The sequence below is a fragment of the Pseudomonas sp. S1(2024) genome, assembly GCF_046557535.1.
Genome location: NZ_JBKGFP010000060.1, coordinates 57,672 through 146,291, shown reverse-complemented (window position 1 = coordinate 146,291; position 88,620 = coordinate 57,672). Strand labels below are relative to the sequence as shown.

Sequence of the window (88,620 nt, the reverse complement as noted above, 5' to 3'; positions counted from 1 at the left end):
GCATCGGTCACCGCAACAAGGTGCTGACGCTCGTCGTAGCGGTACCAGGTGCTCTTGCCCGAGCAGTCCTGATAACGCTCGACCTGGGCCAGGGTATTCCACCACAGGTACTTGGACTTGTAAGTCGCATCGATGATGGTATGCGGCAGGCCGTCATCGCTGTTCAGGTACTCGGTCATCTGGCCGAGGGCATCGAATTCGGCGAGCAGGTTGCCCTTGTCGTCGTAGCGCGCTCGCCAGGTGCTGCCGTCCGGATAGCTGACCTGGGTCACCAACGTGGTCAGGTGGTGATATTCGTAGGTGGTCTTGCGGCCCAGCGGGTCGGTTTCTTCTAGCAGGCGGGCGTATTCATCGTACTTGAAGGCGAGCCGGTTGCCGTCCGGCAAGTCCAGGCCGGTCATGTTGCCCTGTTCGTCCAGCTCGATGGCGTAGCGTTCACCACCGTAGTCACGGCTGGCGAGCACGCGATGATCGGCGTTGTACTGCACTTCCAGCTCGCGGCCGAGCACGTCGGTGGCCCAGCTGGTGCGGGCGTCGAGGTCGTAGCGGAAGTGGTAGTGCTCGCCATCGCTGGTCCAGTGCTCGACCACGCGCGGCTTGTCGCCGAGGGTTTCCCAACGGTAGTGACAGCCCAGGCCCAGCGCGTTGCTGTGGGTCACCATCAGGCCTTCGGCGTAGCTGAAGCTGCGCACCGTGTCGCCGTTGCGGTTGATCACCGCGCTCAGTTGGCCGTGTTCGTCGTAGCGGTACTGGGTGAGCGTTTCCACCGCTTCGTTGTTCACCACGCGCTTGATGTCGGTCAGGCGACCCAGCGGGTTGTCGTAGTGCAGGTGCACGCGGGTACCGCCGGTGGCGCTGATGTCGGTCAGCGTACCATCGGGCGTGCGGGTGAAATGCAGGAAGTGGCCGAGGGCGTTTTCGATGCGTTGCAGTGGCACTTCGCTGTTGGTGTCTGGCACTTCGCCGAAATAGAAGAACAGGTTGTCGAGGGTTTGCAGGATGTAGTGGCCGCCCTCGGTGCATACCAGGTACACCTGTTCGTGCGGGTTGTAGATGCGCTGGCCCGGTTGCAGGGTCACGAACGGGATTTCGCGGCCCTGGTTGTCGGTGAGGTAGATGAACGAGCCCTGGCGGCGCAGGCTCTGCTCCCAAGGCAGCACCCAGCCGCGACCGAGCACGCTATCGACAGTCAGGTCGCTGGCGTAGAAGCGTGACCACTCGATCGGCATCAGGCCAGGCAGGCTGAAGTCGATTTCGTCGGGGATCAGTTTGCGGCCGGTGGTGAGGTCGACCGGGTTGCCGACCAGGCCGCCGATGGCCCTGCGGGCGACGGGTTCGACCACGTAGCGGCTGGCCACCTCGCCGGCGACGAAGCCGGCGGTGAACTTCAGGGCGCAAGGCATGACGGCTTTCATGCCGGCCTGGGTACCCGCCTTGATCAACTGCGCGATACCACCCGCGGCACCGGCGATGGCCATCAGCACATCCACGGTGGTGCGCAGCCACTCCGGGATCTCGTCATCCACTGGCAGATAGCGGTAGGTGCCACCGCCGATGATGACGTTGTCCGACCCACCGGAAATGGTCGCGCCGCAGGTCAGCTTGTCGCCCTTGCGTGCAGCCGCGACGCTGTTGATGAAGACATTGGTCGAGCCTTCGGCGATCTGCACCGGGCCAGGGTGCTTGTCGCAGGCACCGATGCTTTTTTCGACGCGGGCGGCCTTGCGGCTGTTGATGAATACGTTGGGTGAGGCAGTGGTTATCGTCCCTGAGGGGGACGAGAACATACTGCCTATCGCCTCTCCGGCGGCGGTCAGCAAGCTGCCTCCGATGCCGGCTGCGAGGCCGGCCAGCAAGGCCACGCCGAACCCGCAGGTGAAGGTGGCGATGGCCACCGTGGCCACCAGCGCGATGCCCAGGGCTGCCCCGATCAGGAAGCCCCCCAGCGCGCTGGTGTGCGATATCTCGTCGCCGAACCTGGCCGCTTCGAACATGAGGGATTACTCCTGTTCGCCGGACTCGGCGCTGGTTACGGACGGGGCTCGCGGCGTGAAGCTGGCCAGCAAGTTGTCCCAGTCCTGGTTCTGCTGGGCACTGAAGTCGGCCTGTGCGGTGGTGGAAAAGATCAGGGCACGCCCGGGGCTGATGATGAAAGCGGCCTGGCGCTGATACAGCGGGCGGCCCTGGTTCATGTAGTAGGCGTCGATCTGGATGCCGGCAATGGGTGCGGTAGCCGAGAGCGAGACGGCCTTGTTGCCCATGCGGGTGTAACCACGCAGCTTGGAGGTGAGCATCTTCACCTGGCGATCGACATAGGCCTGCAACGCTTCGTCCGGCAGCAAGGTGTCACGCGAGATGGTGATGCTCAACGGTGCTGGAACACTAGCACCCAAGACGAACATGTTGACCGTGCGGTCCTCGAAACCTGCCGGCAGCGCGATGCCGCCTTCCTGCAACTCGTAATCCATGCGATGAAAATTCCTGATAGCGAAAAAATCGGAGTTCAGCCCTGCGCGAAGCCATCGAGCATGCGGTCGAACTCGGCCAGCCACTGGCTCAGGCCCGGCTTGCTTGGGTCGATCACGCTGGAAATATCCAGCCATTGCAGCGACTCGCTGCCGGTGATGGGCACCAGCGCGCCGATCAGGCGACCGTGCCGGGGCTCGTGGCCAGCATTGAAGTGGAAATCCAGGACCTTGGCCGGGTTGCCAGCCAGGTGGGAATCACGTTGACGAATCACGCGCAGTTGCGGGTTCAATTCGCGCAAGGCCTGGATCGCGCCCTCGAACAATTGCTCCAGCGGTTGCCTGGCGCGTACATCACGGCGGCGGATGCTGAGGCTGATCGGCTCGCCTTCATGCTCGATGGTGGTCTGGATGTCGCGAAAGCGAAAGCCGATCGGAAACTGCAAAGTGAAACCTGCGAAGGTGAAACCGCTGCCCACATCCTGCAACGCGGCTGGCACCGGTTCCGGCTCGGGCACAGGCTCAGGCACATGAGAGGCTTCCGCCAACCTGGCCAGCCGCGCAGCCTCCTCTTGCGCTTCGCGCCTGGCAGAGATGCGGTCGTAGATCGAGGGCTTGTACATGAACCTTGCCTCAGTCGTTGATCCGCACCGCGGCGCCAGTGATCTGGGTGGTGTCGGTGCTGGTGGTCACGATGACCTTGCCTTTGATCTCGATACCTTCCGGGGTCAGCGTGATGCTGCTGTCGCCCACCTGCAGAATGATGTGCTGCTTGGCGGCCACCTGTATGAACTGGTTGTCGACCTGCAGGGTATAGGAACCTTCGGTCACTTGCACCACGGTGTCTTTCTTGACCGTTTCGGTGTGCGTGCCACCTACTGTAATCGTGCGGTTGTTCCCCACATCATGGGTCTCATCCAGCTCGATCTCGGTATCCATGTTGCGCTCGGCATGCATGATGATCTGCTCGGCGCCGGCCTTGTCCTCGAAGCGGAAGAAGTTGGCGGTTCCGCCGTCGCCCTTCATCGACCGGGTCAGGAAGCCACTCTGGGTCTTGTTCGCCGGCAGCGACCATGGCGGGGTGTTGGTGCTGTTGTACAGGCTGCCCATGATCAGCGGCCGGTCGGGGTTGCCGTCGAGGAACACCACCACCACTTCGTCGCCTACACGTGGGATCTGGATGCTGCCGAAGCCACCGCTGGCACCGGACTGGGCGACGCGTACCCAGCACGAGCTGTGGTCGTTGTACTTGCCATTGCGGTCCCAGTGGAACTGGATCTTCACCCGGCCCAGTTCGTCGGTGAAGATCTCCTCACCCGGTGGGCCGACGATGATCGCGGTCTGCGGGCCGGCGATGGTCGGCTTGGGCGTGCTCAGCTGCGGGCGGAACGGGATCTTCTTGCGCACGCAACTGAAGGTGTTGAAGTAGCTGGCCTGCTGGCCGGTAAGGTAGTTGTTGTGGCCTTCGCTTTCCACGCTCATCAGCAGGAACTGGCGGTCTTCTACCGGGCCCTGGTCGTGGATGTAGTGCTGCAGCAGCTCGAAGGTGTAGCCCGGCTTCATGGCCCGACAGTTACTGGCACCTTCGAACTTCTTGCCGCGCAGCTCCAGCGCCTCGATGCGCAGGCGCAGCAGGGTTTCGCCCTCGTCGTAGGTGCCGTGGGTGTACTGGCCGGGGAAGTCGTAGATCTCGAAGTTCTCGACATCGCCCTGCTTGTTCACGCTGTTCAGTGCCACCGGCAGGCGGTTGTTGGGCTGGCGGTAGTCGAAGGTCTGCGTGGCCATCTTGCCGGACTGCAACTGGCGGTTGCCGCTCCACTGGGTGATGGAGTCGGCAGTCTCGGTGACCGAGGCGCTGTGGAAGCGGATTTGCGGTTGCTCGGGGATGTCCACCAGCGTGCTGGAGTCATCGCAGATGATCATGGTGTGGCCTTCGGCGGTGTGCTCGAAGTAGTAGAACATCCCCTCTTCCTCCAGCAGGCGCTGGACGAAGTTGAAGTCGGTTTCACGGTACTGGGTGATGTAGGTGTAGCGCTTCTGCGGACGGGTCAGGCGGAACTCGTGACGAGAGAACGCCGGGCACAGGGCGAACACTTCGGTAACCACTTCCTCGACCGTGTTGCCCTGGAAGATCCGCGTGTCGAAGCGGTTCTTCAGCATCGAGAACCACGGGTTGAGGGTTGCGGTATAACACGCCATGCCGCCGTCGCTGCCAATGCTGGCAAAGCGTGTGAGGTAGCCGGTTATGTAGCGCGGGCCGCCTTCGGCCAGTTCGATCTCGATGCTGACATGCTGGCCCATCATGGATTTGAGCGGCACGCCGGAGTCTTCGCAGACCAGCAGCAGTTCGTAGTTGAACGCCCGCGACAGGGCTTCGGTGCCCTTGAAGGTTTCCAGCAGCAGTTCCTGCTCGGGGTTGGCCAGGTTGTGAAACTTGAACAGGCGGCGGTTCTGCGGCGACAACAGCGCGGAGGCCAGGTCCATGATCATGCGAAATCTCCTTGAAAACACGGCCAGCACGCGCTTGCGATGCTCAGCTGCAACCCTGATCTTGCGGGCGTATTCTGCATGCGCGCATAACGCGCGTGCTCTGCGGAATCATGCGACTGCCTGCAGAAAGGAAAGTGCCATCATGCATTGAAATTAATGCGACATGGTTCACATTCCCGAATGCCAGGCAGGCAGAAAGGCCCAAAGGAAACACCGGCAAAAGCTGCCCTGTCAACTCACTACAGGCCTTGAAAAACCGGGCAATACCGCCCTGCAAGGCAATGTCATATCGCCATCTTTGATATTCCTCACTGGCGCCCGGAAGCGCCCCGGCTATCGCCGAACGGCCCGTCGCAGAAGGTCCTTGAGATGTCGATCAGAGCCCATGCCTGACAGCTCCAACTCGAACTGTCTCGCTACCTGACGCATCAGCTCCACTGGCGGAGAAAAATGTTTCATAACGTGGATTGGTTCAAATTTTTCGCCACTGGCCAATTCCGGCAAATGGCCATCGCGAACGCGGTCGTAATGGCACTTGCGGGACGCGGCCAGCCACAAAACCGTGCAGCGATACTCAATTGCCATCATTGCCGCGCACGCCTGTCATGAGAACAATGGGCTCTCCGCCGGACTTCGCCCCCATCCTGAGGTCTGACGCGACATGCTGCGCTCGCCGCCGAGCGCCGCCACTTCCATGGACAGTGAAGCGAAAATGGATCTTTTAGCCAACATCCCCAGTTGGGGAGACATCGAACGCAATCTCGAGCAGAAATTCAGCGAGCTCAACCAGAGCGTCGACAGCGGCCTGAACAGCGCCCATGAAGCCTGGGACGGTTTCAGCCGGCGAGTGAGCAATGGCGCCAACCAGGCCTATGGCTACCTCGGTGGCCAGCGTATCGACAACGTGCGCCAGGCCATGGCCCTGTCCTACCCGATCATTCAGGACAACCTCAAGCGCAAGTGGTCCTCGATAGGTATCGAGCAAATCCTGCCGGTGCTGCTGCAACTGGTCAAAGAGGTTTCGATGATCCTTGGTGGCAGCGTGGCGGTCGGTACACTGGCCGGCGGCGTGGCCGGGGCGTTCGCGTTCGGTGTTGGCGCGGCACCTGGGGCCGTGGCCGGCGCCGGCATTGGCCTGCAGGTCGGCAACCTGATCCTCATGGGCCTGGGGCTGTCCGCCATCGCCGAGTATTTTTATCAGGGCCTGCCGGCCTGCCTGTCGACCCTTCAGCAAGGCATGGCCACGGCCTGGTTCGCCGAGGATGGCCTCAAGCCTGCTGGCCTGGACCCGAGCGGCGGTTCCGCAGCGCAGGCCCAGGAGCGTATCGAGCGTGCGGCGCGCCAACTGGCCCGCGGCCAGGAGCAACTGGTGTTGCTGCTGCTGACGGCCATTGTCACCTACCTGACCCGCGGGCAGATAAAGGCGGGCATTCTGAGGAATATGGAAACGCCTGCCATACGCAGTGCCCGGCTGCAGGCGGAAATGTCCAACAAGCAACTGGCCGCCTGGCTGGCAAAAAACGAGCAAAAGCTGCTGGCACATACTGAACTTCAAGCACGTGACGCCACACCATTCAAGCGTGCAGAAACTGAACCACTACCTGCCAACGAACGCTCTCGCGAGCTATCGCAGAAGGCTGTTGAGCCGCCAAAACCCAAATACAAACCTGGATTCACCGAAGAAGATATTCTTGCAATCGCCAAAGGCGAAAGGCCCGACCCCACCACTTATCTAGACCCAGATTATGTCGCGCAACACTTGGCCCAATTCGAAAATGGCGCCTCACGCTTCATGACCCAGACCAACCTTGAGAAATACGGCATCGCACAGAGAGATGGTACGTCGTTCATCATGCCAGGCCACGAAGCAACCGAACTACTTGCCAAGACAGCAGGTGACAAGCGCGCGTTGGAGCAAGCCCTTGGCTTGCCTGAGAATTTTCTTGATACCAATGCACTGGTCCGGGTAGACATCCCTGATCCGAAGCAGTTGAATCTACGGATTCCATCAGGAAATGAAGCCGGTGCTAACGAATTCTGGATCCCTGGTGGCAAGCTACCTGACGGCAACAGTGAAGCCGTCATAGACGCGGCGGGTATTGCCGCCAAGATGTTCAATACCGCTCCCCTTTTTTGAAGGCCCCCTATGAAATTCAAAGATCTTTTCATCAGTCGTCAGCACATGTACTCAATCGGCATCGAAGAAGACGCTGGTCAGTATTACGTTTCGTTCCCCGTCAGCAACGGCATGGTTGACTACGAAGAATATTACGCCATCGCTCCAGCTACATTTGATGCCTTCATGGATGACCCTGATTCGGCGCTGGCTTTCGTGATAAAATGCCGCAAAAGACAACTCGATGAATTACTAATCATCAAGCCGGGAAAAAATCGGGGCACGGCCATCTAGTGCCACATAGATAAATGCTGACGAAATACGACATTGCATGAACGTTTGACCCTACCAACAAATGAGTGGCGCCCTCTTACGCTGCGGTGAAGTGGTGCAGTACCTTACCCCAATCAGGACTGACCATGAACACCGAAACACTCAAGCAGAAATTACTCAAGCTTCGCTTGATCATCGACAGCCTGAAGGCGCAAGACCCTGCCGCGATGAAGCTGAGCGTCGAACTGGAGCCACTGCTGAAAGCCGCAGACCAATAGCCCCATGCCTCCAAGTGAACACGGCCAAGAATCAAACACATATCGATACAACTCATGCACATCACGTGGACCGAAATCCATTCCGTGGAACGACGCAAATAACCTGTACCGGAAATAACCTTTTCAAACTAATATGAGCAGGTGAGAAATGAAACCAGCCACACCACTGGAGTATGTAGATAAAGCAATTGCGCTGGCGATTGACCGAAAAAAGCGCATTCCTGGCTTTACGATTTACGCGAGTATAGTCGACCAGTTAAAGTACATCAGGGCAGTTTTCGACGATACCGAAAAAGATAAATCCAAGCTGCACAGGCTAACGATTGGAGCTATTGCATCGAAGGAATTCGAGGAAAATGACCCGGAGTTGGCCAAGGTATTGAAGGACGCTTACTACGTGGCCATTCAGTCGGCCCGCGGCTTGACGATTCAACTACCTGATTGAACTCGGCCACTAGCGAGTTCATACCTTGGTTGATTACGAAGAGTATTATTGGATCGAACAGGCACCGTTCGATGCCTAGCTGCAGCGGCCGAGCACCACCCCTGCGATGGTCAGCAAGAGCCGGAAACGCCAGATGGACCATGAGTTGATCTACCCGCCAAGCGCCAATCGAGGTCGAGCGCGCAAGACCCTCAATGCGCCACGCTATGGCATCCAAAAACATCGCGGGTAGAATTGCCGACGAGCTTTACGATGAAGCCAAGTGGTGGGTCATCCGCAAGCTGCGCCCCGACGGGATAGACTTGCCTACCTGGCCAAGCGCCCTCAGGCTGCCATCGATGCCCTCATTGCCATCGCCCCCACGTTCAACCTGCCCAAGCTCTGCGAATGAATACACGCTCCTCACAAATGTCACCCGGGCTTACGCCTCTCAAGATGAGGCTGCTGGCCGTCGCCATGTTCATCGCATTGCTCCTGGTAGGGGCCGTCTCGCTTTATGCCTATACCAACTACCTGTTCCCGCTGTTCGGCAGGCTGCTTCGTGGCGCTCCGGTCGTGGAAACACCGTACCTCGCGTTCGGCCTGCTCATGGCTCCACCGGCACTCGCCATCCTGCTCGTTGGCAGTGCGATCTGCGCCTGGACCGGCAAGAAGTTCGACCCGCCCCCTGCATCCTGGCTGCACCGCTTCCAGACGTTGATGTTCGGGATATCGATTAAAACACTGATCTATGTAGTACCTGCAGTGATGGTTCTGACTACGGGGGCTTTGCTGGCCAGGGGTTACACGCCCTGCTCGAAGCTGCTGATATCGGGTTCTGCCTGGCAGTTGTTCTGGGTCAATGATGACCGGGTGTGCTTCAAGCCGGATCACTACATCAACGACAACTGGCCATGCAAGGTTATCGACGGCAAGGACGTTTGCGTCCAGGTCGATGGGCGGTAAGTTGCCTACCTTGGTCAGGCTCAAAGCGAGTACGGCGGAAAACCGAAAAGGTAACAGTTGATAAGCAGCAGCGATTTGGAGACGGGGCGTACAGCGGCGCCCCTCCGGTCTACGCACACTCAGGCATTAAATGGACAAAGACACACTGAAAATTACAGCCAGAGCGCTTCGCGAAAAACTTGAAATTCTCAAGGACCAGAATCCTGACGCCATGACCATGCTCAACCTACTTCGCGACCTTCTGTTGAAATCTGAGAACGGTGAAATCCACGCACCTTTAGAGGCGCGAGACATCTCCTGGTATCGTTCTCTACAGGAAACAAACTTACAAGACGACCATGAACTTAGCGAGGCTTTTGCCAAATTCTATATGGCGTTAATCAATGGACAAGAATGGAGTTCATTTAAAAAATTCCAGGCTAAAAGTAACACACGCGAAAGGCACGGCACCCAGCGCTGCGCCCCACACTAGAGCGGCCGATCGCCAACGCCTGAACAAAAGGTGCTATCACTCACTGCCAGATAGCAGCTCGTCCATTTCATCCCCCTGAGGCGCGAGTTCAAACAACCGGCTTGCCAGTTCACAAATGTGCCGCGACCAGGCAACCTTGGCCACCCACTCCGGCGGCATGCCCGACACCCCATACAAGGCGCCGGCGATCTGCCCTGCCGTCGCCGCCACGCTGTCGGCATCATCGGCAAGGTTGGCAGCCAACAGAATCGCATCCCTGAAATTGTCCGTATTCCACACAGCCCAGAGCGCTGCTTCCAAGGTATCGACCACATACCCTGACGAGCGAATTTGCTCACGGGTTTTGTGCTTGTACTCCCCGGCATTGATGATCAAGGCCCGGGGCTGCAAGGGGCGCACCTTCGGCGACAACGCCTCTTCCTTGTCCGCGCCATTGAGCGCCAGATGCAGCTGTGCCCCGAACAACTTGCAGCACTCCGAGACCTCGATCGCGCGATGGGTCACGCTGCTCTGCGTCACACTCTCCCACCAGGTTGCCGACAGCGAGTGGCGTCTGAAAATGGCCGTAGGCGCGAGCCGTATCAACGAACCATTGCCCGCTGTCGAGGCTTCGAGATTGCCCATCCACGCAAGCCCTTGGGCCTCCCACCCTTCCAGGGCTCGGCGGGTGACATTGCCGATGTCGAAGCAGCGGCCATTGGCGCTATTTTCACCCTGCCGGTACCAGCGCACCATGGCATCGGCAAAGGTCGCGAAATCGAACTTGCCTTGGCTTGCGTAGGTGCCTGCCAGGCACAGGGCCATGCTGGTATCGTCGGTCCACTCACCCGACGCGAGGCGGAACGGCCCACCGCCGACCATGTCGCTGACCTGCCCCTGATCGCGGCGCTGGAACTCCAGAGTGGTGCCTACCGCATCGCCAATCGCCAGTCCCAACAGTGCCCCCTGCGCGCGGTCTAGCGCCTGGCCTGGTGTCAAGGTGCAGGATCGGTCGTTCAGCCAGGCGGGCTTTGTCCGCAGCAGCCTTGGTGCGTCGGGCTCCGGCATGTAGGCCATGCGCTGTTGCAATTGCGGCGATAGTTCGGGGAGCAAATCGGCGTAACGCTTTGCGTAGTCGCTCAGGATTGCATCCGGGCTTCTCAGGTCGATCATGCTGATTCCTTGCAGTAGGTTGCTCTCGTCCATGCGCTCATTTTGCTTGAGCTGCACTACCCCGGCAATGACCCGAGCAAGCCGCCGACCATGAGGATGGCACCGGCTACGCCGGTGTTCGCGGGTGAACCCGCTCCCACAGGGGCCGTGCAGGCTTCACGGTTTTGGCTGAGGCAATTGTTGCTGCAGGCAGGGCACAAACCCTGGGGCCGGCGCTGTTCCTGTGGGAGCGGGCGCGCCCGCGAACACCGGCGCAGCCGGTGCCATCCACCGCGTCGCCTGCTTCGCGGGCGTGCCCGCTCCCACAGTGATCGCGCACGTTTTCAAGGTTTTTAGCGAGACCGTTGCCTCTGCTGGTGCGGCATTGGCCCGGGGGCCGACGCTATTTCCGAGGGGGCGCGCGAGCTTTCAAAAGTCACTATCCAAACGGATGGATCGCGCTTGATAACACCCTTTCCACGCGGCACATTCCGTCGCATTGCCATCATCCTGAGGCGTCTCGCCAATACCTCCGCGAGAAAGCGGTCAGCGCAAAAAATGAGACCGGATTCACTTTTTGCAAAAAACTTTTGCCAAGGATTTTTATCGCATTCCCGCCCCTCGCACACCCACGTTTTCGGGCCTGAACCCTTATTTCCCGCGTCCGAAACCCCCAATCAATATCACGACGCTATCATTGCGTCACATCACAAAACAGGGAAAAAATCGCCCCCCTCGCGGGAACTTCTTCAGCAGCGAGGTGCCCTACTCGGCATTGCTGGCAACACGATATTCATGTGCCAGCACTCAAGTTTGCCGCCGTCGAGAGGCGCAATTTCAGGTCCACGCCATTGGCGTTTCAGGACGATCAAGCAGGCACATGGACGATGCACCGATGACACAGACATTCGATGTCGAAGCACTGATCAAGCTGCGTAGCCAGACGCGGGCGATCTCCGATGCGCTGAAGGCGCAGGCGGCGGATTACCTCGCCACCGTGGCACCGCTGATCCGTCCGCAAACCCTGTTTGGCGAATACCTGCAAGGCGCCCAGCGCAGCAGCGGGCGCGAAACCCAGGGCCACTTCCAGGCCCTGGTCGAACTCTACGAACGTATCGGCTCGGCCGCGCCGTTCCAGTTGGTCACCGAGCTGGAAGTACCGCTGAACCTGATCAGCACCACCCCCGAACTGTTCCCGCTGGAATACGACAAGGCCCTGGAGCACAGCGGCCAGGTCATCCGCATCACCAGCCCGACCCGCTGGGTGGTGGGCTTCCACGCCTTCGACCTGGCGCGGTTTCGCAACGTCATCAAAGACCCCAACCGCAGCAGCGCCGAGCTGTACCGCTTCGTGGTGCACTACCTGGTGCTGTTCTACTGCCTGAGCAAGTCGCCTGGCCTTGGCCGGCTGTTCGAGGGCCTGCGCTACAGCCTGAGCTTCGAGCGCCTGAAGGGCTTTGGCGACCTGCCGTTCTGCGTCATCAGCTCGCCGGTGCGCTCTGAACTGCCCGACGATTCGGTCATCCGCAGCAGCACGCAGATTGCCGGCAACACCAGCTTCGAAGAACTGGTGGGCCGCGACAACATCCTGGAAATGAACGACGAAATCCGTCAGCGCCTGCTGCTGACGATCGAAGGACTGTAACGCGCTGCGCCCGGTCACGGGCCGCGCATTGTTTCGCAGCGAATTGCTCGCACTGGAGAACACGATGGCGAAGAAGGAAAGCACTCAGCACAAACTCGACCGCGTTCGCGCGCCTCGGGTCCATATCACCTACGACGTGGACATCGGCGATGCCATCGAGAAAAAGGAGCTGCCCTTCGTCGTCGGCGTACTGGGCGACTTTTCCGGCAACCCGCTGGAGCCGCTGCCCAAACTCAAGGACCGCAAGTTCGTCTACATCGACCGCGACAACTTCAACGGCGTGCTCAAGGGCATCAAGCCGCGCCTGACCTACCGCGTCGACAACACCCTGGCCAAGAACGGCACCCAGCTGGGCGTGGAGCTGAACTTCAACAGCCTCGAAGACTTCGAGCCACAGAACGTGGTCAAGCAGGTCGAACCGCTGCGCAAACTGCTGGAAGTGCGCAACAAGCTGGCCGACCTGCGCAACAAGATGGGCGGCAACGACAAGCTCGAAGAGCTGCTGATGGATGTGCTGCAGAACACCGAGAAGCTCAAGACCCTGGGCAAGGAATTCGGCCGTGAAGCCGAAGTGAAAGACCCATCCAGCAGCGATCGCGCCTGAGCAGGAGCCCGAACATGACCGACAAGCAAACCGCACCGCAACAGGCCGGCGACCTGGTCGAAGTGGAAAACTTCGCACCACAGCCCTCGCTGCTCGACAGCATCATTTCGCAAAGCCGCGTGGCCCGCTCCGACACCGAGCGCAACCGCACCCGTGACCTGATTGGCGAACTGGTAAACCAGGTGCTCGAGGGCGAGATGACCCCGAGCAAGGACCTGATCGCCGTGCTCGATTCGCGTATCGCCGAGATCGACGCGATGCTTTCCGAGCAGATGAACGAAATCATGCACGCCCGTGAGTTCCAGCAGCTGGAAGCCTCCTGGCGCGGCCTGAAATACCAGGTAGACCAGACCGAGACCAGCACCACGCTGAAGATCCACCTGCTCAATGCCTCGAAGAAAGACCTGGTACGCGACCTGAAGGCCGCCAGCGAATTCGACCAGAGCGCACTGTTCAAGAAGGTCTACGAAGAAGAGTACGGCACCTTCGGTGGCGCGCCTTTCGGCATGCTGATCGGTGACTACGAGTTCAACCGCAACCCCGAAGACATGTACCTGCTGGAGGAGATCTCGCACGTCGCCGCAGCAGCCCATGCCCCGTTCATTTCGGCCGCCTCCCCCGAGCTGTTCGGCTGGGACTCGTTCACCGAAATGTCCGGCCCGCGTGACCTGGCGAAGATCTTCGACACCGTCGAATACGCCAAGTGGAAGTCGTTCCGCGCTTCGGAAGACTCGCGCTACGTCGGCCTTACCCTGCCGCACGTGCTCGGTCGCCTGCCGTATGGCCCGGACACCACCCCGGTGGAGGAATTCAACTTCGTCGAAAGCGTCGATGGCCGCGACCACAACAAGTACCTGTGGATGAACGCTGCCTATGCCCTCGGCACCCGCGTTACCGATGCCTTCGCCCGCTACGGCTGGTGCGTGGCCATCCGCGGCGTGGAAGGTGGCGGCCTGGTCGAAGGTTTGCCAACCCACACCTTCAAGACCGACGACGGCGAAATCGCCCTCAAGTGCCCGACCGAAATCGCCATCACCGACCGCCGCGAAAAAGAGCTGTCGGACCTGGGCTTCATTCCCCTGGTGCACTGCAAGGGCACCGACTATGCCGCGTTCTTCGGCACCCAGTCGGCGCAGAAGCAGAAGCAGTACAACACCGACATCGCCAACGCCAACGCGCGCCTGTCGGCCCAACTGCAGTACATCTTCGCCACTTCGCGCATCGCCCACTACATGAAGGCCATCATGCGCGACAAGATCGGTAGCTTCGCCTCGCGCATGGATGTCGAGCGCTTCCTCAACCAGTGGCTGGCCAGCTACGTGCTGCTCGACGACACCGCCAGCCAGGAAGCCAAGGCCAAGTTCCCGCTGCGCGAAGCCCGCGCCGAGGTGTTCGAAGTGCCGGGCAAGCCAGGTGTGTACAAGGCCGTGACCTACCTGCGCCCGCACTACCAACTGGATGAGCTGACCGCTTCGCTGCGCCTGGTTGCCGAGCTACCACAGGGCGCGCGCGGCTGACAGGCCGGTGTGTACAGGGATGACACATGAGTAACCAGGCCCGCCTGCTGCCCTCGCTGCTCGACCGACTGCTGGACGACCGTCCGTACCAGTCGGCCGAGCCAGCCGTGCAACGCACCTGCTCGTTGAGCGAGTACAAGGCCAGCATCGTCCGTGACCTGGAGGTACTGGTGAACACTCGCCAGAGCCTGGTCGCCGAAGAGCTGGAGGGCTACAGCCAGCTCGGTGGCTCCATCCTCGAATACGGCATGCCCGACTTCATCAGCCGCAGCGTGCTGGACCCGCATGATCGGCGCCTGATCCAGCAGCAACTGGAACGGGCGATCAGCACAGGGGACCGACGTTTTCGCCGTGTCCGCGTGCAGCTGCTGGCCCAGCAGAACGGCCACCGCATGTTGACCTTCCGCGTGGACGCCGTGTTGCGTCTGCAGGACATCAGCCGCCAGGTGTCATTCGACGCCGTGCTGCAGGTCAACACCCAGGAATACAAAGTGCAGAACCTCAACTGATGCTCGACGAACTGCTGCCCTACTACGAAAAGGAACTGTCGCACCTGCGCTTCCTCGGCCAGGAGTTTGCCGCGCAGTACCCGAAAATCGCTTCGCGGCTGTTGATCGAGGGCGACAACTGCGAAGACCCGCACACCGAGCGCTTGATCGAAGCGTTCTCGTTCCTGTCTGCGCGGGTGCACAAGAAGCTCGATGACGAGTTTCCGGAAATCGTCGAATCCTTCCTCGAGGTGCTGTACCCACACTACCTGCGCCCTACCCCATCGATGTCGATTGCCGAGCTGAGCCTGGGCAAGCACGAGAAAGTCACCGAAGCCTACCGGGTGGCGCGCCATACCGAGATACATGCCAATGCCGTGGAAGGTGTGGTGTGCAAGTTCCGCACCTGCTACCCGGTAGAGCTGTGGCCGATTGCCGTGCAGCAGGCCTCGTTCGCCGAACTGGAGCGTTCGGCCTTCAACGGCCACAGCGCCGACCTGGTCGCACGCCTGCGCATCCGCCTGGCAGCCACCGGCGATGCCCTGTTCGGGCAGATGGAACTGGACCGCCTGCGGTTCTTCCTCGACGGCGAGGCGACCCTGATACTGCAGCTGTACGAGCTGCTGTTCAACAACCTGGCCAAGGCCACCCTGAGCTTCCAGGACCAGGGCCGCAGCCGCGAAGTGGCCTTGCCGGCCGATGCCCTGAAAGCCGTGGGCTACGCCCGTGACGAAGGCCTGGTGGACTACTCCGAGCGCTCGTTCCTGGGCTACCGCCTGCTGCACGAGTACTTCACCTTCCCCGACAAGTTCATGTTCTTCGACCTGAACGGCTTTGCCCGCATTCTTCAGGGCAAGGCCATCGAGCAGGTCGAGATCAACTTCTATTTCTCCGACTACGACCTCAGCGAGCGCCTGGCGCGGCTGACCCAGAACATCGGGCGCAACAACTTCAAGCTCAACTGCACACCGATCATCAACCTGTTCCGCCAGCAAGCCGAGCCGATCAAGCTGACCCACACCCAGCACGAATACCCGGTCACTCCCGATACACGGCTGCACAACGCTGCCGAAGTCGTCTCGATCGACCGCGTACGGCGGGTGCGCAAACTCGGCGGCATCGACCAGGTCGCCACCTGCCACCCGTTTTTCGAACCCCGTGGCGAGCAGGACCCGCACAGCAGCTTCTGGGTGGCGCGCCGGCGCATCCAGGGTGACGCCACCGCCATGAGCATCCGCGTGGTCGACCGCGACCTGGAGCTGATCGACGCCAGCAGCGACACCCTCAGCATCGGCCTTACCTGCAGCAACCGCGATGTACCGCTGATGCTGCCGTTCGGGGGCGAACGTGGTGACTTCAACATTCCCGCCAACTCGGTGATCAAGGATATCCGCTGCCTGCGCAAGCCCACCGCCACGGTGCGTGTGCCCCTGGGCAAGGGCCTGATCTGGCGGTTGATCGCCCACCTGTCGCTGAACCATATGTCGCTGGTCAGCCAGGGCCGCGAAGTGCTGCTGGAGCTGTTGTCGCTGTACAACTACCGCAATGTTTCCGCCATTCGCAAACAGATCAACGGCATCAAGGCGATCAGCAGCGAGCCGGTGGTCGCACGCATCGGCCACCCGCGGCCGAACTTCGTACGTGGCGTCGGCATCACGCTGACCCTGGATGAAAGCCAGTTCATCGGCAGTGGCGTGTACCTGTTCGGCATGGTGCTGGACCACTTCTTCGGCCAGTACTGCTCGATGAACAGCTTCACCCAACTGACCCTGCGCACCCAACAACGAGAAAAGAGAGTCGTCCAATGGCCAGCACGCACCGGCGATCAGCCCCTGGTCTGATCGATCAGGCCCGAGCCGAGCCGCACCGATTCGAATTCTTTCAATTGGTGCGCCTGCTCCGCCTGCACTACAGCCGTACCGGGCGCATGGACCTGGCAACCCGGCCGCACGAAGACCCGCTGCGTTTTCGTACCCAGCTTTCGCTGGCGTTCCCGGCCAGCGAGGTCAGCGACCTGCACTTCGAGCGCGAAGGCAAGGTGTCGCCGGCCGGCTTGCCGCTGTCGGAAGTGCAGGTCACCTTCATGGGCCTGGTCGGGCCGTCAGGCGTACTGCCGCGCCCGTATACCGAGCTGCTGCTGGAGCGCCACGTGCAGTATCGCGACGATGCCGCCCACGCGTTTCTCGACATCTTCTCGCACCGCATGACCACGCTGTTCTACGAGGCCTGGCAGAAGTACAAATTTCATATCGAGCACGAGCGCAATGGCACTTCGGGCTTCGATGGCTACCTGCTCAACCTGGTCGGCCTCGGCCCGCGCGCGCAGCAACTCAAGTTCGAGCAGCAACCAACCGCGCTGCGCCGCGAGCTGTTCAGCTACTTTGCCGGCCTGCTCAGCCAGAAGCCGCGCAACGCGCTGAACCTCGAACGCATGCTCGGCTTCTATTTCTCGCTGCCGATCAAGGTCCGCCAGTTCGCCGGGCGCTGGCTGCACCTGCAGCCCGAACAATGCACCCAGCTTGGCCGCCGCAATGCCCAGCTCGGCCACAGCACCGTAGCCGGCAACCGGGTCTGGGACTACCAGTCGTGCATCCGCATCGAGCTGGGGCCGCTGAGCCTGGCCGATTACCAGCGCTTCCAGCCGGGCACCGCGTGCTACCGCAAGCTGGTCGAGCTGGTGCGCTTCTATATAGGCGCCGAACTGGATTTCGAAATTGCCCCGCGCCTCAAGCGCGAGGCGGTGCCACGCGCCCAGCTGGGCCGCAGTGGCAATGTCGCCCTGGGCTGGCTGGGCTGGCTCAAACGCCCTGGTCGTGACGCGGAGCCTTCGCGTTGCGCCGTCTTCCACATTCCTTACGATGGGGTCGCCTTGTGAACCTGAAGTCTCTGTTCGCCAAGCTCAACGAAACCAGCCGCACGGCCACGGAAAGCGCGGCGGCCCTGTGCCTGTCGGAGCACCATTACGACGTGGAGGTGGAGCACCTGCTGCTGCAGTTGCTCGATAACAGCGACAGCGACCTGGCGCCGATCCTGCGCCACTACGAAGTAGTCGCCGAGCGCTTGCAGGCGCAGCTGGTCACGGCCCTGGGCACCTTCAAGAAAGGTAATACCCGCACCCCGGCGCTGTCGCCGCACATCACCCGCATGATCGAACAGGCCTGGTTGCTGGCGTCGATCGAATACGGCGTCGGCCAGGTGCGCAGCGCTCACCTGCTGCAGGCCCTGCTCGACGATGCCGAACTGCGTCGCGTGGTGATCGCCTCGGCGCCGGAGCTGGAGAAAATCAACGCCGATGACCTGCGCCTGAACCTTGCGGCGCTGGTGGAAGGCAGCGCCGAGTCCCGGCAGGCCAGCCCGCTGGCCAGCCCTGCGGCGCCAGTGAACAGTGCGAGCAAGGCCGGCGGCAAGACCCCGGCGCTGGACCAGTACACGGTCAACCTCACCCAGAGCGCCCGCGAAGGCCGCATCGACCCGGTACTGGGCCGCGAGTTCGAAGTAAGGCAGATGGTCGATATCCTTACCCGCCGTCGGCAGAACAACCCGATCCTCACCGGCGAAGCCGGGGTCGGCAAAACCGCCGTGGTCGAAGGCCTGGCCCTGCGCATCGCCCAAGGTGACGTGCCGGCGGTGCTCAAGGATGTGGCCCTGCACACCCTCGACCTGGGCCTGCTGCAGGCCGGCGCCGGGGTCAAGGGCGAGTTCGAGAACCGCCTCAAGGCAGTGATCGAAGAGGTCAAACGCAGCCTGCACCCGATCATCCTGTTCATCGACGAAGCCCACACCCTGATCGGTTCCGGTGGCCAGGCCGGGCAGAACGATGCCGCCAACCTGCTCAAACCGGCCCTTGCCCGTGGCGAGCTGCGCACCATCGCCGCCACTACCTGGGCCGAATACAAGAAGTACTTCGAGAAGGACGCCGCCCTCGCCCGCCGCTTCCAGGTGGTCAAGGTGGAAGAACCCGACGAAGACAAGGCCATCCACATGCTGCGCGGCCTGCTCGGCAAGATGCGCGAACACCATAAGGTAGCGGTGATGGACGAAGCGCTGGTGCAGGCCGTGCGCCTGTCCAACCGCTACATCACCGGCCGCCAGCTGCCCGACAAGGCGGTCAGCGTGCTCGACACCGCCTGCGCGCGCATTGCCCTGGCGCAATCGTCGCAACCTGGCGCCCTGGAAGACTGCCGCCGCCAGATTGACAACCTGCAGGCCGAAATCGCCGTGCTCGGCCACGAAGCCGGCAAAGGCCACGACCACACTCGCCGCCTGGGCGAGCTGCAGGCTGCCCTGCAGGCCGAGCAGCAGCGGGAGCAGCAGCTGAACACGCAGTGGCAACAGGAGCTGGAACTGGTCGAACAGCTCAAGGCGCTGGACGCCGCCAGCGAGGCCGATGCCAAGCAGCTCAACGCCCTGCGTGCCGAACTGGCCCGCGTGCAAGGCGACCAGCCCCTGGTCCATGCCCTGGTCGACAGCGGCGCCATCGCCCAGGTCATCAGCGGCTGGACCGGTATCCCGCTGGGCAAGATGCTGCGTGACGAGATCGACACCGTGCAGCGCCTGCCGGCCCTGCTTGGTGAGCGCGTGCTGGGCCAGGACCACGCCCTGCACGAGATCGGCAAGCGCATCAAGATTTCCCGCGCACGCATGGAAGACCCGAACAAACCGATCGGTGTGTTCCTGCTGCTCGGCCCCAGCGGCGTCGGCAAGACCGAAACCGCGCTGGCCCTGGCCGATACCCTGTACGGCGGTGAACGCAACCTCATCACCATCAACATGTCCGAGTACCAGGAAGCCCACACCGTTTCGAGCCTCAAGGGCTCGCCACCCGGCTATGTCGGCTATGGCGAAGGCGGCGTGCTGACCGAGGCGGTGCGCCGCAAGCCGTACAGCGTGGTGTTGCTCGACGAGGTGGAAAAAGCCCACCCCGACGTGCTCGAACTGTTCTTCCAGGTATTCGACAAGGGCGTGCTGGACGATGGCGAAGGCCGCGAGATCAATTTCCGCAACACGGTGATCATCCTCACTTCCAATACCGGTACCGAGCGCATCATGCAGACCTGCCTGAACGCCACCGAGCTGCCGACGCCCGCAGCGATCGTCGAAGACCTGCGTGACCAGCTCAACCATGTGTTCAAGCCGGCCTTCCTCGGCCGCCTCAGCATCGTGCCGTTCTACCCGGTGCAGGACCAGATCCTCGAGCGCATCGTCGCCCTCAAGCTCGAACGCATCGCCAAGCGCTTCGCCCGCAACCACCAGGCCGAGCTCAGCTACGACCAGGCGTTGGTCAAGGCCATCGCCGCGCGCTGCACCGAGGTCGACAGCGGTGCGCGCAACATCGACAACATCCTGTCCCAGACCCTGATGCCCGAGCTCGCCCAGCGCGTGCTCGAGCGCATGGCCCAGGACACGCCGATCCAGCGTCTTGCGATCGAGCTGGGCAGCGATGGCGATTTCGCCTATCGCGTGGCCTGACCAGTACACGGAGGTTTTGCCGTCATGCAACACAAGCACACCGCCCTCAAACGCCTGACCACAGCGGCCTTGCTGGTGGCGCTGGCCGGCTGCGGGGTCACCGACCGTATCGGCAAGCGCATGGAAGACAGCTGGGCGGCCGACATGCTGGCCGACAGCGAAAAGGTCATCCTGACCTCCGACGGCGGCAACCAGCTCAACCCCGATGCCGAGGGCAAGCCGCTGTCGGTGGTGATGCGCGTGTACCAGCTGACCGACCTCGAACGCTTCGCCGCGACCGATGCCGAGACCCTGTGGGACACCCCGGAAAAGGCCTTGGGCAACACCCTGGTGGAAGCCCGCGAAATCACCCTGCTGCCGGGCATCGGCCAGATCGACCAATGGCCACTGGCCAAGAGCGCTCGCTACGTCGGCGTGGCAGCGTTCTTCCGCAACGAACAGGACGCACGCTGGAAGGTCGCCTTCGACGCCAACTCGCTGCGCAAGGACGGTATCTGGTTCTCTTCCGACGGCCTGCGGGTGCTGGTGGACAACACCGAAATCAGCGCCATGCGTGGCGTCGACGTACTGAACAAACCGCCGACCGCCGACCAGCTGGTAGCCGCGCAGAAGGCCCGGGACAGCGCACCGACGCTCACCGACAAGGTGCAGGACGCCGTGCTCGACAAGGCCAGCGATGCCGCCGGCAAATCGGCACAGAACACCATGGATTCAACCTTCAACTCTTTAGTGGATAGCGTCAAATGAGCAAGCAGAGCCGGGTGATGTGGTCGGAAGGCATGTTCCTGCTGCCCCAGCACTTCCAGTACCAGGATGAGTTCCACCAGCACCAGCTGGCCGAGGCGACCTTGCGCACCACCCCATTCCATTGGGGTGTGCAGGTACTGCAGGTGGATGAGGACGCCCTGGCCAACGGTTCGCTGCAGCTCAAGCGCCTCAAGCTGGTGTTCCCGGACGGCAGCCTTTACGACGCACCGCAGCACGACCCGTTGCCGGCCGCCCGCGACCTCAAGGACCTGCTCAAGGCCAACGACCTCAAGGTCCATGCTGCCTTGAAGCTGCCCGAGCCATTCGGCCTTAACTATGTCGAGGACGGCCAGGAACACAAGGCCGCGCGGCGTTTCCGCAAGCAGTTCGATACCCTGCCCGACCTCAATGAAGGCGAGCTGGAAAACGAAATCACCAGCCTGCGCCTGAACGTGGTGCTGCTGGTGGACGGTGACAGCCTGGACGGCTACAGCCACTGCCCGCTGGCCAGGCTGACCCGCAACAGCATGGGCGGTTTCAATCTCGACCCGCATTTCGTCCACCCCACTCTGCATCTGGGCAGCCACGAGACCCTGGCCGGCATCGGCAAGCGCCTGCTCGGTGCCCTGCAGGCCAAGAGCAAGGCCCTGTCCGGCCGACGCCGCGAACGCGCAGACCAGATCGCCGAGTTCGGCTCCAGCGACGTAACCCTGTTCTGGCTGCTGAACACCGTCAACCGCGCCCACCCGCAGCTGGCCCATCTGCTGGCGCACCCGCGCCTGCACCCCGAGCGCCTGTACCTGTTCCTTGCCGACCTGGCGGGTGGCCTGCTGACGTTCACGCTGGACACCCAGCTCAGCGACATCCCCGAATACGACCATCACGACCCAGCCGCGTCGCTGGTCAAGCTCGACGAGATGATACGGGTGATGCTCGACAACGTGGTGCCCAACCAGTGCATCGTCATCAACCTCAACCAGACCAAGCCGTCGTACTGGCAGGGCCAGTTGCACGATCCACGCCTGACCGAGGCCGACTTCTATATCTCGGTCCATGCCGACATGCCTGGTGCCAGCCTGCTGGAGCTGGTACCGCGGGCATTCAAGGTCGGCTCGCCGGAAGACATCGAGGTGGTGGTCAACAGCGCGATGCCCGGCGTCACGCTCAACCATGCCGCACGGCTGCCCAACGCAATACCGGTGCGCCTGGACAACCAGTACTTCGCCATCGAGCCGCATGGCCATGTCTACGAGCGAATGATGAATGCCCAGACCATCTGCTTCTACGCGCCCAGCGCCTTTACCAACCTCAAGCTTGAACTGATGGCGGTGCTCAAATGACCGAAGCCGTATTGCAACAGGGCGCCGTCGCGGCCGCCAACGACAAACCGACGCTCAAGGACCTGGTCCAGGACTTCATCAGCATGGCCCTGATCGTGCGGCGTGGTCGTCAGGTCACCTCGGTGCCGGCCTTCGAAGCCAGCGTGGAACGCTTCTTCGCCAACCTGGAACGCGAAGCCCGCGCTGCCAACTACAGCGCCGAACAGGTCAAGGACACCCAGTACGCGCTGTGTGCCTTCCTCGACGAGAGCGTGCTGCGCGCGAGCGACAACCAGCTGCGCCAGCACTTCGAGCTGCAGCCGCTGCAGTTCCGCTACTTCGGCGTGCACCTGGCGGGTGAAGGCTTCTTCGAGAAGGTCGATGCGCTGCGTGCCGACGTCAAGCAGAACATCGATGTGCTCGAGGTCTACCACCTGTGCCTGGCCTTGGGCTTCGAGGGCAAGTTCAGCCTCGGCCAGAAAGACCAGCTGCGCTACCTGGCCAATACCCTGGGCCAGGATATTGCCCGCTACCGCAAGGCGCCCAAAGCACTGTCACCGGACTGGGCACTGCCCGACCAGGTGTCGCAGATGCTGCGCCACGAGGTGCCGCTGTGGGTTTACCTGGCGCTGATCGCGCTGGTCTGCGTCGCCGTGTACCTGACGCTGGACTGGTTGCTGGACAAGGACGTCGCCGCCCTTTCCGAACAAATCCGCCAGCTGTTCAGTGCCTGAGCAAACGTCAGGTAGCCGAGTCAGGAAGACATGAAAACATTACTGCGCCTTTTGAAGAATTTCTGGTTTCTCCTGCTGCTGCTGTGGCTGGCGAGCCTGTTGACCTGCTGGTTGGTCGCCCCGTTGCTGCCATGGCTGCAACAGCACCTGCCCGAAGCACTGGCAATCATCAGCGCCTGCTTCCTGCTGGTGATCGTGCTGCGCCAATACCAGCGCATTCGCGCCGAGCACAACCTGGAGAACCTGCTGCAGATCGAGGTTGATCGCTCGTGGAATGCCACTGGCGAGTTCCGTGACCAGCAGGTGCTGCGCGAACGCCTCAAGCATGCCATTGCCATGTTGCGCACCGACCGCTCCGCTGGAGGCGGTGGCAAGGCGGCACTGTCCGACCTGCCCTGGTACCTGGTGGTCGGCATGTCGGCGGCCGGCAAGACCTCGCTGCTGACCCATTCCGGCCTGTCGGCCAGCATTGCCACGGCCAACGACAGCGAAAGCGGCACCCAGCACTGCGACTGGTACTTCAGCCCCGACGCGGTAATGATCGACACCGCCGGCCGCTATCTGCGCGATGACCAGTCGGCCAGCGAGTTCTCGGCCTTCCTGCGCATGCTGCGCAAGCAGCGCGGCAAGGCGGCGATCAATGGCCTGATCATGGTGGTCAGCCTGCCCGAGCTGCTGGCGGCCAACAGCGACGAACGCAATGCCCTGGCGGCCCAGCTGGTGGCGCGGGTGGAAGAATACGCCGAGTGCCTCGACGCCAACCCGCCGGTCTACCTGATGCTGAGCAAGACCGACCAGTTGCCGGGCTTCAGCCAGGCGTTCGACGGCCTTGACCTGCATGAACGCCAGCAACCGCTGGGCATGACCTTCGGCCTGTCGGAAATCCGCAACAACGGCCTGCGCGCCGTGCTGCAGACGCGCCTGGGCAACCTGCAGAACCACATTCGCCAGCATGTCGACGCGCAGGTGATCGCCCTCGGTGCCGAAGCCGACAGCACCCTGCTGAACTTCCCGCAATACTTCGCCGCACTCAGCGGTGTCCTCGAGCAGTTCCTGGAGCACTTCACCCGCGGCCATCGCGGCGGTGCCCCGCTGCTGCTGCGCGGCCTGTACTTCACCAGTGCCCTGCAGACCGGGCAGCAGCTGGGGCAGGTATACGAAGACGTCATCGCCGACGAATTCGCCCTGCAAGCCGCCTACGATGAGCACACCGAGAACGTCGGCAAGGCCGCGGGCAACCGCAGCTACTTCATCACCGACACCTTCCGCCAGGTGATCTTCCCCGATCGCGACCTGACCCTGTACCAGTCGCGCCTGGGCCGCCAGGCTGCGTTCAGCCCGCTGCTGCTGGGCCTGGCCGCCGCCACCGGGTTGCTGTTCATCGGTTGGCAGGCACTGTCGTTCACCAATAACCGCCAATGGCTGGACAGCCTGCGCGGGCAGCTGGCGCAGATCGAGCAGGCAGAAGACCGCGAGCAGCAGCTGGCCGCTGGCAAGGGCCTGGAAGTGCTGCGCGAACAGATGGCCCGCGTCGAAAACCATCGCCTGCAGGGTGTACCACTGCAGTTGGGGGGTGGCCTGTACCATGGCGAAGCCATCCACCAGGTGACTCGCACCGCCTACCTGGCGCAACTGCGCAGCCAGGCGCTGGAGCCGATCGCACGCAGCCTGCAAGTGCAGATGCGGGCCTTCAACACCTTCGCCAACGGTATCAACCAGGAGCTGGAATTCACCCCGGCCCCGACACCGAAAAAACGCAATGGCAAGCCGCTGGCCCCGGCCATTGCAGCCAAGGCCCAGGCTGCGCTGGGCAACAGCCGCGCCGGTGCCTATGCCGCCAAGGTCAACCTGGCCACGGCCAGCGATGCCGCCGAGCTGTCTGCCACCACCGGTGGCCTGTCACTGTCCGAAGAAATGCTCGGGCGCCTCGACGAACAGCAGGTGGCCTCGATCATCGATGCCTACAACACCCTCAAGCTGTACCTGCTGCTGACCGAGCCCCAAGGCCATCCGGACCCGGCCTTCGTCGCTGCCAACCTGCCCCAGGCCTGGGCCAGCGCCGCCACCGAAGGCACTCCGGCCGACGCAGCCGTGATCGCAGAAAATGCCCCGCTGTACGTACAGTTGCTGGAACAAGGCCAGGCGCCGTCGTTGCCGCGTAACGAACAGCTGATCAACGAAACCCGGCAAAACCTCAAGTCGTTCATGATCTCCAGCTCGCTGGTCGATCGCGAGTACCTGCGCCTGCAACTCGAGTCGAGCCGCCAGTTCCCGGCACTGAGCCTGAACGACCTGGTGCCGCAACCGGGCCGCGCGTTGCTGTATGGCTCCGCTGGCGTACCGGCAATCTATACCCGCCAGGGCTGGGACACCTTCGTCAAGCCCGAACTGATCAAGCTGGTGTCGGGCAACCTGCGCAACGAGTCGGACTGGGTGCTGGACGGTGAAGGTGGCGATGCCATCGTGCAAAAGGCCAACTTCGTGCGCGAGTTCATGACCCGCTACAAACGCGACTACACCCAGGCCTGGTACAAGATGGTCAGCAGCGTGGGGGTACGCCACTTCGCCGACCTGGCCTCGGCCACCCAGCAGCTGGGGCTGCTCAGCGATGTGCAGAACTCGCCGGTAAAGAACCTGCTGGCGGCGGTCAATGACAACACCCAGTGGGACCTGCCGGTCAAGCACGCCATCCCGGCCCTCGGTAGTACCCGCGAAGACGGCTTCTGGAGCAAGGTCTCCGGCCTGTTCGACGACAAGGACGCCCTGCCCGCCAACGTCGCCCCGGCCCTGCCGGCGGTGGATGACGGCAGCCTGGCCAAGCGCTTCGAACCGGTGGCGCGGGTATTCGCCGAAAACAACGCCGAAGGCGCCGACAGCACCATCATGGACCGCTACCTGGCCGCCTTGCGCAAGCTCAAGGTGCGCATGAACAACATCCAGCGTTCGCAGGATGTGGGCAAGAGCAGCAAGCAGCTGATCAGCGAGACCCTGGAAGGCCAGCCGAGCGAAGTCACCACCGTGCGCAACTATGTGGAAAGCAGCGTCGACACCAGCCAGGACGGCCTGTCGCGCTCGCTGCAGGGGCTGTTCAGCCTGCCTATCCAGTATGCCTGGGCGACCCTGCGCGACCCGGCCGGCCAGCAGATCGCCAAGGCCTGGGCGCAGCAGATCGCCAAGCCTTGGGAACAGGTCATGGCGCACCGCTACCCGATTGCCGGCAGCAGCCGCAACGAGGCGTCGGTAAAGGACCTGCAGCGCTTCGTCGACCCCGACAGCGGCCTGCTGCCGGCCTTCAAGCGCAACGAAATCGGCAACCTGGCCGGGGGTGAAGGCCTGGGTGTGGGCGACGGCAAGGCACCGGCGCTGGTCAACCCAGGCATGCTCAACAGCATCGACAAGGCCAGCTCCGTGGGCCAGGTGATCGCCAGCCTGTCGGACCGTGACAACGGCTTCGAAATCATGCTGGAGCCTTCTGCCAACTTCACCGACATCGTGTTCACCCTCGATGGCCAGGAACAGCACTACCGCAACGGCCGCAGTAGCTGGAACCGCTTCGCCTGGCCGGGCACCAGCAACGCTCCGGGTGCCCGCCTGGATGTGGTCACCCTCAGTGGCGCGCGGGTCACCGTGTTCGACTTCCCCGGGCGCTGGGGCCTGCTGCGCATGAACGAAAGCGCCCGGGTCGAGGACCTGGACGGCATTCAGCAACGCTTCAGCTGGAACACCGCCAGCGGCCGCGTGAGCCTTGTAGTGCGCAACTTCGGTGGGGTGAAACTGACCGACCTGGGTGATGTCAAGGCGCTGAGCGCCCTCAACGACAGGGGCGCCCAATGATCGGTTGCTTCGGCAAGCTGCCGTCGAGCGCAGACTTCGTCAGCCTGCATGGCGCGGCGGAAGAAGTCTGCGAGTTCGACGCCTGGCTGCAGTCTGCGCTGGCGGCCATGCGCCACCGCGAAGACTGGCAGGCATTGTTCGACGCACTGCCGATGTGCTTCTTCAATTACCGCGCGAGCAACGGCAACTGGCTGCTGGGTGGCCTGCTCAGCTCGCGGGATGCCAGCCAGCGACGCTACCCGTTCTTCATCTTCCAGTTGCTCAAGGGCGAGGGAGCCACGATGCTGGTGAACCCGTTCACCCTCGGCGAGCTGTTCAGCGCGCAGATCAAGCCGATGCTGCACCAGGCGGTGCAGGGCGCTGACTGCGCCAGCCTGTTCGAACGCATCAAGGCCCTGCGGCCGCTGCAGGCCCAGGACCTCGACCTGTTCCGCCAGGTGCACGCCAAATTCCTCAAGGATTTCAGCTTGGCCGATGTCGCCCGCGCCCTGCTGCGCTCCTGGCCGGACTTCAAAAGTGACAAGGCGCTTGCGCTACTGCAGGCAAGCCGAGCCGTGCTGCACAACGATTTCGCCGGTGGCATCGAGCTGCCCTTGCCGGCCGAACGCGGGCTGAAAAACCCTACCGCCGACCTCTGGCTGACCTGGCTGACCCGCATGAGCCGGCAGCCCGGCGTGCCGGCGGTGAGCCTGCTGGCCGACGACTTCATGAAACCACGGCTGTACTGCCTGCCGTCGCGCCACGCCAACTGTGCCTACCGCCTGCTCAGTGGTTGCGCCGAAGCAGGTCAGCATCTGGAGCCGCTCGACCCGCTGACGGTAGCGCCACGGCTGCACGATTACGACCGATCTCTTGAACATGTCATCGGCCAATTCGTCGATGCGCTGGATGCGACGCCTGTATGAACAAGATCAAGTACTACTGCCTGCGCTACCAACCCTACCTGCTGGGAGTGGCGTTCTTCCTGGCGATCTTCCTGGTCTGGGCCATCGGTTGCGCCCTGGGCTTCGCCTCGCTGCATAGCCTGCTGGCCGGGATCGGCGTGTTTCTGCTGCTGTCGGCAGGCTATGTACTGCTGCTTTATCGCGGCGCCGGCCAGCACCACAACCTCGAAGGGTTACTGCGCGACGATGCCGACCAGGCGGTACTCAACGCCACCCCCGCCGACCGCGAAGAAGTAAGCCTGCTGCGCGAACGCCTGCTGCAGAGCATCGAGCGCCTGCGCAGCAACACACCTCGCGGCACCTCGGCCAAGGACGCGCTGTACGCCCTGCCCTGGTACCTGGTGATCGGTCAGCCGGCCGCCGGCAAGAGCACGATGATCCTGCAGTCGGGCCTGAACTTCCCCTATGCCGAACGCGAAGGCGCACGGGTTGCGGGGCTTGGCGGCACGCGCAACTGCGACTGGTTCTTCAGCTCCGAAGCCGTGCTGCTGGATACCGCCGGACGCTACATGAACAGCCCCGAAGAAGCCGGCAAGTGGCGCGGCTTCCTGCAGCTGTTGCGCCAGCATCGCCAACGCCGCCCTCTCAACGGCTTGATCGTCAGCGTCAGCATCGCCGACATCCTGCATGGTTCGGCCGAGGACCAGGAGCGCGTGGCCAAGCGCCTGCGTGAACGGATCCAGGAAAGCTGCGCGCTGCTGGAAGTGCGCCTGCCGATCTACCTGGTGTTTACCAAGTGTGACCTGATCCCCGGCTTCACCCCGTTCTACCGCCAGCTGGATGACGCTGCGCGTGGTGAAGTGATGGGCAAGACCTTCTCGCACAAGGGTTACGCGCAGGCCGACTGGGGCCAGCGCTTCGGCAAGGCGATGGACGAACTGACCGGTTACTGGCAGCAGGTGGCGAACCAGCAACTGGTGCAGCAAGATATTCAGGTAACCCGGCAGAACAATGCGGCCTATCGCTTCCCGCTGGAGCTGGCCGCACTCAAGCCGCGCCTGCAACAATTTGTCGACAGCCTGCTGCGCGCCAACCCGTACCAGAACGCCGAAATGCTGCGCGGTTTCTATTTCACTGCCGCACTGCAGGCCGACGAAGCCCTGTGGGGCAGCCACGGCCAGCATGTGGCCGAACGCTTCGCCCTCGAACATGCCGAAGGCACCGCCACTGCCGTCAGCCAGCCGGCGCCGCTGTTCATCAACAGCCTGTTCCGCAAGGTGATCATCCCCGACCAGCACCTGGTGGCGCTGTACACCAGCAACACGCGGGAGCGCCGGCGCAAGGCGGGCTGGGTTGCCGCCACCGGCCTGGCAGCCCTGGTGCTGTGCAGCCTGTGGGGCTGGTCGTACCTGAACAACCGCGCCACCCTGGCCAGCATCGCCGGCGAACTGGCCCAGGCCAAGGCCGACGACCAGGCTGCCCGCGGCCAGTACGCCGCCTGGCATAGCCTTGACCGCTTGCGCTTCTGGGCCGAGCACTACTATCGGCAGCACCGCGAACAGGGCGTGCCGCTGGGCATGCGCCTGGGCCTGTACCAGGGCCATGAGGTCGAGCCGCTGCTGCGCAGCCGTTACTTCGCCACGCTGCAGAACGTGATGCTCAAGCCCACGGCAGACAACCTGACCCGCACCCTGTACCTGCTGACCACGATCAAGGTGTACCAGCGCAACACCCGCGAACTGCAGCCTGTGAGCGGCGTGGACAGCGTCGAGGCCGAGGCGCTGCCACATGACAACCGCGCGCAGTCGATCGCCGACTTCGGCAAGGCGGCGCTGGATACCTACGTGATGCTCTCGCCGGCCCGACGCGAAAACGCCGACCCGGCGTTTCTCAAGGCGCACCTGCCCGACTACTGGTACCCGGCCATCGCTCGCCATACCGGCAAGAGCATGGCCGCGGCCGCCAGCGAGGCCGGCGGCAACCAGGACTACCTGTACGCCAGCCGCCAGATCACCTTCTACAGCGACCAGATTCGTGAGCCGGATGTGCCGCGTATCCTCGACAACGCCTTCCTGATGTCCAGTTCGCGCAATTACATCGACAGCCTGCGCGCCCAGTCGCTGCGTTCGATCGAGACCATCACGCTGGAGTCCGACACCCTGTTCGCCTTCGGCCGCGCAGACTTCCAGAGCCTGAAGAGCGAAGGCCAGAGCCAGCTGAGCGCGATCGCCAGCAAACTGCTGAACACGCCCAACATCGGCAAGATCATCATTTCCGGCCACGCCGACCAGCTCGGCGACAGCCAAGGCAACCTGCAGGTTTCCAAACAGCGGGCGCAGACCATTCGCACCTACCTGGTCGGCAAGGGCGTACCTGCCGAACTGGTGGTCGCCCAGGGCGAAGGCAGCCGCAAGCCGCTGGTCAACTGCGACCTGCAGCAACCGCGGGCGCAACTGATCAAGTGCCTGGAGCCCAACCGCCGGGTGGAAATCGAAGTACGCGGGCTCAACTGAAGCCCGCTGCAAGAACCGGCTACCCGGGCCTCACAGGAGGAGGCCCGGGTAGCGGAAAGCTACCTCTGCCGACAGGTTCGGCGAGGTCAAAACCAAGGGGCGCATGAGCAACCCTTTAAATGTTGTTAATGGAGAGTTTCACAATGGCATTTGACGCGTATATCCAAATCGACGGCATCCCGGGCGAAGTACTGGATGCAAAGCACAAGGACTGGATCGAAGTGCTGGGCTACGAGTACGGCGCCACCCAGGCCACCTCGGCTACCGCCAGCTCCTCGGGCGGTGCGTCGTCCGAGCGTGTTGCCCTGAGCGACTTCAAGATCCGCAAGGCGGTCGACAAGGCTTCGGCCAAGCTGTTCGAACACTGCTGCACCGGCAAGCACATCGCCAAGCTGAAGCTGAACGTGAACCGCGCCGGTGGTGACAAGGTCACCTACCTGACCATCGACATGGAAGAAGTCGTGGTGTCCTCGGTGCGCTTCATCGCCGGTGGCAACCAGAACGGTGAAGACAAGGCTGTGAGCGACCTGCCGGTCGAAGAAATCAGCTTCAACTTCGCCCGCATCAAGACCACCTACACCCAGCAGAACCGCACCGACGGCCAGGCTGGCGGCAACATCGTCGGCGGCTGGGACCGCACCGCGAACAAAGTGTTTGCCTGATAACCTGCGTACCCGGGGGCCGCTACGGCGGCCCACATCCCACAGCGTGCCAGGTGACCTGGCACGCTGTTCATCTGCCATGACCAGAGTGTTTTATGCCTGAAATCCTCAATGACCTTTCGCTGGCAACGCTGACCGCACCCATCGAGGGTGGCAGTGGCGAAGACTTGAGCTTCTCTGCCTTGTTCGACCAGATCAAGGAGGCGCGCCGGGCAGACCCTGACTACCTGACCCAGGGCGACTGGCAAACCGACCTGAAGACCGCCGACTGGGAGCAGGTGGTCAACCTGTCGGCCCAAGGGCTGGCGCAGCAAAGCAAGGACCTGATGCTGGTAGCCTGGCTCAGCGAAGGGTTGGCCCAGCGTGAACATTTCGAAGGCATCACCTTTGGCCTTCGGCTGACCGAACAGGTACTGGAAGCATTCTGGGACACGCTGTACCCAACACTCGAAGATGGCCTGGACGAACGCGCTGCGCGGCTGTCCTGGCTGAAGACCACGCTCACCGACATTGCCGGTGGCTTGCCCATTACCCAAGGGCAGAATTTTGGCGTGTTGCGCTATGACGAATCACGCTACGTAGAAAACCTTGCCTTGCAGAGCCCCAAGGCAATGCAGACCGCGCTGAACGAAGGCAAGATCAACGCCGAAATCTTCCAGCGCTCGGTGGCGCTTAGCGACACCGAACACCTGCGCACCAAGGCCCTGCAGATCGCCGCCAGCCTGGAGGCCTGCAAAGCCCTGCAAGCCAGTGCCGACCGCCTGTTCGGCCATGAGGCGCCCAGCTTTGCCAGCCTTGCCGACATGCTGTCGCGCGCCAGCCAGCTGGCTGAAAAACTGCTCAAGGACCGCGGTGTCGAACTGCACCCCGCCACTGTCGCAGCGGCAGAACCCGAAGCCACTGTTGCCCCCACCAGCGAAGCAGGTGAACCGATGAACACACCCGTCCAGGCCACCACGCCTGCGCCGATGCGCACGACGCCCCTGACCCGCGACGAAGCCTTCACCATGCTTGCGGGTATCGCCCAGTTCTTCAAGCAGAGCGAACCGCAGAGCCCGGTGCCTTACCTGATCGAACGCGCCATCAAGTGGGGCAACATGCCGCTGGAAGGCTGGCTGAGCGATGTGATCAAGGACAGCAACGTGGTGGACAACATTCGCGACGTGCTGGGCACCCGCGAGCCAAGATCCTGATGCTGTGGGAGCGGGTTTACCCGCGAAGAGGCCGGTACAGGCACCACAAATACTGCTAACGTGAGTGCTCTCAACCGCCAAGGACCGCTCAGATGCCGCCACGTTCACCCGCCCCCACCGGCTTCATTCGCGTTCGTGGCGCCCGCGAGCACAACCTGAAGAACATCGATGTGGATATCCCTCGCGACGCGCTGGTGGTATTCACGGGAGTGTCCGGCTCGGGCAAGTCCTCGCTGGCCTTCTCCACCCTCTACGCCGAAGCCCAGCGCCGCTACTTCGAATCGGTGGCGCCCTATGCCCGGCGCCTGATCGATCAGGTCGGCGTGCCGGACGTCGACGCCATCGAAGGCCTGCCGCCGGCCGTGGCCCTGCAGCAGCAACGCGGCACGCCGAGTGCACGTTCCTCGGTGGGCAGCGTGACTACACTGTCCAGTTCGATCCGCATGCTCTACTCCCGCGCCGGCAGCTACCCGGCCGGGCAACCGATGTTGCATGCCGAGGACTTCTCGCCCAACACCCCGCAAGGTGCCTGCCCGGAGTGCCATGGGCTGGGGCGGGTCTATGAAGTGAGTGAAGCGACCATGGTCCCCGACCCGTCGCTGACCATCCGCGAACGGGCCGTAGCGGCCTGGCCGATGGCCTGGCAGGGGCAGAACCTGCGGGACATTCTGGTGACCCTGGGCTATGACGTCGATACCCCCTGGCGCGACCTGCCCCAGCAGCAACGCGACTGGATTCTCTACACCGAAGAAACACCCACGGTGCCGGTGTATGCCGGCCTGACCCCGGCGCAGACCCGCGCTGCGCTCAAGCGCAAGCTCGAGCCGAGTTACCAGGGCACCTTCAGCGGTGCCCGGCGCTACGTGCTGCACACCTTCATGCACTCGCAGAGCGCGCAGATGCGCAAGCGTGTGTCGCAGTACATGCGCCCCAGCCCATGCCCGCAGTGCCAGGGCAAGCGCCTCAAGCGTGAGGCGCTGGACGTAACCTTCGCCGGCTGCGACATAGGCGAGCTGTCGCGGTTGTCGTTGCAGGCGCTGGCCGAGGTGTTCCGTCAGGTTGCTGCGCCAGGCTATCTGGAGCAGCACGACGGCAACCTGACCCTGGAAAAACGCCTCGCCGCGCAACGCATCGCCAACGAACTGCTCGAACGCATCGGCCCCCTGCTCGACCTGGGCCTGGGCTACCTGGCCCTGGAGCGCAGCACCCCTACCCTGTCCTCTGGGGAGCTGCAACGCCTGCGCCTGGCCACCCAGCTGAACTCGCAATTGTTCGGCGTGATCTACGTGCTGGACGAGCCGTCGGCCGGCTTGCACCCGGCCGACAGCGAAGCCCTGTTCGAAGCGCTGCGGCGCCTGAAGCAGGCTGGCAATTCGGTGTATGTGGTGGAGCACGACCTGGATACCATGCGTCGCGCCGACTGGCTGGTGGATGTAGGGCCTGCCGCTGGCGAGCATGGCGGCACCATTCTCTACAGCGGGCCGCCCGCCGGCCTGGCCCGGGTCGAGCAGTCATGCACCCGGGCCTACCTGTTCAGTACATTGGTCCAGGCCACGCGCACACCACGCCAGGCCCGCGACTGGCTGAAGCTCGAAGGCATCAGCCGCAACAATCTGCACGACCTCAGTGCCGCATTCCCGCTGGGTTGCTTTACCGCCGTCACCGGTATTTCCGGCTCGGGCAAGTCGAGCCTGGTCAGCCAGGCTCTGCTGGAGCTGCTGGGGGCGCACCTGGGCCATGCCGACCTGCGCAGCGAGCCTGAGGAGCAGAGCCTGGAAGATGAACCCGAACAGGCCAGCGGCGGGTTTGTCAGCGCCGGCCTTGGCAGCATCAAGCGCCTGGTGCAGGTCGACCAGAAACCGATCGGCCGCACGCCTCGTTCCAACCTGGCCACCTACACCGGCCTGTTCGACCATGTACGCAAGCTGTTCGCTGCCACCGAACAGGCCAAGGCACAAGGCTTCGATGCCGGGCGTTTCTCCTTCAACGTTGCCAAGGGGCGCTGCGAGAACTGCGAGGGCGAAGGCTTCGTCAGTGTCGAGTTGCTGTTCATGCCCAGCGTCTACGCGCCCTGCCCGACCTGCCATGGCGCTCGCTACAACCCGGAAACCCTGGCGGTGAGCTGGCAAGGCATGAACATCGCGCAGGTGCTGCAATTGACCGTCGACCAGGCCCTGCAAGTGTTCGCCGAGCAGCCAGCGGCGCGCCGCTGCCTGCAGGTGCTGCAGGACATCGGCCTGGGCTATTTGCGCCTGGGGCAGCCGGCCACCGAACTGTCCGGCGGCGAGGCGCAGCGCATCAAGCTGGCCACCGAGCTGCAGCGCATGGCCCGCGGGGCGACGCTGTATGTACTGGACGAACCTACCAACGGCTTGCATCCGCAAGACATCGACCGGCTGCTGGTGCAGCTCAACCGCCTGGTCGATGGCGGGCACAGCGTGGTGGTGGTCGAGCATGACATGCGGGTGGTCGCGCAGAGCGACTGGGTGATCGACATCGGCCCTGGGGCCGGGGATGCCGGGGGCCAGGTGGTGGTCAGCGGCACGCCGCAGGTGGTGGCCGGGTGTGCTGAAAGCCGCACTGCGGCGTTTCTGGCCAAGGCCTTGTAGCGCCTGCACCGGCCTCTTCGCGGGTAAACCCGCTCCTACAGGTACTTACACAGCTTGCAAGATCTGTGGTGACCCTGTGGGAGCGGGTTTACCCGCGAAGAGGCCAGCGAAGCACATGCAGAGATGCCGTCTTGCCATGATTGCGCCGCTCTAGCCCGTAGGTTCTAATCGCGCACGACCCGTTTGCCTTTGTCACTCAAGGAAGTGTCACCATGTACAGGAAGATCGTGCCGCTGGCGCTGTTGGCAACCCTGGCCGGTTGCTCGAACAGCGAGGAAACCAGCGAGGCCAGTTTCCAGAAGGCCGCCCAGGCCTACCTCGATACCCAGTACCCACACTGCTTCGTCATCAGTTCATTCCCGACCAAGACCCAGGACTTCGACCTCCATGGCACCAACAAGGCGTTGCATGCCCTGGCCCAGGTAGGTGTGGTCAGCGAAAAGGAGATCTCGCGCACCGAGGTGCCCGCCCGCCTGTGGCAAGCGGCACGCACGGACATCTACTACGCCTATGACCTCACCGACGAAGGCCGCAAGTATTACAAGGCAGATAACGGGCTGTGCTTCGGCAAGGCTCAGGTCACCGCGATCGAGCAGTTCAGTGAGCCGAGCGAGGTGACCGGGCAGAAGATGTCGAATGTGACCTATGCCTACAAGATCACCGGGTTACCGGCTTGGGCCGGGGATGACGGGGTCAAGGCCAGCATTGCCGAACTGGGCAAGGCGGTGGCCAGCAATGACGCACCGCTCAAGGAAACCCGGGCGATGGTGCTGACCAGCCAGGGGTGGCGGTTGCAGGAGAAATAGCCGTTTGCTTTACCGGCCTCTTCGCGGGCTCGCCCGCTCCCACAGGTGCACCACTGGTTTTGAGAGCTGCGCTGTACCTGTGGGAGCGGGCATGCCCGCGAAGAGGCCGGTACAAGCGGCTTACATCCACCAGGCCAGCACCACCGGCAACCAGGCAAACGACAGCACCGTGGAACACATCACCAGGTTCGCTACCTGCTCCGGCTCGCGGTTGGCGCGCACCGCCATCAGGTAATTGAACACCGCCACCGGCATCGCCGACTGCACCACCAGCACCGCACGCTCCAGGTTGCCCACGCCCAGCGCCGCACCTACCGCCCAGCCCACGGCAGCCCCCAGGCCAATGCGCAAGCCGCCCAGCAGCATGCCGCTGCCCACATGGCGCAGGCGAATGCTGGCCAGCGACACGCCCAGTGTCAGCAACATCAGCGGGATGGTCATGCCGCCCAGCAGGTCTGCGGTATTGGCCAGCCAGCGCGGCAACTCGAAATCGAGAAAGATGATTGGCATGGCACCGGCCAGGCTGATCACGATAGGGTTGCGCAGCAGTGCCTTGAACGAAGCCGCAGTACCGGAAATGGCCATGCCGAGGGTGAACTGCACGATCGACAGTGTCAGGAAGAACGCCACGGCCAAGGCCAGCCCGTGTTCGCCAAAGGCATAAAGGCTGATCGGCAGGCCCATGTTGCCGGTGTTGGGGAACATGAACGCCGGCAACAGCACACGCCAGTGCATGCCCGAAGCGCGGCACACCAGCAAGCCGGCCAGGGCCATGCCCAAGGTGCACAGCAGGCAGGCCATGGCCATGCTAGTGAAAGCGTTCGGGTCCAGCTCGGTGCGGCTGAGCGTGGACAGCACCAGCGACGGGGTGCCGACGGTCATCACCACCCGGGCGATGAATTCGGTGGGGTAGTCCAGGCCCTTGCGGGCCCAGGCATAGCCGATGCCGGCGACGATGAAAACCGGGGCCAGGACGGCGAACAGCGAAGCGAACATGGGGGCCTTCCTTGGGGGTGGGCCCCGCATTATGCCGCAGTCTTCGGGATTGCCGGGGCTGCTTTGCAGCCCAATCGCCGGCAAGCCGGCTCCCACAGGTACAGCGCCAAGCCTTGAGGTATCACCACCATGCGGGAGTAACTGTCTTGTGTTGCCTGTTCTGGCCTCATCGCCGGCAAGCCGGCCCCCATAGGTACTGCACAATGCTTGAGGGCGATGCAGTCGAGGTGGGAGCTGGCTTGCCGGCGATTGGGCCGCAAAGCGGCCCCGGGATGTCCGCCCAAGACGCATTCGTGTCGCCCACAGACTGCGGCGTCTCGTCGCACACCCAAGCCCCTTGGGCAAAACCGCGCAAGCCCGTAGAATCGCGCTTCCTTTTCGCCCGTCGCCTTGAACGGTGGCAACCGGCAACGTCGCATCCAGCCCAGGCACATCCGTGCAGCCACTCGGCCCCGTTCGGGTCGAGCCGGTGTGCGCGTCCGAAAAGGCGCTCATTCCGCTCATCCAACTAGAGGTACCTATGTCTCCGCGTTTGCTGGCCATGGCGCTGGCGCCCCTGCTCGGGCTGTTCATCATTGCCCTGGGCAACGGCTTCATGTCTTCCCTTACCACCCTGCGCCTGGGCGCTGCCGGCGAATCAGCCACCACCATCGGTGTGGTCTCCTCGACCTACTTCATCGGCCTGACCCTGGGTGCCATCTTCAACGACCGGCTGATCCTGCGCATCGGCCATATCCGCGCCTATACCAGCTTCGCCTCGCTGATCGCCGTGACCATCCTGCTGCAAGGCCTGTTCTACGACGTCACCTGGTGGTCGGTGCTGCGCCTGATCAACGGCTGGGCGGCAGTGGGCGTGTTCCTGGTGATCGAAAGCTGGCTGCTGCTGGCCGGTGACGCCAAGATCCGCGGCCGCTTGCTGGCGCTGTACATGATTGCCTTCTACGGCGCCGGGGTCATCGCCCAGGCCGGCCTTGGCGAAATCACCCAGATGGGTGACACCGCACCGTTCATGCTGGCCGGCGTGCTCGCCGCCCTGTCGGTACTGCCCATCGTGATCCTGCCGCGGGTGTCGCCACTGCTGGACCAGGTCGAACCGCTCAAGCCGCGCCAGTTGCTGGGCGTTGCGCCGTCGGGCCTGGTCGGCTGCTTCGGTTCGGGTGTGGCCATTGCCGGCATCTATGCCCTGCTGCCGCTGTACCTGCAGCGCATCGGCCTGGATGTGGGCGAGGTCGGCAACATGATGGCCTGGGTAATTCTGGGTGCCATGCTGCTGCAATACCCGGTCGGGCGCTGGTCTGACCGCAAGGACCGCCAGGATGTGCTGATCGCCCTGGCCGGGCTGTGCGTGCTGCTGTCGCTGGTGACGGTGTTCCTGCCGTCTGACTCGATCCTGCTGCCGGCCATGCTGTTCCTGCTGGGCGGTGGCGTGTTCACCCTTTACCCGGTGGCGGTCAGCCATGCGGCCGACCGCGCGCCATCGGATGCACTGGTGCCGATGATCCAGGGCCTGCTGCTGATCAACTCGCTGGGTTCGGCCATGGCGCCGGTGGCGATTTCGCCGATGATGACCGAGTTTGGCGAGGCCGGGTTGTTCTGGGCCTTTGCCGTGGTCAACCTGGCCATGGTGTGCTTCTTCATGTGGCGCCGAGGCAAGCGTCCGGCGGCAGAGCACCCGGCCCCGTTCACCGCTTCGACCACCTTCTCGCCGACCGGTGCCGAGCTGCGGGTGACCGAAGACCTGATGCACGCGGCGCAGGAGCACCCACCGCTGGAGCCGGTGGAGCCGGTGGAGAGTGCTGCGCCAGCGCAGGCGCAGCGTTCAGAATCGCATTGACTCCGGGGCTGCCTTGCAGCCCTTTCGCAACACAAGGCCGCTCCCACAGAAACCCCACCTGCTGAGTACCATACCTGTGGGAGCGGGCGCGCCCGCGAACACCGGCGCAGCCGGTGCCATCCACCGCGTCGCCTGCTTCGCGGGCATGCCCGCTCCCACAGGGACCCCACCTGCCGAAAGAATGCGCCGGACCTGTGGGAGCGGGTTTACCCGCGAACACCGGCGTAGCCGGTGCCATCCACCGCATTGCCCGCTTTGCGGGTGAACCCGCTCCCACAGGGGCCGCGCAGGTTTGTGGATCTGGCTTTAACCATTCACCAGGTTGGCCGGGCGCTCACCAGCCAGGGCACTGAGCAGGTTGTCCACCGCACAGCGCGCCATGGCCTGGCGGGTTTCCTCGGTCGCCGAGCCGATATGCGGGGTCGCCACCACGTTGTCCAGCTGCAACAACGGCGACTGCGCCGACAGCGGCTCCTGCACGAACACGTCCAGGCCGGCGCCGCGTATGCGCCGGGCACGCAACGCTTCGATAAGCGCTTGCTCATCCACCACGCGCCCGCGGGAAATGTTCACCAGGATTGCCTGGGGCTTCATCAGCGCCAGCTCCCGCGCGCCGATCAGGCCTTCGGTGCTGGCACTCAGCGGCACGGTCAGGCAAACGAAATCCGCCTGCTGCAACAGCTCGTCCAGGCTGCATTGACGCGCAGCATGGCGCGCCTCCACCTCTGGCTTGGCATGCTGACTGTGATACAGCACACGCATGCCGAAGCCGGCCGCGGCGCGCCGGGCCAGGGCCTCGCCGATGCGGCCCATGCCGACGATGCCCAGCGTCTTGCCGTGCACATCACTGCCGAAATGCGCCGGGCCGAGGTTGGCCTGCCAGTTCCCGTCTCGCACCCAGTTCGCCAGCTCCACCACCCGCCTGGCGGTGGCCAGGATCAAGGCGAAGCCCGTGTCGGCGGTGGTTTCGGTCAGCACGTCGGGCGTGTTGGTCAACATCACGCCACGCCGGCTGAGTTCGGCGATGTCGTAGTTGTCGACACCGACCGAAACGCTGGACACCACTTCAAGCTGTGGCGCCAGGTCGAGCAGGCTGGCGTCCAGGCGCAGGCTGGCTCCCAGCAGCCCGTGCGCACCCGGCAAGGCATCGCGCAGACGGGCCAGGCCATCGGGCTGGGAGGTATCCACCCAGGTCACCTCGACGCGCTCTTGCAGGCGTGCCATCAAGTCGTCGGACAGGCGTTTGTACAGGACGATTCGCTTCTTCATTGCACAGGTTCCTAATGGTTCATAGCCAGACGCGAGTTGCCGCGCTTGGCCCGGCCAGATGTCTGGGAAGTATTGAGTGCGGCGGTAAGCGCCACTGCGGCCAGCAGCGCACCGCACATGAACAGGTAGGAGGCACCAGGCCCGCCGGTGACGCCATTGAGGTAACCCACCAGCCACGAGCCACCGAACGAGCCCAGCGCGCCCATGCTGTTGATCAGTGCCATGGCACCACCGGCGACGTTGGCCGGCAGGATCTCGGGCACGATCGCGAAGAACGGGCCATAGGGTGCGTACATGCAGGCGCCGGCGACCACCAGCAACGCGTACGACAGCCAGAAGTGCTCGCTGCCCAGGGCGTAGGAGCCATAGAACGCAACGGCGGCGATCAGCAGTGGTGGCCAGACGAAGCGCTTGCGCTTCTGCAGGCGGTCGGACGCCCACGACACACCGACCATGCCCAGCACCGCCGCCAGGTAAGGTACCGACGACAGCCAGCCGGCCTGCACGATGTCGAGGTTGGCCGCCTGCTTGAGGATCGACGGCAACCACAGCACGAAGCCATACACACCGATGCTCCAGCAGAAGTACTGCAGCGAAAGGATGATCACTTGCGGCGAGCGGAACGCCTCGCGGTAGTTCTTCACCGGCTTGATACCTTGCTGCTCGGCAGCCAGCGCCTGCTCCAGGGCGGCCTTTTCCTGCTCGCTCAGCCAGTTCACCTGGGCCGGGCGGTCATCCACCAGGCGCCACCAGAAGAACGCCCAGATGACGGCGGGCAGGCCTTCGATGATGAACATCCAGCGCCAGTCGTAATGCTTGACGAGGTAGCCCGACACCACCGACATCCACAGGATGGTCACCGGGTTGCCGAGGATCAGGAAGGTATTGGCGCGCGAACGCTCGGCGCGGGTGAACCAGTGGCACAGGTACACCAGCATGGCCGGCATCACCGCCGCCTCCACCACCCCGAGCAGGAAGCGGATGCCGATCAGCATGTAGACGTTGCTGACCACGCCAGTGAGCGTGGCAAGGCCGCCCCAGAGTATCAGGCAGACAAAGATCAGCTTCTTCACACTGCGCTTTTCGGCATAGATGGCGCCAGGCACCTGGAAGAAGAAGTAACCAAGGAAGAACAGTGCCCCCAGCAGCGAAGACAGTGCGGGGGTGATGTGCAGGTCTTCAGCCATGCCGGAAGCGGCGGCGAACCCGTAGTTGGCGCGGTCCAGGTACGCCAGGCTATAGGTGAAGAACACGATCGGGATGATGTACCACCAGCGGCGAGGCGCCAGGCTTTGGCTTTGCATGGTTCGTTTCTCCTGAGCTTGTTGTTTTTGTTGCAACAGGTGTTTCGGGGTCAAGTGTTCACGCGCTTCTGCGCAGGTCGTGGGCTTGCAGCTCATGGCGCAGCGGCAGCCCTTCCATGTCGCCACGCGACTGCACGGCGCGGCTGCCGCACCAGTTGCCACGCGCCACTGCCTCGGCTACCGGGTGGCCCTCCAGCAGCGCACTGAGCACGCCGACGGCAAAGGCATCGCCGGCGCCAACGGTGTCCACCACATGGCTGACCGGCACTGGCGCCACCTGGCCTTCGCCCTTGGCGCTGCGGAAGTAGGCACCGGCGTCGCCCAACTTGATCACCACCAGTTCCACCCCTTGGTCGAGGTAGAACGCGGCGATGTCCGCCGGGGTGTGCTGGCCGGTCAGCAGGCGGCCCTCTTCCAGGCCTGGCAGCACCCAGTCGGCCTTGGCCGCCAGGGCATTGACTTCGCGCACCATGCTGCTTTGGTCAGGCCACAGCGAGGGGCGCAGGTTGGGGTCGAACGAGATACTGCGCCCGGCGGCACGCATGGCGTCCATCAACGCATGCGACAGCGCCCGGCAGCCGTCCGACAGCGCCAGTGGGATGCCGGTGGCGTGCAAGTGGCGAGCCTGCAGAGAGCCCGGGCGCAGCAACGCCGGCGACAGCCGGCTGGCCGCCGAGCCACGGCGGAAGTACTCCACCGCCGGGTCGCTGCCGTCATCGCAGCGGGCCTTGAGCTGGAAGCCGGTGGGGTAGCTGGCATCCACCTCGACGCCGGAGCAGTCCAGCCCTTCGCGGCGCAGGCTGTCGAGCACGAAACGGCCCAGCGAATCGTCGCCCACCCGGCTCAGCCAGCGGACCTTGAAGCCCAGCCGCGCCAGGCCGATGGCCACGTTGCTGTCGGCGCCGGCAATGCGCTTGCCGAACTGGCCGACACTGGCCAGGTCGCCGGCCTGCTCGGCGACGAACATGGCCATGGTCTCGCCGAAACACAACACGTCATGCTCATGCATGGCTCTGCTCCTCACTCGATACGCCCTGCCCCAGCGCCGCCAGGTCGCGCACCTGGGCACGGGTCAGCGCCAGCAGATCGTCGCTCACCAGCGGGTACTCGACAGCACGCACCACGCCGGGGGTGAACTCGGCCATCAGCTCGGCCCACTCCTGCAGGTCCGCAGTCTCTGGCGGGACGGCTACCAGGCGGCCATCGGCCCGGCGCTGCACGGCCTTGCAGTGCACATAGCGCACCCAGCGCCCCAGCTGGCGTGCGGCATGCCGGACAGGCTCGCCCTGCCACTGCCAGTTACCGATGTCGAAAGTCATGCCCAGGGTCAGCCCGAGTTCGTCGGCGCGCTGGAAAAACTGCTGCAGGGGTTCGATCCGTCCACCTTGCGCAGTCTGGTCGTTCTCCACCAGCAGCAATGGCCCGTGCGCCGGCAACAGCGTCGCCAAGGCCGCGACGTCACAGCCCGCCTGGTAGTGGCCCAGGGAAACCTTGAGCGCGACCGCGCCAAGAGCGCGGGCAGTTTCCAGCTTTTGCGCCAATTGCGGGTCAAGTTCGCCTTGTGCGGTCCACAGTTCCAGGGGCGTGGAATACAGGCACTCCAGGCGCAGCGCGGCAATGGCTGCAGCCAGCGCTGCAGTGTCCGGCGCACAAGTGAACAGTTCTTCGCGCAGCTCCACGCGGGTAACGCCGGCGGCAGCCAGCAGGTCAAGGAACTGCTGCTGGCCACGTTGCCGGACAAAGTCGGCACCGTAGCTGGAGAGGCTGATGGAAACGGGGTTCGAGTGCATTGTTTTTGTCCTTATGAAACCGGTTTCATTTTTTTGATGACAGCAGGCACGCAGGTGCCTGCCTGTGATTACTGTGGCTGGGTTGAACCTCGGATGATCAGCTCGGCCTTGAAGTCGATGCGCCGGGCTGCCCCGCTGTCACCGCGCAGGCGGCCAAGCAGGCTCTCGAATGCCGCCACGCCGATTCGCTCGGTGGGCTGGGCCAGTGCAGTGATGCCGCTGCCGACCAAGGGGTACCAGTCGAGGTCGTCGAGGGCGATCAGCCCGACGTCCACGAACAGATTGCGCCCTGCTTCGTGCAGGGCCCGGGTCACGGCCAGGGTGGCGACACCGTTGAAGGTAAAGATGGCCTGCGGGCCATGGCCGTTGGCGGCGAGGAACGCAGCCAGCTGCTCATCAAGCCCGGTGCCGGTCTCCAGCACCTGTTGGCGCATACCGGGCCGACGGCTGACCGAGGATCCGAACGCCTGTACTCGCTCCAGGCGCGAGCTGGTGCCATCGAGGGGTTCGGTTACCGCCAGGATGTCGCGGTAGCCTTGAGCTTGCAGGTGGTCGAGGGCCTGCTCGACCGCGTCGGCATTGTCCAGGCCAACCAGGTCGACATTCAGTTCGGGCAACTGGCGGTCGACCAGCACCATGGGGATGTCGCGCTGCAGGTTGAGCAATTCGCCGGGGTGATGGCCAAGCGTGTTCACGATCAGCCCTTCGACGTTGTAGGACTGCAGGGCCACAAGATGGTGACGCTCCTGCTCGTCGTCGCGGTTGGTGTTGCACACCACCAGGCTGTAGCCATGCTGGCGGCAGGCTGTTTCCACGCCATGCATCACGGCCACTGAATAGGGGTTGAGGATATCGGCCACCAGCATGCCGATCAGGCGCGTCTGGCCGCGCTTCAGGCCACGGGCCATCTGGTTGGGGCGGTAACCGAGGCGCTCGATGACCTCTTCCAGGCGCTTGGCGGTGGCTTCGGCGAGCAACTGGCGGTCACCGCCGATGTAACGGGAGACGGTGGCCTTGGAAACGCCAGCGACACGCGCTACTTCGCTGATGGTGACCCGTTCGCGGGCATGGGCAGGCGCGTCGGTCATGGGCTGTCCTTATGATTGTTGTGATAGCGATGAAACCGGTTTCAATACAGCAAAATCGCACGCGTTCGTCAACATGCCGTTGGTCGGGAGTGCGATATCCATGCGTAGTAAATGCAATAAGAATTCTATTTAACTAACTGATAAATAAAGAAAAGTAAATGCAAAACCCTGTGGGAGCGGGTTCACCCGCGAATGCGATTTTGAATGTGCCGACGCATTCGCGGGTAAACCCGCTCCCACAGTGGATTGGGGGTGCAGACAGAGGGATGCAGTTAACGAAGGGATTTCACGTCACTGGCAGTGACGGCACTGCCCTGGTTACCCCAACTGGTGCGAATGAAGTTCACCACCTCGGCAACCTCCTGGTCACTCAGGCGCCAGCCGAACGCCGGCATGGTGAAGTTCGACGGTGCCGCGTGCGTCGCTGGCACCGTGCCCCCCGCCAATACCACGTGAATCAGCGATGTGGCATCCGCCGTCTGAACCACCGGGTTGCCGGCCAGGGCCGGGAACACGCGGGTATAGCCCTGGCCATCGGTACGGTGGCAGGCCGCGCAATTGTCGATGTACACCGCCGCTCCGGGCTTGCTGTCGTCACCCTTCCATAGCGCATCCGCCACCTGTTTGTCGTACACGTGCGGCTGGTCGTCAGGGTTGCTCGGTGGCAGCGTCTTCAGGTAGCGGGCGATGGCGGTCAGGTCGGCGTCGCTCATGTGTTGCATGCTGTGCTCGACCACGTCGCTCATGCCACCGAACACGGCGCTGCGGTCGCTACGGCCAGTCTTGAGAAACTGCACCAGCTGCTCTTCGCTCCAGCTACCCAGGCCGTCCTTGTGGTCGCCACGCAGGTTCTTGGCAATCCAGCCTTCCAGCGGTGCACTGCCGGCCAGGAACTGCTCGCCATCCTGTGGGCTCAGTGCCTTTTCCTGCATGGTCAGCGCCCGCGGTGTATGGCACGCACCACAGTGCCCCAGGCCCTCGACCAAGTAGGCACCGCGGTTGACCACCGGGTCGGCTGCCGCCGATGCCTGCCAGGGCTTGGCCTCTGGCGCGAACAACCCGCGCCAGACCGCCAGCGGCCAGCGCATGCTCAGCGGCCAGGGGATATCGGTGGCCTTGTTCGTCTGCTCGACCGGTTCCACGCCCTTCATGAAGTAGGCATACAGCGCCTGCATGTCCTGCTCGCTGACGCGCGCATAGGACGGGTATGGCATGGCGGGATACAGGGTGCTGCCATCCTTGCCGATGCCCTTGCGCACCGCCTGGTCGAAGTCTTCGAAGCTGTACTGGCCGATACCACTGGCCGCCGGGGTGATGTTGGTGGAGTACACCGTGCCGATCGGTGTCTCCATCGGCAGCCCACCGGCGAACGGCTTGCCGCCCTTGGCGGTATGGCAGGCGACGCAGTCGCCGGCGCGGGCCAGGTACTCGCCCTGGCGCACCTGCGCATCGTCATTCGGCGCAGCCTGAGCAGCCACGCTGGCACCCAGCAGGGTTGCTATCAACATTGTCTTCATGCGCATCGCTCCTCAAGCCTGAACCAGCGGGCCAGGGTTTTTCAGGTACTGCTCGCGGATGGCGCGGGCCGACCAGTAGGTCAGCGCAGCCACCAGCCCGGTCGGGTTGTAGCCGAGCCCCTGGGGGAACGCCGAAGCCCCCGGAACGAACACGTTGTGCACGTCCCAGCTTTGCAGGTAGCGGTTCAAGGCACTGGTCTTCGGGTCGGTGCCCATGATCGCGCCGCCGTTCAGGTGGGTGGTCTGGTAGCTGGCGGTGTTGAAGTGGTCCTTGACCTTCTTGCCCAGCACGGCAATGGTCTTGGGGTTCATCGCCTGGGCGATCTTGCTCAGCTTGTCGACCATGAACTGGTTCATCCTGATGTCGTTTTCCTGCCAGTCGAAGGTCATGCGCAGCAGCGGCTGGCCATAGGCGTCGCGGTAGGTCGGGTCGAGGTCCAGGTAGTTGCCACGGTAGGACTGGTGGGCACCATGCGCGTCCATCGACACCTGGTGGGTGTAGTAATCGGCGGTGGCCTTCTTCCAGGCGCTGCCCCAGGCCGGTGTGCCAGGCGGGGTGGCGCCGCCGGCAATCGGCCGTGTGCCGGCCTGGTTCACCCACATCGGCGAGCCACCGACGAAGCCGTGCGGGCCATGGTCGAAGTTGTCGGCGTTGAAGTCATCGATGGCGATGCCGTTGCCACCGGCGCCGATGAAGTTGTTGGTGTAGGTGTCCTTGTCGAAGAACGCCTTGACCGTGCCCATGTTCTGGTAGGCGAAGTTACGCCCGACCACGCCTTCGTTCCTGATGGGGTCGTACGGTTTGCCGATGCCGGACAGCAGCATCAGGCGTACGTTGTTGAACTGGAACGCCGCCAGGATCACCAGGTCCGCCGGCTGCTCCACTTCCCGCCCCTGGGCGTCGATGTAGGTGACGCCGGTGGCCTTGCGCTTGCTGTCGTCCAGGTTCACCCGCAGCACATGGGCGTTGGGCCGCAATTCGAAATTCGGCACCTGGCGCAGCGCCGGCAGGATGTTCACGTTGGGCGAGGCCTTGGAGTACATGTAGCACACGTAGCCGCTGCAGAAACCGCAGAAGTTGCATGGCCCCATCTGCGCCCCGTACGGGTTGGTGTACGAGCCAGAGGTGTTGGCCGAGGGCAGGTTGTAGGGCTTGTAGCCCAGGCTGGCCGCCGCCTTTTCGAACAGCCTGGCCGACACCACGTTTTTCTGCGAAGGCAGCGGGAACGGGCTGGAACGGTCTGGCGCATAGGGGTTGCCGCCCTTCCCTTCGCCAACGACCTGGCCGTTGACGGTCCAGGCCTGGCCAGAGGTACCGAACACCTTCTCGGCGAAGTCGAAGTGCGGTTCCAGTTCTTCGTAGCTGACCCCGAAGTCCTGGATAGTCATGTCTTCGGGGATGAACTTGCGCCCGTAGCGTTCTTCGTAGTGGCTGCGCATGCGCAGTTCCATCGGGTCTACCCGGAAGTGCACGCCCGACCAGTGCAGGCCTGCGCCACCTACACCTTTGCCCGGCAGGAAGGCACCGAGCTGGCGATTGGGCAGCGCCACGTCGTTCATGCCGTGGCGGATGGTGACGGTCTCTTTCGACACATCGACGAACAGCTTCTTGCGCACGCTGTAGGTCAGCTCGTCGATCACCTGCGGGTAGCTGCCTTCCGGGTAGGTGTCCTGCATCGGCCCCCGCTCCAGGGCCAGCACTTGCAGCCCCGCCTCGGTCAGTTCCTTGGCCATGATCGCGCCGGCCCAGCCGAAGCCCACGATCACCGCGTCCACTTTCTTCATCACGGTCGTCATGCCTCAGGCCCTCTCGCCACGGATCGAAACAGCGGGGAACGGGTAAGGCTCGTTGCGCTCGACCCAATCCATGAAATCGGCACGGGCGCCGGGGAAGCCGATCTGGGTCCAGCCGACCATGCCTTTGTTGCCGCCATGGATCGGGTCGCAGAAGAACCCTTCACGGGTGTTCTGCACCAGCAGGCTGAAGAACACCTTGGCTGGCACGGCGTCGAAAACCAGCTCTCCAGCCTCGATTTTGCTGAGAATGCGGTCTCGGGTAGCGCTATCTTGCGCAGCAAAAACTTGCCCGGAATTGGCCTTGCACCAGCCATCCACGGCGGCGATGCCCAGGCGGTAGATCTGTTGCGGGCTGAGTTGCAGCTGGTACCCCAGTTCGGGCGCGGCGTCGGCCTTGAAAGGGCCTTGCATGTACCACTGCGCGCCAGTTGCGTAGGGGGTGTTCATCTGCCGGTCGATGAATTCGGCAGCGCCGGCTTCAAGTGCGCCAGGGCCAAGTTCGTCGGCCGGGATGATGCGCGAGACGGCAGCCTGCACGAAGGCCCACTCCTCGGCAGTGAAGAAAGTCGGCTGGTAGTTGCCTGCTGGCGGCGTGGCCGGCACTTTGGGCTCGTGTTGCGGGGCCGCAAGCAGCTGACTGGCACCCACGCCAAGCCCCGTGCTGGCCACTGTGACCACAGGGATCAAGGTCAAGGTCTTGCGCAGAAAGTCCCTGCGCGGGTTGTCGGGGGCATGCTCAGGCATTGCGAATCCTCATCGGCTGTGTGCGGCCTTGAAAAGCGCCATCTGATTTTCAATATGGGGGGGTGGTCTTGATAGGCCATCAAGAAAACAGCCGGATAATCTAGCGCGTTCAGAAATGTTTTGAAACCGGTTTCAGGCTTGATTGCAAAGGGCTGGCCGGGCTTTGCGGCCGGCCGGCCTTGGCTGGCTACATGGGTATTCGCCGCAAGACCGCACCTACAGGGCCGCGTTCACGCAATTGATTGGGTCGGTACCACCTGCCCCAGTCCCCAACCTTGGGGACACGGTGCCCAACGGCAACCCCCTGCAATCGCCCTTGCAAGAGAAATGGATCCCTTGCCCTGCAAGGGCTGCAGCACATTTTTTCCGGCTTGGCACGCCTATTGCCGATCTCCTGCCAGACGCCCCAAGTCCATGGGCCCGTTTGCAGGAGGAAATGTCTCATGCACCGACCGATACCCCACCCGCTGGCATTGGCCATTTTCGCCGGCATGCTCCAACTCCCGGCGCAGGCTGCCTTGAACGCTGTCGATCCAGGCGCCTATGTTCCCGCCAACGGTGGCTTCCCAGCCTGGTACCAGGACAGTCACGGTCGTACCCTCGACCTGTGCCTGACAAAGGCGGTCAGCTCGCGTGTGCCTGGCGCACCCGGCGCACCTTCGTACATGTGCACGCTGCTGCCCACCCCCGGCGTGTTCGACGATACCCAACCCATCGTCTTCCCCACCAACTTCCCTGACGAGGCGTTCTGGTTCACCGCCGACGCCGCCATCGTAGACGCCACTCGCGGCATCGACCTCAGCTACGGCACCGCGATCGAAGCGGCATTTGCCGCCGAAGAACCGGTCGACGGCGACCAGGTCAGCTTCGCCCGGGTGCGTATCCGGGTCGACGTGCCAACCGCCGGCACCTACGTGGTCACTCACCCCTATGGCGTCGAAGTGTTCGACGTACCTGCGCCCGGCCGCCGGGCGATCAACATGACCCGCGACATCGGCATTGCCGGCGCAGGCGACTTCACCGGCGCCCTGAAAGGCGATGTCGGCCCGTTCCTGCGCAGTGTCAACGGCCCCTACACCGAAGGCAGCGAGCGCTTCATCGGCGACCCGAACCTGGAAGAACGGGTGACCGGCAGCCCCTTCAATACCAACTACGTGCGCATCGAAGGCCCCGGCGGCATCGACCTGCGCACCGAGCTGTTCGCGGTTTCGGGCAAGCTTTCCGAAGTGACCCTGCCAACCCCGCTCATGCCGCAACGCAGTACCTACTCGCGGCATACCGAGAACGGCGACCTGCGCGCCCAGCAGGACATCTTCGTGATGGCCCCGCCGCCACCGGCCAGCGTCACCCTGACCAGCCAGACACCCAACCTGAACCTCACCGAGGCCAACGGTACCGGTGCCTGGTACGCCCAGTCGGTGCTCGACCCGGCCGCCGGGACGATCCTGACGCTGACCGCCGACAACAGCGTGGCGATCCCTGCCAGCAGCCCGACCACCGCCAATGTACCGCTGACCGACCTGGTCGTTATCACCCAGGCCCAGTTCCGTCTGTCCACCGGCGAGCTGACCTTGGTGGCCAGCACCAGCGACGAGACCACGCCGCCAGTGCTCACCGCACACACCGGCAACGGCGCGCTGATCGGCAACCTGAGCGGCACAGGTGCCGTGAAGACGCTGAGCACCAGCCTGTCGCCCATCCCGCCGGCCAAGGTGCAGGTCACCAGTACCAACGGCGGTAGCGACACCGAAGACGTGGTGCTGGTGCCATGAACAGACAAAGGCTCAGCCTTCAAGGAGGCAGCATGAACACTTGGTCGCGCCGTGCGCTGTTGGCCGCCGGTTTTTCCCTTACCGTTACCAGCGCCGCGTTTGCCGCGCTGTCCGATGTCGACCCGGGGCCCTACACCTTCGCCACCGGTGGCTATCCGATGTGGTACAAGGACAGCCTCGACCAGTCCCTGGAGCTGTGCCAGTCCCGTGCTACCAGTACGCGTGCGCCAGGCGCGCCGGGGGCACCGGCCTACATGTGTACCTTGTTGCCCGAGCCTGGCATCTATGACGATGCCCTGCCGCTGGTGTTCCCGGACAACTGGCCGCCCGAGATGTTCTGGTTCCTGGCGGAAACCGCCATTCCGCAGGTCGGCAACAGCGGCTATGAACTGGAGGTTTATGTAGCCGGGGTGGAGGCTGCCTTCGCCGCCGAAAACCCTGTCGATGGTGACCAGCAAAGCTTCGCCCGGATCCGCATTCGTGCTTCGGTTCCAAGTACCGGTACCTACACCATCACCCATCCCTACGGGGTGGAGACGGTCAACGTCACCACGGCGGGGCGTCGGGCGATCAACATCACCCGGGACATTGGCATTGGCGCACCAGGCAACTTCCGGGGAGCGCTGGCGGGGGCGATCGGCCCTTGGCTGAAGGGTGTTGGCGGGCCTTACACCGAGGTCAACCCCGATACCGGCGCCATCGAAACCTACATCGGCGACCCCAATATCACCGAGGCGGTGACCGGCAGCCCCTTCAATACCAATTTCGTGCGCATTCAAGGCCCCGCTGGCACCATCCAGACCAACACCTTCACTGTTTCAGGCAAGGTACTCGACCAACGGGCCCAGACCCCGGTCAGCCTGGAACGCGCCACCTATTCGCGCAATGCCACCGGCACCCGTACGGAAGTGTTCGCCAAGGCGCCCAGCACGGCCAGCCTGTGCATGCGCAATGGCATTGCCCTGGTCGGCACCCCGCCTTCGCCGTGCCAGTACACCCTCACCGCCGACAACAACGGGCTGTTCTTCCACCAGCAGTTCGGCCAGGAAGCACCGCCTGCTGTGGTGGTGGTCACCGCCAGCGACAGCGCCGGCGGTACCCAGCCAACCGCGCTGTCGAGCAAGCTCACCGACGTGGTCAAGGTCGGCACCGCACGCTACGACTGGGCCAACAAGCGCCTGTTGATAGAGGCCAGTTCCAGTGACGAAGTGGCGGTCCCGGACCTGATCGCCCAAGGCTACGGTCGCCTGTCCAAGGCGGGCACGCTGCAGAGCCTGACCGTCAACGACGTGCCGCAGCCACCAGCCACCATCACGGTGAAATCGGCACGCGGCGGCAGCGATGTCGAACCGGTAGTCGTGGTCGGCAACGCGCCGGTCGAGGCGGCCAACCAGCCGCCGCTGGCCCAGGCCGATACCGGCAGTACCAGCGTGGGCATCCCGATCACCCTCAACCTGCTGCAGAACGACAGCGACCCGGATGGCAACGTACCGCTGACCATCAGCGACCTCACCCAGCCCGGTACCGGTCTTGGCGGCGTGGTGATGAACGGCACCACCTCGGTCACCTACACCCCGCCAGCCGGGGCCACGCAACCCGTGGTGGCCACCTTCAGCTACCGGGCGGTGGACGCCAAGGGCCTGAAGTCGGAACCGGCTACTGTCACCATCAACGTAGCGCCCAACCGGGCACCGACCGCCAACCCGGAAACCGTCGCCACCTTGGGCGTGCCATTGACCATCAACGTGCTGGCCAACGACACCGATCCGGAAGGCAACGTGCCGCTGACTGTCCCTGCTACCTCCCTCACCCAGCCGGCTACTGGTCGGGGCACAGTCAGCACCGACGGCACCACGGTGACCTACACCCCACCGGCCACGGTGACCACCGCCTTCACCACCACCTTCACCTACCAGGCGCGTGACTCGCTGGGGGCGCTGTCCAACCCCACCACCGTCACCGTCAACGTGTCGCCACGGCCCGCCGCCGAAACCTTCGCGGTCACGGCAGCCACGGTCACGGCACGCTCCAACAACCGTTACAACTGGGACCTCAGCGGTACCTCGTCGGTCACCACCGGCAATACCGTCACCGTGCGGGTAACCACCACTACCGGCGTGCAGACCCTTGGCACCGCCACGGTGGCGCTGACCGGCCGCTGGCGCCTGGCGGTGAGCAATAGCACCACGATCATCCCGACTGCGGCACCGACGGCGACGATCACCACCAGCCAGGGCACCACACGCACCGTCAACGTAACCGTGCAGTAAAGGCCGGAGGTTGCAATGAGACGCCTGTACTCCCTGCTGCTCGGCCTGGCCGTGGTGGGCCAGGCCTGCTGGGCCGAGGACCTGTTGGACAATGCCGACCTCGCACCCGGCAACGACCTCGGCGAACCGGTGATCATCCGCCTGCTGCCGGCCAGCGCCGGCCAGGCTGCGGTGATCGAGCAGCAAGGCGCGGGCAACCGCGCCGCCCTCGACCAGAACGGCCAGGCCCTGCTGGGCCGCATCGTCCAGGCCGGTGGCACGCAGGAAGCGTACATCTTGCAGGAAGGCAGTGACCTGATGGCCCTCATCAGCCAACAGGGGAATGGCAACAGCGCGTCGATCCGCCAGACCGGCAACAGCAACAGTGCGGCCATCGAGCAGATCGGCAACGACAACAGCGCCAGCATCGTGCAGTCCGGCACCGGCCTGAACAGCTCCGTGACCCAGGCCGGCAATGGCCAGCACGTGCAGATAACCCAATACCGATAGACCTGGAGGCACCCCCATGTACAAGCTCGCTCCGTTAAGTGCCGCTATCGTCCTGGCCCTCGCAGGTCAGGCCATGGCTGCTGACAGCACCTCGTCCCAGACCCAGGATGGCAAGGAAAACATCGCTGAAGTCAGCCAGTCCCTGGCGCCATTCGCTTCGGCTACCCAGACCCAGACCGGCAAGGGCAACAACCACCTGGCGGTGCAATCGGATAGCACCAGCGATATCCAGCAGAGCGCCAACGGCCAATACAACGCCGGCTACGCCGACCAGCTGTTCGAGAACGGCAGCCAGGTCACCCAGCACGCAAGCGGCAGCTACAACGATGCCTTCGCCAGCCAGTCACTGGGCTTGGGCAACCAGTCGCTGCAAACCCAGCAAGGCGCGCAAAACGCCTCGACCGTATGGCAGGAAAGCCAGGAAGGCAGCAAGGCCACCACCTGGCAATCCGGCCAGCGCAACGAAGCTTTCATCGAGCAGATCTTTGGTGGCAGCAACAACCGCAGCAGCATCAACCAGACCGGCCAGGAAAACTACGCCGCCGCCGAGCACCTGAGCCACGTCGATGGTGATATCCAGGTCTACCAGGACGGCACGGGCAACTGGGCGTATGGCGACCAGCGCGACGGCACCGGCGGCACCATCGGCATTGGCCAGTACGGTGGCGGCAACTCGGTGGAAGTGTGGCAGGACAACCAGACCGCCAGCCAGGCATCAGTGACCCAGTCCGGCCAGATGAACGAAGGCTATATCGACCAGAGCTTCGGCATGAACAACAAGGTCAGCCTGTCGCAACAGGGCACGGCCAACGCCAGCTGGTCGGACCAGTTCGAGACCAGCAACTCGACCACCACCATCACCCAGACTGGTAGCAACAACGTGCATTTCACCTACCAGAACGGTGAAAACCTCAACCTGACCATCAACACCAAGGGCACTGGCAACAGCGTCACCGCCAGCAACTGGAAAGGCGCCAAGATGGGCGGCCAGTTCGGTACCAACCAGACTGCCACCATCAACCAGAATGGCAATGGCAACGGCGTCAACCTGACCCAGAACGGTGATAACCAGCTGGCCACGCTGACCCAGAAAGGCACCGGCAACCAAATGGAGACCAAGCAGGCCGACATGAACAACGAGCTGTACTTCGAACAGAACGGCACCGACAACATCCTGATCGCCGACCAGCGTGGCACCGACAACTATGCCTACGGCAACAGCCAGGGCAACGGCAACGTCATCAACCTGGATCAGTCCGGCTACAGCAACCAGAGCTACACCAACCAGCTGTACGGTAGCGGCAACGAAGCCAACATCAAGCAGGTTGACAGCTACAACATTGCCTACGTGACCCAGGGAGGCCAGGGCAACAAGGCGTATGTCGACCAGAGCGGTGTGACCCAGACCGCGACCATCAGCCAGCTGGGCAGCGCGAACGTGGCCACTGTGACCCAGCAGTAGATCGCTCCCCCCTTGAACCGCGGTGCTCCTCTCCCTGGTGCCGCGGTTCCTTTTTTTTCCTGTCAGAACTTCTTTTCTTGCCGACCTGTTCGCGGGCATGCCCGCTCCCACAGGTGCTCCACCGCCGTCAAAGCCTGCGCCAACCCTGTGGGAGCGGGCATGCCCGCGAATAGGTCAAGCCTGCCAAGCGCATTACAATGGTCCACACCCCAACCGATGCCTGACCCATGATCCAGTCCGACCTCGACCTGTTCGGCACCCAGCCGCAACGCCTGGCCAGCCACACCGTGCTGCTGCCCGGCTTCGCCCTGGCCGAGATCGAGGCCCTGCTCGATGCCCTGCGCCCGGTGCTGCGTGCCGCGCCGTTCCGGCACATGCACACCCCGGGCGGCCTGCGCATGGCGGTAGGGCTGACCAACTGCGGCACGTTGGGTTGGGTCAGTGACGAACACGGCTACCGCTACACCCCCTGCGACCCGCTCAGCGGCAAACCTTGGCCCGCCCTGCCCCCCGTGTTGCTCGAACTGGCCGCCCGCGCTGCGACCATGGCCGGGTTCGACGGTTTCGTGCCGGATGCCTGCCTGGTCAACCATTACCTGCCGGGCACCCGCCTGAGCCTGCACCAGGACCGCGACGAGCGGGACTTCGGCCAGCCGATCGTGTCGGTGTCGCTGGGCTTGCCGGCGGTGTTCCTGTTCGGTGGCCTGCAGCGCACCGACAAGACCCAGCGCATCCCGCTGAGCCACGGCGATGTGCTGGTCTGGGGTGGCGAGGACCGCCTGCGCTTTCACGGCGTGCTCCCGATCAAGCCTGGCGTGCATCCGCGCCTCGGTGAACGGCGGATCAACCTGACCTTGCGCAAGGCCGGTGGCTGAAGCGGCCAACGGCCCGTAACCGGCGCAAACAGGATGAACGCGCATGAAACAGGTTGAACATCTTGGCCTGGCAAGCTTCAAACGATATGCCATGCCCTGTTCAGCCTGGAGCCCGCCATGCCCTACCAGCCCTGTTACCCGCCCTCTCAAAGCGGAGCCGCGCGCCTATGAAAATGCCCTGCCGCGCGCCCAATGCCTCACTACAGCTCGATTATGTACGCGACACCCTGTTCGGCCCGGTGGCGCAAAGCGTGGAGTGCCAGTGCCAACTCGCCGCCCTCGACCTGCAAGGCCGCCCCGGCCTGCGCCTGCACATTTGCCCGCCCCTGCCCGACAAGGTCGACCGCGCCCACAGCGTGGCCTTCGTCTGGGACGGGCGCAGTTACCACGGAGTGGTCCGCGACCAGGGCAAGTGCGGTGATGGCGGCCTGAACCTACTGCTGGAACTGCTGTAAGACGATCAACGGCGATCAACCCGGCTGAACCCACCGGGCGCGTCACGTCTCCATAGCAAAAGGGCCCATGCCTGCCGGAGAACGCGGAGAACGTCAATGAACAGTCCGTTGCTCAAGCTCTTCACTCACCCCGCCGACGCCTGGCTGGAAATCCGCCGGGCCGAGGAAGACCACCCGCAGCAATATCTGCCGCGCCTGTTGGCCCTGGCACTAATCCCCGCTGTGTGCCTGTTCGTCGGCACGACCACCTTCGGCTGGAGCCTGGCGGCCGAGGAACGGGTGCGCCTGAGCATGACCAGCGCCGCCCAACTGGCGGGCTTGCTCTACGCCACAACGGTCGTCGGGGTAATGTTGATGGGCACGATGATCCGCTGGATGTCGCGCGGTTTCGATGCACAGCCCAGCCTCAACCAGTGCATCGGCTTTGCCGCCTACTGCGCCACACCATGGTTCTTTGCCGGGGTGGTCGGCCTGCTACCGATCCGCTGGCTGGCGCTGGCGGCACTGCTGGCTGCCTCGGCGTATGCCAGCGTGTTGCTGTATGGCGGATTGCAGACCTTCCTGCGGCTGAAGAAGGAACAGGCCATGCTGTTCGCGACCTGCGTGTGGGGGGTGGGGTTGCTGCTGCTGGTCACCATCCTGGTGGCGATGATCCTGTTCTGGTTCAACGGCCTGATGCCGGAATATGTGCGCCCGGCCAGCGTGGGCTGACCGGGGCGCGGCAGGCGCCTCAGGCAATCGCCTTGAGTGTCGCCGGGTGGCTGTTTCGTAGCGCGTGCAGCTGCCCCACCAGGTTGACCAGGTCACGGCAACTGTTGAGGCTTTGCAGGGGGACCCCGCTCAGGGTCACGCCCTCGTCGAGGCTCTGGCCCTGACCCAGGCGTATGGTCAGGTTGGCGCCATCCGTGCAGCTGACTTCGCAACGGTCGGGCAGGCAGGCTTGCTCGATCATCTGCCGCATTTCTAGCATCGAAACTCCTATCAACGACATGGTACGACCCTCTCTTTGGGATGGCCTGTTGTGTGAGTACGCCTTTGTCGGGCGAGGTGCCAATTGATATTGCGCATGCCGGGGCAGGCGCTCATGCGCCTGGGCAATGATCATGCAGGGAATCCTCTAGCACCTTAGTGGAAGATTGCCTGCGCGGGCTGCGCGTTCGAACGCAATGGCAAACTTAGCGACGAGCGGTCCCGGCAGGCCCCAGCGATGCCCAAAGATGCTGTGCCGCATAGGCTCGCCACGGTCGCCATGCAAGGGCTCGTTGCGCAAGTTGGGCATCCTCGCCTTCGAGCAGGCGCAACGCCTTGATCAGCGCCACATCGCCCAGCGGCAAGGCATCGGCCGCACCGGCCTGGCGCAATGCCAGGTAGTGCGCACTCCAGGGGCCGATACCCTTGAGCTGGCACAGGTTGCGCAGCAGTTCATCCGGCACCTGCCCGCGGCGCAGCAACCTGGGCTCGGCGAGCAATGCATTGGCCAGCGTGCCCAGGGTGGCGGCGCGCGCTCGCGGCATGCCCATGCCATCGAATTTCGCAGCTGCCAATACCGTCAACGCCGGGAATACGTGGCTCAGGCCAGGTGCGGGCCAGCGCAAGAACACGCCGTGGCGTTGCACCAGGCGGCCGGCCAGGGTCATGGCCCCGGCCACACTGACTTGCTGGCCCAGCACAGTGCGCATGGCCTGTTCGCAGGCGTCCCAGCCTTGTGGCACGCGCAAGCCTGGACGCTCCCGTAGCAGGCGCGCCATCAGTGGATCGCGGGACAGTTCGGCATTGATGCGCGCGGGATCGGCGTCGAGGTCGAAGACCCGCCTCAGCCTGGCGGTCAGGCCGGGTAGCGCGTGGGCCGGGACGCCTTCAAGGCGGACCCGCAGGTACTGGCGGCCCGAAGGTGTGGCGTGCAAGACGGCGTGTCGGCCGGCAATTACCAGGGTACGGCGGTAGGTGCCGTCGAGGCAGGTCTCGATGCCGGGGATGCAGCGGGCAGCGAGGAAGGCCAGGGTCGAGGGCCAGTGGTAAGGGGCACGGTAGCGCAGCCACAAGGTGTGGTGGCCGGGGGTGGGCAATGATCGGCGTACGGCGTGCAGGGGGGTGAGCTTTGGCATGGCTGCATCATGCCAGCAAAAGTAATACCTGTACCGGCCCTATCGCCGGCAAGCCATTCAATCAACCAGGATCAATGCGCCGCACCGTCCCGCGCTTCCTGCATCTGCCCGAACCGCCCGGCATGGAAGTCGTCGAACGACTCGGCAATTTCCGCTTGGCTGTTCATCACGAACGGGCCATAGCCCACGATCGGCTCATCGATCGGTTCACCGCTTAGCAGCAGCAAGCTGGCACCTTCCAGCGCTTCGACCGCGACATCCTCGCCGCCCCGGTCAAACAGCACCAGGCTGGATGGGCCGGCTTCTCGCTCGCCGTTGATCCGCACGTTGCCGCGCAACACCACCAGCGCCGCATTGCGCCCGGCGGCAACCGGCAGTTGCAAGGCTGCACCGGCATTCAGGCGCAGGTCCCAGACATCCATCGCAGTGAAGGTCCGCGCCGGCCCCGAATGCCCACGATAGTCACCGGCAATCACCCGCAGGCTGCCGCCCTCGCCGTCCAGCGTCACCACCGGGATGTCCTTGGCCAGCAGCGTCTGGTAGCCGGCCGCTGCGCGCTTGTCCCGCGCCGGCAGGTTGACCCACAGCTGTACCATCTCCAGCGTACCGCCAGAACGGGCGAAACCTGGGGAATGGAACTCTTCGTGGATGATGCCATTGGCAGCAGTCATCCACTGCACGTCGCCAGGGCCGATCAAGCCGCCAGCGCCGGTGGAGTCACGGTGTTCCAGTTCGCCCTGGTAGACGATGGTCACGGTCTCGAAGCCGCGGTGCGGGTGCTGGCCAACGCCGCGCCGCGCACTGGTCGGGGTGAAGTCATGAGGGCCGGCATAGTCCAGCAGCAGGAACGGGCTGATCTTGCTGGCCAGGTTGTCGTAGGTGAACAGGCTGCGCACCGGGAAACCATCACCTACCCAGTGGGCGTGGGGGCTGCGGTGAATACCCAGAATCGTTTTCATGAGAAGGCTCCTCTCTTGGTTGAGATAACCTTACCAGTGAGACCAATCAGGCAATAGCCGGCTAAAATGGCATGCATCGTCTCATTAAAAGGACAATCAAAAAAAGACGGCGTGAAGTATCGGATGCCCCGCGTACTGCGACCTCAACCAATGCTCCAGCTTCAACGAAAAGGCTTGTCCCCGCCCCCTGAGTTCCCGATAGACCGGATCCGCCATGGCCTGGCCGGGGGTCAGACTATCCAGATGGCGGCGATTTTCCACCGAGGATATCAACTCGAGGAAAACTGCGTAGTCTTCGAACAGAGAAGCGCTGTAGGGGTTGGAGTCACCGAGCAATGCCAGGCGTTGCAGAGGGGTGAGGGCCAGCAATTGTTGAAGGCGCATGATCTTCGACGGCGCAGCGAGGCCGTGGACTTCGGCAATCGCCACGATACCGCCTGCAAAAAGCAGTTTTCGCGAAAATTGCAGTTTGATGTTGCGTACTCCCCACGCCTTGCCTTCGGCCCTCTTTTCCTCGAAATTCGCCATGAGGGTGCGGTAGTAGCGGATCAGGTCGTTAAGCAGGAACCTGGCAAGCCCGCTTCCATGATCATCAGGAATATAACGGCGCAGCAGGTCATTCTGCCACCAGGCAAAGGCCTCATGCCCGAAGAGGGCGCGGCCCTCGAGCAACATCAGCATTCGCCTGGTCAGCGCCGTATTGTCTTCGCATTTCCAACCTATGTGTTCGCTAACGTCTGAGTACAGCGCCAACGCCCCTCGGCCGAATTTCGCCTCGTCGCTTTCTCCCGGATGGCTGATGGGCCGGACAAGGTCGCTGACCTGGCGCAATATGTCGTCCAGACGATCCGCCGGCAAACTGGTGTCATGCACGATGAAGAAGTCGATGTCCGAAACAGGCGAAACCTCGCATCGGCCATAGGAGCCCACGCTGACCACAGCCAGAGGTGAACGCCCCGCCAGCGGTGCAAGCGTGCTGTACAGGGCCTGCCTGAGTGACTCGATTGACTTGCAGGAGTAGTCGTAGCGTTTTTGCAGATACGATGGCTGTAGCAGGGTCTTGCTGGTCATGTTCGTACGCTCGGGCAAAGCCCAAGATTACTCACGCCTTTGCGCCCGATGCTGTCTGGAAAAACTATCCCGCCGGTCCCTGCAGCAGGAAGGCCTGCACTTGTTCGGCGCACGCCTCAGGATGCTCCTGCATGAAGCAGTGCCCACCTGCAACCTGCCTGCCGCTGACCTGAGGGTTGAGCGCCACCAGGCGATTCACCGAATGCGGTACGAAGGGGTAGGTGTGCTCGCCGTACAGCACCCGCGTGGGCGTACGGATTGCCGCCAGGCTCGCCCACATGCGCTTGGGGAACGAACTGAATATTTCCACTTCGCGGCTGGGCCGGCACTTGAGTACCACCGCTTCGCCACAGTCGCCAATGGCATGCTCCACGTAGGCCCGCAGCGCCGCATCGGCCCACCCCTTGAAGATACCCCGCCCATGCAGCGAAGCCAGGGCTGCCTCGCGGTCGGGCCAGTGGCTGCGACGGCTGGCAGCCTTGCGCGCCAGGGCATGGCGCTGGTGCAAGCCGACCAGGGCTGCCATCCCCATCACACCCAGCATGCGCCGGCTGAACAGTACCGGGTCGAGCAGCACGGCACGCGTGAACAGTTGCGGTTCACTGGCCAGGATCAGGCCGGTGAGCACGCCACCGAAACTGTGCCCGACGGCAAAGCGCGGTACGTCACCATACTCGCCTCGCCCGGCTGCAAAAGCCTCCACCGCCAGCGCAGCGGTCCGGTTCCAGCCACGGAACACCCCGCCATGGTCGCTGTCACCATGGCCCTGCACATCGCTGAGCCACAGGTCGAAATGTTCGCCCAGGCGCATCAGCAATGGCTGGTAGGCCAGGCAGCAGAAGCCGTTGCCGTGCAGAAAATGCAGTAACGGCTTGCCACTGGCCGGGGTTCGCCAGCCCCGCAGGGTGAAGCCTTCGGCGCATTCGTGAGACCAGGGGATCAACTGCATCGGCTTACTGTACTCGCGGGGTCAGGAAAACGCTGATTCTACAAACAGCAGCGGGTACAGTGAAATCACCAGCAACAAGGCCATCAGGACATTGAACAGCATCAGCCAGCGCGGGTTCTGCAACAAGTTGCGCAGGGCGCTGCCGAACATCACCCACACCCCGACGCTCGGCAGGTTGACCAGGGCGAACAAGGCGGCAATGACAATGACGTTGGTCACATAGCCCTGCGCCGGCGTGTAGGTGGTGATTGCCCCGACTGCCATCACCCAGGCCTTGGGGTTGACCCACTGGAATGCCGCCGCTCCCCAGAAGCCCAGCGGTTTGCGGGCACTGGACGAAGCTGTGCCGACCGGCCCGGAGGTGGCGATCTTCCAGGCCAGGTACAGCAGGTAGGCGGCACCGGTGTAACGCAATACCGTATACAGCGCCGGCCAGGCTTTGAACACCTCGCCCAGGCCCAGGCCGACAGCCAGCACCATCACCATGAAACCGACACTGATGCCCAGGGCGTGCGGGATCGAGCGACGCACACCGAAATTCACCCCGGAGGCAAGCAGCATGGTGTTGTTGGGGCCAGGAGTGATGGAAGACACGAAGGCGAACAGCACGAAGGCGGTCAGCAGGTCGGCAGAGGCAAGCATGGCAGGCAATCCACTTTTTTTATGGGTGCTGTCACACTAACGGAGTCGCCCTCTTCTGCGACCGATACAGTTTCACTAAATTGTGTAGATACACATCGCTGTACCGCTACCATCAGATCAAGGAAGCCGTCCCATGAGCCTCACCATCCGTCCTGCCGTTCGCGCCGACGCCGAGCAGATACTTGCCTTCATCACCGAGCTGGCAGAGTACGAACGCGCCCGCCACGAGGTGATCGCGAGCGTTGCCGATATCGAGCACAGCCTTTTTGGCGAGGGCAGCACCGTGCATAGCCTGATGTGCGAGCGCGATGGCCGGGCAATCGGCTTTGCCGTGTATTTCTACAGCTACTCGACCTGGCTCGGCCGCAACGGCATCTACCTGGAAGACCTGTACATAACGCCCGAGCAGCGCGGCGACGGTGCCGGGCGGCAATTGCTGCGGCATATCGCCCGCGAGGCGGTGGCGAAGAATTGCGGACGGCTGGAATGGAGCGTACTGGACTGGAACGAGCCGGCTATCGGCTTCTATCAGAAGCTGGGGGCCGAAGCGCAGGATGAGTGGGTGCGCTACCGACTGGACGGGGACAAGCTGGCGGCGTTTGCCCGAGGCTGACCGGGCGCGCGTTCCCTCCCACAGGGTAGCCGGAGCGCCCGCAAACGATTCTGGCAATTGACGCCAGCCCCGCCCCATGGTCTCCTTATGCCTCGCGTTCAGGTGCCCCCGATGGGGGTGAAACGGGAAACCGGTGCGTCACAGGCCCTCCAGCAGGGCCGGACAAGGCCGGTGCTGCCCCCGCAACGGTAAGCGAGCGAAGCGTCTGTACCACTGTGCCTGATCCCCGGCATGGGAAGGTGACGCTTTCCAGGAGCCTGGCTCCTCCTCGCAAGCCCGGAGACCGGCCTGGCGTTCATGAACACCCCGCGGTGGGCGGGCGCTGTTGCATTCCCCTGGGCTGCCACGCTCGGGGCTGCCGCGCTTGCCCGTTGCCCACAAAAAGCAGAGGAACGCGTCATGCCCGTCACCAGCGCCAAGCAACACAGCATTACCACCCCCGTCACCCTCAGCCAGCGTGTCGTCATCGCCATCGGCGCCAGCCTGCTGGGCCTGTGCCTGGTGTACTTCGCCGGCTTTTCGCATATCGAGGCCGTGCACAACGCCGCCCACGACACCCGCCACAGCGCCGCATTCCCCTGCCACTGAGTACGCCCGATGATCACACGCATTGCCCGCACCGCGGGCTTCAGCGGGTTGCTGGCGGCCTTGCTGCTGACCTTGCTGCAGAGCTTTTGGGTCGCCCCGCTGATTCTCGAGGCAGAAACCTACGAATCCTCGGCCCCCGTCGCCGAGCACGAGCATGCCGGCGAAGTGGCAGCGCATGAACACAGCGCCGAGGCCTGGGCACCTGAAGACGGCTGGCAGCGAGTGCTGTCCACCACCGGCGGCAACCTGGTGGTCGCGGTCGGCTTCGCCCTGATTCTCACCGCCCTGTACAGCCTGCGTGAACCCAAGCGAGCCGGCACCGGCGCACTCTGGGGCCTGGCCGGCTTCGCCGTGTTTTGCCTGGCCCCGACCCTGGGCCTGCCGCCGGAACTGCCAGGTACTGCCGCAGCCGACCTGGGGCAACGCCAGGCCTGGTGGATCGGCACCGCCAGTGCCACCGCGCTGGGCCTGGCCCTGCTGGTGTTCGCTCGCCACTGGTTGCTGAAGGCGCTGGGCGCTGTGCTGCTGGTCATTCCCCATGTGATCGGTGCGCCGCAACCCGAGGTGCACGAGAGCCTGGCCCCCGCCGCCTTGGAAACCCAGTTCAAAGTGGCCTCCTGGCTGACCAACGCCGCATTCTGGCTGGCCCTGGGCCTGCTCAGCGCCTGGCTGTTCCGGCGCTCCAGCCAGGCCTGATGCCTGCCTTCTACGCCGGCTTCGGCTGTCGTCGGGGTTGCCCGGCGGATACGCTGGAAATCTTGCTGCGCCAGGCCCTGGCCACCCAGGGCCTGGCGTTGGCCGACCTGCAAGGCATCGCCAGCATCAGCCTGAAGGCCGACGAGCCCGGCTTGCAGCAACTGGCCGAACGCCTCGGCCTGCCTTTGGTGTTGTACGATACCGCGCAGTTGCAACCCTACGAACCCCGACTCAGCCACCGTTCCGCCGCTGCCCATGCCCACTGTGGCTGCTGGGGCGTGGCGGAGAGTGCGGCACTGGCCCTGGCCAGCCAGCGGGTTGGCACCGCCAGGTTGCTGCTGACGCGCAAGGTACTGGGCCCGGCTACCCTCGCCCTGGCCTGTTGAACGCTTCCCCTCTTTCCTGCAAGGACTTTCCATGACGGTCTACTTCATCGGCGCCGGCCCCGGCGACCCGGAACTGATCACGGTCAAGGGCCAACGGCTGATCCGCCAGTGCCCGGTGATCATCTATGCCGGCTCGCTGGTGCCGGCCGCCGTGCTCGAGGGCCACCAGGCCGAGACCGTGATCAACAGTGCCGAACTGCACCTGGAGCAGATCATCGCCGCCATGCGCAGTGCGCATGAGCAAGGCCAGGATGTGGCTCGGGTACACAGTGGCGACCCCAGCCTGTACGGCGCCATCGGCGAGCAGATCCGCCATCTGCAAACGCTGGGCATCGATTACCAGATCATCCCCGGGGTCACCGCTACAGCGGCCAGCGCCGCCCTGCTCGGCTGCGAACTGACCCTGCCCCAGGTAGCTCAGACCGTTATCCTCACCCGCTATGGTGACAGCTCGCCGATGCCGCCCGGCGAGCAGCTGGGCGACCTGGCGCGCCATGGCAGCACCCTGGCGATTCACCTGGGGGTCAAGCACCTGTCGCGTATCGTCGAAGAACTGCTGCCGCACTACGGCACGCACTGCCCGGTGGCGGTGGTGCATCGTGCCACCTGGCCGGACCAGGACTGGGTGCGCGGTACCCTCGGCGATATCGTGGAACGCGTCGCGGCCAAGGATTTCCGGCGCACGGCGCTGATCCTTGTGGGCCATGTGCTGGGCGACACACCGTTTGCCGAATCGGCCTTGTATCGCGCCGGGCACGCCCACCTGTATCGCCCTGGCGACTGAGCATTGCCAGGTTCGCCGCAGGCGTAGCAGACTCCGGTTTCCCGCCTGCAAACAGGAGTCATGCCCATGCTGGACCTACGCCCAAACTGCGAGTGCTGCGATACCGACCTGCCGGGTGACAGCCCCGATGCGCTGATCTGCTCCTTCGAATGCACCTTCTGCCGCACCTGCGCCGAAACCCGTTTCCAGGGCCGCTGCCCGAACTGCACCGGCCAGTTGGTGGCACGCCCGACACGGGTCGGCCAGGCACTGGCCAACAACCCCGCCTCAACCCAGCGCGTGAGCAAATCACACTCCGCCTGCGCATGACGACTACAAAAACAGGCATCGCCGCTTTGCCAGGGTGATGTCTTTCCCACTTTTTGTAGGACTTTTCAACAACAAGCACGTGGACTTTCAACACTTCTATACTCGGCATTACCAAATTTCGGGAATGGTCGTATCGTGCAGCGCTTCCGATAACCCCACTTGCAGACGTATTCCTGAGTGATCCAGGAAGCGGACCACATCCTGACAGGAGTTTTCTTCATGACTACCGTGCTGATCGTCGACGACCACCCCATCGTCCGGCTGTCCTTGCGCATGTTGCTCGAACGCGAGCGCTTCCGTGTTGTCGGCGAGGTCGGCAATGGCAGCGAGGTGGCGCAGGTGGCCCGCGACCTGCGACCGGATGTGGTAATTCTCGACATCGGCCTGCCCGGCCTGGATGGCATGGAAGTGATAAAGCGCCTGCAATGCCTGGAGCCGGCGCCCAAGATCATGGTGCTGACCGGCCAGGCCACCGACCTGTATGTGCGGCGCTGCCTGGATGCTGGCATCGGCGCTTTTGTCACCAAGGAAGAAGACCACGAGGCGTTGCTGTTTGCCCTGAAAGCGCTGGTCAAGGGCTACTCGACCTTCCCGCAGATGTCGGTCAACAGCAACTCGCTGGAAAGCGAGCCAGTGCGCCTGTCCAGCCTGTCCAACCGGGAAATGGAGGTGCTGCGGCGCCTGGCGCGCGGCGAGAACAACAAGAATATCGGCACCTGCATGAACCTCAGCGCCAAGACCATAAGCACCTACCGGGGCCGCATCATGGAAAAGCTCAAGACCGAATCACTGGTTGAAATGGTCGACCTGGCCAAGCGCAACAGCGTCTATTGAGCGCTCGATGACAATGAAGCGCCTGCTGGCAAGCGCCCTACTGGTCATCGGCCTGGCCGGTTCCGGCGCGCTGCTGGCAAACAGCGAACCTCGCCAGTTGCTGGCACGCTCGGTCAGCGCCGCGGCCCCGCTTGCGCTGTCCAGCGAAGAGCGGCATTGGCTACAGCAACGCCAGCACCTGGTACTTGGCAGTTCGCGCCCCGACTACCCACCGCTGGAGATCAATGTCAGCCAGCACGACTACGAAGGCCTCAGCGCCGATTACGCTGGCATCATCGCAGAACAGCTGGGTACCACCATCGAAGTACGACGCTACGACAGCCGCCACGAAGCCATCGCTGCGCTACGCGACGGCCGTATCGACCTGCTGGGCAGCTCCAACGCCTTCGAGGCAGCGGATGCCCAGCTCAGCCTCAGTTCAAGCTACGCCGACGATCTGCCAGTCATCGTCACACGCGAGGGGCGCAGCCTGAAGAACACCCCCGACCTCGCCGGCCTGCGCCTGGCCATGGTCGATCATTACCTGCCGGCCAGCAGCGTCCGCAGCCTGTACCCCAAGGCACAATTGAGCCTGTATCGCTCGACCCTGGCCGGGTTGGCCGCCGTCGAGCTGGGCGAGGCCGACGCCTACCTGGGCGATGCCATCAGTACCGACTTCGCGATTGGCAAGAGTTACCAGGGCACACTGAAGATCGATCACTTCTGTCAGGTTGCCCCTGGCGCGTTTGCCTTTGCCATGGCCAGTGACAACCCGCGCCTGCGACAGTTGGTCAACAAGGCGCTGGCACGTATCAGCGAAAGCGAACGCCTGAATATCCTGCGCCGCTGGAGCAGTGGCAACACCAGCCTGCTGCTGCAGCGCCACCTCACCGCCCTGACCGCCGAAGAAGAAGCCTGGATAGCTGCCAACCCCAACGTCAGCGTGCTGGTCAACACTTCGCTGGCGCCACTGACCTTCAACGACACCAAGCACCGCCCCAGCGGCATCACCCTCGAGCTGCTCAAGCAGATCTCGCTGCGCACGGGGCTGCATTTCAAGCCGGTCGAAAGCCCGTCGGCGCAGGCAATGATCGAGCGCCTGACGCGCGGGGATGCGCAGATGATCGGCGCATTGGGTTACAGCACAGACCGTTCGAAACAACTGCGCTATACCCGCCCCTACCTGGTCAGCCCGCGGGTGCTGGTCACCCGTGGCGACAATGCTTCACCGCCGCAGGCCATGGCGCTGGATGGCATGCGCATCGCCCTGGTACGCGGTTCGCCGCAACGGGCCGTGCTGCAACAACGCTACCCACAGGCCAGGATGGTCGAGGTGGACAACCCGCTCGGCCTGATGGAGGCCGTGGCCAACGGTGCCGCCGACGTCGCCCTGAGCAGCCATATCAATGCCGCCTACTACATCAGCCATGTGTTCAAGGACCGCCTGCGCATTGCCAGCGTGCTCGACGACGACCCGGCCATCGCCGCCTTCGCCGTGGCCGCGGACCAGCCACAGCTGCAGGCAATCCTCGACAAGGCGCTGCTGAGCATTCCACCCGAAGAGCTGGACCAGCTGATCAACCGCTGGCGCACCACCACCCTGGTCAGTGACAGCCCCTGGCGCGACTACCGCACGCTGGTCTTGCAAGTGCTGGTGCTGTCGGCCTTGCTGCTGGCCGGGGTGGTGTTCTGGAACAGCTACCTGCGCAAGCTGATCAACCAGCGCACCGAGGCCCAGCATGCCCTGCAAGCGCAACTGGCGCTTAGCCGCGGCCTGCTTGAACAGCTGCGCCAGGCCAAGGACGACGCCGAACAGGCCAGCCAGACCAAAAGCACCTTCCTGGCCACCATGAGCCATGAAATCCGTACCCCGATGAATGCCGTGATCGGCCTGCTGGAGTTGGCCCTGGAAGACAGCCGCGGCGGCCGCTGCGACGCCCAGACCCTGCAGACCGCCCACGATTCGGCCATTGGCCTGCTTGAGCTGATCGGCGATATTCTCGACATTTCCCGTATCGAATCCGGGCATATTACCCTGCAGCCAGTGCCCACCAACCTGGTAGAACTGGTACGCGCCACCGTGCGGGTATTCGAAGGCAATGCAAGGGCCAAAGGCCTGCACCTGCACAGCGAACTGCCCGCTGCGCCGGTGTGGGTGCTGGCTGATCCGCTGCGCCTCAAGCAGGTCTTGTCCAACCTTATCAGCAACGCCATCAAGTTCACCGACAGCGGTGAAGTCCAGGCCAGCCTGCTACTGCCCTCGCCCACCGACACTGACAGCCTGGCAGTGGAGCTGAGTGTGCGAGACACCGGCATCGGCATCAGCCCTGCCGACCAGGCCCGGTTGTTCAATACCTTCGTCCAGGCCGACGGCCCCCGGGCACGCCAGGGCGCCGGCCTGGGACTGGTCATCAGCCGCACGCTGGCCGAGTTGATGGGCGGTACCTTGAACTTGCAGAGCGTCGAAGGCCTTGGCACCAAGGTGCAGGTCAGCCTGCAGCTGCCCGCCTGCGCTGCACCGGTGCAGGCCGACCAGCACGACCCTGTGCTGGAAACAAGCAGCGGCCCTTTGAACATACTGGTGGTCGACGACTACCCCGCCAACCTGCTGCTGCTGGAGCGGCAACTGCATACCCTGGGGCATCGGGTCACGCTGGCGGAAAACGGGGAAATCGCGCTGGCACGCTGGCACGCTGGCAGGCTGCGCGCTTCGACCTGGTAATCACCGACTGCAGCATGCCGGTCATGGACGGCCACGAACTGACCCGCCGTATCCGCAGCCTCGAGGGCGAACGCGGCCTGGCGGCATGCCGCATTCTCGGCGTCACCGCCAACGCCCAGGCCGAGGAGCGTGCCCGCTGCCTGGCCAGCGGCATGGACGAATGCCTGTTCAAACCCATCGGCCTGCGTACGCTCAAGACCCACCTGCCCCACGCCCACCCCCGGCAGCAGCCGACAGCACGGCGCGCCAGCGGGTTCAACCTTGGCGAACTGCGCCACCTGACCCAGGACGACGAACAACTGACGCGGAACTTGCTGCAGCAGTTGTCACAAAGCGTCAGCGAAGACCTGGCCACCTTGCGGGCGTTGCCAGCAGAGGCCCCCGGCGAAACTTTGCGCGCCTTGGCTCACCGGATCAAAGGTGGGGCGAAGATGCTCAAGGTACGCACGCTGGTCAAGGATTGCGAAGCCATCGAGCAGGCCCACGACCAAGGCCTGCCGACGGTTGACCTTCGCCTGCAACTACAGGCCAGCCTGGAGACCCTGCTGGACGAGCTGGGCGATGTGCTCAGTGCAATTGCAGCGTCGAACTGATCTGGCTGATAGCGTTTACCACGTGCCGTGAACCCTGCTGGATTTCCATGATCACCGTACCGGCTTCGTTGGCCAGCGCCACACCATGGCCGGTACGCTTCAGGCTCGACTGCATGCTGGCCACGGCCAACAGCGACAGGTCGTGGTTCTGCCGCACCACGTCGACGATTTCCAGGGTAGCCTTGCTGGTTCGCGCCGCCAGGCTGCGCACCTCGTCGGCCACCACGGCAAAACCGCGCCCGTGCTCGCCGGCGCGCGCCGCCTCGATGGCTGCGTTCAAAGCCAACAGGTTGGTCTGGTCGGCAATGCCACGGATGGTCAGCACTATCTGCCCGATCACATCCGACTGCTTGCTCACCGCATCGATACTGCGTGCCGCGTCGTTGAGTTCATGGGAAATCTGCTCGATCACCTGTACCGCCTGCTGTACTACTTCGGTGCCCTTGCGCGCGCAGGCATCGGTCTGTACCGAACTGGCATGGGCAGCATCGGCCGCGCTTTGCTGGGTACTGACCTGGCGCGTGATGTCGCTGGCGAACTTCACTACCTTGTACAAGCGGCCCTTGCTGTCGAAGATCGGGTTGTAGGAGGCCTCCAGGTAGACCGTCTGGCCATGTTTGTCGACACGCTCGAAACGGTGCGAGTGGTACTCGCCGCGGTTGAGCGATGCCCAGAACTCGCGGTACTCGACCGATTCGCGCTCGTGCGCCAGGCAGAACAGCCCGTGATGGCGACCGACCACCTCGTCCAGGCGATAGCCCATGGTGTCGAGGAAGTTCTGGTTGGCCTTGATCACCCGGCCTTGCGGGGTGAATTCGATTACCGCCATGGAGCGGCTGATGGCCTTGAGCAGGCTTTCGCTCTCGTGCTCCTCCATCACTCGCTGGCTGATGTCGGATGCCACCTTGATAACGCTGGTGACCTGGCGCTGCTCGTCCAGTACCGGCATGTAGCTGGCTTCCAGCCAGACTTCGCGTCCGGCCTTGTCGATGCGCTCGAAGGTACCGCTGATGGCCTTGCCCTGCCCCAGTTCACGCCACAGTTGCTGGTATTCGGCGCTTTTCGCGTAGCCAGGGTCGCAGAACAGCCGATGATGCTTGCCGCGCAACTCCTCGGCGCTGTAGCCCATGGCTTGGCAGAAACGCTCATTGGCATCGAGGATCGTGCCGTCGGGGGTGAACTCGATCATTGCCATGGAGCGGCTGATCGCCGCCAGCTTGGCCTGCAAGCTGGCCAATGCCTGATGACTGCGCTGGATTTCGACCAGATCGGACTTGCGGTGGAAATCGAACATGACGCCGGGCTCCTGTATGCGCGGTGTCCTGAGCATAGATCGCCTGGCGTAGGTCGTGGCTTTTGTGGCGCCTGTGAGATCGAGCGCCGCCCGCGCGGCGCTTCGCAGCACAAGGCTGCTCCTACATCTGTTTCAGGCCAGTAACGCCTGTGCCAGAGCGCGCGACCGCCTTGTTCGTACAACCCGATATCGAGCCACGCTCCAGAGCGTTCGCGCACAAACCTCACAGGAATAAGTGGCCCGAAACAGATGTAGGAGCAGCCTTGTGCTGCGAAGCGCCGCGCGGGCGGCGCTCGATCTCGAACCCACCACACCACTCAAGACAAACTCAGGAACTCTCCCGCACCATCAACTCGAAGCCCAGGTCCTGCTGCGCATTCGGCACCCGCTTGCCATCGAGCAGCGCCAGCAGCGCCTGCGCCGCGCCGCGCCCCACAGCGGCGCGAGGCGTGCGAATCGAGGTCAGCCGCGGCACCATGTGCGCCGAAGCCGGCAAGTCGTTGAAACCGACCATCGCCACCTGCCGCGGCACCTCCACCCCTTGGCGCAATGCCTGCAGCACCGCGCCCTGGGCCAGGTCGTCGTTGCAGAAGAAGATACCGTCGACATCTGGCGCCTGCCGCATCAGTTGGCTGAACAACTCGCTGCCCAAGGCAATGGAAGAAGGCTCCGGCGTCAGCACTTCCAACTCGGCCGCCTGCAAGCCGGCCTCGGCCAACGCCTGGCGGAACCCTTCGGCACGCTGCATCACTCGTGGGTCCAGCTGTGCGGCAATGAACCCCAGGCGCTTGCGCCCGCGCTCGATCAGGTGGCGGGCGGCGGCGCGCCCGGCTTGCTGCTGCGAGAAGCCGACGGACAATGCACCAGCTTCGCCATTCAGTTCCATCATGTGCACACAAGGTACGCCACTGGCCGCCAGCATCTGCCGCGATGCCTCGCTGCGCTCGAAACCGGTCAGCAGCATGCCGCAGGGCTGATAGGCCAGGTAGTTGCGTATGAGGTTCTCCTCTTCGGCAAGATCGTAGTGATAGTTGCCGATCAGCACCTCGAGCCCGCGCGGGCGCATGACCTCATGAATGGCTTCCAGCGTGTCGATGAACAGCTGGTTGGACAGCGACGGGATCAACACCACCACCGACTGGCTGCGCGCCGAAGCCAGGGCACGGGCCGCCGGGTTGGCGACATAACCGAGGCTCGCCGCGGCAGCAACGACCTTTTCCACCAGCTCCGGCGCAACCGTGCTGACCCCGCGCAGGGCGCGCGATGCGGTAATCGGGGATACCCCGGAAAGCCTGGCAACTTCTGCCAGGGTGGGACGACCTGTGGTACGGGAGCCGGTGCGGGACATGGATGTTGTAATTTTACTACTTGCAAGGAAAGGGAACGGCCACTAAGGTAGCGCTGTCTCAGGACGCAGGCAATGTAATCTTTGGTAGCGGCCAACGCGCGCCCGCCGCCAAGCGTCCATACTGCGTAGGGACAAGACCAATAACACCGGGGAGGTGGCTGTTCGTCGACAACGAGACAGCGCTATCTCACCCGCAGGAGGTACTGATGAATTCTCCCCTGTCCGCCATCGTGGTGATGGGCGTGGCCGGTTGCGGCAAAAGCTGCATCGGCGCTGCCATCGCTGCCAGAAGCGGCGGCCGCCTGATCGAAGGTGACGCTTTCCACCCTGCCGAAAACATCCGCAAGATGAGCGCTGGCATCCCCTTGGACGACAGCGACCGTGCCGGTTGGCTGGTGCGTCTTGGTCAGGAGCTGCAAGCCACGACCCAGGCCGGGGAACGTCCGATCCTGACCTGTTCGGCCCTCAAGCGCCGCTATCGCGACTCCCTGCGCGACGCCATGCCCGGGCTGGTGTTCGTGTTCCTCGAGCTGTCACCCGCCGAGGCGGAGAAACGCGTGCTGGCACGCCCCGGGCATTTCATGCCGGCGAGCCTCATCGATAGCCAATTCGCGGCCCTGGAGCCGCCACACGGCGAACCCCTGACCCTGGCGCTCGACGCCACCCAGCCCATCGAAGCGCTTGCCGAAGCGGTGGACAGCTGGCTAAAGGGCCGCAGTGAGCCGGGCCTGGCACAAACCGCCTGACCCAGGCGGTTTTCCCGGCCCAACCGAGACAGCGCTACCCTGCCCCTCAAGCGCAAGCAAATTTGCAAAAAAGCTACGCCAAAACAACGATAAGACCGAGGCCTTCAAACCATGTTCGGACTGGCTACTGATACCTTCCTGCTGCTCGACGCGCTGGTTACCATCGTCGGGCTGATCCTGCTGATCACCCACTTCAAAGTCCATCCCTTCGTCGCACTGACCATCGCGGCCGGCTTCCTTGGCCTGACCTCCGGCATGCCGGTGGCCAAGGTCATGAAATCGTTCCAGGACGGTTTTGGCGGTGTTCTGGGCTTCGTCGGCATCGTGCTCGCCCTGGGCACCATGCTTGGCAAGCTGATGGCCGACTCCGGGGGGGCCGATCAGATCGCGCAAACCCTCATCCGCGCCTTCGGCAAGAAGAACGTGCACTGGGCGATGATGTTCGCCGCCTTCCTGGTGGGTATCCCGCTGTTCTTCGAGATCGGCTTCGTGCTGCTGATCCCGCTGGTGTTCATCGTCGCCCGACGCTCCGGCGTATCACTGATCAAGATCGGCATTCCACTGCTGGCCGGCCTGTCGGTGGTGCACGGCCTGGTGCCCCCGCACCCGGGCCCGCTGCTGGCGATCGGCATCTTCCATGCCGACATCGGCAAGACCATTTTCTATGGCCTGATCGTGGCGCTGCCTACCGCCATCATCGCCGGCCCGCTGTTCGGTAATTTCATTTCCCGCTACATCCCGGGCACCCCGTCCCAGGAGCTGATGGACCAGATCGCCAAGGAGTCCGACCAGGGCAATCTGCCGAGCTTCACCATCACCCTGGTCACCGTGCTGCTGCCGGTGGTGCTGATGCTGCTGAAGACCTTCGCCGACGTGGTGCTGCCTGCCGAGCACATCGTGCGCCAGTGGATGGACCTGATCGGCCACCCCATCACCGCCCTGCTCGCTGCCCTGCTGCTGGCCTTCTATACCTTTGGCTCGGCCCGTGGCTTCAACCGTCAGCAGATCATGAAGATGCTCGACCAGAGCCTGGCCCCGACTGCGGCGATCGTGCTGATCGTGGGTGCCGGCGGCGGCTTCAAGCAGATGCTGGTAGACACCGGCGTGGGCAACGTGATCGGGCAGATGGCCGTACAGGCGGAGATTTCGCCCATCATGCTGGCCTGGCTGGTAGCAGCGGTAATCCGTATCGCCACCGGTTCCGCCACGGTCGCCACCATTACCGGTGCGGGCATCGTTGCACCGGTGATCGACCTGGTGCCGGGGGTCAACCGTGAGCTGCTGGTGCTGGCCACCGGCGCTGGCTCGTTGATTCTGTCCCACGTCAACGACGCCGGCTTCTGGCTGGTGAAGCAGTACTTCAACATGACCGTGGCGGAAACCTTCAAGACCTGGAGCATGATGGAGACCATCCTGTCGATCGTCGGCATCATCTTCATCATGTTGCTTTCGCTGGTGGTGTAACCGTTGATCGGGGTAATGGCACCTTGAAGCTTCGGGTAGGGCCGAAGGGAAGTATCAGCCCTACCAGAAGCAAAGGAGCCTGCCATGCCCCGCTCAAGCATCCTGCTGATTGCCCTGCTCGCCGCGCCGTTGGCCATTGCTGCCGGCACCGGCCCCACCTACCCCGACGACCCGCACAACCCGGCGCCCAAGCCGGGCGCGGACAGCACCCTCAACCCGATCGAAAAGCCCATGCCGCGGGACACAGACCCACGCATAAAGGGCAACGACCCGGACAGCCCGCCAGCTGAACAGAATGACAACCGGGATTTGCCAGGGATGGATGGCAGTGGCTCGGAAGGTACCGGACGGCAGGGAGCAGCTGATAATCAGCGTTGATCAATGCCTCTGAATGCAACTGTTTTGCTCAAATTCTAAAAGTTGCCGCAATCCCTGTAGGAGCGGCCTTGTGTCGCGAAAGGGCCGCAACGCGGCCCCAGGATTGATGCGCAACAGTTGAAATTGCTGGGGCCGCCTTGCGGCCCTTTCGCGACACAAGGCCGCTCCCACAGGTACAGCGACAACCTCAAGAGCAATGCCGCTCCCGCAGGTCCCCGTACGGCCCTTTGCCCGATGCTCACCACTGGCGCTTGTCCGGCCTGGTCAGCCCCAGCTTCTCGATCCGGTAACGCAGCATGTCCCGCGACAGCCCGAGCATGCGCGCCGACTTGGTCACGTTCCAGTCGGTGCGGTCCAGGGTCTTGCATACCAGGTCACGTTCCATGTCCGGCAGGCTGGTGCCAGGCTCCGGTTCGTGCCGAGGCATTTCGAACACCGCAGGCGCCGCCTGCTGCACCAGCGGCTCGTCGATCAAGGTCATGCACAGGTTGAGCTGGTGCGCCTGCACCACCTCGTTCGGCGCCAGCAGCACGGTCTGCTCCAGCATGTTGCGCAGTTCGCGCACGTTGCCTGGCCAGCTGTAACCGAGCATCAGGCTTTCCGCCTCGGCGGAAAAGCGCAGGTTCGGCTTGCCATAACGCCGGCCATGATGGGCCAGGAAATGCCGCGCCAGCAGCAGCACGTCCTGCCCGCGGGCATACAGGCGCGGTACCTTCAGGGCAATGATACGCAGGCGGAAGAACAGGTCGCGGCGGAACTTGCCCTGCTGCACCATCTGCTCCAGGTTGCAGTTGGTAGCGCTGATCACCCGCAGGTCGACCTTGCGCTCCTTCACCGCGCCGATCCGGCGGATACTGCGGTCTTCCAGCAACTTCAGCAGCTTGGCCTGGAGCACCAGGTCCATCTCGCCAATCTCGTCGAGGAACAAGGTGCCCCCATCGGCAGCCTCCACCAGGCCCACCCTGCGCTCCTTGGCATCGGTAAAGGCGCCCTTCTCGTGGCCAAACAGCTCGGCCTCCAGCAGGTTGGCCGGGATCGAGGCGCAGTTGAACTCGATAAACGGCCCCTTGCTGCGCGAACCATCAAAATGCAGGGCGCGGGCCACCAGCTCCTTGCCGGTACCGGTCTCGCCTTCGATCAGCACCGGTGGCAGGTCGTCGCTGGCCATGCGCCGTTCTGCATCCAGCACTTGGCGCAGGGTGTGCTTGAGGGTGAGCATCGCCGGTGATTCGCCGATCAATGCCTGCAACCCGGACTTCTGCGCCTCGCGCTCCTGGTAGAACGACAACGTGCGCTCCATGCGCTCGGCGGCCAGCGCCTTGTCCAGGGTCAGCTTGAGCTCGGCCAGCACCACGGGCTTGGTCAGGTAATGGAAGGCGCCCTCCTTCATTGCCTGCACGGCATCTTCCACGTTGCCATAGCCGGTCATCATGATCACTTTCAGGTCCGGCACCTGCGCCACCAAGGTACGCAGCAGGTCGTGCCCGCTCATGCCCGGCAGCGAGTTGTCGGTCAGCACCGCATCGGGCTGGCCCCGTTTTATCTGCTCCAGCGCCAGCTCCGCGCTGTGGCACACGGTGACCTCGAAGCCCTTGAGGCCGAGGTAGGTGCGAATATTGTCGGCGAGAATTTCATCATCCTCGACTACCAGGATGCTGTGCTCCATGGTCCCCTCCCGCTGCGATATTGAATGTGAGGCTGACGCGGGTTCCTTCCTCTTCGCGGCTGCTCAGGCTGACCGAGCCGCCAAAACGCTCCATGATGCGTTTGACCAGGGCCAGGCCTACACCCAGGCCGCCCTGCTTGGTGGTGTAGAACGGCTTGAACACCATCCGCTCCTGCTGTTGGCTCATGCCCTTGCCGGTGTCGCTAAGGACGAACTCGGCACGCTGCCCATCCTGCACATTGACCTGGGCGCACAGCATGCCACCTTCAGGCATGGCTTCCAGGGCATTGGAGAACAGGGTGTTGAGAATCTGCGTTAGCTGTAGCGGCTGGCTGGCCACCCATTGTGACCGGGGGCCTTCGTAGCAGAAGTGCACACCGTTGCGTTCGATCTGCTGGGCGAAGGCCAGGTGGGTGTCCTCGATGGCCGTCACCAGGTCCACGGCCTCGGCATCGTCACTGGTCGGGCGCAGCGACACCAGCAGGTCACGCACCCAGCGCGACATGCGGTCGACCTGGCTGATGATGTCGGTGATGTTCTTCTGCGCCGCGGGGTTGGCGATTTCCTGAGCCAGTTCGGCGCTGGAGCGAATGTTGGCCAGCGGGTTGCGCAAGCTATGCGCCACGGCCGAGGACATCTCGCCCAGGGCCACATAGGTTTCACTGGCCACCAGCCGGTCCTGCTGCAGGTGCAGCAGCTGCGCGGCGCGGCGCACGATCCAGAACAGGCCGAAGTAGACCAGCGCCCCGCCCACCAGGGTAGAAGCCCAGATCAGCACATAACCGCGCTGGATGCGCCACACCAGGTCCTGCGGCTCCTTGTAGACTTCCACCATGGCCAGCACCTGTTCGCCCTGGCTGTCGAACAGCGGGATGTAGTTCTCGATGAACAGGAAGCGCGGTTCACGCTGGAACTTCTGCTCTTCGCGGTCATCCTCGGCCTGGTGGTAGCTGGCCGATACCGTCTTGCGCGAGCGGAAGGCGCGGTCCAGGTCACCATCGGCCTCGATTCGCTTGCCGATCAGCTCCCGGTTGGTCGACCAGACAATGGTGCGGTCGCGGGCATAGACGTTGGCCAGCAAGGTGTCCGGCAGGTGCTCCACATGGTCGAGGAACTCGACCCGGGTCGATTCGGCCAGCTCCGGGTTGAACTGCAAGTGCTGCTGGTCCAGCCGCGGGTCAAGCAACTCGCCCATGGTGGTGCCCGGCGGCAACTGCGAATGACGTACTTCGGCCTGGGCCATGGCCTGGATGAACTGGGCGGTGAGCATGGCATCGCGCTCGACGCTGTCGCGCACCACGAAACGCGTCGACACATAACCCAGCCCGCCCGCCACCGAGGCGATGATCAGCAGGCTTATGACCGAAAACCAGCGCAGCAGGTTGAATTCGCGCAATGGCACGGCCACACCGTTGGCGGTAGTACTGGCCTTGTCAGGAACTTCTTTATCCAGCATCTGCATCGCGTGCTTCCCGCCCAGGGCGTCCATTCAGAAATGCATCAAGGCGACAAATAGTAGCCAATTGATATCACTCCACCCGTGCAGCCGCAGCCGCCATTTGTCGTGTGTTGCGCTCTGCCTGTCACATTGCAAGAACCCAGCCAGCCACCATGCCGATTAAATTTATCCCTGATTATCAATAGCTTGCATACACATCTTAAATTAACTTGGAGGTCTATCCCCCACGTTTGGGGGTATTCACCCAAAAAACTTTAAATCCTTTATAAACAATGAGATACGAGCATTTATTAATGTAAGTCAGGAGCCCTTGACCAGCCGGAAACTCAGCGAAACCCGGGTGCCATGGCCTTCACTGCTGCTGAGGCGGACACTGCCCCCGAAGCGTTCCATGATGCGTTTCACCAACACCAGGCCCACGCCCAACCCACCCTGCTTGGTGGTGAAGAAAGGCCGGAAGGCCATGCGCTGCTGCTGTTCGGTCATGCCTTTGCCGTTGTCGGACAGGCGCAGGGTCAGGTTACGCCGGTCATGACGCACCACCTCGACACGCAACCGCCCACCCTGCTCCATCGACTCCAGCGCGTTGGCGATCAGGCTGCTGAAGATCTGCCGCAGTAACACCGGATGCCCCAGCACCTGCACTGCCGGTATCGGTTGCAGGTCAAGGCTCACTCCGCCGCGCGCCAGCGGCACTGCGTAGGTCTGCAGGCTTTCCTGCAATGCCAGCGGCAAATCCACCGCCACGGCCTCATCGTTGAGCGGGCGCAAGGACTGCAACATCTGGCGGATCCACTGCGACATGCGGTCGACCTGGCTGATGATGTCGTTGACGTTGCGCTGCGCCGGGCCATCGTCGAACGCCTGGGCCAACTCGGCACTGGAACGGATGCTGGCCAGCGGGTTGCGCAGGCTATGGGCCACCGCCGAGGACACCTCGCCCAGCGCCACGTAGGTTTCGTTGCTGATCAGCCGCTTCTGCTGCACCGCCAGCAGGCGCGCGGCGCGGTGCATGATGCCGTACAGGCCTACGTAGACCAGCGCGGCACCGATGGTGATCGCCAGCCAGATCAGGATCAGCCCATGCTCGATGCGCACGATCAGGTCATGGGGCTCCTTGTAGATCTCGACCATCGCCGTGACCTGCTCGCCATCGGCATCGAACAGCGGAATATAGTTTTCGATGAACAACTGCTCGGGTGGGATGACGAACTTCTGCTCGACGCGGGCCTGGTCGAAGTTGTGGTAACTGGCCGAGACTCGCATCTTGTACTCGAAAGCCTGCTCCAGGTCCTCGTCGCCTTCGATCAGCTTGCCGACCAGGGCCGGGTTGCTGGACCAGATCACCGTACGGTCCGGGGCATAGATGTTGGCCAGCAGCATGTCGGGCAGGTGCGCAATGTGGTCCAGGAACTCGCCACGCGCCCTGCGCCGGGCGTCCGGGTCGACATCGAGCAGGTTGGCGCGGTCGATGCGCGGGTCAAGCAGTTCACCCATGGTGCGCACATTAGGGATCGACACATGGCGCACTTCGGCATCGGCGATGGAGGTGATGAACTGCGCGGTGAGCAAGGCATCGCGCTCGATGCTCTCGTCGACGATGAAGCGGCTGGAAATCAACCCCAGCCCGACCGCTACCGAGAGGATGATGGCCAGGCTGACCCAGGCGTACCAGCGCAGCAGATTGAACGGCTTGCGTCGGGGGGCCAGTTCGTTACCGGCGGGTCCTTCAATAACGTCGGAACAAGGGGCGATGTCCATGGCGGACTCCACAGCTGGGCACCTTCAGAAGGTTATAGCCCAGAGTTGGGGAAACCATCGGGTCAGCTTGGTGGCATCCGCCGAAGGGTATTGTCTTGTTTCCCGTATTGAACGCACCTGCCTTGCAAAAATCCAGATGCTCCCACAGGGGTCGCACCAGCGTTGAAAGGGGCTACAGAGGCTAATCACCCGTCAACCCCTGCAAGCGGCGGTACTCCCGCAGCACATTCGGTACATAGCGCCGGGTCTCGGCAAACGGCGGTACCGCACCACGGCGCAGCACCGCGTCCGGGCCGGCGTTATAGGCCGCCACGGCCAGGGTGATGTCATTGTCGAACAAATTGAGCATGCGCTTGAGGTAGCGGGCCCCTCCCTGCACGTTGTCTTCCGGGTCCAGGCGGTTTTCCACGCCCATCTCGCGGGCAGTATCCGGCATCAATTGCATCAGCCCCACCGCGCCCGCTGGCGAACGCGCCTTGGGGTTGTAACCGGACTCGGCCTTGATCACCGCATGCAGCAACGCCGGGGGTACGTCGTGGGTGCGCGCCGCGGCGGCGACCAGCTTGGCGTAGGGGCGGCCGGTGATGAGCTGCGCGTTGGCCGGGCCGGCCTGGGCCTTAGGCTCGCTGATCACCGTTTCATAGAGGCGCCCGGGTCGATGGACGTTGGTCAGTATGTAGCTGCCTTTGGCGTCGATGGAAATATACACATCGGCCTGGGCAGCACCTGCCACCAGCCAGATCAAACCGAGAGTGAGTCCACGCATGTCGGTCGCCTCTTCGTGGTCTCCCCCGATGTTGGGGGATATACCCCGGAAAACCCGGGGTCGATGACCACGACGCAAGCACTGTGCCGCTTCGCGTGCCGCATGGTGCAAGGCGCCAGCGCAGGCGTGCACGGCTGTTGCATGGAGCCTGCAAAAGCTTGTCCCCATGCAGCGGAGGGCTTCACCATGCAGCGCAGAACCAACCCTCAACGTGGCTTCACCCTGCTCGAACTTTTGGTGGTGCTGGTGGTGCTCGGCCTGTTGGCCGGTATCGTCGCGCCCAAGTACTTCAGCCAGCTCGGCCGCTCCGAAGCCAAGGTGGCGCGGGCGCAGATAGAGGGGCTGAGCAAGGCCCTGGACCTGTACCGCCTGGAAGTCGGCCACTACCCCAGCAGTGAGCAAGGCCTGCAGGCCCTGGTGATCGCCCCCAATGGCGAAGCGCGCTGGACCGGCCCGTACCTGCAGAAGGCCGTGCCGCAAGACCCGTGGGGCCGCGCTTACATCTACCGGCAACCCGGCGAGAACGGCGGCGAGTACGACCTGCTGTCGATGGGCAAGGACGGCCAGCCCGGTGGCGACGGGGAAAACGCCGAAATCACCAGTTGGCAGTAGGGAGAACGGCCATGCGCTACAGCCTCAAGGCCCTGGGCAGGCAGGGTGTGGTGCAGTTGCAGATCGACGCCGAGGACGCCGACCAGGCCCGCCGCCAGGTCGAGGACCAGGGCTTGCGCGTGCTCAGCCTGCGTGGCCACGGCGGCGCCTTGCGCGGCATGGCCTGGCGCCGCGAAGCAAGTTTTGACCTGGTGCTGTTCAGCCAGGAACTCTCGACCCTGCTCAACGCCGGCCTGCCGCTGATCGACGCGCTGGAAAGCCTGGCGGAAAAGGCCCCCGCAGCCGCAGCGCGCAAAGTGCTCGCCGAACTGGTCCGCCAACTGTACGAAGGACGCTCGCTGTCCCAGGCCCTGGGCCAGCAGCCACGGGTGTTCCCGCCGCTATACGTGGCGCTGGTGCAGTCCAGCGAGCGTACCGGCGCGCTCGGCGACGCCCTCGCCCGCTACATAAGCTACCGCCAGCGCCTGGACCTGGTCCGGCAGAAGCTGGTGGGTGCCTCGGTCTACCCGATGCTGCTATTGCTGGTGGGCGGTGGCGTGGTGCTGTTCCTGCTTGGCTACGTGGTGCCGCGTTTCAGCCAGGTGTTCGAGGGCATGGGCACCGAGTTGCCCTGGCTGTCTCGGCTGCTGATGCAGATCGGGCTATTCCTGCATGCCCAGCAACTACCGCTGGCATTGGGCGCCCTCGGTGCGGCCACTGCGCTGTGGCTGCTGCGCCGCCAGCCATGGGTACGGCGCTGGGCAGCCTGTCAGCTGCGGCGCCTGCCGGCACTTCACCAACGCCTGATGATGTACGAACTGGCGCGCTTCTATCGCTCGTTGGGCATCCTGCTGCAAGGCGGTATCCCCATCCTCACCGCCATGGGCATGGCCCGCGGCCTGCTCGGCAGCGCGGCGGCCGAGGGCCTGGAGCACGCCAGCCAGCGGGTCGCCGAAGGGTTGCCGCTGTCCGATGCACTGGAGGCCGGGCAACTGGTGACGCCGGTATCGTTGCGCCTGCTGCGCGCCGGCGAGCAGTCCGGCAACCTGGGCGAGATGCTGGAGCGCTGCGCCGACTTCCATGACCAGGAAATCGGCCGCTGGGTGGAATGGTTCGTCAAGCTGTTCGAACCGCTGCTGATGACCTTCATCGGCCTGCTGATCGGCCTGATCGTGATCCTGATGTACATGCCGATCTTCGAACTGGCCTCGAGCATTCACTGAAATCCCAGGCCCAGAATGAAAGCCCACGACCGAGCTGGCCATGTCTGCAATCGATGAATGATCTGCTCATATCATTCATCGTGATAATAACCTTCGTCCCGTTCGATTCGTGCCTCACGCGCAAGACACTCACACTCCGCCCACTACTAATACATTGGCGGAGTTCTCCATGGAACAATCATTCAAACCCTTGCGCTTCCCCCTCGCTGCCCTGGCAGTGGTGGTGATCAGCGCTTGTGGCCGAACCCCAGACGCAGTGCAGGCTCCCACCGCGCCGAAGGTCAGCGTGGCCAAGGTGATCGAGCAACCGATCAATGAATGGGACGAGTTCACCGGCCGCCTCGAAGCGCCGGAAACCGTCGAGGTACGCCCACGGGTCTCCGGCCAGATCGACCTGGTAGCCTTCACCGAAGGCGCCCAGGTCAAGAAAGGCGACCTGCTGTTCCAGATCGATCCACGCCCGTTCCAGGCAGAGGTCCGCCGCCTCGAAGCCCAACTGCAGCAGGCCAAGGCCACCGCCATTCGCAGCGCCAACGAAGCCCGCCGTGGCGAACGCCTGCGTGACAGCAACGCCATTTCCGCAGAACTGGCCGAATCGCGTAGCAGCGCCGCCGCCGAAGCCCGCGCCGGGGTCGACGCGATCCAGGCCCAGCTCGACCTGGCACGCCTGAACCTCAGTTTCACCCGTGTCACCGCGCCCATCAGCGGCCGTGTCAGCCGCGCCCAGTTCACCGCCGGCAACATCGTCACCGCCGATGTCACCCCGCTGACCAGCGTGGTCTCCACCGACAAGGTCTACGCCTACTTCGACGCCGACGAGCGCGTGTACCTCAAGTACACCCAGCTGGCCCGCGAAGGCCAGCGCGGCCAGAGCACCCCGGTGTACCTGGGCCTGACCAACGAAACCGGCAACCCGCACCTGGGCCAGATGAACTTCGTCGACAACCAGGTCAACCCGCGCACCGGCACCATCCGTGGCCGTGCGGTGTTCGACAACAGCGACGGCCAGTTCACCCCAGGCCTGTATGCACGCCTGAAGCTGGTAGGCAGCGCCCAGTACCAGGCCGTGCTGATCAACGACGAAGCCGTGGGCACCGACCTTGGCAAGAAGTTCGTGCTGGTCATGGACAAGGACAACAAGGCCGCCTACCGCGCCGTGGAGCTGGGGCCGAAGCTGGAAGGCCTGCGCATCGTGCGCAGCGGCCTGGGCAAGGACGACCGCATCGTGGTCAAGGGCCTGCAGCGTGTGCGCCCTGGCTCACCGGTCACCCCGGAAGAGACACCGATGGCCAGCGAACAGACCCTCGCCGCCCTCGCCCAGCAGCGCCAGGCCCTGGAGGCCAGCAACCCGGCGCCGAAGGTGGCGGGCAACAACGTGAAAGTCGCCAGCGCCCAGGCGCCACGCGGTTAAGGGACCACACCGATGAACTTCTCGAAATTCTTCATTACCCGGCCAATCTTCGCCGCGGTGCTGTCGCTGGTGCTGCTGATCGCGGGTTCGATCTCGCTGTTCCAGCTGCCGATCAGCGAATACCCCGAAGTGGTGCCGCCCACCGTGGTGGTGCGCGCCAACTTCCCAGGCGCCAACCCCAAGGTCATCGGCGAAACCGTGGCCGCGCCACTGGAGCAGGCGATTACCGGCGTGGAGAACATGCTGTACATGTCCTCCCAGTCCACCGCTGACGGCAAGCTGACGCTGACCATCACCTTCGCCCTGGGCACCGACCTGGACAACGCCCAGGTGCAGGTGCAGAACCGCGTCACCCGTACCCAGCCCAAGCTGCCCGAGGAAGTGACCCGCATTGGTATCACGGTCGACAAGGCCTCGCCCGACCTGACCATGGTCGTGCACCTGACCTCGCCGGACAACCGCTACGACATGCTCTACCTGTCCAACTACGCCATCCTCAACATCAAGGACGAGCTGGCGCGCCTGGGCGGCGTGGGCGATGTGCAGCTGTTCGGCATGGGCGACTACTCGCTGCGCGTGTGGCTGGACCCGAACAAGACCGCTTCGCGCAACCTCACCGCCAGTGATGTGGTGGCTGCAATCCGCGAGCAGAACCGCCAGGTAGCCGCCGGCCAGCTGGGCGCCCCACCCGCCCCCGGTTCGACCAGCTTCCAGCTGTCGATCAACACCCAGGGTCGCCTGGTCAATGAGGAAGAGTTCGAGAACATCATCATCCGCGCCGGTGCCGATGGCGAAATCACCCGCCTGAAGGACATCGCCCGGGTCGAACTCGGCTCCAGCCAGTACGCCCTGCGTTCGCTGCTGAACAACCAGCCGGCGGTGGCCATTCCGATCTTCCAGCGCCCAGGCTCCAACGCCATCGAGATCTCCGACGAAGTGCGGGCGAAGATGGCCGAGCTGAAGAAGGACTTCCCCGAGGGCATGGACTACAGCATCGTCTATGACCCGACCGTGTTCGTTCGCGGCTCCATCGAGGCCGTGGTGCATACCCTTTTCGAAGCGCTGGTGCTGGTGGTGCTGGTCGTCATCCTGTTCCTGCAGACCTGGCGTGCCTCGATCATCCCGCTGATGGCCGTGCCGGTATCGCTGATCGGTACCTTCGCCGTGATGCACCTGTTCGGCTTCTCGCTCAACGCGCTGTCATTGTTCGGCCTGGTCCTGGCCATCGGTATCGTGGTGGACGATGCCATCGTCGTGGTGGAGAACGTCGAGCGCAACATCGGCCTGGGCCTGAAACCGCTGGAAGCCACGCAAAAGGCCATGGGCGAAGTGACCGGCCCGATCATCGCCACCGCCCTGGTGCTGTGCGCGGTGTTCGTACCTGCTGCGTTCATTTCCGGCCTCACCGGGCAGTTCTACAAGCAGTTCGCCCTGACCATCGCGATCTCGACCGTGATCTCGGCGTTCAATTCGCTGACCCTGTCGCCGGCCCTGGCTGCCGTGCTGCTGAAGGACCACCATGCGCCCAAGGACCGTTTCTCGCGGTTCCTGGAAAAACTGTTGGGCAGCTGGCTGTTCGCCCCGTTCAACCGCTTCTTCGACCGCGCTTCCAGCCGCTACGTCGGCGGCGTGCGTCGGGTCATCCGCTCCAGCGGCATCGCCCTGTTCGTCTATGCCGGCCTGATGGGCCTGACCTACCTCGGCTTCTCGTCCACCCCGACCGGTTTCGTGCCGGCCCAGGACAAGCAGTACCTGGTGGCGTTCGCCCAGCTGCCTGACGCGGCCAGCCTCGATCGCACCGAAGCGGTGATCAAGCGCATGAGCGAAATCGCCCTGAAGCAGCCTGGCGTGGCCGACTCGGTAGCCTTCCCAGGCCTGTCGATCAACGGTTTCACCAACAGCCCGAACAGCGGCATCGTGTTCACCCCGCTCAAGCCGTTCGACGAGCGCAAGGACCCGAGCCAGTCGGCGGCGGCCATCGCGGCTGCGCTGAATGCCCAGTTCGCCGACATCCAGGACGCCTACATCGCGATCTTCCCGCCACCGCCGGTACAAGGCCTGGGCACCATCGGCGGCTTCCGTCTGCAGATCGAAGACCGTGGCAACCTGGGCTACGAGGCGCTGTACAAGGAAACCCAGAACATCATCGCCAAGAGCCACAACGTGCCGGAACTGGCGGGCCTGTTCACCAGCTACCAGGTCAACGTGCCCCAGGTCGATGCCGCCATCGACCGGGAAAAGGCCAAGACCCACGGTGTGGCGATCACCGACATCTTCGACACCCTGCAGGTCTACCTGGGCTCGCTGTACACCAACGACTTCAACCGCTTTGGCCGTACCTATCAGGTCAACGTCCAGGCCGAGCAGCAGTTCCGCCTCGATGCCGAGCAGATCGGCCAGCTGAAGGTGCGCAACAACCTCGGCGAGATGATCCCGCTGGCGACCTTCCTCAAGGTCAGCGACACCTCCGGGCCTGACCGGGTGATGCACTACAACGGTTTCATCACCGCCGAGATCAACGGCGCCGCGGCACCGGGCTACAGCTCCGGCCAGGCCGAAGCTGCCATCGAGAAGCTGCTGAAGGAGGAACTGCCCAACGGCATGACCTTCGAGTGGACCGACCTGACCTACCAGCAGATCCTTTCGGGCAATACCGCGCTGTTCGTGTTCCCGCTGTGCGTGCTGCTGGCCTTCCTGGTGCTTGCCGCCCAGTACGAAAGCTGGAGCCTGCCGCTGGCAGTGATCCTGATCGTGCCGATGACCCTGTTGTCGGCCATCACCGGGGTGATCGTGTCGGGGGGTGACAACAACATCTTCACCCAGATCGGCCTGATCGTACTGGTGGGCCTGGCGTGCAAGAACGCAATCCTGATCGTCGAGTTCGCCAAGGACGAACAGGCCAAGGGGCTCGACCCGCTGGCTGCGGTACTGGAAGCCTGCCGCCTGCGCCTGCGGCCGATCCTGATGACCTCGATCGCCTTCATCATGGGTGTGGTTCCACTGGTGTTCAGCTCCGGTGCCGGTTCTGAAATGCGCCATGCCATGGGCGTGGCGGTGTTCTCGGGAATGATCGGGGTTACCGTGTTCGGCCTGTTCCTGACCCCGGTGTTCTTCTTCCTGATTCGCCGTTTCGTCGAGCGTCGCCAGGCCCGCAAGGCCGAACGCGCCCAATCGCTGGAGAGCCATGCATGAACCTGCTCAAACCCTTGACCCCGAGCCTGCTGGCGCTCGCCCTGGCGGCCTGTGCAGTAGGCCCGGACTACCAGGCGCCAGCCACCGAGCCCGCGCAGTTGGCCAGCGACATACAGGCCAAGGCCTACGACCGTAGCCGTTTCGAAAGCCTGTGGTGGAAGCAGTTCGACGACCCGGTGCTGAACCAGCTGGTGCAGGCTTCGCTGGATGGCAACCGTGACCTGCGCGTGGCCTTCGCCCGCCTGAAGTCGGCCCGTTCGATCCGTGAAGACGCCGAAAACGATCAGTTTCCGGTGGTCACCAGCCGCGCCAGCAGCGACATCGGCAAGGGCCAGATCCCCGGCCAGACCACGCAGCGGGTAAACAGTGAGCGCTACGACCTGGGCCTGGACATGGCCTGGGAGCTTGACCTGTTCGGCCGCATCCAGCGCCAGATCGAAGCCAGCGAAGCCCAGGAAGCAGTAGCCGCGGCCGACCTGCAGCAGCTGCAGGTCAGCCTGATCGCCGAACTGGTGGATGCTTACGGCCAGCTGCGTGGCGCGCAGTTGCGCGAGAAGATCGCCCTGGCCAACCTCAAGACCCAGCAGGAATCGCGGGCCATCACCGAAACCCTGCGCGATGCCGGCGTGGGCAACGACCTTGATGTGGTGCGGGCCGACGCGCGCCTGGCCGGGGTCGAAGCCACCGTGCCGCAACTGCAGGCGGAACAGGCACGGGCCCGGCATCGCATCGCCACCCTGCTCGGTCAGCGCCCCGAGGCGCTCAGCGTCGACCTGTCGCCCAAGGCCCTGCCGGCCATCGCCAAGGCGCTACCGGTGGGTGACCCGGGAGAACTGCTGCGCCGCCGCCCGGACATCCGCAGCGCCGAACGCCAGCTGGCGGCTGCCACCGCCAACGTTGGCGTGGCCACGGCCGATTTGTTCCCACGCGTCAGCCTCAGTGGCTTCCTCGGCTTTACTGCTGCCCGTGGTTCGCAGATAGGCTCCTCGGCAGCCAATGCCTGGGCGCTGGGCCCGAGCATAACGTGGGCCGCCTTCGACCTGGGCAGCGTGCGCGCCCGACTGCGCGGTGCCAAGGCCGATGCCGAGGGGGCACTGGCCAACTATGAACAGCAGGTATTGCTGGCCCTGGAAGAATCGGCCAACGCCTTCAGCGACTACGACAAGACCCAACAGCGGCTGTTGTCGCTGATGCGCCAGAGCGACGCCAGCCGCAAGGCGGCGGAACTGGCCTCGATTCGCTATCGCGAGGGTACGGTGGATTACCTGGTGCTGCTCGATGCCGAGCGTGAGCGGCTGAGCGCCGAAGATGCTCAAGCCCAGGGCGAGGTCGAGCTGTACCGCGGCATCGTCTCCATCTACAAGGCCCTGGGCGGCGGCTGGCAACCGGAGACTGTAGCCAGCGCGCGCTGATACACCCGTTTCAACGACTCCTTTGGTTGGCTCCTCCCCCAACCGTTTGCCCCGCAGGCCTTGGTCCGCGGGGCTTTTTTATGCTGATTGAGGGTGTGTGCAGGGTGCATGCCTCTGAATCTTCAGCGCCTATGAGATCGAGCGCCGCCCGCGCGGCGCATCGCCGGCAAGCCAGCTCCCACAGGTACTCCACCGCTTTTGAGACCTGTGGTTCACCTGTGGTAGCTGGCTTGTGCATGCCTTGAAGTTGGTGCGGACCATGTAGGAGCTGGCTTGCTGGCGATCGAGGGCAAAGCCCTCGCCTAGGTTCTAGAGCTGTAAGACATTTCCGAACCAGAAACCAAATGCTTCAGTTCGAACGCCCTGTCGAATTATCCTACAGCACCTGTCGGAAGGTGCTGTCTTGGCTGGGAAGCACACCAGGTTTAATGTCCTCGGCTCGCCTTTTCAGGTGAGTTGCCTCACTTCTGTTGCCCATTCCTTTCTGTTTTAGTCGGTGTCGATAATGGACATTTACAGGCTTGAGGTTATATCGGTATCGATATAATTTGTGTGCAGGCTCCTGGAATCTGTGCATTGCCATGTACGTCAGAAAGGTGCAGCGGCATGACCAAACACACGGGTGAGGCATGAGGCGCAAGCGCAGCTGGCGATTGGAGCGATGGCGAAGGGGTATGCGGCATGTGGGACGGTCAGAAGCCTATCGAATGGGTAGGCGGCAGCAAGGATGATGTGCGCAGGTTTCCACCAGTGGCGAGGCAGCGGGCTGGGTATCAGCTGGACTTGATCCAGTCCGGTGAAGAACCTACCGACTGGAAGTCGATGGAGAATGTGGGGCGGGGTGTGCGGGAGATCCGCATCAAGTGTAAAGACGGTGCTTTTCGCGTGTTGTATGTTGTGAACCGCCCGGAAGCTGTCTATGTCCTGCATGCATTCCGCAAGACAACTGAAAAGACGGATAAGCGCGATATTGATGTGGCGAAAGCCCGTTTCAAGTCGCTGGACTGAGAGGTGATCAACAATGGCGAATGAACGCTCGGCATCTGTATGGGACGCGTTGGCTGATACGCCAGAAGAGGCCGACAACCTTAGGCTGCGCTCGCAGTTGATGCGGATTTTGGTCAAGACGGTGCGTGCCTGGGATCTACCTCAGAAGGATGCGGCGCGTCGGCTACATGTCACTCAACCGCGCTTGAGTGAGCTGTTGAATGGGAAGATTGACAAGTTTTCCCTGGATGCCTTGGTAAATCTGCTGGCCAATGCCGATCTGGAAGTGGATTTCACGGTGAAGGAAAAGCTCGCCTGAATCGGTGGCTGGACCATGAAGGCCAGGCCTTGCCGTTTTCAACCCGCACCGAACTGAGGCGAACGAGGATCG

The 88,620-nt window shown here is 63.6% G+C and carries 73 protein-coding genes, 3 pseudogenes and 1 riboswitch; of the genes and pseudogenes, 49 read left to right on the top strand and 27 right to left on the bottom strand.

What is annotated here, in order from left to right; translation table 11 throughout:
* The 4 genes from ACLCGK_RS16445 to tssI form a co-directional block, all read right to left on the bottom strand.
* Positions 1–1,994 (bottom strand): DUF6531 domain-containing protein (locus ACLCGK_RS16445; protein WP_410952429.1); only part of this gene is annotated, 1,994 nt, incomplete at its 3' end.
* Between the two features lie 6 nt (positions 1,995–2,000).
* Positions 2,001–2,468, bottom strand: coding sequence for a DcrB-related protein (locus tag ACLCGK_RS16440; protein ID WP_003260502.1), 468 nt, complete (start codon positions 2,466–2,468; stop codon positions 2,001–2,003).
* Positions 2,469–2,503: 35 nt separating this feature from the next.
* The gene (locus tag ACLCGK_RS16435; protein WP_410952428.1) at positions 2,504–3,088 is read right to left on the bottom strand and encodes a hypothetical protein; all 585 of its coding nucleotides are present in this window, start codon (positions 3,086–3,088) and stop codon (positions 2,504–2,506) included.
* Positions 3,089–3,098: 10 nt separating this feature from the next.
* Positions 3,099–4,955, bottom strand: coding sequence for a type VI secretion system tip protein TssI/VgrG (gene tssI, locus ACLCGK_RS16430; RefSeq protein ID WP_410952427.1), 1,857 nt, complete (start codon positions 4,953–4,955; stop codon positions 3,099–3,101).
* 712 nt (positions 4,956–5,667) lie between these two features.
* Between tssI and ACLCGK_RS16425 the strand changes: the two genes are divergently transcribed.
* From ACLCGK_RS16425 to ACLCGK_RS16400, 6 genes are all read left to right on the top strand, one after another.
* Positions 5,668–7,092, top strand: a complete 1,425-nt coding sequence (locus tag ACLCGK_RS16425) for a DUF6861 domain-containing protein (protein WP_410952432.1) — start codon at positions 5,668–5,670, stop codon at positions 7,090–7,092.
* A gap of 9 nt (positions 7,093–7,101) precedes the next feature.
* A complete protein-coding gene (locus ACLCGK_RS16420; protein ID WP_020190029.1) occupies positions 7,102–7,365 on the top strand; it encodes a hypothetical protein in 264 nt (87 codons plus the stop codon).
* A gap of 125 nt (positions 7,366–7,490) precedes the next feature.
* Positions 7,491–7,622 (top strand): hypothetical protein, encoded by a 132-nt coding sequence (locus ACLCGK_RS16415; protein ID WP_410952426.1) that lies wholly within the window; start codon positions 7,491–7,493, stop codon positions 7,620–7,622.
* 148 nt (positions 7,623–7,770) lie between these two features.
* A complete protein-coding gene (locus ACLCGK_RS16410) occupies positions 7,771–8,067 on the top strand; it encodes an immunity protein Tsi6 family protein (RefSeq protein WP_410952425.1) in 297 nt (98 codons plus the stop codon).
* A gap of 435 nt (positions 8,068–8,502) precedes the next feature.
* Positions 8,503–9,012, top strand: a complete 510-nt coding sequence (locus ACLCGK_RS16405; protein ID WP_410952431.1) for a hypothetical protein — start codon at positions 8,503–8,505, stop codon at positions 9,010–9,012.
* Positions 9,013–9,142: 130 nt separating this feature from the next.
* Complete coding sequence (locus tag ACLCGK_RS16400; protein WP_410952424.1) at positions 9,143–9,484, top strand: hypothetical protein; 342 nt, start codon at positions 9,143–9,145, stop codon at positions 9,482–9,484.
* A 36-nt stretch (positions 9,485–9,520) separates the two neighbouring features.
* On the opposite strand, the gene tri1 is transcribed toward ACLCGK_RS16400, so the two are convergent.
* Positions 9,521–10,636 carry an ADP-ribosylarginine hydrolase Tri1 gene (gene tri1 / locus ACLCGK_RS16395; protein WP_410952423.1) on the bottom strand — a complete coding sequence of 372 codons (1,116 nt, stop codon included), beginning with the start codon at positions 10,634–10,636 and terminating at the stop codon, positions 9,521–9,523.
* Positions 10,637–11,510: 874 nt separating this feature from the next.
* Between tri1 and ACLCGK_RS16390 the strand changes: the two genes are divergently transcribed.
* The 17 genes from ACLCGK_RS16390 to ACLCGK_RS16310 all read left to right on the top strand — a co-directional run bounded on the left by ACLCGK_RS16390 (position 11,511) and on the right by ACLCGK_RS16310 (position 35,639).
* On the top strand, positions 11,511–12,260 hold the full coding sequence (locus ACLCGK_RS16390) for a hypothetical protein (RefSeq protein WP_024087178.1): 750 nt from the start codon (positions 11,511–11,513) through the stop codon (positions 12,258–12,260).
* A gap of 64 nt (positions 12,261–12,324) precedes the next feature.
* Positions 12,325–12,864 carry a type VI secretion system contractile sheath small subunit gene (gene tssB / locus ACLCGK_RS16385; protein ID WP_024087179.1) on the top strand — a complete coding sequence of 180 codons (540 nt, stop codon included), beginning with the start codon at positions 12,325–12,327 and terminating at the stop codon, positions 12,862–12,864.
* A 14-nt stretch (positions 12,865–12,878) separates the two neighbouring features.
* Entirely contained in the window at positions 12,879–14,381 is a 1,503-nt protein-coding gene (gene tssC / locus ACLCGK_RS16380) for a type VI secretion system contractile sheath large subunit (protein ID WP_410952422.1), read from the top strand.
* Positions 14,382–14,407: 26 nt separating this feature from the next.
* Positions 14,408–14,890: a type VI secretion system baseplate subunit TssE gene (gene tssE, locus ACLCGK_RS16375; RefSeq protein ID WP_013972749.1), complete on the top strand. Its 483-nt coding sequence runs from the start codon at positions 14,408–14,410 to the stop codon at positions 14,888–14,890.
* Complete coding sequence (tssF, locus tag ACLCGK_RS16370) at positions 14,890–16,710, top strand: type VI secretion system baseplate subunit TssF (protein ID WP_410952421.1); 1,821 nt, start codon at positions 14,890–14,892, stop codon at positions 16,708–16,710. The genes tssE and tssF overlap by 1 nt, the downstream gene beginning before the upstream one ends.
* Positions 16,674–17,744, top strand: a complete 1,071-nt coding sequence (gene tssG / locus ACLCGK_RS16365) for a type VI secretion system baseplate subunit TssG (protein WP_410952420.1) — start codon at positions 16,674–16,676, stop codon at positions 17,742–17,744. The genes tssF and tssG overlap by 37 nt, the downstream gene beginning before the upstream one ends.
* Positions 17,741–20,338: a type VI secretion system ATPase TssH gene (gene tssH / locus ACLCGK_RS16360; protein ID WP_015270494.1), complete on the top strand. Its 2,598-nt coding sequence runs from the start codon at positions 17,741–17,743 to the stop codon at positions 20,336–20,338. The genes tssG and tssH overlap by 4 nt, the downstream gene beginning before the upstream one ends.
* 24 nt (positions 20,339–20,362) lie before the next feature.
* Positions 20,363–21,085 carry a type VI secretion system lipoprotein TssJ gene (gene tssJ, locus ACLCGK_RS16355; protein ID WP_410952419.1) on the top strand — a complete coding sequence of 241 codons (723 nt, stop codon included), beginning with the start codon at positions 20,363–20,365 and terminating at the stop codon, positions 21,083–21,085.
* Positions 21,082–22,425, top strand: coding sequence for a type VI secretion system baseplate subunit TssK (tssK, locus tag ACLCGK_RS16350; protein WP_013972754.1), 1,344 nt, complete (start codon positions 21,082–21,084; stop codon positions 22,423–22,425). The genes tssJ and tssK overlap by 4 nt, the downstream gene beginning before the upstream one ends.
* A complete protein-coding gene (gene icmH, locus ACLCGK_RS16345) occupies positions 22,422–23,138 on the top strand; it encodes a type IVB secretion system protein IcmH/DotU (protein ID WP_013972755.1) in 717 nt (238 codons plus the stop codon). Before tssK ends, icmH begins: the two co-directional genes overlap by 4 nt.
* Positions 23,139–23,168: 30 nt before the next feature.
* Positions 23,169–26,972 (top strand): type VI secretion protein IcmF/TssM N-terminal domain-containing protein, encoded by a 3,804-nt coding sequence (locus tag ACLCGK_RS16340; RefSeq protein ID WP_410952418.1) that lies wholly within the window; start codon positions 23,169–23,171, stop codon positions 26,970–26,972.
* Positions 26,969–27,877 (top strand): type VI secretion system-associated protein TagF, encoded by a 909-nt coding sequence (gene tagF, locus ACLCGK_RS16335; protein WP_013972757.1) that lies wholly within the window; start codon positions 26,969–26,971, stop codon positions 27,875–27,877. The genes ACLCGK_RS16340 and tagF overlap by 4 nt, the downstream gene beginning before the upstream one ends.
* The gene (gene tssM, locus ACLCGK_RS16330; protein ID WP_410952417.1) at positions 27,874–30,369 is read left to right on the top strand and encodes a type VI secretion system membrane subunit TssM; all 2,496 of its coding nucleotides are present in this window, start codon (positions 27,874–27,876) and stop codon (positions 30,367–30,369) included. Before tagF ends, tssM begins: the two co-directional genes overlap by 4 nt.
* A 143-nt stretch (positions 30,370–30,512) precedes the next feature.
* On the top strand, positions 30,513–31,031 hold the full coding sequence (locus ACLCGK_RS16325) for an Hcp family type VI secretion system effector (protein ID WP_013972759.1): 519 nt from the start codon (positions 30,513–30,515) through the stop codon (positions 31,029–31,031).
* Between the two features lie 95 nt (positions 31,032–31,126).
* Complete coding sequence (gene tssA / locus ACLCGK_RS16320) at positions 31,127–32,224, top strand: type VI secretion system protein TssA (RefSeq protein ID WP_410952416.1); 1,098 nt, start codon at positions 31,127–31,129, stop codon at positions 32,222–32,224.
* A gap of 92 nt (positions 32,225–32,316) precedes the next feature.
* Positions 32,317–34,833 (top strand): excinuclease ABC subunit UvrA, encoded by a 2,517-nt coding sequence (uvrA, locus tag ACLCGK_RS16315; RefSeq protein WP_410952415.1) that lies wholly within the window; start codon positions 32,317–32,319, stop codon positions 34,831–34,833.
* A 212-nt stretch (positions 34,834–35,045) separates the two neighbouring features.
* On the top strand, positions 35,046–35,639 hold the full coding sequence (locus ACLCGK_RS16310; protein ID WP_015270503.1) for a hypothetical protein: 594 nt from the start codon (positions 35,046–35,048) through the stop codon (positions 35,637–35,639).
* 120 nt (positions 35,640–35,759) lie between these two features.
* On the opposite strand, the gene ACLCGK_RS16305 is transcribed toward ACLCGK_RS16310, so the two are convergent.
* On the bottom strand, positions 35,760–36,635 hold the full coding sequence (locus tag ACLCGK_RS16305) for an AEC family transporter (RefSeq protein WP_410952414.1): 876 nt from the start codon (positions 36,633–36,635) through the stop codon (positions 35,760–35,762).
* Positions 36,636–37,155: 520 nt separating this feature from the next.
* Between ACLCGK_RS16305 and ACLCGK_RS16300 the strand changes: the two genes are divergently transcribed.
* Positions 37,156–38,469, top strand: coding sequence for an MFS transporter (locus ACLCGK_RS16300; protein ID WP_410952413.1), 1,314 nt, complete (start codon positions 37,156–37,158; stop codon positions 38,467–38,469).
* 306 nt (positions 38,470–38,775) lie between these two features.
* On the opposite strand, the gene ACLCGK_RS16295 is transcribed toward ACLCGK_RS16300, so the two are convergent.
* The 8 genes from ACLCGK_RS16295 to ACLCGK_RS16260 form a co-directional block, all read right to left on the bottom strand.
* Positions 38,776–39,738, bottom strand: coding sequence for a 2-hydroxyacid dehydrogenase (locus ACLCGK_RS16295; RefSeq protein WP_410952412.1), 963 nt, complete (start codon positions 39,736–39,738; stop codon positions 38,776–38,778).
* Positions 39,739–39,749: 11 nt separating this feature from the next.
* Positions 39,750–41,042, bottom strand: coding sequence for an MFS transporter (locus ACLCGK_RS16290; RefSeq protein ID WP_054571847.1), 1,293 nt, complete (start codon positions 41,040–41,042; stop codon positions 39,750–39,752).
* A gap of 58 nt (positions 41,043–41,100) precedes the next feature.
* A complete protein-coding gene (locus tag ACLCGK_RS16285; protein WP_410952411.1) occupies positions 41,101–42,051 on the bottom strand; it encodes a sugar kinase in 951 nt (316 codons plus the stop codon).
* Positions 42,044–42,832 (bottom strand): AP endonuclease, encoded by a 789-nt coding sequence (locus ACLCGK_RS16280; RefSeq protein WP_410952410.1) that lies wholly within the window; start codon positions 42,830–42,832, stop codon positions 42,044–42,046. Before ACLCGK_RS16280 ends, ACLCGK_RS16285 begins: the two co-directional genes overlap by 8 nt.
* Positions 42,833–42,900: 68 nt before the next feature.
* The gene (gene ptxS, locus ACLCGK_RS16275; RefSeq protein ID WP_410952409.1) at positions 42,901–43,920 is read right to left on the bottom strand and encodes a transcriptional regulator PtxS; all 1,020 of its coding nucleotides are present in this window, start codon (positions 43,918–43,920) and stop codon (positions 42,901–42,903) included.
* Positions 43,921–44,192: 272 nt separating this feature from the next.
* Positions 44,193–45,437 carry a cytochrome c gene (locus ACLCGK_RS16270; protein ID WP_274297985.1) on the bottom strand — a complete coding sequence of 415 codons (1,245 nt, stop codon included), beginning with the start codon at positions 45,435–45,437 and terminating at the stop codon, positions 44,193–44,195.
* Between the two features lie 12 nt (positions 45,438–45,449).
* Entirely contained in the window at positions 45,450–47,234 is a 1,785-nt protein-coding gene (locus ACLCGK_RS16265) for a GMC family oxidoreductase (RefSeq protein ID WP_015270510.1), read from the bottom strand.
* Positions 47,235–47,237: 3 nt separating this feature from the next.
* The gene (locus tag ACLCGK_RS16260; RefSeq protein ID WP_047933478.1) at positions 47,238–47,978 is read right to left on the bottom strand and encodes a gluconate 2-dehydrogenase subunit 3 family protein; all 741 of its coding nucleotides are present in this window, start codon (positions 47,976–47,978) and stop codon (positions 47,238–47,240) included.
* 443 nt (positions 47,979–48,421) lie between these two features.
* Between ACLCGK_RS16260 and ACLCGK_RS16255 the strand changes: the two genes are divergently transcribed.
* The 7 genes from ACLCGK_RS16255 to ACLCGK_RS16225 all read left to right on the top strand — a co-directional run bounded on the left by ACLCGK_RS16255 (position 48,422) and on the right by ACLCGK_RS16225 (position 56,012).
* Positions 48,422–49,750, top strand: a complete 1,329-nt coding sequence (locus ACLCGK_RS16255; RefSeq protein ID WP_015270512.1) for a hypothetical protein — start codon at positions 48,422–48,424, stop codon at positions 49,748–49,750.
* Between the two features lie 32 nt (positions 49,751–49,782).
* The gene (locus ACLCGK_RS16250; protein WP_410952408.1) at positions 49,783–52,020 is read left to right on the top strand and encodes an Ig-like domain-containing protein; all 2,238 of its coding nucleotides are present in this window, start codon (positions 49,783–49,785) and stop codon (positions 52,018–52,020) included.
* Between the two features lie 15 nt (positions 52,021–52,035).
* Complete coding sequence (locus tag ACLCGK_RS16245) at positions 52,036–52,509, top strand: curlin (RefSeq protein ID WP_410952407.1); 474 nt, start codon at positions 52,036–52,038, stop codon at positions 52,507–52,509.
* Positions 52,510–52,525: 16 nt separating this feature from the next.
* Positions 52,526–53,971: a curlin gene (locus ACLCGK_RS16240; RefSeq protein WP_013972778.1), complete on the top strand. Its 1,446-nt coding sequence runs from the start codon at positions 52,526–52,528 to the stop codon at positions 53,969–53,971.
* 227 nt (positions 53,972–54,198) lie between these two features.
* Positions 54,199–54,846, top strand: coding sequence for a DNA oxidative demethylase AlkB (alkB, locus tag ACLCGK_RS16235; protein ID WP_410952406.1), 648 nt, complete (start codon positions 54,199–54,201; stop codon positions 54,844–54,846).
* 167 nt (positions 54,847–55,013) lie between these two features.
* Positions 55,014–55,301, top strand: coding sequence for a hypothetical protein (locus ACLCGK_RS16230; RefSeq protein WP_013972780.1), 288 nt, complete (start codon positions 55,014–55,016; stop codon positions 55,299–55,301).
* A 96-nt stretch (positions 55,302–55,397) separates the two neighbouring features.
* Complete coding sequence (locus tag ACLCGK_RS16225) at positions 55,398–56,012, top strand: Yip1 family protein (protein ID WP_015270517.1); 615 nt, start codon at positions 55,398–55,400, stop codon at positions 56,010–56,012.
* 19 nt (positions 56,013–56,031) lie between these two features.
* On the opposite strand, the gene ACLCGK_RS16220 is transcribed toward ACLCGK_RS16225, so the two are convergent.
* From ACLCGK_RS16220 to ACLCGK_RS16195, 6 genes are all read right to left on the bottom strand, one after another.
* Positions 56,032–56,292 (bottom strand): DUF1652 domain-containing protein, encoded by a 261-nt coding sequence (locus ACLCGK_RS16220; protein ID WP_410952405.1) that lies wholly within the window; start codon positions 56,290–56,292, stop codon positions 56,032–56,034.
* Positions 56,293–56,476: 184 nt separating this feature from the next.
* Positions 56,477–57,406: a DNA-3-methyladenine glycosylase family protein gene (locus ACLCGK_RS16215; protein ID WP_410952404.1), complete on the bottom strand. Its 930-nt coding sequence runs from the start codon at positions 57,404–57,406 to the stop codon at positions 56,477–56,479.
* A 71-nt stretch (positions 57,407–57,477) separates the two neighbouring features.
* Positions 57,478–58,365: a pirin family protein gene (locus tag ACLCGK_RS16210; protein ID WP_232880478.1), complete on the bottom strand. Its 888-nt coding sequence runs from the start codon at positions 58,363–58,365 to the stop codon at positions 57,478–57,480.
* 96 nt (positions 58,366–58,461) lie between these two features.
* Positions 58,462–59,436 (bottom strand): hypothetical protein, encoded by a 975-nt coding sequence (locus ACLCGK_RS16205; RefSeq protein ID WP_410952403.1) that lies wholly within the window; start codon positions 59,434–59,436, stop codon positions 58,462–58,464.
* A 64-nt stretch (positions 59,437–59,500) separates the two neighbouring features.
* Complete coding sequence (locus tag ACLCGK_RS16200; protein ID WP_410952402.1) at positions 59,501–60,385, bottom strand: alpha/beta fold hydrolase; 885 nt, start codon at positions 60,383–60,385, stop codon at positions 59,501–59,503.
* Between the two features lie 21 nt (positions 60,386–60,406).
* Positions 60,407–61,027: a LysE family translocator gene (locus ACLCGK_RS16195; RefSeq protein ID WP_015270522.1), complete on the bottom strand. Its 621-nt coding sequence runs from the start codon at positions 61,025–61,027 to the stop codon at positions 60,407–60,409.
* 133 nt (positions 61,028–61,160) lie between these two features.
* Here ACLCGK_RS16195 and ACLCGK_RS16190 point away from each other — a divergent pair, with 133 nt between their 5' ends.
* The 8 genes and pseudogenes from ACLCGK_RS16190 (at position 61,161) to ACLCGK_RS16155 (ending at position 68,531) form a co-directional block, all read left to right on the top strand.
* Positions 61,161–61,640: a GNAT family N-acetyltransferase gene (locus tag ACLCGK_RS16190; protein ID WP_410952401.1), complete on the top strand. Its 480-nt coding sequence runs from the start codon at positions 61,161–61,163 to the stop codon at positions 61,638–61,640.
* Positions 61,641–61,723: 83 nt separating this feature from the next.
* Positions 61,724–61,947, top strand: a riboswitch (cobalamin riboswitch).
* A 92-nt stretch (positions 61,948–62,039) separates the two neighbouring features.
* Entirely contained in the window at positions 62,040–62,228 is a 189-nt protein-coding gene (locus ACLCGK_RS16185) for a CbtB domain-containing protein (protein WP_003258255.1), read from the top strand.
* A gap of 9 nt (positions 62,229–62,237) precedes the next feature.
* Positions 62,238–62,924, top strand: coding sequence for a CbtA family protein (locus tag ACLCGK_RS16180; protein WP_039613698.1), 687 nt, complete (start codon positions 62,238–62,240; stop codon positions 62,922–62,924).
* Positions 62,924–63,310, top strand: a complete 387-nt coding sequence (locus ACLCGK_RS16175; RefSeq protein WP_410952400.1) for a cobalamin biosynthesis protein — start codon at positions 62,924–62,926, stop codon at positions 63,308–63,310. Before ACLCGK_RS16180 ends, ACLCGK_RS16175 begins: the two co-directional genes overlap by 1 nt.
* 31 nt (positions 63,311–63,341) lie before the next feature.
* Entirely contained in the window at positions 63,342–64,094 is a 753-nt protein-coding gene (cobM, locus tag ACLCGK_RS16170) for a precorrin-4 C(11)-methyltransferase (RefSeq protein ID WP_013972791.1), read from the top strand.
* A 66-nt stretch (positions 64,095–64,160) separates the two neighbouring features.
* Positions 64,161–64,403 carry a DUF1272 domain-containing protein gene (locus tag ACLCGK_RS16165; protein WP_013972792.1) on the top strand — a complete coding sequence of 81 codons (243 nt, stop codon included), beginning with the start codon at positions 64,161–64,163 and terminating at the stop codon, positions 64,401–64,403.
* Positions 64,404–64,622: 219 nt separating this feature from the next.
* A complete protein-coding gene (locus tag ACLCGK_RS16160; protein WP_015270527.1) occupies positions 64,623–65,237 on the top strand; it encodes a response regulator transcription factor in 615 nt (204 codons plus the stop codon).
* Positions 65,238–65,250: 13 nt separating this feature from the next.
* Positions 65,251–68,531: pseudogene (locus ACLCGK_RS16155) on the top strand (transporter substrate-binding domain-containing protein).
* On the opposite strand, the pseudogene ACLCGK_RS16150 reads toward ACLCGK_RS16155, so the two are convergent.
* The 3 genes and pseudogenes from ACLCGK_RS16150 to ACLCGK_RS16140 all read right to left on the bottom strand — a co-directional run.
* Positions 68,506–68,925, bottom strand: a pseudogene (locus ACLCGK_RS16150) (methyl-accepting chemotaxis protein); the annotation flags it as partial. The pseudogenes ACLCGK_RS16155 and ACLCGK_RS16150 overlap by 26 nt on opposite strands.
* A 117-nt stretch (positions 68,926–69,042) precedes the next feature.
* Positions 69,043–69,726: pseudogene (locus ACLCGK_RS16145) on the bottom strand (PAS domain-containing protein); the annotation flags it as partial.
* 427 nt (positions 69,727–70,153) lie between these two features.
* Positions 70,154–71,173: a LacI family DNA-binding transcriptional regulator gene (locus tag ACLCGK_RS16140; RefSeq protein ID WP_085720342.1), complete on the bottom strand. Its 1,020-nt coding sequence runs from the start codon at positions 71,171–71,173 to the stop codon at positions 70,154–70,156.
* Between the two features lie 206 nt (positions 71,174–71,379).
* Between ACLCGK_RS16140 and ACLCGK_RS16135 the strand changes: the two genes are divergently transcribed.
* The 3 genes from ACLCGK_RS16135 (at position 71,380) to ACLCGK_RS16125 (ending at position 73,761) form a co-directional block, all read left to right on the top strand.
* On the top strand, positions 71,380–71,919 hold the full coding sequence (locus tag ACLCGK_RS16135) for a gluconokinase (protein ID WP_015270531.1): 540 nt from the start codon (positions 71,380–71,382) through the stop codon (positions 71,917–71,919).
* Positions 71,920–72,030: 111 nt separating this feature from the next.
* Positions 72,031–73,383 carry a GntP family permease gene (locus ACLCGK_RS16130; RefSeq protein ID WP_015270532.1) on the top strand — a complete coding sequence of 451 codons (1,353 nt, stop codon included), beginning with the start codon at positions 72,031–72,033 and terminating at the stop codon, positions 73,381–73,383.
* Positions 73,384–73,467: 84 nt separating this feature from the next.
* Positions 73,468–73,761 carry a hypothetical protein gene (locus ACLCGK_RS16125; protein ID WP_013972806.1) on the top strand — a complete coding sequence of 98 codons (294 nt, stop codon included), beginning with the start codon at positions 73,468–73,470 and terminating at the stop codon, positions 73,759–73,761.
* 238 nt (positions 73,762–73,999) lie between these two features.
* Here ACLCGK_RS16125 and ACLCGK_RS16120 read toward each other — a convergent pair whose 3' ends face one another.
* The 4 genes from ACLCGK_RS16120 to ACLCGK_RS16105 all read right to left on the bottom strand — a co-directional run bounded on the left by ACLCGK_RS16120 (position 74,000) and on the right by ACLCGK_RS16105 (position 79,413).
* Positions 74,000–75,427, bottom strand: coding sequence for a sigma-54-dependent transcriptional regulator (locus tag ACLCGK_RS16120; RefSeq protein ID WP_015270534.1), 1,428 nt, complete (start codon positions 75,425–75,427; stop codon positions 74,000–74,002).
* Positions 75,396–76,889 carry a sensor histidine kinase gene (locus tag ACLCGK_RS16115; protein ID WP_015270535.1) on the bottom strand — a complete coding sequence of 498 codons (1,494 nt, stop codon included), beginning with the start codon at positions 76,887–76,889 and terminating at the stop codon, positions 75,396–75,398. The genes ACLCGK_RS16120 and ACLCGK_RS16115 overlap by 32 nt, the downstream gene beginning before the upstream one ends.
* A gap of 297 nt (positions 76,890–77,186) precedes the next feature.
* Positions 77,187–78,647 carry a sensor histidine kinase gene (locus ACLCGK_RS16110; protein WP_410952399.1) on the bottom strand — a complete coding sequence of 487 codons (1,461 nt, stop codon included), beginning with the start codon at positions 78,645–78,647 and terminating at the stop codon, positions 77,187–77,189.
* A gap of 181 nt (positions 78,648–78,828) precedes the next feature.
* The gene (locus ACLCGK_RS16105) at positions 78,829–79,413 is read right to left on the bottom strand and encodes a lytic transglycosylase domain-containing protein (protein WP_410952398.1); all 585 of its coding nucleotides are present in this window, start codon (positions 79,411–79,413) and stop codon (positions 78,829–78,831) included.
* A gap of 186 nt (positions 79,414–79,599) precedes the next feature.
* On the opposite strand from ACLCGK_RS16105, the gene gspG reads away from it, so the two are divergent.
* From gspG to ACLCGK_RS16070, 7 genes are all read left to right on the top strand, one after another.
* Positions 79,600–80,025: a type II secretion system major pseudopilin GspG gene (gspG, locus tag ACLCGK_RS16100; RefSeq protein ID WP_410952397.1), complete on the top strand. Its 426-nt coding sequence runs from the start codon at positions 79,600–79,602 to the stop codon at positions 80,023–80,025.
* Between the two features lie 11 nt (positions 80,026–80,036).
* A complete protein-coding gene (locus ACLCGK_RS16095) occupies positions 80,037–81,227 on the top strand; it encodes a type II secretion system F family protein (protein ID WP_061552569.1) in 1,191 nt (396 codons plus the stop codon).
* Between the two features lie 169 nt (positions 81,228–81,396).
* A complete protein-coding gene (mexE, locus tag ACLCGK_RS16090) occupies positions 81,397–82,638 on the top strand; it encodes a multidrug efflux RND transporter periplasmic adaptor subunit MexE (RefSeq protein WP_015270540.1) in 1,242 nt (413 codons plus the stop codon).
* A gap of 12 nt (positions 82,639–82,650) precedes the next feature.
* Positions 82,651–85,830: an efflux RND transporter permease subunit gene (locus ACLCGK_RS16085; protein ID WP_039614707.1), complete on the top strand. Its 3,180-nt coding sequence runs from the start codon at positions 82,651–82,653 to the stop codon at positions 85,828–85,830.
* A complete protein-coding gene (locus ACLCGK_RS16080; RefSeq protein WP_015270542.1) occupies positions 85,827–87,242 on the top strand; it encodes an efflux transporter outer membrane subunit in 1,416 nt (471 codons plus the stop codon). The genes ACLCGK_RS16085 and ACLCGK_RS16080 overlap by 4 nt, the downstream gene beginning before the upstream one ends.
* Positions 87,243–87,923: 681 nt before the next feature.
* Positions 87,924–88,250 carry a type II toxin-antitoxin system RelE/ParE family toxin gene (locus tag ACLCGK_RS16075; RefSeq protein WP_085665733.1) on the top strand — a complete coding sequence of 109 codons (327 nt, stop codon included), beginning with the start codon at positions 87,924–87,926 and terminating at the stop codon, positions 88,248–88,250.
* 13 nt (positions 88,251–88,263) lie between these two features.
* Entirely contained in the window at positions 88,264–88,548 is a 285-nt protein-coding gene (locus tag ACLCGK_RS16070) for a helix-turn-helix domain-containing protein (RefSeq protein ID WP_003260206.1), read from the top strand.
* Positions 88,549–88,620: the final 72 nt, after the last annotated feature.

Excerpts from the sequence above, each read along its gene's own strand:
- tssF (WP_410952421.1), top strand. The coding sequence starts at position 14,890 with ATGCTCGACGAACTGCTGCCCTACTACGAAAAGGAACTGTCGCACCTG.
- tssK (WP_013972754.1), top strand. The coding sequence starts at position 21,082 with ATGAGCAAGCAGAGCCGGGTGATGTGGTCGGAAGGCATGTTCCTGCTG.
- ACLCGK_RS16175 (WP_410952400.1), top strand. The coding sequence starts at position 62,924 with ATGCCTGCCTTCTACGCCGGCTTCGGCTGTCGTCGGGGTTGCCCGGCG.
- ACLCGK_RS16225 (WP_015270517.1), top strand. The coding sequence starts at position 55,398 with ATGAACAGTCCGTTGCTCAAGCTCTTCACTCACCCCGCCGACGCCTGG.
- ACLCGK_RS16245 (WP_410952407.1), top strand. The coding sequence starts at position 52,036 with ATGAGACGCCTGTACTCCCTGCTGCTCGGCCTGGCCGTGGTGGGCCAG.
- tssE (WP_013972749.1), top strand. The coding sequence starts at position 14,408 with ATGAGTAACCAGGCCCGCCTGCTGCCCTCGCTGCTCGACCGACTGCTG.
- ACLCGK_RS16390 (WP_024087178.1), top strand. The coding sequence starts at position 11,511 with ATGACACAGACATTCGATGTCGAAGCACTGATCAAGCTGCGTAGCCAG.
- tssG (WP_410952420.1), top strand. The coding sequence starts at position 16,674 with ATGGCCAGCACGCACCGGCGATCAGCCCCTGGTCTGATCGATCAGGCC.
- mexE (WP_015270540.1), top strand. The coding sequence starts at position 81,397 with ATGGAACAATCATTCAAACCCTTGCGCTTCCCCCTCGCTGCCCTGGCA.
- ACLCGK_RS16310 (WP_015270503.1), top strand. The coding sequence starts at position 35,046 with ATGTACAGGAAGATCGTGCCGCTGGCGCTGTTGGCAACCCTGGCCGGT.
- ACLCGK_RS16085 (WP_039614707.1), top strand. The coding sequence starts at position 82,651 with ATGAACTTCTCGAAATTCTTCATTACCCGGCCAATCTTCGCCGCGGTG.
- ACLCGK_RS16190 (WP_410952401.1), top strand. The coding sequence starts at position 61,161 with ATGAGCCTCACCATCCGTCCTGCCGTTCGCGCCGACGCCGAGCAGATA.
- ACLCGK_RS16185 (WP_003258255.1), top strand. The coding sequence starts at position 62,040 with ATGCCCGTCACCAGCGCCAAGCAACACAGCATTACCACCCCCGTCACC.
- ACLCGK_RS16165 (WP_013972792.1), top strand. The coding sequence starts at position 64,161 with ATGCTGGACCTACGCCCAAACTGCGAGTGCTGCGATACCGACCTGCCG.
- ACLCGK_RS16105 (WP_410952398.1), bottom strand. The coding sequence starts at position 79,413 with ATGCGTGGACTCACTCTCGGTTTGATCTGGCTGGTGGCAGGTGCTGCC.
- ACLCGK_RS16095 (WP_061552569.1), top strand. The coding sequence starts at position 80,037 with ATGCGCTACAGCCTCAAGGCCCTGGGCAGGCAGGGTGTGGTGCAGTTG.
- ACLCGK_RS16130 (WP_015270532.1), top strand. The coding sequence starts at position 72,031 with ATGTTCGGACTGGCTACTGATACCTTCCTGCTGCTCGACGCGCTGGTT.
- ACLCGK_RS16415 (WP_410952426.1), top strand. The coding sequence starts at position 7,491 with ATGAACACCGAAACACTCAAGCAGAAATTACTCAAGCTTCGCTTGATC.
- icmH (WP_013972755.1), top strand. The coding sequence starts at position 22,422 with ATGACCGAAGCCGTATTGCAACAGGGCGCCGTCGCGGCCGCCAACGAC.
- ACLCGK_RS16260 (WP_047933478.1), bottom strand. The coding sequence starts at position 47,978 with ATGCCTGAGCATGCCCCCGACAACCCGCGCAGGGACTTTCTGCGCAAG.
- ACLCGK_RS16280 (WP_410952410.1), bottom strand. The coding sequence starts at position 42,832 with ATGCACTCGAACCCCGTTTCCATCAGCCTCTCCAGCTACGGTGCCGAC.
- ACLCGK_RS16220 (WP_410952405.1), bottom strand. The coding sequence starts at position 56,292 with ATGTCGTTGATAGGAGTTTCGATGCTAGAAATGCGGCAGATGATCGAG.
- tssJ (WP_410952419.1), top strand. The coding sequence starts at position 20,363 with ATGCAACACAAGCACACCGCCCTCAAACGCCTGACCACAGCGGCCTTG.
- ACLCGK_RS16210 (WP_232880478.1), bottom strand. The coding sequence starts at position 58,365 with ATGAAAACGATTCTGGGTATTCACCGCAGCCCCCACGCCCACTGGGTA.
- ACLCGK_RS16290 (WP_054571847.1), bottom strand. The coding sequence starts at position 41,042 with ATGCAAAGCCAAAGCCTGGCGCCTCGCCGCTGGTGGTACATCATCCCG.
- ACLCGK_RS16195 (WP_015270522.1), bottom strand. The coding sequence starts at position 61,027 with ATGCTTGCCTCTGCCGACCTGCTGACCGCCTTCGTGCTGTTCGCCTTC.
- alkB (WP_410952406.1), top strand. The coding sequence starts at position 54,199 with ATGATCCAGTCCGACCTCGACCTGTTCGGCACCCAGCCGCAACGCCTG.
- tssM (WP_410952417.1), top strand. The coding sequence starts at position 27,874 with ATGAACAAGATCAAGTACTACTGCCTGCGCTACCAACCCTACCTGCTG.
- ACLCGK_RS16205 (WP_410952403.1), bottom strand. The coding sequence starts at position 59,436 with ATGACCAGCAAGACCCTGCTACAGCCATCGTATCTGCAAAAACGCTAC.
- uvrA (WP_410952415.1), top strand. The coding sequence starts at position 32,317 with ATGCCGCCACGTTCACCCGCCCCCACCGGCTTCATTCGCGTTCGTGGC.
- ACLCGK_RS16325 (WP_013972759.1), top strand. The coding sequence starts at position 30,513 with ATGGCATTTGACGCGTATATCCAAATCGACGGCATCCCGGGCGAAGTA.
- tri1 (WP_410952423.1), bottom strand. The coding sequence starts at position 10,636 with ATGATCGACCTGAGAAGCCCGGATGCAATCCTGAGCGACTACGCAAAG.
- tssB (WP_024087179.1), top strand. The coding sequence starts at position 12,325 with ATGGCGAAGAAGGAAAGCACTCAGCACAAACTCGACCGCGTTCGCGCG.
- ACLCGK_RS16440 (WP_003260502.1), bottom strand. The coding sequence starts at position 2,468 with ATGGATTACGAGTTGCAGGAAGGCGGCATCGCGCTGCCGGCAGGTTTC.
- tagF (WP_013972757.1), top strand. The coding sequence starts at position 26,969 with ATGATCGGTTGCTTCGGCAAGCTGCCGTCGAGCGCAGACTTCGTCAGC.
- gspG (WP_410952397.1), top strand. The coding sequence starts at position 79,600 with ATGCAGCGCAGAACCAACCCTCAACGTGGCTTCACCCTGCTCGAACTT.
- ACLCGK_RS16180 (WP_039613698.1), top strand. The coding sequence starts at position 62,238 with ATGATCACACGCATTGCCCGCACCGCGGGCTTCAGCGGGTTGCTGGCG.
- cobM (WP_013972791.1), top strand. The coding sequence starts at position 63,342 with ATGACGGTCTACTTCATCGGCGCCGGCCCCGGCGACCCGGAACTGATC.
- ACLCGK_RS16255 (WP_015270512.1), top strand. The coding sequence starts at position 48,422 with ATGCACCGACCGATACCCCACCCGCTGGCATTGGCCATTTTCGCCGGC.
- ptxS (WP_410952409.1), bottom strand. The coding sequence starts at position 43,920 with ATGACCGACGCGCCTGCCCATGCCCGCGAACGGGTCACCATCAGCGAA.
- ACLCGK_RS16160 (WP_015270527.1), top strand. The coding sequence starts at position 64,623 with ATGACTACCGTGCTGATCGTCGACGACCACCCCATCGTCCGGCTGTCC.
- ACLCGK_RS16435 (WP_410952428.1), bottom strand. The coding sequence starts at position 3,088 with ATGTACAAGCCCTCGATCTACGACCGCATCTCTGCCAGGCGCGAAGCG.
- ACLCGK_RS16400 (WP_410952424.1), top strand. The coding sequence starts at position 9,143 with ATGGACAAAGACACACTGAAAATTACAGCCAGAGCGCTTCGCGAAAAA.
- ACLCGK_RS16135 (WP_015270531.1), top strand. The coding sequence starts at position 71,380 with ATGAATTCTCCCCTGTCCGCCATCGTGGTGATGGGCGTGGCCGGTTGC.
- tssC (WP_410952422.1), top strand. The coding sequence starts at position 12,879 with ATGACCGACAAGCAAACCGCACCGCAACAGGCCGGCGACCTGGTCGAA.
- ACLCGK_RS16300 (WP_410952413.1), top strand. The coding sequence starts at position 37,156 with ATGTCTCCGCGTTTGCTGGCCATGGCGCTGGCGCCCCTGCTCGGGCTG.
- ACLCGK_RS16110 (WP_410952399.1), bottom strand. The coding sequence starts at position 78,647 with ATGGACATCGCCCCTTGTTCCGACGTTATTGAAGGACCCGCCGGTAAC.
- tssI (WP_410952427.1), bottom strand. The coding sequence starts at position 4,955 with ATGATCATGGACCTGGCCTCCGCGCTGTTGTCGCCGCAGAACCGCCGC.
- ACLCGK_RS16295 (WP_410952412.1), bottom strand. The coding sequence starts at position 39,738 with ATGAAGAAGCGAATCGTCCTGTACAAACGCCTGTCCGACGACTTGATG.
- ACLCGK_RS16420 (WP_020190029.1), top strand. The coding sequence starts at position 7,102 with ATGAAATTCAAAGATCTTTTCATCAGTCGTCAGCACATGTACTCAATC.
- ACLCGK_RS16200 (WP_410952402.1), bottom strand. The coding sequence starts at position 60,385 with ATGCAGTTGATCCCCTGGTCTCACGAATGCGCCGAAGGCTTCACCCTG.
- ACLCGK_RS16075 (WP_085665733.1), top strand. The coding sequence starts at position 87,924 with ATGTGGGACGGTCAGAAGCCTATCGAATGGGTAGGCGGCAGCAAGGAT.
- ACLCGK_RS16230 (WP_013972780.1), top strand. The coding sequence starts at position 55,014 with ATGAAAATGCCCTGCCGCGCGCCCAATGCCTCACTACAGCTCGATTAT.
- ACLCGK_RS16125 (WP_013972806.1), top strand. The coding sequence starts at position 73,468 with ATGCCCCGCTCAAGCATCCTGCTGATTGCCCTGCTCGCCGCGCCGTTG.
- ACLCGK_RS16140 (WP_085720342.1), bottom strand. The coding sequence starts at position 71,173 with ATGTCCCGCACCGGCTCCCGTACCACAGGTCGTCCCACCCTGGCAGAA.
- ACLCGK_RS16250 (WP_410952408.1), top strand. The coding sequence starts at position 49,783 with ATGAACACTTGGTCGCGCCGTGCGCTGTTGGCCGCCGGTTTTTCCCTT.
- ACLCGK_RS16340 (WP_410952418.1), top strand. The coding sequence starts at position 23,169 with ATGAAAACATTACTGCGCCTTTTGAAGAATTTCTGGTTTCTCCTGCTG.
- ACLCGK_RS16405 (WP_410952431.1), top strand. The coding sequence starts at position 8,503 with ATGAGGCTGCTGGCCGTCGCCATGTTCATCGCATTGCTCCTGGTAGGG.
- ACLCGK_RS16410 (WP_410952425.1), top strand. The coding sequence starts at position 7,771 with ATGAAACCAGCCACACCACTGGAGTATGTAGATAAAGCAATTGCGCTG.
- ACLCGK_RS16265 (WP_015270510.1), bottom strand. The coding sequence starts at position 47,234 with ATGACGACCGTGATGAAGAAAGTGGACGCGGTGATCGTGGGCTTCGGC.
- ACLCGK_RS16305 (WP_410952414.1), bottom strand. The coding sequence starts at position 36,635 with ATGTTCGCTTCGCTGTTCGCCGTCCTGGCCCCGGTTTTCATCGTCGCC.
- ACLCGK_RS16240 (WP_013972778.1), top strand. The coding sequence starts at position 52,526 with ATGTACAAGCTCGCTCCGTTAAGTGCCGCTATCGTCCTGGCCCTCGCA.
- ACLCGK_RS16070 (WP_003260206.1), top strand. The coding sequence starts at position 88,264 with ATGGCGAATGAACGCTCGGCATCTGTATGGGACGCGTTGGCTGATACG.
- ACLCGK_RS16120 (WP_015270534.1), bottom strand. The coding sequence starts at position 75,427 with ATGGAGCACAGCATCCTGGTAGTCGAGGATGATGAAATTCTCGCCGAC.
- ACLCGK_RS16285 (WP_410952411.1), bottom strand. The coding sequence starts at position 42,051 with ATGCATGAGCATGACGTGTTGTGTTTCGGCGAGACCATGGCCATGTTC.
- ACLCGK_RS16270 (WP_274297985.1), bottom strand. The coding sequence starts at position 45,437 with ATGAAGACAATGTTGATAGCAACCCTGCTGGGTGCCAGCGTGGCTGCT.
- ACLCGK_RS16425 (WP_410952432.1), top strand. The coding sequence starts at position 5,668 with ATGGATCTTTTAGCCAACATCCCCAGTTGGGGAGACATCGAACGCAAT.
- ACLCGK_RS16115 (WP_015270535.1), bottom strand. The coding sequence starts at position 76,889 with ATGCAGATGCTGGATAAAGAAGTTCCTGACAAGGCCAGTACTACCGCC.
- ACLCGK_RS16215 (WP_410952404.1), bottom strand. The coding sequence starts at position 57,406 with ATGCCAAAGCTCACCCCCCTGCACGCCGTACGCCGATCATTGCCCACC.
- tssA (WP_410952416.1), top strand. The coding sequence starts at position 31,127 with ATGCCTGAAATCCTCAATGACCTTTCGCTGGCAACGCTGACCGCACCC.
- ACLCGK_RS16080 (WP_015270542.1), top strand. The coding sequence starts at position 85,827 with ATGAACCTGCTCAAACCCTTGACCCCGAGCCTGCTGGCGCTCGCCCTG.